This is a genomic window from Acinetobacter sp. YH12236 (genome assembly GCF_013417645.1).
Classification (GTDB): Bacteria; Pseudomonadota; Gammaproteobacteria; order Pseudomonadales; family Moraxellaceae; genus Acinetobacter.
The window spans coordinates 1-115,343 of sequence record NZ_VPDM01000005.1; the positions used below are offsets into that span (position 1 = coordinate 1).

The following is a 115,343-nucleotide window of genomic DNA, read 5'->3' on the forward strand; positions in this document are numbered from 1 at the left end:
TGTTCAAATGGCGATTCAGCGTTTAATTGGTTTTGGGAAAAAAGAAGAGTTTAAGGAAATTTTGGCAATTTTAAGAAAGCAGAATCCTGATAGGATAAGGGTTCTGTGAAATTTGTCGTGTACAGAGAAACAAAAGTTATAATAGTTTTTTTACCATTTGATCTTTTTTAAATGTCCTTGCTTTTTACCATCTGTTTTCTGCATTTTGTTGCTCAATTAAGCCCGGGTCCTGACATTTTACTTATCGCAAAAAGTGCTGCTTCTACGACACGTATGAATGCCTTAAAGGTGATTGCCGGAATTTCAGCGGGGATCGTGGTTTGGGTGATATTGACGCTAGCTGGCTTTACCGTACTGATCGATCAGTTTCCCTGGATTCAGCAAGTATTGATGGTCATCGGTGGGCTATTTTTGGCCAAAATGGGCTGGGCCATGCTAAAAAGTGGCTGGCAAAGTTTTCAGAACAGACATCAAACTCAAGATGATTTAAATACGGTAGAAGCACCAAAAAGTTATTTTATGCAGGGTTTATTGACTAATCTGTCGAATCCTAAAACCCTGATCTATTTCAGTAGCGTATTTTCACTTGCACTGAGTTCATCAGCTTCTGATTATTTAAAAGCGCAACTGGCAGTGATTATTCCGCTGCAAACATTTATTACTTTTACTTTACTGATGCTATTAATTTCCCATCCCAAAATTAAAGAGGCTTACCAGCGATCAGGAAGTTATATCGATATGATTTCAGGCGGATTATTCCTGATTTTTGCAGTCTGGTTATGGTATGACGCACTAGTTCTAATGAACTAAAAATCTTAATTTGATGGAGTGACAGAGGAGTTTTCGTTAGAAAGCTGCTGTGCAGCGGAAGCGTCAGAAACTGGATGATCCTGTTTCTGCACTGGAGACTGATAACGATTCGGTTTAAGAGTGGCCTCAGTATTTTCCGAACCCTGATAACTGCGACTGCGATTGGCACGCTCACGTAAGCCGCCTTTTTTAATTAACTGAACCATTTTCATCTCTCACTGCAAGATGACTTATTGTAATTCAAATTTTCTATTCTGGCAGCGTTTCATATTCAAGTTAAAAACGCATAAAAAAGACCTGATCCAAGTCAGGTCTTGCTGGAGGATAAAAAATTAGCGCGGACGTTTATTATCTTGTTGCAGCACATCAAATAAAGACGACTGAGCTGGCACTTCCTGCTGCTGTGACTGGATATAAACATGCATTACCTTGAACGCGATTGCAGTAACCAGACAGGCCACCAGACATAAAATCCAAAAACCATAAGGGCTGCGAATATTATGTGAGCCACAGGCATGACATTCTTTTTGGCCAGCTTCCACAACTTTATCGCAGCACGCACAGTGATATTGATAGTACATTGCTAAGCTCCATTACATTTCTGATATTTTTTTTGTTATCTTTCACGGACTTTTATTTCAGGTCTGCATGTCATGTTAATGATGCAATTAGACGCTGACAAGTCATATAACAAAAAGTTACCCAAGTCTCAGTGAGGAAAACAAATAATAATTGGCTAAGTACATAACATCATTAAGTTATTCCGAGAAATTTCTCTGGAATAATTAACTATGCTATCTATCAATTCATAAGCAATTTTTGAACCAGTTCGAGTGGAGCTTAAGAACAACAAGTATAAAATGGGAAATAGACAGGGCAAAAACTTAGATGAATTGATCTGCCCTAAAAAATAGAATGATATGGAATATATTTTGCTTATTTTTTAACTATTCGTTGCACTGTATTAAGTCTATAAAAATTTTTAATTTCAATAATTTTTATGAAAGTGCATTATAAACTTAAGGAACAATACTGATCTCATGAAGAAAATATCACTGTTTTTATCATCCTTGCTCTATATGAGCAGTCTTTATGCACAATCGGATATTGAAAAGGAAGTTATTGCCCAGTTTTAGCAGGATTTTAATGCGCAAAATTATGCAGCAATTTTTGAAAAGTTTTCACCTGAAGCGAAAAAGGCGATTCCTTTAAATATGTTTGAAAAAGTCTCTAAAGACTTACAGCAGCAACTCGGCAAAATACAAAGTCTTGAGTATATAGAGTCTAAAGGTAAAGAGACTGCAGTCTATAAGGCCAACTTTGAAAAAGACCGTCTGAAACTCAGCATGAGTTTGAATAATGATCAACAGATTTCCGGCCTTTTATTTACGCCCTATATCGAATCTACTGCAGCAAATAATAAGACAGTCAATGCTATTCAAGGCTATCCAAAAGCGATTGCAGAGAAAATTTATCAGGCTACTCGTACTTTTCCAGAACAAACTCAAGTAGCGATAGCGGTATTAGATCAGGACAAACCCCATTACTATGGGGTACAGAAACATAAGGACAAAATCCTGGCCAAGGCCAATCAGGATAAAGTCTTAGCAATTGGTTCTCTGACCAAAGTAATGACATCAACTATATTGGCTGAATTGGTGACACAAAATAAAATTAAACTGGATGACAAGATTAATCCTTATTATGCCTTTCCATTCAAGGGCAATATCCAGATTCGCTTTCAGGATTTAGCCAATCATACGTCTGGACTGCCACGACTACCGAGTAATTTGGAAGTAGATGATGATACTGATCAATATAAGGAATATCATGCAGCTAAACTGGAAGAATATTTAAAAAATTCCTTAGAGCTTGAACATGCAAATAACAGTGGAAAAGTGCCACATTATTCTAATTTGGCTGTGGCTTTATTGGGACAGAGTTTGAGTCAATCGCAAAATAAGGATTTTGCTGAGTTACTCAATGAATATGTCTTTAAAAAGTATGGGATGAAACATAGCTATACCTCGCCTGATCAAGCAGCTAAGCAACTTGTGTCTGCATTTGATGCCCAAGGAAAAGAAATCACCACCTGGGCATTTGATACCTTTTTACCTGCGGGCGGTGTACTCTCTACAGCTTCAGATTTAACCAGATTTGCACAAGCTCAACTCGATGCAAAAAATGCGGCAGTACAATTAACTCAGCAAGCAACCACAGAACAAGTAGGTAGCTACCAATTGGGATTGGGCTGGTTTGTGCGAGAACAGGAAAATGGCACCAAAATCATCTGGCATGGGGGAAATACCGCAGGGCATTCTGCTATTTTGATGATTGATTTAAACAAGAAAAAGGCAGTGACGATTTTAGCCAATGTCGCTGCTGTACATCCTGAAATGGGAAATATTGAAAAAACTGGCTGCTCAACTTTTACAGGAATAAGTCAGCTTTAAGATATCTTTAAGATATAAAAAAAGCCCGCATTGCGCGGGCTTTTTTAATTCATGAATTTTAAATCTTACTGACCAGAGCGAATGATGTAATCAAAGGCAGATAATGATGCTTTGGCACCTTCACCAGTCGCGATGATGATCTGTTTGTAAGGAACAGTAGTACAGTCACCTGCAGCAAACACACCTTTGACATTGGTTTCATTGCGCTCGTTAATCACAATCTCACCACGGTTAGTTAGCTCAACATCGGTTCCTTTCAGGAAGTCAGTGTTCGGCAACAAACCGATCTGAACGAAGATACCTGCCAATTCAACAGTGTGCTCTTCATCAGTTGCACGGTCTTTGTATTTCAACGCTGTGACTTGTGAACCATCACCGATCACTTCGGTAGAAAGTGCATTTTTGATCACAGTCGTATTTGGCAAGCTGTTCAGTTTGTCCTGCAATACCTGATCCGCACGAAGTTTAGTATCGAACTCAACCAGCGTTACATGCTCAACAATACCTGCAAGGTCAATCGCAGCTTCTACACCGGAGTTACCACCACCAATTACCGCTACACGTTTACCTTTGAACAATGGACCGTCACAGTGTGGGCAGTACGCTACACCACGAGTTTTGTATTCTGCTTCACCCGGAACGTTCATCTCTCTCCAGCGTGCACCGGTAGATAAAATCACAGTTTTAGATTCAAGTTTCGCACCATTTTCTAAAGTCACTTCTACCAGACCATTGGCTGTGCGATCTGCACCTTTGATGTCAGAAACACGTTGCAGGTTCATGATATCAACACCGTATTCACGAACGTGTGCTTCCATCTCCGCAGCAAATTTCGGACCTTGAGTTTTTTGCACTGAGGTATAGTTTTCGATGTCCATGGTATCCATCACCTGACCGCCCATACGTTCAGCCACGATCCCAGTTTTGATGCCTTTACGTGCTGCATAGATCGCTGCAGTATTCCCTGCAGGTCCACCACCGATCACTAGGACATCAAATGCGTCTTTGGCATTGAGTTTTTCCACGTCTTTGGCTGCGGCATTGGTATCCAATTTGGCAATGATTTCTTCCAGTGTCATACGACCCTGACCGATATGTTCATTGTCCTGGAAGACCATTGGTACGGCCATGATTTTGCGTTCTTCCACTTCGTCCTGAAAGAAAGCACCATCGATCATGGTTGCTGTTGTACCCGGGTTATAGATGGCAATCAGGTTCAATGCCTGAACGACATCCGGACAGTTATGACAGCTGAGTGATACGAATACATCAAAGTCAGATTTGATCCCCAAACCTTTAATTGATTCCAGAACTTCGGCAGAGACTTTTGGTGCATAGCCTGAAGTTTGTAACAATGCCAGAATCAGGGAAGTAAACTCATGACCCATCGGCAAGCCTGCAAAGAACACACGAGGCTGTTCACCGGCTTTTGCCACACCAAAGCTTGGTGCACGTTTGTTGGTACCGTCAAAACGGGCAGTCACTAGATCAGAAAGCTGGGCGATTTCCTCAACCAGTTCTTTGATTTTGGCTGATTTGTCAGAGCCATCCAGAGTTGCCACTAATTCAATCGGGCCTTCCAAACGTTCAAGTAGTGTTTTTAATTGAGCTAAAGTATTTTGATCTAACATTGCTAACGTCTCCAAAGGAGTAAGAATTCATTCGATAAGTAAATACTAAGCTAAATCGATAAATAGATAAAACAGTTTGTTTTTATAAATTTAATCGGTTTTGCAAATGTATTGAAAAATTCATGATTAATTTCAAGCTTATATCTGGGTGCTTAGCATGAATTTTCAAGTAGTTTAAAGTGTGATTGGTCTTTTTCAGTTAAGATTGGAATTCTGCATTTGAGAGTTGAACGATGGAATTACAACGCGGTATTTATCAACATTATAAGGGCAAGCTTTATCAGGTTCTGCATGTGGCAACGCATAGTGAAACGGAGGAAAAGCTGGTGGTTTATCAATGCCTTTATGGTGACTATTCGATTTGGGTTCGACCGCTATCCATGTTTACGGAAAGTATTAGTACCAGTGATGATCGTGAAGTAGAACGCTTTAAATTGGTTCAGGCACTTTAATCAATCCATAAAAAAATTATTTAGATCACCTCAGAGAAGAGCAATGAATCAATTACAACATTTTGAAAGTTTTATGCAGGAACTGTATAAGACCTTTCATGCGCATGATCTTCAGCAAACTGAACGTCTGCAACGCTATCGAAATATTGAGCCTGAATCAGGCCGATTTTTATCATTACTCATTCGTGCCCAGCAGTCCAAACGTATTCTGGAAATTGGGACTTCTACAGGCTATTCCACTTTATGGCTGGCCGAAGCTGCCCGGCAGAGTCAAGCGATGATTACAACATTAGAAATAGATGCAGAAAGAGTTGCGCAGGCCGAGCAGTATGCAAATCAGCTAGGCTTAAAGGATTTGATTGATTTTAAAGTGACAGATGCCTTGTATTATCTGCAAGCTGAGCAGGACGTATTTGATTTTATATTGTTAGATGCGGAACGTGATGCTTATGTGGATTATTGGACCCATTTGGCCCGATTACTCAAGCCAAAAGGTGGAGTATTACTGGTGGATAATGTGATTTCACATGCTACAGAAGTAGAAGAATTTATTCAGCTCATCCAGCAGGATTCAGGTTTTATCATGAGTACGTTGCCGATTGGAGCTGGCTTACTCATAGTGACTTATCGTTAAGCAGAAATTAGTTAAATTAAAACAGGCAAACCCGGTCAAAATGTAAGTTGTATTCAAGATATTTCTGTACAAAGGCCATTTTATCTTGTCGTCTTAACAGGTTGTCATAAACAAATTCGGGAACAGGATGGTAGAGCTCTATATCGCCATTGCTATAAATGATTTTCAGGTGGCGGCTAGAAGGACTATAAGCCCATGAGATCACGGTTAGCAGTTTTTGCATACGTTTTCCTCCACTGAATATTATTATCTTATGTCTTGAACTTATGCCAACTGACATTGAAGATGTATAACTGAATTGTAAGCATAAGTAGGGGATTGTTATGAAGAGGATGCAATATGCATGCCTGATTTTTATATGATCTTTAAAGTGAAAAATAAAGATTTGGTAGGATGGCTTTAGATAGAAGAAAAGGGAAAATAAAACGTTTGGCCAATAGAGCAATCAAATAAATGTTCAAATAAAAAACCACGCTAAAAGCGTGGTTTTTTTAAATCAGTTCAATCTAATACAGATTAGATTTTACCAACTAGGTCGATTGAAGGAGCAAGAGTTGCGTCGCCTTCTTTCCATTTAGCTGGGCAAACTTCGCCTGGGTGAGCGTGTACATATTGAGCTGCTTTAACTTTACGAAGAAGTTCTTGAGCATCACGACCGATACCGCCAGCGTTGATTTCAACGATTTGGATTTTACCTTCTGGATCGATCACGAAAGTACCACGGTCAGCAAGGCCGTCAGCTTCGATTAATACGTCGAAGTTTTTAGCAAGAGTCCAAGTAGGATCGCCAACCATTACATATTGGATTTTTTTGATTTCTTCAGAAGAATCGTGCCAAGCTTTGTGAGTGAAGTGAGTGTCAGTAGAAACTGAGTAGATTTCAACGCCTAATTTTTTGAATTCTTCGTAGTTGTCAGCAAGGTCGCCAAGTTCAGTTGGGCAAACGAAAGTGAAGTCAGCTGGGTAGAAGAATACTACAGACCATTTACCTTTAAGGTCAGCTTCTGTTACTTCGATGAATTTACCATTTTGGAACGCAGTTGTTTTGAACGGTTTAACTTCAGTATTAATTAAGCTCATCATTGTCTCCATGATTGAGGTTTGTATTTAATTTCCAATAGGGTACAGAAATTATTTTTCTTGCTGAAACAGTATTTTTACATAACATACATCGGAAAAACCGAATTAAGCTAAAAATAAAACACCATCAGCACAAACAGCATTGCTCTTGATATAAATGATTCAACCGTAGAATGGTGAATACATCATGACAAGACTCACCCCGATTTAATGCCTCTTCAGACATGATGCCGCAAGCAGTAAAATTCAAGGGCAAAAATTAAAAAATTATAAAAATATTCAAAATGGCCGTTCTTTCGCTTAGGGGCAATACAGCGTAAAATAGCTGCCTATTGTCTTTTTTTATATCAGGTGTTTTCTCAGTGCAGAGTCCTTTAAATGTAGATCAGCTCGTTATGGCGCGTGACCGTCATCGTTTAAATCGACTCCAAAAAGGTAAAGATGCCAACCAAAAGCAATATCAAGAATTATTTGAAAAATCGCATGCCAAAGTCATGCAGCGTATCGAACGCATTCCCAATATCAAGCTGAATCAGGATCTGCCTGTTACCCAGTATGCAGACAAGCTGATTGAAGCGATCCAGCAACATCAGGTCATTATTGTGGCTGGTGAAACCGGTTCCGGTAAAACTACGCAATTACCACAAATCGCCATGCTGGCAGGTCGAGGCCTGACTGGTCTGATTGGCCATACCCAGCCACGTCGTCTAGCTGCGCGTAGCGTCTCACAGCGTATTGCAGAAGAAGTTGGCGAGAAACTGGGTGAATCAATTTCCTTTAAAGTCCGTTTTAATGAACAGGGCTCACAGGATTCGATCGTCCGTTTGATGACGGATGGTATTTTATTGGCAGAGTTGGCCAATGACCGGTTCCTGACCAAATACGACACCATCATTATTGATGAAGCCCATGAACGCTCGCTGAATATCGATTTCATCATGGGTTATCTCAAGCAGCTGTTGCCGCGTCGTAAAGATTTAAAAGTGATCATTACCTCGGCAACGCTGGACATAAACCGTTTTAGTAACTACTTCAATGGTGCGCCGATCTATGAAGTGGAAGGACGTAGCTATCCGGTAGAAGTGCGTTATCGTCCAATTTCTGAAATGAGCATTGTCGGCAGTGATGACGACGAATTTGATGATTTTGAAGAAAATCTGCCACGCGCAGTGGTTGCAGCAGTAGAAGAATGTTTTCAGGATGCACAGGAAAAAGGTCATCCGGAACATGCTGATATCCTGATTTTTGCCAGTACCGAACAGGAAATTCGTGAACTGCAGGAAACCTTGATCAAGCATGGTCCACGCCATACTGAAGTACTTCCTTTGTATGCGCGTCTGGCACTGGCTGAACAGCAAAAAATCTTTAATCCATCGGGCGGCGGTCGACGGATTATTATCGCCACCAACGTAGCAGAAACAGCATTAACTGTTCCGAATATTCGTTATGTGATTGATAGCGGTTTTGCCCGTATTTCCCGTTATAACTATCGTTCACGGGTGCAGCGTTTACCGATCGAAGCGGTTTCTCAAGCTGCTGCCAATCAGCGTAAAGGCCGTTGTGGCCGTATTGCGCCAGGCGTCTGTGTTCGTCTGTACAGTGAAGAGGACTTTTTAAGTCGTCCTGAATTTACCGAACCTGAGATTAAACGGACCAATCTGGCATCCGTTATTTTACAGATGCAAAGTCTGGGCCTAGGTTCACTGGAAGATTTTGATTTCATTGAGCCACCAGATCACCGCCTGGTCAATGATGGTCGCAAGCTCTTGATTGAGCTTGGGGCAATGACAGAGAAAAATCTCCCTAAAGTTGCCGACGAAAAGCAGTCGGGAACTTCTTCCCCCTTTAATAAAGGGGGAACACAAGGGGGATTAACCAAGATCGGTCAGCAAATGGCAAAAATGCCAATTGATCCACGTCTGGCGCGAATGATTCTTGGCGGTGCCCATTTTGGTGCACTGAATGAAGCTTTGGTGATTGTCGCGGCGCTGGCAGTACAAGACCCACGTGAACGTCCTGCGGATAAGCAGATGCAGGCTGATCAGAAACATGCCTTGTTCCGTGAAGCAGATTCAGATTTCCTGTTTTATATCAAGCTCTGGGATACCCTGCATAACAACCGTGAAAGTATGAGCGAAAACAAACGTCGTACTTTTGCACGGAATCATTTCCTGAGCTGGTTACGTCTGCGTGAATGGAAGAAAACTCATGAGCAGCTGGTGGATCTGGCTAAAGGCTTAAAACTGTCCTTTAATGAAAAGAAAGCCAGTTATGAAAATCTGCATCGCGCTTTATTGACTGGCTTACTGTCTTTTATTGCTAACAAGACTGATGAACGAAATGTATTTATGGCAGTCCGTCAGCAGAAAGCACGAATTTTCCCGGCATCAACGCTACACAAGACCAATACACCGTGGGTGATGGCTTTTGAAATGGTCGAAACCTCACAAGTGTATTTACGGACCTTGGCGAAGATTGAGCCGGAATGGATTTTGCTGGCTGCACGTGACTTGCTGAAACATCATTATTTCGAACCGCACTGGTCGAAAAAAGCGGGTGTAGTCAATGCCTATGATCAGATTTCGTTATTCGGTCTGATCATCGAGCCGAAACGTCCGGTCAATTATGAGAAAGTGGATCAGCCTGCTGCGCATGAAATCTTCCTGCGTGATGCACTGACTACTGGCAATCTCGGTATTAATCCACCATTCCTGAAGCATAATCTGCTGAAACTGGAAGAAGTGGAACGGGTCGAAGACAAACTGCGCCGTCGTGATCTGGTGGTGGATGAAGAAACCATTTACCAGTTCTATGCCTCCAAAGTACCACCTGAAGTAGCCAGTCGCCGCAGTTTTGAAGACTGGCGTGCGACAGTAGAGCCACATGATCCACGTTATCTGTTTATTGATGATGATGCGCTGTGGCTGAATGATCGTCCGACCACACAACAGTTTCCGGATTATTTACGTAATGGTGAATTGCGCCTGGCGACCAGTTACCGTTTTGACCCAAGTCATGATGAAGATGGTGCAACGGTTAAAATTCCGCTGCAGGCTTTGCCGCAGGTCGATGAAAATATCTGGTCATGGGGGATTCCGGGCTGGCGTCTGGAGCTGATCGAAGCTTTATTAAAGACTTTGCCTAAAGATAAACGCCGTAGTCTGGTGCCGATTCCAGATACTGCGAAAAAGCTGGCAGCCCGTATTGATGCAGTCAATTTACGTGAGCATATTTTCAGTTTTCTGGCTTTCCAGTTGCGTGGCGAGCAGATTACAGAAAAAGATTTTAGTCTGGATCGGGTTGAGCAATATCTCTTGCCTTTGATCAAGGTGATAGATGAAAAAGGTCACGTGATTGAACAAGGCCGTGATCTGGCCGAGCTAAAAGCCCGTTGCCGTACTGAAACTCATAGCCCGGTGAAACAGTTAAAAGGTGAATTTAAAACCTTCCCGGAAAACTTTGTCTTTGAAGCATCGCAGAAAGTGACGGGTGTAGTCGTTAAGCAATATCAGGCACTGGTTCCTACCAAAGACTTTGCTGCACTGGAACAGAAAGATGAATCTGGTGTCGTGATTCAGACCTTTAATGATCAGGCTGAAGCCGTCAAACAGCATCGTGAAGGGATCATTCGGCTGGTGCATATGCAGCTCGGAGATCTGGTGCGTCAGCTGAAAAAACAGATTTCCAAACCGCTGGCACTGGCATATTCACCGCTTGGCGATAAGGCCCAACTGGAGCAAATGTTAGTTTATGCCACACTCCACCTGTCAATTAATGAGCTGCCTGTCAATATGCAAGAGTTCCAAAAGTTGGTAGAGGATGTAAAAAAATCTTTCCTGACTCATGGCCAGACTGCACTGAAAGAAATCACGGATATTTATATCCAGTGGCAGGAAATTCGTCGTAAATTACTGGTTTTAGACCCATCTATATTTGGAAAAAATATTGATGATATTGAGGATCAGCTTGATTTGATGAGTCTTTCTGACTTCGTTTATCGGAAACCTTCCGACGTATGGTCAGAATTTCCACGTTATTTGAAAGCCCTGATCTTGCGTTTAGAGCGCTTGCCAAATAACCTACAGAGGGATGATTCCGCCATTGACCAAATTGATCCGTGGATGGAAAAATTATTTAAGTTTAAAAATGACGCTCGCCTTAAAGAATTGTATTTTATGGTTGAGGAGTTAAGGATCTCATTGTTTTCTCAACCGATGAAAACGAAAACACCCATTTCTCCAACTCGCCTGCAAAAAGTATGGGAACGTCTTGGAATCAGTTAAGATATAGGTCATTTTGAGAAGGAGTTTTACATGGGCATCCGTATTACGGGTACTGGCTTGTTCCATCCGGAAGATGTCATTACCAATGAAGAGTTAGTTGAAAGTTTAAATGCTTATGTGGAACTGTATAATCACGAAAATGCAGATAAAATCGCTGCAGGCGAATTAGATGCGCGTCGTGGTTCTAGCGCAGAATTTATTGAAAAAGCGTCAGGCGTACAACGCCGTTATGTGTCAGAAAAAACTGGCATCCTCGATCCAAAACGTTTACGTCCAAATCTACGTGAACGTTCAGATGATGAAATTTCCCTTCAGGCAGAATGGGGCGTGATCGCAGCAAAACAGGCGATGGAAAATGCTGGTGTCACTGCTGAAGATATCGATGTTGTGATCCTGTCATGTTCAAATCTGCAACGTGCTTATCCTGCGGTTGCGATTGAAATTCAGACTGCTCTGGGTATTCAAGGTTATGCGTATGACATGAACGTCGCATGTTCAGCAGCAACTTTTGGTTTAAAACAGGCTGCCGATGCCATCAAAGCAGGTGCACGTCGTGTATTGCTGGTAAATGTCGAAATTACCTCTGCACATACCGATTTCCGTTCACGTGACTGTCACTTTATTTTTGGTGATGTCGCAACTGCATCGATCATTGAAGATACTGAAACTAAAACCGGTTTCGAGATTCTGGATACATCATTATTTACCCAGTTCTCAAACAATATCCGCAATAACTTCGGTTTCCTGAATACGTCTGAAAATGCAGATATTGACGACAAACGTTTCCGTCAGGACGGTCGTAAGGTATTTAAAGAAGTGTGTCCACTGGTTGCCAAGATGATTACTGCTCAACTTGAGAAAAATCATATTGCACCTACAGATGTAAAACGCTTCTGGTTGCACCAAGCCAATGCCAGCATGAATGAATTGATTCTAAAACTGGTAGTGGGTAAAGAAAATGCCAAACCAGGTCTGGTACCTATCATTCTGAATGAGTTTGCCAATACTTCTTCCGCAGGTGTCATTATTGCCTTACATCGTACTGCAAATGAAGTTGAAGACGGCGAATATGGCGTACTGTGTTCATTTGGTGCAGGCTATTCAGTGGGTTCAATCCTGGTACAAAAACGCGTGGCGTAAGCCGGGAGTATATTTTGCAGGTCAAGCATGACGCAGCATGGATCAGGCGCTTAAGTGCCTTATCCAAACTGTATTTCACGCCTACTTTTTTAGGGGCTGAAAATATTGATGCCAGTCGACCTGCAATGTATGTCGGTAATCATTCCATGTATGGCATCTTTGATGCGCCAATGCTGATTGATTACCTGTACAATGAACATCAAGTGGCTGTGGTCAGTATTGCTGATCATAGCCATTTTTATGTGCCGCTATGGCGTGAAGCAGTGAAGAAATTTGGTGCTATTGATGGCATACAGGACTATGTCCGCTCGGCCATGCAGCAAGGCTACTCGATTCTGGTCTTTCCGGGGGGTGGCCGTGAAGTGCTGAAACGGGAAGGTGAGCAGTATCAGCTGATTTGGAAAGAGCGTTATGGCTTCCTTAAGCTGGCTCAAGAGTTTCAATACGATATAGTCCCTTTTGCTGCACTGGGCGGTGATGAAATCTATGAGATTGGATTTGATGCCAATAAGATCATTCAACATAAGTATTTTCAAAAATTATTAAAAATTCCCCAACTCAATAAATTATTACGTCATGGTGACGTGATTCCTTCCTTACCTAAAAATCTGTTTCCCAAACGCTTGCCTTTTTATTTTCAGTTTATGCCGCGGCAGCCAATTCATCATGTGCAGCACGAGAATGATCTGATTGATTTTCGTGAGTATTTACAACACAAGATCTATCAGGGGCTAGAACTGTTGGCTGACAGACGTCGGCAAGATGAAGTCTAGGTCTTTTCATCATTCCTGCTTTGCTTTACATTGAGATCGAATCGTCTAAAAAATCACCATGCTTCAATTTCTGTAATAGAAAGGAAAAAGCGATTTTAAAGGATTGAAATTCAGTAGGTCTGTAACTCAATAGGGTTAAAACGAAGGGGGAAATATGGAACAGGAGGGTTTGTTACTGCCATTCAGACAGCTCGCTGAACAATGCCTCAGTATTTTTCCTGAGTTAAATCAGCTGTATCTGGATCAAATGGCGCTTATTGGTCATGTGAATGCCCAGAATTTGTTCAGGATTCATCAGGATGAGCATCGAATTGATCTGCTTAATGGCTTATTAAATATACAGCTATATACACCTCAAGATTTAAATCTGGAAAGTCCCCATGCCTTAGCAGAAATGCAGATTGATTCCAGGATGGCTAAAGCAGAGGCTTTGGAAGAATTTTTTTTTCAGGATATTTACTTTCTGACTGGCGATTTAAAGCCCCAGCATTCCCTGTTTTTACGTGATAAAGCCAAACAGCTCCGTCAACTTATTATTGATCAAGTCTATATATGGGTTAATGCGCCTGACCGAGTTGCTAATTGCTTAAAACAGATGTCGCTTGTGCAGGCTGAAATCATCGACTCCTTTATGATTAAAGCCGAAATTTATACTCAGCCTTGTATCAGTAATTGTCTTCAAAGTGGACATGAGATTCCGGCGCATGTTTTAAAACAGCTACAGCAAATTTTTTCCTTGCAATATTTGCAGCCAGATGAGTTTCTATCGATTCAGTCAGTGATGGACAGTCTGGATGCATTCTGTTTCAGTGCGCCTGAGTTTCTGCACCCAGCGACCCACCGGATTATCTCTTTATCCTTTGAAAACCGGTTCAATCTGCATGAACTGAATGACCATATTGACGATATCCGTTTGCTGTATCGGCATGCCGAAGAGCAAAGTCATCTACTGGGCTTTGTCCGGCTGATGAATCGTGATAGCTGGCATCGGAGTGATCTGCTATCCAAACGCAATTTTCTGGAAAATAATCCTTATTTATGGCAGAAAAAAGTCGCCAAACTTCCTTTATTTGACTGTCATCGGGTAGTGAACTGGTTATTTAAACAGCCTGCGGAAATTTTGGATTGGCTGAGCAGCAATATTCAACATAGCAGTGTGCGGGTGGCGGCAACAGCTTTAAGCTTTATCGATACGCATCATGTTCATCCGCAGATTGTTTTAGCTACCTTGCAATATTTTCAATATATCGCAGCACGTCTGTTTATTGATGATGTTCATCAATATGCTCTTCAGCATTGCTGGTTTGAGCATGAGCTGAATCGAACAGTTGTTCTCAAAGGGACGCGTCAGGCTATTGAGGATCATCGTATTGCCATTAGTCCATCGATTTTATATCTGGATGAATGGATCGGATTATTGCGGGATGTAGTGGCAATGGATGATCAGATAACTAAAAGGGTCTATGCCAACTTAAGCCGAGTGATGCAAGCTTATATGCAGCATCTGTATAAGATTACCTGTGATTTGCCTGAGGATGTGTTGGCTTATATTCGGCCTCAAACTCAGCAAGACCGTAATTTTTATAACGTGCTACAACGTAACCAGATTCCATTTGTAGAGTTCAGGAAGCGTTTTTATTTACACGCCCGGCATGTGCGGGAATCCTGTTTTGACGGTTATATCCGCGATTATCTGCCGGAGTATTTTTCTACTCAAACAGAAGTGCCTAAGAATTTAAGCTGGACCAGTTTATTTATGCAGGCAGTTGCCTGGCATGAGCAGATTCAGAAGCAGGAAATTATTGCCAAGCTCAAAAAAGACTTTGCTTTAGCCAGCTGGAGGCCGCTGACACAGGCACATTTTCTACTGTATTTTAATTGGCGTTTTGAGGAGTTGAAAACACTAGAGCGGATTATTGAAGAGGCCAGAATATTCCGGAACTGTCTGGCTGCAAGTTATGCACAGCGTATAGTCGAAGGTGAATATGTGGCTTTTCGCATGTCACATCCTGCAATCAAATTACCTCTGATTTTAGGCTGTCAGTTGCAGAATGACCAAGTCATCTTTGACCAGCTTGAGTATCCAAATAATCAAAAAGCGGAAGTTGAATATATCAATATTGCCCAGCATTTTATTAACTGGTTAAACCTGCAGGCTTGACCTGATTCAATGCTTTTCTGTCCGTGAAGCTTAACTTTTCCGGCAAAAATCGTTAGGCTATAGCCGTTCTTTTACGGTATCTCTTTTATGAAACAGGAAACTGCACTTAAGCTCTTAAAAGCAGGGGAAAATGTCTTTTTAACCGGTTCTGCGGGTGCAGGGAAAACTTATACGCTCAATCAATATATCAATTATCTGAAAGCCCGTAAGGTGTCGGTCGCCATTACTGCATCGACTGGTATTGCGGCAACGCATATGAATGGCATGACCATTCATACTTGGGCAGGGATCGGGATCAAAGACTTTTTGTCTGAAGAAGACCTGAAGCGGATGAAAGAGCGTAAATACCTGAAAGAACACTTGGAAAATGCGCAAGTTCTGATTATTGATGAAATTTCTATGCTGCATGCCAAGCAGCTCAATCTGGTCAATCAGGTGCTAAAATATTTCAAGGAAAGCGATGAAGCTTTTGGCGGGATTCAAGTCATTGTTGCAGGAGACTTTTTCCAGTTACCGCCTGTTGGAAAAAATGATGAGCGTAACCGCGATAAATTCTGCTTTATGTCGGATGCTTGGGTTGAAGCCAAGTTTCGGATTTGTTATCTGACCGAGCAGCATCGTCAGGGTAATGATTATCTGAATGATATTCTGAATGCCATTCGTGCGCAGGCCATTTCACCTGAACATCGTTCAGCACTACAGGCCACACGTCAGCAGGATATTGGCGATACCTATACACGTCTCTATACCCATAATATGGATGTCGACAGCATTAACTTTAAGCATCTGAATGAAATTGATCAGGATCCCCGCCAGTTTGATGCGCAATGTGATGGTAATGAAAAACTGATTGAAACCTTAAAGTCTTCAGTCCGTGCACCCGAAGCCTTAACCCTGAAAAAACATGCCAAGGTCATGTTCGTGAAAAATAACTTTGATATGGGCTATATCAATGGCAGCTTGGGCGAAGTAATTGGCTTTGAAGATGATGATGAGCATGGGGTTCTGCCAAAGGTCAAACTGACAGATGGAACTACCCTGATTGTAGAGCCTGAAATCTGGTCAGTGGATAATGAAGCAGGCAAAACCATTGCCAGTTTCCAGCAGATTCCACTACGTCTGGCTTGGGCGATTACCATTCATAAGTCTCAAGGCATGACGCTAGAAGCTGCTGAGATTGACTTGAGCCATACCTTTGAAAAAGGTCAAGGTTATGTAGCATTATCCCGTTTGAAAAGCTTAAATGGTCTACGTTTGAAAGGCTTTAATGAACAGGCTCTGGAACTGGATAGTCTTGCCATTAAAGCTGATCGCCGCTTTCGGGAACTGTCGGATGAAGCTGAAGCGAATTTTGAAAACGTGGATTTGACTGTACAGCATAAGGCCTTTATCCGTCATTGTGGTGGTACTTTGAATGAAGTCGAGATCAAGCGTAATGAGAAGAAAATTGCCAAAAATGGTGGCAAGCAAAACTACGCGACTGCAACCTTGGATGAAACCCGTGAATTGTTTGAAGAAGGTTATGAGATTTCCGATATTGCCACTGAACGTGGCTTGACACCTGCCACTATTATTAATCATTTAGGACGTTTGCATAAAGAGCAAGGGCTGGATATCTCAGTAGCTCATCCGGGTGAGGAAGTTGTTGAACAAGTCCGCAAGATTTATAAGCGTCTGACTAAACGTCAAAACTCAGATCATTTCAATGATGACGGCAGTATTAAATTACGTCCGATCGTGGAACTGACCAGTCCGCGTATGGGTTATGATCAGGTACGTTTGGCTTTGCTGTTTGTGGAATAAAATTTGAGTTTTTAAATTTTAGTATTTAACGTGAGCTTTTACTTTTGAAAGATCAAAAGTAACAAAAATCTTTTGTTGGATTGAAGGTACATCCTGTACCTCAATCCAACGAGCGACATCCATGTCGCTGATCATGTGATTTAATACTTTGCAGTTCATAATTTTAGAATATTAATTTTTAAGAATATTGCACAATCATGGTTAAAGGCTTATTGCGTTCCAATCAATAACGATAAAATCCCGGCTGCAATTAATGGCCCGACAGGGACACCACGAAGTACCGCGACACCTGCGACTGTACCAATTAATAGACCTGCAACGACATCAGGCTGACTCGACATCAGTTTCACCCCACGTCCACCAAGCCAGGCAACAAATAGACCGATTGCAATTGCTAGTAAAGATTTCCAGCTTAGGAAAGATTTAAGAATACTTTCACCGGGAATTTTCCCGCTAGCAATCGGAGCCAATACGCCAATGGTTAAAATAATGATCCCGATATTTAGGCCATGTTGCTGTACATAAGGTAAGAGTTCATTGAGAGGCGTGATTTTTAATACGATCAACACGGCCGCAGCAATAGTCACAGCAGTATTATGACTAAAAATACCGCAAGCCAGTAGAACTAGAAGAACAAGCAGATTCAAATCAAGTTGGGACATGAGGAGATAAAAAAATGAAAAGTCACAGGATTATAGGCTTTTTAGCCATTTAAAGGGAGAATGCTCTACAAGAAATGAATCTGGCTAGTTTTCAGTATAGAATGCGCCTATCGTTCGTATAAACAGGTTCAGACAGATGCTATTGGAAAAAATGTTGCAATCACAAGGTTTCGGCTCACGAAAACATTGTCAGCAACTGATTAAAAATGGTGCTGTTTCGATTCAGGGCGAACTCATCGATAACCCCAAGCATAAGCTGAATCTGCAAGATCTGACCTTTAGCGTCTATGGTCATGAATATCGCTATCGGGAAAAAGTATATATTGCGCTCAATAAGCCTCAAGATTATGAGTGTTCACATCAGGCTACCCATCATTTCAGTGTATTTGATCTGTTTGATGACACCTTGTTAAACCGTGGAATTCAATGTGTAGGTCGTCTCGATCAAGATACAACTGGACTGTTATTGCTGACTGATGATGGTCAGTTTCTACAAGCATTGACGCATCCCAAAAAACATGTGGCGAAAGTTTATCAGATGACTACTGCCGATCCCGTGACAGATGAACAGATTCAACAGCTTGAACAGGGTGTGGAATTGAGAAATGAAAAAGGCACCTTTGCTGCTACAGATATTGTTCGTCTGGATGACAATCGTCTGCAAATGACGATTCATCAAGGGGTTTATCATCAGGTGAAACGTATGCTGGCAGCTGTTGGCAATAAAGTGGAACAGCTGCATCGTGCCCAGATTGGTGCGTTGGCCTTGAATGAGCTGGCAATAGGGGAATGGACCTATCTGGACGCAGAACAAGTGGCACAGGCAAAATTCCGTACCGGATAAAGTCTAGTATTTATTTGAGGAAACAATGGAATGTTACGAATTCATTGTCCTGAATAAATCCAAGTGACTCATAAAGTTTATGTGACTGATAATTGGTTTTTTGCGTTTCCAGGCTGATTCGAAGCGCATTTTCATGTCGGGCAAATAAAATAGCAGTATCAATCAGTTGCTTGGCTGCACCATGCCGGCGATAAGGCGGGCTAATATAGACATCGTCCAGCACATAATAGGTAGAACATGCGACTGAGGAAAATCTTAAATACAGCAGAATAAATCCGGTAAAAATATCATCCTTGGTGTTGATAAAAATGACAGTTTGACCATCTTCAAAACGCTGTTTCAAAAATTCGTAAGATAAATCCAGATTGGAAGAAGTACCATAAAATTGACGGTACTCATCAAATAAAACGGCCAGGTTAGGTAGATCTTCTGACTGGGCACGTCGCACGATCATCGGCTTACTCCATGTTAATTTTATTATTTATCATTAACATCAAGCATAGCGAAGTTTGAAAGGAGAGAAACTTAAGAATTGTTCGTAAATGCAACAATGTTAAATTTTGTCGCTTTCACCTAAAATGGCATTCAGTTCTTCAAATAAATCAAAATGATCATCATCCAGATTCATTTCCTGATGATCTGCTGGAATCGCTGTAGTACTTAGACTTGAGCTTTGCTCTGACTTTAGTTCATTCTGTTTCTGCTTGCGTAACTTGATCAGCTGTTCCAGATTAATATTCTGATTTTCAATCGAGAAGGGGATTGATTTGGTCAGAACCACCTGTTTAAAAAAAAGACGAACTGCCTGAGCCGGCGTAATCCCCAATTGTTTAAATACTGCAAATGCCTGTTTCTTTTCTTGGGAATCCAGGCGAATTTGATAAACTTCAGTTTTTCTCATAATATTTTCAAAGCTTTAAATTACTTAACTTTTCGCCTTATTCTAATCGATAACTTCGGGATTTCAATCCTCAAGTTGCCGTTTTTAGAAAATAATCTGTAATGACAAGAGATTTACAGTGTCAATTCAAGTTCAGAGCTAAATTGCATCTGCTTTTGGGTAACTGGATCCGTAAACTGAATGTGTTTGGCCAGTAGCTGTAAAGGTGCAGAAAAATCATCATCCGCCTTATGGCAAACCTGCGGATAAAAAGGATCATTCTGGATCGGAATCCCCAAATGACTTAAGTGTACCCTTAACTGATGTTGCTTTCCTGTATGTGGTTTTAGCTCATATTTGCCCCATTGCTGATCATGTTGCAGCAATTGAATTTCGGTTTCGCTATTAGGCTCTCCTTCTACCACCTGCATGGTATAAAAGGGCTGGCCTTTCTCCATTTTCAGCTTTGTGATGAGTGGAAAACTTAAATCATCACGATAAGCCGCAATCGCATGATAAGTTTTCTGTACCTGCCGAGTCGCAAACATTTGCTGATAAACGCCACGCGATTGCACACATTTTGAAATCAGCACCACACCTGCCGTTTCGCGATCTAAGCGATGAATCGGAGTAAGATGTTCATTTCCAGTTTGTTGTTTTAGGCGTACCAGCAAGGTTTCCTGTACATATTGTCCAGTAGGACTTATGGTCAGAAAATGCGGTTTATCTACGACCAGCAGATGCTCATTCTCAAACAGAATCTGATGCTGAAAAGGAACATGCACTTCGTGTGCCAAAAAACGATAGTAAAAACAATGAGTATTCGCTTGAAAAGAACTTTCGATACTTAAGGTATTACCCTGAGCATCATAAACCAGACCATTATCGAAACGGGATTGCCATTCGCTTGACTCAATATGTGGAAATTGTGCACAGAGATAGGCATAGACTGTCTTGGGTAAATCTGAGGTCGCTTGCAGGAATACTTTACTTGCCGTAACCCCATTCAGCATGGGTGGGCTAAATTCAACAGTCGAAGTCATCACAACGTGGATCTATCTCTGGTCTGGAACGGATGCTGTGAAAAAATACAGTTTCTCACAGAGGTGAATAGGCTTTTAAAGCGTTGCGATGCTATCATAATTATTCTTTTTCATCATGTCGTGAGTAATATGCCTTATTCATTTAATGTCACTTTAAAACATGAAGATGACACCCAAAATCTGGCCAAAGTTCTGGCAAATAATTTTTTTTCGGGCGTTATATATCTGATTGGTGACTTGGGTGCGGGGAAAACCACGCTGACGCGTTATTACTTACAACAACTCGGTCATAAAGGCTCAGTAAAAAGTCCGACTTATACGCTGGTGGAGCCGTATCAGGTGAATGGTCAGGATATCTTTCATTTTGATTTATATCGTCTCAATGACCCTTATGAACTTGAATTGATGGGAATCCGGGATTATTTAGAAACTCCCAATGCGCTATTTCTATTTGAATGGCCTTCTAAGGGGGGTGATGAAATCCCGCAAGCCGATTTAATTATTGAAATTTTAAAATCAGAAGATGAGCTGACCCGTACTGCAAGTCTGATTTCTTCTAATCTGGCATTACAGCAAGCTTTGGAGCGTGAATTCCCAAATGGTTGATGATTTAAGCATACGCCGTATCCGTGCACTTGATCCTGCGCTGGCGAACCAGATTGCCGCAGGTGAGGTGATTGAACGTCCTGCATCTGTGGTCAAGGAGTTGCTGGAAAACTCGATTGATGCAGGTGCGACCGAGCTGATCATCCGGGTGGAACAGGGCGGCAGTACGCTGATTGAAATCATTGATAATGGCCGAGGCATTCATTATGAGGATTTGCCACTAGCCGTGATGCGTCACGCGACCAGTAAGATTCAGACAGCTGAAGAGCTGCATGCGATTACCAGTTTGGGCTTTCGTGGTGAAGCGCTGGCCTCGATTGCCGCAGTGTCTCGTCTGACTTTAACCAGTAGCCAGAATGAAGATGGCATTGGCTATCAGGTCGAAGTGAACGGTACGGCTTTTGATCATCAGGATATTCAACCGGTCGCAGCATCCAAAGGAACTCAGATCCGGGTGCAGGATTTATTCTTCAATGTTCCGGCGCGGCGCAAATTCCTGAAAAAGCCCGGCACTGAATTTGGACATATCGAAGAAATTGTTCGCCGTATGGCTTTAACGCATTTTGATATTCGCTTTGTATTGGAACATAACCAAACCATCAAGCTGAATTTGCCGGTCGCAGATAGTGGTGCTTTGCGTTTTCAGCGTGTACAACAGCTACTCGGTCGTCAGTTCACTGAAAATGCTTACTGGATTGATGCAGACAGTATCAACATGCGTTTATCAGGCTGGCTCGGACATCCTTCGGATGCACGAGCTCAAGCCGATCTGCAATATGTCTATGTGAATGGCCGGATCGTTAAAGATAAGACTATTTCGCACGCTTTGCGTATGGCTTATGATGGTATCCTGCATGGCCATCAGCATGCCGCTTATTTACTGTTTCTGGAAATCGATCCAGAAAGCATCGATGTCAATGTGCATCCAACCAAACATGAAATTCGTTTTCTGAACCAGCGTGAAGTACATGAATTTGTACGACATTATGCCAAGGAAACCCTAGCACAATTCCAGACTGCGAGCGCTGATCTGGCTGAGGCGATGAAACCTGAGTCTGAAGCTGTTGCGATAACACCTCAGCCGCGCTATCAAGAGCAGTTTAGCCTGCATCAGTCCGTAGCCACTCAACCGGTTATTCCAGTCACATCTCCGTATCGTCAGCATGAAGAAGAAGCTTCTGATGTGTTAACGGATTTCGAGTCATCAGGTCCACAAACTGTGCATTATGTGCAGGATTATAATAAGTCATATTCGGGTTCACAGCAGCTGAATAATGCCTTGAAAAGTTATCTCGCGCCTTTAAGAGAAACTGAACCGGAAACCAATACTTCAGCATCGGATACATTTCAGTCACATTTACAAAGTAAAGTAGATGAGCATCCTTTGGGGATTGCGATCGCTCAACTGCATGGTATTTATATTCTGGCGCAAAATACCGAAGGCCTAATCATCGTAGATATGCATGCGGCGCATGAGCGTATTCTGCTGCAACAGATGAAAATGGCTTGGGATAAACCGGAATTCTGGATATCCCAGCAATTGCTGATTCCTAAAGTGGTGAGCATTAGTCGTATGCAAGCCATGCGTGTTGACGAGCTCAAAGATCAACTCGCTCGTTTAGGCCTGGAAATTGACCAGTATGGTGATGAACAGGTCATTGTACGGGGCGTACCGGCCATTTTGCATAAAGCTGATTTTGATGCCTTGATCCCTGAATTATTGAATGATCTGGATCCTAATGATCAGGGACAGGGTTTAATGCAGAAACGTGACCAGATTCTTGCAGGTATGGCCTGTCATGGTGCAGTACGTGCACATCGAATGTTGAGTCTGTCAGAAATGAACGCTTTGCTGCGCCAGATGGAACAAACTGAATTTGCGAGCCAATGTAATCATGGTCGTCCAACCTGGCGAGCATTTCCATTGTCTCAACTTGATAAACTTTTCGCTCGAGGAGAGTAGCCTTACATGTCCAATCAACTGCCGGTCATCAATTTAATGGGACCAACTGCAAGCGGTAAAACTGCTTTGGCATGTGAACTATACGAGCAAGGTCATTTTGAGCTGATTTCTGTCGATTCTGCGCTAGTTTATCGGGAAATGGACATTGGTACAGCGAAACCTTCTAAAGAGGAATTAGAGCGCTATCCACATCATCTGATCGATATTATTAGCCCGCTTGAAGTCTATTCTGCAGCAAATTTTGTCGAAGATGCTTGCCGTCTGATTGATGATATTCATGCGCGTGGTAAAACACCAATTTTGGTGGGTGGCACCATGCTGTATTTTAAGGCCTTACTTGAAGGCTTGTCTGACAATTTACCAAGTGCAGATTATGCGGTGCGTGCCCAGATTGAAGAGAAAGCCGCTCGTGAAGGGTGGGAAGCGGTGTATGCTGAATTATGTCAGGTAGATCCTTTAGCAGGCCAGAAATTTAAAGTCAGTGATAAACAGAGAATTATCCGTGCATTAGAGGTTTTTAAGCTAACAGGTAAGCCGATTACAAAACTACAAGCAGAACAACCAAAAAATTTACCATATCGTTACAGTTTTCATAATTATGCCTTAATGCCCGATCGGTTAGAATTGCACAAACGTATTGAAAAACGTCTTGAAATTATGTGGAAAAACGGATTTTTAAATGAAGTTAAAGGATTAATGGGAAAATACGATTTTGACGAAAATTTACCCTCAATGCGTTCAGTAGGTTACCGCCAAGCCATAGAATTCTTAAAAAAAGGTGACCTAAGTCATGAAAAACAACGGGAAATGGAGGATAAGGCTTTATTTGCGACACGACAACTTGCCAAACGTCAATATACCTGGTTGAGATCTTTGCAAGAAAAGCATAAATTTACAACATATTTTACGCTCGAGCAGGCCCAAGAAGACTTGCGAAACTGTCACGGATAAAGCAAAATTTGAGTACTATCTTTTTTATAATTTTTAATTGAAAAATAGAGATAGTTTTTTGCGCTGATTTTTAAATTTTTGGAGTTATAACATGTCTAAAGGTCAAACTTTACAAGATCCATTCTTGAATTCTCTCCGTAAGGAACGTATTCCAGTTTCTATCTTCCTGGTAAACGGTATCAAATTACAAGGTCACATCGAGTCTTTTGACCAATACGTTGTATTATTAAAAAATACAGTAAGCCAAATGGTTTACAAACACGCGATTTCTACAGTTGTACCTGCACGTAACCCTCGTCCAGCTGGTGCTCCTGCTGGTCCACAAGGTGCCGGCTTCGGTGGTCAAGGCGGCGCAGGTGGCTTCGGCGGTCAAGGCGCTGCTGGTGGCTTCGGCGGTCAAGGTGGCTTCGGCGGTCAAGGCGCTGGCTTCGGCGGTCAAGGCGCTGGCTTCGGCGGTCAAGGCGGCTTCGGTAGTCAAGGTGGCTTCGGTAGTCAAGGTGGCTTCGGTGGTCAAGGTGCTGGCTTTGGTGGTCAAGGTGCTGGTTTTGGTGGTCAAGGCGCTGGTTTTGACAACGATTCAAAATTTGAAGATTCTTCTGACGACGAAAACAATCGTTAATCGGATCCGAAATAAAAAAGCCTCTTAATAAGAGGCTTTTTTATTGCTTAAAAAATTGAGCCATTAAAAAAAGCCAGCATTATACTGGCTTTCTTTTCTTAAATTAACGAGCGCGTTTAGGATCTAGCTGAGGATCTTTGATTTCTACATAGGCATTGCTACGGGTTTCACGTAACCAGCTATCTAGCTCAGCATCAAACTGGCGTTCACCCAGGATCTGGCGTGCCATACGTTCCTGATATTCCTGAGTCATATCTTGCTGACGTGTATCGGTCACTTGCAGGATATGCCAGCCAAATTGTGACTGGAACGGTTCACTAATCTGACCCACTGGCGTACTTTTCATACGCTGTTCAAATTCAGGTACCATGACACCTGGGCTGACCCAGCCTAAACTTCCGCCATCACGTGCTGAACCTGTGTCATTAGAGAAAGTAGACGCCAATACTGCAAAATCTTCACCTTGCTTAAGACGCGTATATAAGCTATCAATCATCTGTTTAGCATTTTCTGGGCTAACCACTTCTGATGTTTGAATCAGAATATGACGGGTCTGGTACTGAGGAACCAATGCTTTCTGCTCACCACCTTTACGCTCTAAAAGTTTCAGGACATGCACGCCATCTGCCGCAGGAATCAGTTCAGATGTTTGACCCGCTTGCAAAGTAGAAACACGTGCAGCGAGTTCGCCTGGGATTTCTGATAAATTTCGCACGCCCATATCAGACGCATCTACTTTAATATCGCCAGTTGAATATTTTTTGCTGATCGCCTGAATATCATTGCTGCTGCTTAAATCATTTCTTACTTGCGCAGCAATCTGTTGAGCATTTTCTCCGGTTATACGTAAATGCAGAACATGTACCTGGCTGCCTAACAGAGCTTGACCTTGCGGTGTATTCAGGAAGTTTTTCACATCCTGATCACTGATCTGGATACGTGAATTTACTGCTTGCTGGCGTAAACGGCTAAGTGCCAGATCTTCAGCAATACGGTTACGTAAAGAGGCATACGTATTCGGCGCGATAGCATCTAGTTTTTGCTGGAAAGCTTCCAAGCTAGGAGAGCCTGACTCACGTGCTACTTTAAGCACTGCTTCATTTAAAGATTTTTCATCTGGACGGATATTGTAGCGTTTGACCTGTTCCAGTTGAGCCTGACGTACAATTAGCTGTTCAAGTGCTTGTTGTTCAAGATAAGGTTGCGGTGGAACAGGCTTGTTTTGCTTTTGTAACTGGTGAGAAATTTCAGCAACGCTTTGTGCCAGATCACTACGCAGAATAGCGCTATTGTCGACAACAGCTACAACTTCATCTTTAGGTTGGGCAACAGCAAAAGTCGTCATCGCTGAAGAAAGACATAGCGCAAGTGCGGTCGCTTTAAAAATTTGTTTTAACTGTTTTGTCTTCATTAACGTTCTGTCCAAGTTTGATTGATATTGTTAAAACCTAGAATACGATTTTCTAGTAATGAGGTTAGCTTGTTGCTTAACCCGCCAAGACCTTTAAGCGTTACTTCAGCCATTACTGCACGTTTCGCTTTCACATCTGGGTCATTGATATCGTCTAAGTCATTGTAGTATGAGCGGCCATAGACAGATACTCCCCAACAGCATGACTCATAGTTTACGCCAAGTAAATATTCACGTGCGACACTATTATCCAGGTCAAATTGCGCATGGCCGACCAGACGCCAGTTATTGGCAATTGGCTGGATAAATGAGCCAACCACCTGATCATAACTTTCCTGGCGGTTTGGAATATCTTTACGATAGAAATAGCCTACGTTATATAGATTGCCCTGATCGCCCGTATAATAAACCTGTACATCACGCTGGGCATTGGAGCCATTCGACATCCAGCTAGAATTTAGGTTGACATGCACGTTTTTGTTTAACTGACTTCTAAGCTGAATAACTGGACCAGTATGGCTTTCACGGTCAAATTTATCTGCTTCACGATCTAATGTGACACGGCGATCTTCAAAGAAGAAACTTTGTCCCACACTGGCGCGTAATCGCTCTAAACCTTCTTCATTAAATAAACTGTAACTAAGACCTAAAGAAGCGAAGTTATTGTCTTCTAAGCGGTCATTACCATAGAAGCGGCGTGCACTAAATAATTGGTCATAATTAATTGAGGCTACGACAGAGTCAAAGTTTGGCTGATTGCGCTGATTTTCATACGGTGAATAAGCGTAAAACAGGCGAGGCGTCAAGGTCTGTAAATAGCGACCATCTTTTTCAAAAATTAAACCGGTGTCCAGCGTAAATTGTGGCACTACGATAGAATGATTTTCACTTGATGAGCTGGTTTGATTATTATTAATACGATCAATAGTATCTTGATCATAGAAAGTATTGATATTGCGTAATGTTGCCTGAGGAATGAAGAATGACCAAGGGGTAAAGTGATTATAGCGTACCGAGAAATCATTATAGATGCGTGTACCACTTGGTTGATAGATGGCTTCATCACCGGTATCAATATTTTCGGTATTTCTGATGTCTTTCTGGAAATAAGCTGTATCGTTATTAAATTCGTATTGTAAACCCAGTGGGTTACCGGTCTTATAATTCACCAAAAGCTGCGGCAAACGCGCATAAGGGCGGTCTTCATCCAGAACGGCAGGATCAAGCGTCTGGAAATCTTCAACTTTAAATTGAGCTTTTAAGCCGGGGATACCATTTTTATAATTAACTTCCCAAGCACGGCGCAAGTTCAGGTCTGTTTTTGAATCTGGGTTATTATCCAGATCGGCAAAAAAGTCCTTGTCTGATGCGTAATTATATTCAAGATTTGTTAAGAACTGATCGTTGATTTGCCAGTTATGCAGGAAGTGCAGGTCTTTACGGTCTTTATTGCTATAACTTTCATCAGATGGCAGGTAGCCACCCCAAATCCGGCCTTCACCATAGTTTTCTGTTAGATAACGAAACTCGCCATCCAGCATCGCACCACGGTCACTAATATAACGTGGCGTAATGGTCGCATCATATTGTGGTGCCAAATTGAGATAAACCGGCACACCTAATTCCAGGCCGCCATCATTGGTAAATCCGAAAGTTGGCGTCAGAATCCCAGTGGTACGGCGATCATCGATTGGGAAGTTAAAATAAGGAACAGCGAGTACCGGAACATCTTTCACATAGAGCTTGGTATTACGGGTTTCACCGCGACCGGTTTCCTGATTCAGCTTGATTTGATCTGCCTGAATTTTCCAGGTCGGTTTCTGTTCAGGCGGACAGGTAGAATAGGTGGCATTTTCCAGTTCAAGCGTATCGTCTGAGGTTTTGGCAATCTTTTCAGCACGGCCATGCGCATGTTGTTCTTCCGCAATGAAGAAACTGTTGTTTAAGTCACCTTGCTGGGTTTTCAGGTTGTAATTGATATCATCGCTTTGCGAAATCAAGCCACCTTGAGCCAATTGGACTTGACCTTCTGCCTTAGCATAAGTTTGAGTCTGATCAATCGTCACGCGTTCCGCACGGATCTGGCGACCTTCCTGATCAATGACCACATTGCCTTCTAAGTAGGAATCACCGGCCGGATTATAATGACCATAGTCTGCAGTAATGGTTGAAGTTGCCTGTTCAGGGTCAATCGTCGGTGCATCAGGTGCAATAGGAGTGACCCAGGCACCTTCACAATAGGCTGAACTGAGATATTTACCTTGACGCTGCTGTGCTTCTGGTGAAGATTTATCCACATAATATTGTGAGAAGAATGCTTCACCGGGATAGGTCTCATTAATGCGCTGTTTGAGTTGTTCCGCATTTACATTGGATGAGTCATTTGATGCAGCATAGCTTGAGACCGAGCTACTACATAAAAGGGTTAAGATCGCAGTCGCTAGAGGGTTTATTTTAAAGTGATGCTTCATTTGTCTCATTAACCAATCATGCTTTTATCGCAATTAATTATTGTCGCATCATAGAGAAAAAGTTGATAAGTAGCTACACTTAGCACTTTAAAAACTCAGCCTGTACTAGAATTTATTGCAAATGAATACTCAACGCGAACAATTGATACAATCTTGGATTGCTTCTGTACTCGGTTCAGATCAATTTGAAACACATTTTTTAGCAGGCGATGCAAGTTTTCGTCGTTATGCACGAATCAAACTGAATAATAAAACATTTATGCTCATGGATGCACCACCAGAAAAAGAAGATTGTGTGCCTTTTGTGACGATTGATGAATTTTTTGATGCCCATGGCGTACGTGTTCCACACATTGTGGCCAAAGACCTGGAAAATGGCTTTTTGCTGCTCGAAGATTTTGGTGATGTGCTGTTATCAAATCTGCTAAATGATCAGACGGTTGATGCCTATTATGAGCAAAGTTTTAAACAGCTGATTCAGCTGCAGTCCATTCCTGGAGAAGGTCAGTTTCCTGCTTATTCTTATGAGAAGCTTATTTCTGAAATGGAGCTGCTGACTGACTGGATGCTGCCTGCTCTAAAAATTCAGCCAACAGAATCAGAGTCCGCTCTGATCAAGCGCACATTTGCGATACTGGCGAATGCTGCTTTGGCACAACCACAAGTCATTGTGCATCGTGATTTCCATAGCCGTAACCTGATGAAAATCGAAAATGAAACCGAACTGGGTGTGATTGATTTTCAGGATGCAGTAATCGGTGCTGATACCTATGACCTGATTTCGATTACCCGTGATGCCTATGTGCAGTGGAATGCAGATCGGGTGTATCGCTGGTTTAAAGTGTTCTATGACCTGTTACCAGCTGCGGCAAAACAGGACCGTGATTTCGAACAGTTCAAAAAAGATGCGGATATGATGGCCATTCAGCGCCATATCAAGATTTTAGGTATTTTTGTCCGCTTGTTTGAGCGAGATGGTAAATCTGGCTATCTAAAAGACCTGCCACGTGTGATGTGGTATCTGCTGGAAGAAACCAAAGACTATCCTGAATTACAGCCATTTATGCAGTTCATTCATGAAAAAGTGATGCCAGCTTTTGAAGCAAAATATGGTTCATACGAGGTAGCGGCCTAAATGAAAGCGATGATTCTCGCGGCTGGCTTGGGCAACCGCATGCGTCCTTTAACTTTGCATACGCCAAAACCTTTACTAGAAGTGGGTGGTAAGCCGCTAATTGTCTGGCATATTGAAAAACTGGCTGCGATGGGCGTGAATGAAGTTGTCATTAATACGGCTTGGTTAGGTGAAAAACTGGCTCAGGCGTTGGGTGATGGTTCACAGTTTGGTGTCAAGATTTTATGGTCACATGAAGGTGAAGGTCTGGAAACAGCCGGTGGCATTATTAATGCTTTACCACTGCTTGGTGATGAGCCTTTCATTTTGGTCAATGGCGATGTCTGGACGACTATGGACTTTGCACCTTTATTGAATGTTGAGCTGGGTGAAAATCTGGCACATCTGGTATTGGTACAAAACCCGGAACAGCATCCAAACGGTGATTTCACACTTGCTGACGGCAAGGCTTATACCTTTGATCAGCAGATCAGTGGTGAAAATCTGACTTTTAGCGGTGTATCAGTGATTCATCCGAAAATGTTTGCAGGCTTAGAGGCTGGAAAGCGTCCTTTGGCACCATTATTAAAAGCAGCAATGCTGGAAAATAAGATTGCTGCCTCTAAATTGACAGGCATTTGGGTAGATGTAGGAACGCCTGAGCGTTTGAATGCACTGGATTTAATGATCCGTGAAGGGAAGTCTGCTTAAGTGAATATTCACTAAGCACTCCCTACTGTGCCAATATAGAGAAAACGGTATACTTCCACTTAACTTTTTCGAGCGTTGATTGTTTATGCACACGTTTTTTCAAGAACTAAAGCAGGGTAGCCAGGCTTTAGGTTTAGAGCTGTCGGATGAAGCTTTAAATTTATTACTCAAGTACCAAGACGCTTTGGTACTGTGGAATAAAGCATACAATTTGACTGCAATCCGTGATCCTAAAGAAATGCTGGTCAAGCATCTGCTTGACAGTCTGAGTATTTTGAAGGATTTGCCTGCAGGTCGTTTGCTCGATATCGGAACTGGTGGGGGTATGCCGGGCATGATCATTGCTTTATGTCAGCCTGAGCGTGATTGCGTACTACTGGATTCAAACGGTAAAAAAATTCGTTTCCTCAAGCAGTTTATTGCAGACCTAAAATTAAAAAATGTCATTGCAGTACAAACCCGTGTGGAAAATGAAGACAGTATCAATGAGCTGGGTCAGTTTGATGTGATTACCAGTCGTGCATTTGCTTCATTGACAGATTTTGTGAATGCGTCTAAACCGTATATGCATGAGCAGAGTATTATTGCTTCCATGAAAGGTTTGATTCCTGAAGAGGAAGTGGCAGCATTAAAAGATGAATTTAGCTGTCAGATTATTGAACTGAAGGTTCCGCGCTTGGACGAACAACGTCATTTACTTCTATTAAAACGTATTTAAAATTTTTGAAGGATCGGGGTCAACATGGCACAAATTATTGCGATTGCCAACCAGAAAGGTGGTGTCGGTAAAACCACAACCGCAGTAAATTTGGCGGCATCTCTCGCTGTGCTAAAAAAACGCGTTTTGCTTGTGGATATGGATTCTCAAGGTAACGCGACCATGGGGTCGGGGATTCAGAAAAATGACCTGCTGTATTCAGTGACTGATGTATTGCTGGGTGAAGTGCCGATTGAAACTGCGATCACCAAGGCTGAAGTTGGATACAAGGTTTTAGGAGCAAACCGTGACCTGGCTGGTGTGGAGCTGACGATTGCTGAGCAAAAAGGCCGTGAATTTATTTTGCGTGAAGCTTTGCAGGAAATTGAATCCTCATTCGACTATATCATTGTTGATTGTGCACCAAGCTTAAGCTTGATTACCGTGAATGCACTGGCAGCGGTGGATGGCGTGATTATTCCGATGCAATGCGAATATTATGCTCTCGAAGGCCTGGCTGATCTGACACAAACCATTGACCGCATTCAGCAAGCACTTAATCCAGACCTGCAGATCGTGGGTGTATTGCGTACCATGTATGATGCTCGAAATGCCTTGACCCGTGATGTTTCGGAAGAGTTAGAACAATATTTTGGTAAAAAACTTTATGAAACCGTGATTCCACGTAATATCCGTCTGGCTGAAGCGCCGGCACATGGTTTACCAGTGATTTATTTTGAAAAAAGTTCAAAGGGTGCAGTTGCTTACTTAAATCTGGCAGCTGAAGTATTAAAGAAAAGCAAAGTGAAAAAAGGAAGTAAAGCATGACCGTCAAGAAACGTGGACTCGCCAAAGGTCGTGGTTTAGATGCCTTGCTGGGATCAATTCAAAAAGAAAAATTACAACTCGAAGCACAAGGTCTTGATCATGGTCAGTTGAAACAGATTGATGTCAATCTGCTGAAACGTGGTGAATATCAGCCACGTCGCTATATCAATGAGCAGGATCTGCAGGAACTGGCAGCATCGATTGAGAAGCATGGCATCATGCAGCCAATCGTGATCCGTCCTGTCGATGATGAACGCTATCCATACGAGATTATTGCGGGTGAGCGTCGTTGGCGTGCGGCACAGTTAGCAGGTCTGACTGAAGTTCCTGCGATTGTGCGTGAGCTGAATGATCAGGTCGCAATTGCATTAGCTTTAATCGAAAACATTCAGCGTCAGGACCTGAACCCGATTGATCAGGCGATGGCTTTGCAGCGTTTCCATGACGAGTTTGGTTTAAGCCATCAGGAAATTGCCGATACCGTCGGTAAGGCACGTACTACAGTGAGCAATTTGCTGCGTCTGCTAACTCTGGCTGAAGAAGTAAAAGACTTTATGCAGCAAGGCTTGCTGGATATGGGACATGCACGTGCCATCCTGACTTTGAAGGCTAAAGATCAGCTTAAAGTTGCTGAGATGGTCATTGAAAAGAGTCTATCAGTACGCCAAACCGAACAGTTGGTACGCGACTACAATGCACCGAAAACAGAAAAACCAAAAGCAGCGATTGCGCCAGACATTCAGCAGTTGACTCAGCGTCTGTCTGAGCGCTTTAGTGCGGATGTTAAAATTGACTACAACAAGCAAGGGAAAGGCAAGCTGGTCATTAGCTATCATTCTTTAGAAGAGCTGGACGGGATTCTTTCGATCCTGGGCGATGAATAATTAATTTAAAATTTGTTTTTATTGGGGAATAAATCAGATGTGGGAATTGGTTAAAGCAGGCGGCTGGTTGATGCTGCCGCTGGTATTGTGTTCGATATTTATGCTAGCGATCTCGGTCGAGCGCTTCATTCGTTTAAAAAAGAGTCTGGTACTGCCCAACTCACTTCTGATGGGTCCTGCACAAAATGCAGACCAAGCTATGCAAAAGCTGCAACAAAGTTCAGCTTTGAAAAACAGTACTTTGGGTCGTGTATTTACTGCTGGTTTTGAAGCGTGTCACCAGTCTGAGCAATATGCTCGTGCCCAGATGGAAGTGGTAGCTTCACAGGAAATTGGCTATCTGGAAAAGAATATTAATTTTCTGGGTACTTTGAGTGCAGTAGCACCTCTACTCGGTTTGCTCGGTACAGTGATTGGAATTATTGAATCATTTTTAATGATTGATGTCGGTACTAATAGTGACCCAGTTTTAATGATGCCCGGTATTTCCAAAGCACTGATCACGACAGCAGCGGGTATGCTGATTGCTATTCCTGCTTTATTTGCACATCGTTATTTCCAGCGTCTGGTTCAGGAATATGTGGCGGAACTGGAACAGCAAGCAACGTTATTTCATGCCAACCTGTTCTATTTAAATGCTTCAGATGATGTAGAAGAACGCATCAAGAAAGCAAGCTAGGAGCAGGGGCATGAAATTTAAACGTAACCAGGTGGAAGATGTACATATCAATCTGACGCCCATGATTGATTGCCTGTTATTTATTTTGGTTTTTCTGCTGCTTTCAACCACGTTTAACCAGATGAGCCGAATGAACCTGACGCTTCCAGATGCGCAAGGTGTACCGCCCAAGAATTTTGACCAGAAAATTGAAGTGATTGTGGATGCCAATGGCCACTATGCCGTGAATGGTCAGTCTATTGCCAGTAAAGATGCAGCAGATTTAAATACGGCAATTAAACAGATTTCGAATGAACGTCGTGATTTAATGTTTGTCATTGCCGCTGATGCAAAAGCGACACATCAGGATGTTATTCGTGTCATGGACGTTGCAGGGCAACTTGGCTTTGTTAATGTCAACATCAGTACGAAAGTACCAACTCGAGGTTATTAGTGAAGCACGATTTTAAGGTCTATCTTCGCCTTTTAAACTATTTAAAACCATTTTGGGGCACAGCCTTAATTGTCCTGCTTGGTTTCTCTATGAATGCGGCGACAGAAGTTTCTGTAGCCAAATTACTGGAATATATCATTGAGGCGATACAAAACAGAGACCAGGGTTTCACCTTACTTTTCCCATTCTTAGTGGTAGTACTGATGTTCTTCAGGGGCTTAGGCCTATTCCTCGGTGGGTATTATACGGCGGTCATCTCCCGTAATCTGGTATTTAATATTCGTCAGGAAGTCTTTGCCAAAATATTGCGTTTGCCTGCGCAATATTTTCTGGACAATACCAGCGGTCATATTACGGCCAAAATTATGTATAACGTTGAGCAGCTCACCGCCGCCTCAACTGAAGCACTTAGAACGATCATTCAGCAAGGTCTGATCACGATTGCCTTATTGGGATATCTTTTATATACCAACTGGCGTTTAACCATGTGTATTCTGATCTTTGGACCTGTGATTGGTTTTGTGATCAGTAAAGCCTCAAAAAGGATGCGCAAGCTATCACAACAGGTTCAGGACACCATGGGTGATGTGAACCATGTGGTTCAGGAAACTGTAAATGCCAATCTGATTGTCAAAGGTTTTGGTGGTCAGATTTATGAGCAGGAACGCTTTAAACAAAATTCTTTGGAAAATCTACGCCGTGGCTTGAAAATGGTGGCAGTACAGCAGCTGAACAGTCCAGTAGTACAGTTGATCATGTCAGTTTCACTCAGTATCGTGATGTATATTGCGTTGCGCCCACAAATTCTGGGAGATACGACTGCGGGTGAATTTGTTGCTTATATTACAGCTGCTGGCATGTTGGCGCGACCAATCAAGACATTAACTGATGTGAATGAAAAAATTCAGCGTGGTATGGCGGCCGCACATTCTGTGTTTGAATTGCTAGATATGCCTGAAGAGCATAATACCGGCAAACTCAATGATGCCTTAAAAGGCAACATTCAATTTAAAGATGTCAATCTGGTTTATGGCGATGGTCACCATGCGATTCATGACTTTAACCTAGAAGTGAAAGCGGGCGAGACTGTAGCATTGGTTGGGCGTTCAGGAGCAGGTAAAACCTCGCTGGTGAATCTGTTGGTACGTTATCAGGAAACTTCATCCGGGCAAATTTTACTGGATCAAAAACCGATTACTGATTATGAGTTGACTGCTTTACGTACCCAGATCGCGATGGTAAACCAGCAGGTAGTGCTGTTTAACCGTACTGTTCGTGAAAATATTGCTTATGGCCAGCTAGAAAATGCGAGTGATGAAGAAATCATTGCAGCGGCAAAAGCTGCCTATGCACATGATTTCATTATGGCCTTGCCACAAGGTTATGATACGCCACTAGGTGCTCAAGGTCTGAATCTGTCAGGTGGTCAGCGTCAGCGTATTGCGATCGCCCGTGCTATTCTGAAAAATGCACCGATTCTGATTCTGGATGAAGCGACCAGTGCGCTGGATAATGAATCTGAATACTTTATTCAGCGTGCCTTTGATCAGGCGATGCGAGATCGGACTACGATTGTGATTGCCCACCGTCTATCAACAATTGAAAATGCCGACCGCATTGTAGTGATGGATCAAGGTCGTATTATAGAGCAGGGTAATCATGCTGAGCTGATTGCACGTCAAGGTGCTTATTATCAGCTGCACCAACGTAATTTCGAGGAACATTAAGTCATGGCTTTGGCACAGATCATTCAGGATGCTTGGAATACACAGGCAAAGTGGCTGGTTGTGCTGCGTCCTTTGTCCTGGCTTTACCGCTTGGGTTTTGTCAGTAACCACTGGCTTTACCGTAAAGGGATTAAAAAAAGCTATACCGCACCTATTCCAGTAATGGTGATTGGAAATATTACCGTAGGTGGGAGTGGTAAAACACCTTTACTGATTCATCTGGTGGATTACCTCACTGAAAAAGGCCTACGGATTGGTGTAATCAGTCGAGGTTATGGTGGTAAAGGTCCTTTTCCTGCTTATGTAGATTTAAATACCTTGCCTGAAGTGGTAGGTGATGAACCAGCCTTAATTGTCCAAGCGACTGGTGTGCCGATGGCTGTAGGGCCAAATCGTCAAAAGAGCATTGAGCTTCTGCTAGAAAAGCATGCACTGGATTTAATAATTTGTGATGATGGCTTACAGCACTGGGCTTTAAATCGTCAGATTGAATGGATTGTGCTGGACAATAACCGAGGCTTGGGCAACCAGAAACTTTTACCAGAAGGTTATCTGCGTGAACCCGTTACCCGGTTGGAAAAAGGTACCGTGATTGAACATGCAGCAAATCCAGTTTCGCCTTTGCATATGCATCTTGCAGCCTCTCAGCCGTATTTATTAAATCAGGATGTTATCAAAAGCTTTGATCCAACTGCGGCTTTCTATGCAGTAGTCGGCATCGGTTTTCCACAGCGTTTTTATCAAACACTAGAACATCTGGGGCTGCAGCAATTTCAGTGTCATGAATTTCCAGATCATCATGATTATGAAATTGAAGATCTGCAATTCGATGACAATAGTCCGATCATTACTACTGAAAAAGATGCAGTTAAAATTATGGCATTACTCAAACAGTATCCAGATTATCAGCGGGATATCTGGGTGGTGCCGGTCGATGCAGTCTTGTCACCTGCCTGTTATACAATATTGCAGCAGCAATTAGAGCAACAGGGTATTTCTATTTCCTAAGGTTTATTTACGATGAAACATATAGTTATTCCTGCACGCTTCTCCAGTTCACGTTTGCCGGGTAAACCTTTGCTGGAAATCCATGGTCGTCCGATGATTCTGCGTGTCGTGGATCAGGCCAAAAAAGTACAGGGCTTTGATGACCTGTGTGTGGCAACAGATGATGAACGTATTGCCGAAGTTTGCCGTGCTGAAGGTGTTGATGTGGTCCTGACTTCAGCAGATCATCCATCAGGTACCGATCGTCTAAGCGAGGTAGCTCGAATCAAGGGCTGGGCGAGTGATGACATTATCGTGAATGTACAGGGTGATGAACCTTTATTGCCAGCCCAGTTAGTTAAACAGGTCGCGCAACTCTTAGAAGATCAACCAGCTTGCTCAATGTCGACTCTGTGTGAGTCAATCCATCATTTAGAGGAATTCAAGCGTGACAGCATTGTTAAGGTTGTGATGTCTAAGCACAATCAGGCATTGTATTTTAGTCGTGCTACGATTCCTTATGACCGTGATGGTGCCAAGCTGGCTGAACAGAAACTGCATGATCAGGCTTATCGCCATTTGGGCTTATATGCTTACCGCGTGAAACTATTACAGGAATATGTGACCTGGGAAATGGGTGTGCTGGAAAAACTGGAATCTTTAGAACAGTTACGTGTCCTGGAAAATGGTCACCGTATTGCCATTGCTGTGGCAGAAGCCAATTTACCGCCAGGTGTCGATACGCAGGAAGATCTGGATCGCTTGAACCAGATGGATCCATCTTCTTTTGCTTAATTTGAGAATTCTCCATGCCGCTTGATGTCAATGCACAGATTTATCCATGGCAGCAACAGGTTTGGGATACGCTAACCGGGCGTTTTCCTAAGCTTGGGCATGGTTTATTGTTCTATGGAAAAAAAGGCTGTGGTAAAGAAGCCTTTGCCCAGCAGTTTCTGGCCTGGGTTTTATGCTTGAACCGTCAGCCTGATGGGCCATGCGGTGAGTGTGGTAGCTGTCAGTGGCTGAAAGCGGATACCCATCCGAATTACGTCTATATCAGCACGGATGAAGATAATAAAAAACAGAATGCCAAAATTAAAATTGAAAAAATCCGTGATCTTCTGCCTTTTGTACAGCAGACCGTCGATGGCTGGCGTGTCATTGTCATTGAACCCGCTGAAGCATTAAATATTGCCTCTTCCAATGCCTTGCTGAAAACTCTGGAAGAACCGGGTGAAAATATTGTCATTATTCTGCTTGCGGATCATTATCTGAAATTGCCTGCAACTATTCGCAGCCGTTTACAGCATTTTGCCTTGGACCGGATTTCATCAGTGCAATTCAGTGAATTTGTAGAAGCGCAGTTACCTGAAGCAGGTTCGAGCCAGCAGCAGTTATTGATGAATTTATCCAATCAGATGCCTTTGCAAGCGATTGAGGTTGCACAAAGTTCATGGCTGCCACTACGTCAGGAATTCATGGAAGACTGGAAAAAACTGGTTATTCAAAAAAATATGCCAATAGCAATTGCGACCCAATGGAATAAAAGCCTGAGTTTTGGTGAATTTGGTCAAATGTTTGAATACTTGTTGTCCGATTTAATTTGTGTCAAGCTAAATCAGGCCGTAAAAAACATTGATCTGGACTTTAATGTATTGGCCGAACAATATTCATTGGAAACACTTTTTAAAATTTATGAGGATTTTCAGCGAGCCAAACAATATCTTGAGCAGAACGTACAAAGTAATCTGGTGCTCGATGAATTGTGTATCAAGCTGATGAATCTTTAGCTTAAGGGGAAAACAAGATGCAACCACGTATGGGCGGTATTATTCAGGCTAATATTCCGGATATTGAAACGTTATTTGCCAGTTATATGCCATATGTTGTAGGTGGTGGACTTTTTATTCCTTCCAAGCAGCCAGTAAAATTAGGTGAAGAAGTTTTTGTTTTGACGACTTTACCTGAACAGACGCAGAAAATTCCATTAACCGGAAAAGTGATCTGGGTGTCTCAAAAGCAGAATGGCATCAAGCCACAAGGTTTTGGGATTCAGCTCACCGGTGAAAAGGGTGTTTTCTTCAAAAATGAAGCCGATCGTCTGGTTGCAGGTCTTAAATCTGATGGACGTAAAAGTTACACTATGTAGTTAATTTACCTTCGGTAGGAACTCATTGTGTTTGTAGATACTCATTGCCATTTAACGCTGCTTGATTTAACACCTTATAACGGTGATCTGGATCAGGCGCTCGCTCAGGCCCGTGAAGCAGGCGTATCCAAGTTTATGAGTATCTCGGTGGATCTGGATGATCATATCGAGTTGGCTAAAATCGCGGCCCGTCATCCTGATGTCGGTTATACCGTTGGTGTACATCCTTGCGAAGATGCGGCGACAATGGCGCGTGCGACCACTGAATATCTGGTTGAACTGGCACAGCCAGAAAAAGTCTGGGCGCTGGGTGAAACGGGGCTCGATTATTATCACAGCACCGATTTTATTGCCGAGCAAAAAGACTGTTTTGCCCGTCATATCCATGCCTCACAAATCGTGAAAAAACCTGTAGTCGTGCATACCCGTTCCGCCAAGCATGACACGGTTGATATTATCCGTGCAGAAAAATCTACCCATGGCATTTTGCACTGTTTTACCGAAGATTGGGAAACCGCTAAAGCTGTTTTAGACTGCGGTTACTATGTGTCTTTCTCCGGTATTGTTTCTTTTAAAAATGCCCAGGATTTGCGTGACGTGGCCAAACAGGTTCCACTTGATCGGGTTTTAATCGAAACGGATAGTCCTTACCTTGCTCCAATGCCATATCGTGGTAAATCTAATGAACCAAAATACGTTCCTTATGTAGCCAAAGCCCTTTGCGATGTATATGATAAGTCGCTAGAAGAAATGGCTTATATCACAAAGCAGAACTTTGAGAATCTTCTGAATTCAAAGTAAGTAAAGTTAGATAAGAGTACAAGAGAGTTATAGGGTGAAGATGGATCGTCAGGCTCAGTTTCGAGCAAGAGAAACCTTGATTTTTCAAGTTGCAGAACAGTTACTGCTAGAAAATGGTGAAGCAGGGATGACCCTGGATGCACTGGCAGCAGAACTGGATCTGGCCAAAGGCACTCTTTATAAGCATTTCCAGAGTAAAGATGAATTGTACATATTGCTGATTATCCGTAATGAGCGCATGTTGCTGGAAATGATCCAGGATAGTGATAAGGCTTTTCCTGAACATCTGGCATTCTTTATGTTGCATCATCTGCATCACCCTGAACGTACTGTCCTTTTTCATCAGATTGAAGAACGTCTTTCTACAACAGGTGTTGGAATTCAGCACCTGTTTAGCGAACTTTATCAGGTGCGCAAACAGCGCTTACGTCTGATTATCCGTATGACTGAAAGCTATCTGGCTTCAATCAATAGCAGCATGTCGGTGCGTGATTATCTGGCCTCAATTTGGTCGATGACCCATGGTGCAGCTGCGATTCTGAACTCCAGTTTTTATCAGCGCTATCTCGGTTCACGCGATACCTTGCGCGTTGCCCTTATTGATCAAGCTTTAGCTTTACCGAAACAGGTCCATCCTGCCGAGCAGTTCGCCTAAGAGTTGCCTATGATCAGATCACATCACGCCTCCATTCGTGGATTCACTCTAATCGAAGTGATGGTGGTGATTGTGATTATGAGTATTATGGCGTCACTGGTCGTGCTCAATATTAGTGGGGTAGATCAGCGCAAGGCAATGCAGGCGCGGGAAGTCCTGTTACTGGATTTGCAAAGAATCTTGCGGGAATCCAATGATCAGTCTCGTATTCTTGCGCTTGATGTTCAGGCTGCCACTGATGTTTCACCATTTCGCTACGGGATCGTGGAATATCGTTCACCTAATCAGGCAGAATCAACTTTAAATCAGCAGAAATGGCAAAGTTATGCGGAGTTTAATCTGCGTAGTTTACCAGAGCAGGTCTCTTTCCGGATTCAGCCTTTAGAGCAACATTATAATAATGCCCAAAATCGGGATCTTACTGAAGTTAATGCACCTAAGCTAATCTGGTTAGGCAATGGTGAAGTTAAACCGGTCAGAATCCAGTTCTATTTGGAAGATCGTGAAGTGGGCAATCCGATTGAAATTGATCACTTGGGTAAAGTCCATGAAAGCTAGGGTTTTCAAGCAGAGTGCCGGAGCTGATGTAATCAAGTTATTTAAGTCAAATGCTGATCGTGCGCACTCCGGGCATAGCTCTTCGTCTTGCGCAGCGGTAAAACAGCATTTCACTCATCGCGGCTCCTCAAGCACAGCTTTCGGACTTTCTTGCGCGACAATGCCGCTCAGGTCGAGGATTACTCGACTTAATCGTGCCTCAGGATTTACCTTGCTGGAAGTGATGGTCGCGCTGGCGATCTTTGCCACAGCAGCCATGACCCTGACTAAAGTTGCTATGCAATATACCCAATCGACTTCGAATGCCATTTTGAGAACCCAAGCCCAGTTTGTTGCCTTGAATGAAGCAGCACTAATGGAAATCAATCAGCAGTGGCTTACTGGTACAGAATCTAAACAACTCACTCAACAGGGCGAAACCTGGCAAATCGATAAGCGCAGTGAGCCTACCGTAAGTCCTAATGTACAGCGCATTGAATTACAGGTGAGTCTGGTCAACACTGAAACCGGTCAGGCAGAAAATGGAATTAGCAGCTTGATGTTCTTTAATCACCGGATGAATGAAGCGCCATGAAGTCTAAGGGATTTACGCTGGTCGAACTGTTAGTTGCTATTGCTATTTTCGCCGTACTCTCTGCTCTAGGCTGGAAAGTATTTGATTATATTGTGCAAACTAAAGACCGTAATGCAGTGCATGAACAGCGCTTAAGTCAGTTGCAAGATACTTATCAGCAGATCTTGCGTGATACGGTACAGGCGGTGCCTTTAACGGCCAATATTAATGGTGATATTCAGCCGGCACTGGTTTTGCAAAACGGGCGTTTTAACTTTAGTAAGACTGGGGTTACCGATCCTCTGGAAGAGGGGATTTCTCCAGATGAACGGGTTGAATATCAGTACCGGGCAGATGAACAAAAACTCTATCGCCTGAAATACCGGAATTTAAACCAGACCGGGCGTGATCAACCTGAATCCAGTGTGTTATTGTCCGAGGTTGAGCAGTTTCAGATCGTAGTGCTTAATCCGAATGAAATGACCCAATGGCCAGACTCATCTTTTGATTTAAATCAGATTGAGCAAAAACAGCGTCTGCCCAAAGGCATTAAAATCAACTTAATGGTTAATGGGGTCAGTTATGAGTGGATTTTCAGTTTATTGAATACAGATTTCCTGCTTGAAACCCAAAAGTTAACCTGACAAAGAATAATAAAATGCAGATGAACAAAGCAATGATGATCAAACAGCAGAAGGGGATTGCTCTGATTACCATTCTAGTGATGGTGGCACTTGCAACTATTTTGGCTGCGACTATTGCTAAACGTCAGGCCGCAACTGCTGAAAGCACCGCCTATTTAATGCGACAAAACCAGTCTTTGATGTATGCCAAAAGTGCTGAAGCGTTTTTTTCTGAATTGCTGGTCGATGACGCAGAGAATGCAGCGGAAGTTGATCATTTAAATGAAACCTGGGCGCAGCCGATGCCGGCTTTTCCGGTTGAAGATGGTTATGTCTCGGGAATACTGCAAGATGAGTCGGGTAAGTTTAATTTAAATAGTCTGATTACAGCAGAAGGCACGGTGAATGAAAATGCTAAAGCCTGGTTTGAGCTGATATTAAAACGTGCTGGATTGCCAGAGCAGTTGAGTGAAGCCGTGATCGACTGGCAGGATGAAGATGAAATGCCAAGTGGACCAATGGGCGCAGAATCCAATTATTATCAGGGCTTGCCGAATGGTTCTCTACCTCCGAATGCCAAATTTCATAGCGTTGAAGAGCTGAAACTGGTACGAGGCTTTGAAGAAAACAAGTACAAACTAATTGCACCTTATCTAAGTACTGCGCCTGTAGTAGATACTACGGTCAATATTAATACCGCATCTGCATTTCTTTTGGCGAGCATGGATGAAAAGCTGGATGTGAATGCCGTGCAGCAATTGCTGGATCGCCGTCAGGCAAATCTGGAATATTTTTCCAATGTGGCTGATCTCTGGACACTAGAACCATTTGCTCAGGTGGATGCAGCCAAACACAACCTGTTTAATAACCTGCTTGGAGTGCAATCCAATCACTTTAAAGCACGTATCGAAGTGATGCTGAGTGAACGTAAACGTCAGTTTAGTAGTGATCTAGTGCGGCAGGACAAAAAGGTGTATGTTGCTTATCGAAGCATGGCGCCTTTTTAAAATATCACCATTTTAGAATGCTCTCATTTCTTGAATTTGATTCGCGTCGCCTTGATCCCTTTTCCCTATCATGATGAACTGCAAAATTAATCCTCATAAGTTTACTTTTGCTTTATAATTGAAATTAATTCACCTATTTTTTGACGACATTACGGCATATGTTAATTCGTAAGTTATTTAAGTTTGAAAATGCTCATATTGTGCGTAACTGCACCTCGGATCGCTGTAAACGTTCGATCCATGGTCACAGTTATAAAGTCGAGTTATTGCTGAAAGCGTCGAAGTTGGATCATGGCCAGATGGTATATGATTTTGGTCTGCTCAAAGGGGTGATTAAGGATTTCTTTGATTCTTTTGACCATGCGATCTGCTTCTGGCAAAAAGATGATCCTGAATATATTCAGGCATGTAAAAACTTTAGTGCACGCTGGGTATCTTTGCCGGTTTCACCGTCTGCAGAACAGTTTTCACGTATTTTCTTCTTCCTGGCTCAACAGGTATTGGCATCCACCATTACTCAGAATGGTGAAGGGGATGTTGAAGTTTATTCTGTGATTGTTCATGAAACTGATACCGGCTATGCGCAAAGCTTCTTGGAAGATATCCAGAATGAACAGATGGGTCCACTTAGCCTGGAACAGATTGAATTCTCGGAGCAGGTGCGGGCAGAGTGGACAGATCCAGAGATGTTTGCGAAACTGAAACAGGGTCTTCCATTTCATAATCCGGCTGTGGATCTGCAAGTCCAGCCTTAAAAATTCGAATATAAACGCAGACTGACATAGATTTAGGATTGAAGCATGTCTTTAAATGAACAGCAAATTGCGAAACTGAATAAAGTTCAGTTAGATGACAGCTGGAAATATGGACTCAGTGAGTTTTTATTGAGTCCAAAAATGGATGCGTTAAAAACGTTTTTAATTGAAGAAAAAAAAGCAGACAAGGTGATTTATCCACCGAATCACCTGATTTTTAATGCTTTGAATACGACGCCATTAGACCGGGTTAAAGTGGTGATTATTGGTCAGGATCCTTATCATGGTCCGAATCAGGCGCATGGTTTAAGCTTCTCGGTGCAAAAAGGGGTTGCATTACCTCCATCTTTACGTAATATTTTTCATGAGTTACATAATGATTTAGGCGTAAAAATCCCTAAACATGGTGATTTAACTCATTGGGCGGAACAAGGTGTACTTCTGCTCAACGCTGTACTGACCGTAGAGGCAGCACAGCCAACTTCACATCAGAAACGTGGTTGGGAAGAATTCACAGATCACGTCATTGATGTATTGAATGAACAACGTGAGCATATCGTTTTTATTCTTTGGGGCGCATACGCACAGCGTAAAGGACAGCGCATTGATCAAAATAAACACCTGGTCTTAAAGGCAGCACATCCTTCGCCTTTGTCAGCAAACCGGGGTGGTTTTTTTGGTTGTAAAGTTTTTTCGAAAACGAATAATTATCTCAAACAACATGGCATTGAGCCTATAGATTGGCAGCTGGACGCATGACTTATTCTCCTGTAACTAAACCTTACCATCCGGACCTGATTGTTGAACAAGCCAACAATGGCTGGCGCATTGTACGCCTGAATCGTCCAAAATCATTACACGCTTTAGATGAATCTCTGGTTTCTGCACTACTGGAAGTTTTTCAGGACTTTCATACAGATGATAGCGTAAAAGCGATCTGGCTGGATTCAACTACCCCGAAAGCATTTTGTGCCGGTGGCGATGTACGTAAGCTGCGTCAGTTAGTAATTAATGATGAAGTGGCAACCGCTAATAAGTTTTTTGAACAGGAATATGCGCTAGATCTATTGCTGCATAACTATGCCAAGCCGGTATTGGTGTGGGGTGAAGGTTATGTTATGGGTGGTGGTTTAGGCCTGTTTATGGCGGCTCCATTCCGTTTGGTGACGCCGTATTCACGTCTGGCCATGCCTGAGATTAATATTGGTTTATATCCAGATGTGGGTGCGACCCGCTTCCTAGCAGACCGTGGAGCGATTGGCCTGTTTACAGGTTTAACGGGTTCCATTATGACTGCTGCGGGTGCTTACGGTATTGGCTGGGCGACTCATATCTGTGATGCACAGCGTGATTCAGTATTAGATAAGGTCGTAAATATAGACTGGGAACATTATCCAGCTGGGGATTTCCGTGCGATTGATGACACCTTGAACAGCATGCACCGTCCGGTAGGCCCGGGTCCTTTGCAAAACTCACTGGATGTAATCCACAGTGTATGTCGTGGCGTAAACTTCGAGCACGATTATGAATCGATTATTGGTTTAAGTGATGCGCGCAGTGACTGGTTGCGTCAGGCCAGCGAAAACCTGCAAAAAGGTTCACCTGCAACCGCTGCTCTAAGCTGGTTATTATGGCAATGGGGTAAACAGGTTCATTCATGGAATGAAATTTTTGAACTGGAAACCCAGATTTCAGATTGGAAAATCCGTCATCCTGATTTTGTTGAAGGTGTACGTGCACGACTGGTTGATAAAGATCTGTCTCCAGAATGGCAAAAGGGTAGTGATTTAAGCCTGAAAGGCATTCTGTCTCAGAATCCACCGGTAACCACCATTGAAAGCTGGAATGAGCTACTCAAGCACTATGATGTGATTTAAGTCTGAATGTCCGAAACACAATTTACCGATGAATACTGGATGCGGCTTGCTTATGAGCAGGCTGCACTTGCTGCTGAGCAGGGTGAAATTCCTGTAGGTGCGGTGATTGTCAGTCAAAATCAGGTCATTGGCCGTGGCTACAATGCGCCTATTTCTTTAAATGATCCGACTGCCCATGCTGAAATCGTAGCATTACGTGAAGCTTGTCAGAACCTGAAAAACTACCGCCTGCCTGAAGATGCTGTCCTCTATGTAACTCTGGAACCGTGCACCATGTGTGTAGGAGCATTGGTGCATTCGCGTATTTCACGGGTCGTTTTTGGTACAAATGAGCCCAAAGCAGGTTCTTTGGTGAGTGCACGCAAGCTTTTTGAGACTGGCTACTATAATCATGTATTTCTATTTGACTCGGGCTGTATGCAGCAGCAGTGTGCTGAGCAGTTGAGTGCATTTTTCAAGTTGCGTCGTGAACAAAAACGCCAGCTGAAATTGCAAGAAAAATTACTGAATGCTCATAAATAAATCGAATCTAATTCGTTAAACTTTGCTCACTTTAAAATCATTTATTTTCAGGAAAAAGAAAAATGAAAAATGCGATTCAGGTAAAAAAAGAATTCCCAGCAGCGATTGATAAGGTTTTTGAATTGCTGTCTAAACACGATGCTTATAACGTGGCTTTTGCACCAATGCAGGTGGAACGGATTAAGGATTCGGCAGACCCTGAGCGCCCAGATGGTGTGGGTTCTGTGCGTAGCATGGGTTTTGGTCCAGTCAAGCCGCTAAAAGAGCAAATTACCTTGCTAGAGCCGAACTCCCGTATTGAATACAAGATCGTAAAGAATCCTTTGATTAAACATCATTTGGGTATTATTGAGTTTGAAGCATTGGACGATAACAAAAGTCTGGTGACTTATACGATAGAATTGCAGGCACGTCTTCCATTTGTCAGTAAATTAATTCTTGCACAGCTCAAGACAGGGATTAAACTAGGCCTCGCAAAACTTGCAAAATCTGTATAAATAACGGGAAAGTAATGACAGTTCAAATTATTACCATTGATGGTCCAAGTGGATCTGGCAAAGGCACACTGGCTGCAAAACTTGCAGCACATTACCATTTTCATTTACTGGATTCAGGGGCTTTGTATCGTTTATTAGGACTGTCATTGCATCACCATAATTTACTCGATGAACTGGATACTAAACTGGCTGAATGCGTACAAATTGCAACAAATTTGGATATCCAATTTGTCAGCACTGAATCAGGTGTTCAGGTATGGCTGAATGGTGAAGATGTTTCCCAAACTATCCGTACCGAACGGGTGGGTGAGTATGCTTCAAAAGTTGCTGCAATTCCTGAACTTAGAACTGCTCTGGTGGCCCGTCAACATGCTTTTGCTCAAGCTCCTGGTCTAGTGGCAGATGGCCGCGATATGGCGACCAGTATCTTCCCAGATGCACAAGCCAAGATTTATTTGACAGCTTCGGCTGAATCCCGTGCGCAAAGACGTGTAAAGCAGTTGCAGGGTATGGGGCTGGATGTTAAAATAAACGACATTTTAGCTAATATCGAAGCGCGGGATAAACGAGATATGGAACGCACTGTTGCTCCGCTCAAACCTGCTGCTGATGCGTACATCATCGACAGTTCAGATCTGAATATCGATGAAGTATTCAAGCTGATGACCACATATGTGGATCAGCAATTAGCTCAATAACCCTATTATTTCAGCAGACGCATAGCTTGATCAGTTTTATATGGACTATGTAGATGCTTAATTAAACCGGCCTTGTCTGATCCAAGACCGCTGACTTTATCGGATATATCATGACCGAATCTTTTGCAGCCCTCTTTGAAGAAAGCGAATTAAACCTCAACGTTGAAAAGGGTGCAGTCATCCAAGGCGTTGTAGTAAGCATCGACTCTGATTGGGTAACTGTTGACACTGGCCTTAAATCTGAAGGCGTTGTTGACCGTGCTGAGTTCTTAAATGAACAGCGCGAACTTGAAGTTCAAGTTGGCGACACTGTAGACGTAGTTGTTGAAGCACTTGACAACGGTATGGGTCAAACAGTTCTTTCTCGCGAAAAAGCTAAACGCGCTGAGACTTGGACTAAACTTGAAAAAATCTTTGAAGACGGCGAAATCGTTACTGGTGTTATCTCTGGTAAAGTTAAAGGCGGTTTCACTGTTGACATCGGTCCAGTTCGTGCGTTCCTTCCAGGTTCTTTAGTTGATACTCGTCCTATCCGTGATACTACTCACTTGGAAGGTAAAGAGTTAGAATTCAAAGTAATCAAACTTGACGCTAAACGTAACAACGTTGTTGTTTCACGTCGTGCTGTTATGGAAGCTGAATCTTCAGCTGATCGTGAAGCTCTTCTTGCTCAGCTTGAAGAAGGTCAAACAGTTACTGGTACTATCAAAAACCTTACTGACTACGGTGCATTCGTTGACCTTGGCGGTATCGACGGTCTTCTTCACATCACTGATATGGCTTGGAAACGTATCAAGCACCCATCAGAAGTTGTTGAAGTGGGTCAAGAAGTTACTGTTAAAGTACTTAAATTCGACCGCGAACGTAACCGCGTATCTTTAGGCCTTAAACAATTAGGCGAAGATCCATGGTTAGCGATCATGAGCCGTTACCCTAAAGGTTCTATCGTTAAAGCTCGCGTAACTAACCTGACTGACTACGGCTGTTTCGCAGAAATCGCTGAAGGTGTTGAAGGCTTAGTACACGTTTCAGAAATGGACCACACTAACAAAAACATCCACCCATCTAAAGTAGTTCAGATCGGTGACGAAGTTGATGTTATGGTTCTTGAAGTAGACGAAGAGCGTCGTCGTATTTCTCTTGGTATTAAACAAACTCGTGCTAACCCATGGGAAGAGTTTGCTAAGAACCACGACAAAGGTGAAAAAGTTTCAGGTACTATCAAGTCAATCACTGACTTCGGTATCTTCATCGGTTTACCAGGCGGTATCGATGGTCTAGTTCACTTGTCTGACATCTCTTGGAACGAACAAGGCGAAGAAGCGATCCGTCGTTACAAGAAAGGTGACACTGTTGAAGCAGTTATCCTGTCTGTAGATGCTGAAGGCAACCGTATCAGCCTTGGTATCAAACAATTGAACAGCGATCCGTTCAACGATTTCTTAGCTGCTAACGAACGCGGTGCGCTTGTTAAAGGTACTGTAACTGCAGTTGACGCTAAAGGCGCTACTGTTAAGTTAGCTGATGAAGTTGAAGCAACTCTTAAAGCATCTGAAATCAACCGCGACCGCGTTGAAGATGCGACTAAATTCCTAGAAGTTGGTCAAGAAGTTGAAGCTAAGATCATCAATGTAGATCGTAAATCTCGCTCTATCAACTTGTCTATCAAAGCGAAAGACGAAGCTGAAGAGAAAGAAGCTGTTGCTAACCTGAAAACAGCTGCTGCTGGTCAAGACAATGGTCCTAAAACTATTGGTGACTTGATCAAAGCGCAAATGAATCACTAAGAGTAGATGGTGAATTGTATTGTTAATGTAAGTTAAGTAATACTTTTTACACAAATACTGTAAACGGTAGCGTAGTATTTAATTATTGCGCTACCGTTTTGTATTTAAACAGGTTATTATCGGAAAATAGATCCCGAGTAGCTTGATAATTAAAGAGGTCGCAGATGACTACTGAAGCACTTAATAAGTCTGACTTAATAGAGCGCATCGCGCTAAAGAATCCGCATTTGGCTGAACCTTTAGTGGAAGAAGCAGTTAAAATTATGATTGATCAAATGATTGAAGCTTTATCATCTGATAACCGTATTGAGATTCGCGGGTTTGGCAGCTTTGCATTGCATCATCGTGAGCCTCGTGTGGGTCGTAATCCTAAAACTGGTAAATCTGTTGAAGTTGCAGCAAAAGCTGTTCCACACTTTAAGCCAGGTAAAGCACTTCGTGATGCAGTAAACGAATCTGCAAACAAATAAACAAGATATTTACGGGGTGTTCATGCGTTACGTTCTGGTCATTCTTTTATTGCTCGTCTTTGGCTATTCATTAGCTTTGGTGTTGCAAAACGGGACTGAGGTCTCAGTGGACTTGTTATTTACTCAAGTTCCTGCAATGCGCTTAGGGTTATTGCTCCTTTTGACTCTTTCCTTAGGAATAGTGGTTGGCTTGTTACTCGGTGTGCAGGTTTTCCGCGTTTTTCAGAGTAATTGGGAAATTAAACGACTACGTAAAGATATTGAACATCTACGTAAGGAACAGTTGAATACTGCCAAGATGATGGCAGCAGAAGCGGCAGCTCATACACGACATGAGAAAACAGTATTAGATATTAATTCTAATGACAGGCCATCGGCACCGCTTTAGACAAAAATGAGAAGTCGAAGTAATCTACTGATTTTTTTACTTCGCCTGTTTTGATTAAACGCCTTTTAGCTTAGCTTCTAAGGCGTTTTTTATTGCTAAATTATATTTAGAAGAAATATATAAAAATTATATAAATAAATGACTTAATTTGAATAAAAAAATCATTTTTGCGAAAATATTCTTGGTTGTTATAGGGCTAGTCCGTATAATGGTTTAATTTTGTCAATTTGAAGGGTCTTCTCATGAGTATCATCGTTGCACTGGATGCTAAAAGTCAATTTGATGCCTTAACGATTGCAGAGCAGCTCGATCCCGCCTTATGTCGAGTAAAGGTGGGCAAAGAGTTATTTACTCATGAAGGTCCTATCATTGTAAAAGCACTTCAAGACAAAGGTTTTGACGTGTTTTTAGATCTGAAGTTCCATGATATTCCGAATACTACTGCACAAGCGGTATGTGCTGCGGCAGACTTGGGCGTGTGGATGGTCAATGTCCACGCTTCAGGTGGTCGTAAAATGATGGAGACCTGTATTGAGCGTTTAAAAGCAGGTAACTATAAGACTCAACTCATTGCGGTAACTGTGCTGACTTCAATGGGACGTGAAGACTTGAAAGATATTGGCTTGGATATCGAGCCTAATGAACATGTAAAACGTCTGGCTCAACTGACTAAAGACAGTGGCCTGGATGGGGTGGTCTGTTCCGCACAAGAAGCGAAAATGCTGCGTGAAACCATTGGACAAGACTTTGCACTGGTCACTCCTGGGATTCGTCCTGAAGGTTCAAATGCAGACGATCAAAAACGTATTGTGACACCAAAGCAAGCAATGCTGGACGGATCAACACATCTGGTGATTGGACGACCAATTACCAAGTCGGAAAATTCTCGTCAGACTCTAAAAGATATTTTGGCAACATTGTAATTCCGGTTACCTGATGAAAAGCCTTTCATATGAAAGGCTTTTTTTATACATTGAGAAAAGCTGTATAAAAATAAAAAGGAACTTCAAATGAGAATAATAAAGACACCAGAACAAAAGATGCTAGAACAAAGGCTGGAGATGGAAAAAATAGCAGATCAGTTCGAACAGCAGGAAAAATATAAACAACAGGCTCAGTCGGGTTCATGGGACTGGATGTCAGGCCTTGATAGCATAGATATTGTAGAACTCGCTTCAGAGATGATGGAGACAGTAGGAGATTCATTGAGTAGGGTTGATTTGAATTTTTAATATTCCGTAGTTTATTTTATTTCTAATTGAATCCCCCTAAATCCCCCTTTATGAAAGGGGGACTTCTCCTCCCTTTAAAAAAGGGAGGTCGGGAGGGATTTTTAAATTACCGCCAACACACTTACCGCTACTGGCGCCAATACAGATAAAATAAAACCGCTCACCATGGCATGTGGAATAAAATCATTGCCACAGGCCTGTTTGACCATGGGTAAAGTCACATCCATCGCAGTCGCACCTGCAGCAGAAATTGCTGATCTTGGGTAACGCCAGCCGGCACAATACATCAGTAAAATCGCAAAAATTTCCCGAAACAGGTCATTCATCAGGGCAATACTACCCAGTTCTGCATTTCTCAGTTCTGTGACGACAACACCCGACATGGAATAAAAACCATAACCTTGCGACAGCATAATCAGGTCTTTTAAATGAATATCTGGATTCCAGAAAGAATAGACAATTGCTGCCACGCATGAACCAGCAATACAACCTGCCGGAACCAGCAGGATTTTCCAGTTCAACCATGAGCGATCAAGTGGTGAGTAGGCGAGATCCAGTCCAATTAGAAACATAAAGACCAGTAATAAATGCCAAGTGCTGATCTGAACAGAAAGCCCTATTTGAGTGAAACTATAATGCAGCAAGTATCCAGCGGCTAAGGCAAAGAACGCATAACTAATATTGACCAGTGATTTAATCACTAGCTCAGTGGAGACTCGTCCAGAAGAAGGCTGGAAATCTGCCCATTTAAAGAGCAGATAACAACAGCCAAATGCCCCAATAGAGGTGAGAAAAGCAATTGTAATAGAGGTATTTAGAATCTGAGCAGGATGAGGTAATTCCGCTAAAAGTTCAGAAAACTCAAAAGCGATGGCAATCAGCAAAATATAACTAAAATACGGAAGAACCTTAAAGCAGATTTTTGTGAGGGGAGCAGGAAGCCGTTTCGCAAAAACAAAACCAAGCACTAAACAGACCAGAAGCTGGGATACTAACCAAAGCGATTGCATAATAAAAAAGTATGATAAATCAGTCTTTATTATGCCATCGCTAGCACTATGAATGTGAAGGGCTTTTAACTGGCTTTATTTAAAAAATAATAATCTGCTGCATTAAGGGTTTTGGTTTTGAGCCAGTATTTCCAGGTATAGGTAGGCCATAAGGCAAAATTTTTCCCACCTTCCTGCTGATACCAGCTAACGCAGCCAGATTGCCAGACCGTATTGTCCAGCATATGTTGGACATCCTGGTTGAATTTTTCCTGTACCTGATCTTTGACCACAATTGCATCACTATGTGATTGATCCACTAGGGCGATCATTTGCAGGATATAACTTACTTGCGCTTCAATCATGAAAAGGACTGAATTATGTGCCAGCACAGTATTTGGCCCTAATAACTGGAACAGGTTCGGAAAACCTTTCACACAGATTCCATAATAGCTTTCGGCACCATCTTTCCAGACATCATTTAAGTGAATGCCATTCAGGCCAGTGCAGTCAAAATTTTTCAGATAAATTCTTGGATCAGTAATAAATCCGGTACCGTAGATCAGGCAGTCAATCGGACGTTCTTTACCATCTACTGTAATAATACTGTTTTCAGTCACTTCACAAATGCCTTCAGTAACCAGTTCCACATTTTTACGGTTAAAGGTAGGGAAATATTGATTAGACACCAGAATCCGTTTACAACCCATGATGTAGCCTGGAGTTAACTTCTTGGCAGTTTCCTTGTCCTTGACCTGATAGCGAATATAAGCTTCAGCCAGTTTCTGAGCATATTTCATGACAGTTGGTTTAACGATAGGCACCACGCGTGATTCATTGGACCAGTACAGGCGAATCCGGTGTAACTTGCGGAACCATTCATATTTGGAAAATAGCTTTTTTTCCAGGTCATGATATAGGCGCTCATCCCGTGGAATAACCCAAGCCGCAGTACGTTGCAAGACATAGAGCTGTTTGCATTCGGGTGCAATTTCAGGGATATATTGAATTGCACTGCCACCAGTCCCAATCGATGCAACATTTTTTCCCTTGAGATCATAATGATGATCCCAGTGAGAAGAATGAAAGATTTTACCCTTAAATTTTTCAATGCCCGTAATATGGGGAATTTGAGGAACATGTAAAGGACCAGAGGCAAATACTACAAACTGGGCTTCCAGAATGCTTTGATCCTGCAGATGGATCTGCCATAAGCATCGGTCTTGCTGGTAATGAACCCCGAGTACTTCGGTATTCAGCCGAGCAAAAGCCCGAAGATTATAATCACTGACTAAATCTTGAATATAGCTAAAAATTTCCGGTGCTTCGGCATAGCGTTTTGACCAGTCAGTTTTGGGGCAAAAGAAAGGGAATACATGTGTGATTGCACATCACAGGCCGCTCCCGGATACTGATTATCGCGCCAGGTTCCACCAAAATCGCTATCTTTTTCTATAATAATAAAATCATGGATGCCTTGCTGCTGTAAACGTATTGCCATCGCTATCCCGCCAAAACCGGCACCGATAATGGCCACTTTGGTATAGGGATGATTGTGGGTAGGGCTTGTATTGTCCAGCATCTTCGCATTCCTTGCTTATTTTAATAATGATAATTATCTTGATTTATTAACTGGCTATTAGATATAAAATTGATCTAAACGGCAATAGCCGACTGCTTATTTTTATAGTACAACTAGAGCTATCACATTGTATTTGTATGGTTATGAAACGTTCTGTTCTCAGTCTGATGTATCTGATCCAGGGCATGCGCAAGGCTGGCATAGAGGTCGATCAAAAACTGCAAAATATCGGCTTGCGTGTTGATGCGCTTGATCCGACTTCAATTATTCACCCAAGCGTGGAATATGATGTGCTCAAGGTGGTGGGTCAGGATATCCAGCCAGAACAAGGTTTATTGATCGGCCAGCATTATGCTTTGGCAGGTTATGGGCCTTTGCTGATGTTGCTGGTGACCAGTCCAACCGTACGTGATGCGATGCATCAGGTGATTCGTTTTCAGCAATTGACGCATCTTACCGGTCAGTTGGGAGTGGAGCAAAGTGAGTACCGCAGTGCGCTTTGCTATTATCCCAAGAAAACGGAAGATCATCTGGGAATGCTGGTCGCGCAAGCTGAGATTTCAGGTACTTTCAAGTTCATTCGCGATATTTACAAGATGATGGGTTTGTCCAAGCCTGACTTGCAGATTGAACTGCCTTTCGCCGCACCGGAACAACCTGCTACCCAGAAAATCTATCATGATTATTATGGAACACAGGTACAGTTGGGTGCTGCAAGAGCTGCATTCTGGTTTGATGAGGCCATTTTGGATATCCGGATTCCTTCAGCAGATGCGGAGACCTTTGCAGTCTATGAAGCAAAGTGTCTGGCTGAACTGGAACGTCTGGCGGAAGATGCTGATGTCCCGACTGTGGTACAGCGAGTACAGGATTATCTGGAGCTGCAAACCGGTTTGATGCCGAGTATGGCTGAAACGGCTCAGGCTCTGAATATTCCAGAACGTACTTTACGCCATCAATTACAGCAGTTCGATACCAGTTATAAACAGATTCGCGAAGAGATTATTAAAGATAAAGCTTTGCGACTCATTGAATATAAACAGTATTCGATTGAAATGATTGCAGAGTTATTGGGTTATTCCGAACCGGCTGCTTTTAACCATGCCTTTAAGCGTTGGTTTGGGCAAAGTCCTCGGCAATATATAAAATAGCCTAAGTTAGTTAATGCCAAAGTGTTATAGTGTGCGTTCTAAACTCCGCTATAATTAAACAGATCCTGAATAGTACGAAACCTATGTCCGATTTTAATTCACAGCACAGCACCGCTTTTAGTCCAATCTCTCCTGCAGAACGTTATGCACACGCTTTGTCTTCAGGACAGTTTATGCCTGATGATGCACAGGCCATGGCAGTACATGAGCTGAATCGTACCTGGCTGGAATTAATTCAGCGCTTTAAAGCGTCTAAGAAAGCCTTTCGCCGTTTCCGCCGTCAGACTTCGCCGAAGGGTGTATACATGTGGGGCGGAGTAGGTCGTGGCAAGACCTGGCTAATGGATCAGTTTTATGAGTCGATTCCATTTCGCCGCAAAACCCGTTTGCACTTTCACCATTTTATGCAACATGTGCATCGTGAATTAAACAAGCTTTCGGGTCAGCGCAATCCTCTGGATCTGGTAGCGGATCAGATTTATAAAGATGCTGTGGTGATCTGCTTTGATGAATTTTTTGTATCTAACGTGACAGATGCCATGATCCTGAGCGATCTGTTCCAGAAGCTATTTGAGCGTGGTATTACACTGGTGGCGACTTCGAACATTGCACCAGATGGTTTATATAAAAACGGGATTCACCGTGACCGTTTTCTGCCAACCATTGAAATGGTCAAGAAAAACTGTGTCATTCTGAATGTAGATGCCGGTGTGGATTACCGTTTACGTGTCTTAAAGCAGGCGCAATTATTCAAATATCCACTAACGCATGACAATAAAAACTGGTTGGCACATCGCTATACCGCACTGACTCAAACCCAAACCTCTTCTCAAGAGCCAATCATCATCAATAACCGTATTGTGGAAACTGTGGCCCATACTGAAGATGTCTTGTGGTGTGAGTTCTCTGAACTATGTCTAAAACCGCGTAGCCCAGCTGACTTCATTGAAATTGCGAATATTTACAATACGGTATTGGTCAGCAATGTGCCGCATTTAACCGATTTCCTGAATGATGCCACACGTCGTTTCATTTATCTGGTCGATGAATTTTATGACCGTGGAGTCAAATTATTATTGACCTCAGAAGATAATATTGTTGACCTTTATAAAGGTGAGCGACTGGCTTTCGAAATTGAACGGACTCGTTCACGCTTATTGGAAATGCAGTCAGATGAATACCTGCATTCTGAACATCGCCAGATCGAGAAAATAGCTTCAAGTGAGCCTGAATAAATACAACAAGCGCTGGTCATGACCGGCGCTTTTTTATGCATTCCATTGCGTCAAAGATCGACAAGCTCAGCCAAACATGGCTTAATCTTGATCTAAATATGACCTTGTATAAAAAGAACGGACAACTTTTATTCAAAAATCTGAACTTAAGTCTAATTTCTACATTTCAAAAACTTTATACACTGTCATGAGGGTATTTAGCAGGATGATATTGCATCGTGTGTGACATCATTTAATAAGAATATGAGGGTATTCTTATTAGAAAAATGCTCATTATTTTGCGGTGTGATAGTACTATTCAGCTAGATTTTAATCGGTATACTAGAATCTCTTGTATAAAAAGTAGCAATATCAGGAAAGACAATGACTGCACGTATTCAAAAAGGCAAGTTAGCGATTGCTAAAGAACTTTACGATTTTATCGAAAATGAAGCACTACCAGGTTCTGGTTTGGACAGCGAAACATACTGGAAGAACTTTGAACAAGTCGTTGTTGATCTTAGCCCTAAAAACAAAGCACTTTTGGCTAAGCGTGATGATATTCAAGCTAAAATTGATGAATGGCATCGCAATAACACATTTGAATTACAAGCTTACAAAGCTTTCTTGACTGAAATTGGCTACTTATTACCAGAAGTAGAAGATTTCCAGATCAGCACTGAAAATGTAGACGAAGAGATTGCACTATTGGCTGGCCCACAGCTGGTAGTTCCAGTACGTAATGCACGTTACTGCCTGAACGCAGCGAATGCACGCTGGGGTTCTTTATACGACGCTTTATACGGCTTCGACGTGATCTCTGAAGAAGATGGTGCTGAAAAAGGTAAAGGCTATAACCCGAAACGTGGTGAGAAAGTTATCGCATTCGCGAAAAACTTCTTAAATGAAACATTCCCGCTGGCACAAGGTTCACATGCTGATGCAACCAAATATGCAGTTGAAGGTAATGCACTGGTTGTAACGCTGAAAGACGGCTCTACCACAACTGTTGCGGATAGCTCTAAATTCGTTGGTTACAATGGCGAAGCTTCTGCACCGACTGAAATCGTACTGAAAAATAACGGCCTGCATGCAATCATCCAGATTGATGCAAACAGCCCAATTGGCCAAACAGATGCAGCAGGCGTAAAAGACGTTGTGCTTGAAGCAGCTGTAACGACGATTCAGGACTTGGAAGACTCTGTTGCAGCAGTTGATGCTGAAGAAAAAGTAGAAGGCTACCGTAACTGGTTAGGCCTGATGAAAGGTACGCTTGAAGAGTCTATCGAGAAAAATGGCAAGACCATTACCCGTAAACTCAATGCTGACCGTACTTTCAAAAATGTTGAAGGCGGTGAGACCAAGGTTCATGGTCGTTCATTGATGCTGCTTCGTAACGTTGGTCACTTGATGACAAACCCGGCGATCCTTGTAGATGGCGAAGAAATTTATGAAGGCATCATGGATGCATTGGTCACTCCATTGCTTTCTGTGGCTGATATCCGTGGTGAGAACACGATCAAGAACTCACGTACCGGTTCTATGTATATCGTTAAGCCAAAAATGCACGGTCCAGAAGAAGTTGCATTTGCGGTTGAACTGTTTGAACGTGCTGAACAGGCGCTTGGCTTACCTGCGAAAACCCTGAAAATCGGTATCATGGATGAAGAACGCCGTACTTCGGTTAACCTGAAAAACTGTATTGCTCAGGCGAAAGACCGTACCATCTTTATTAACACCGGTTTCATGGATCGTACAGGTGATGAAATCCATACCTTCATGGAAGCAGGTCCGTTCGTTCGTAAAGGCGAAATCAAAGGCCAAAAATGGTTCCCAGCTTACGAAAACCGTAACGTCATGGTAGGTCTACAAACAGGTCTACGTGGTAAAGCACAGATTGGTAAAGGCATGTGGCCAAAACCAGACATGCTGTTAGACATGTACAAAACCAAGACTGAACATCCTGAAGCAGGTGCAAGCTGTGCATGGGTTCCATCTCCAACAGGTGCAGTGATTCACGCGATTCACTACCACCAAATTAACGTGGCAAACCGTCAGCAAGAATTGCTTGCAACTGAAGCGTTGCCTTTAGATGATTTGTTAACTCCACCTCTTGCAACTGATACCAATTGGTCTGAAGAAGAGAAACTGAAAGAACTGGAAAATAACTGTCAAGGTATCTTGGGTTATGTCGTTCGTTGGGTTGATCTGGGTGTAGGTTGTTCTAAAGTTCCAGACATCAATGATGTGGGCTTGATGGAAGACCGTGCGACTTTACGTATTTCTTCTCAGCACGTTGCCAACTGGTTACGTCACGGGATCGTAACGCGTGAACAGGTTGAAGAAGTAATGCAACGCATGGCGAAAATTGTGGATGAGCAAAATGCGAATGATCCACTGTACAAGCCAATGGCTGCTGATTTTGACAATAGTATTGCATTCCAGGCTGCTTCTGACCTGATCTTCAAAGGTGGTGAACAGCCATCAGGTTATACAGAGCCGCTTCTACACGCAGCACGTTTAAAACTTAAAGGTTATACAGGTGACTAATCCTGTAACTTGAAAAAAGCCTCTTCGGAGGCTTTTTTTATTGCTCTTAAAAAAGATCTAAGGATAAAAATGTTCTTTTGGAAGGTAAACTAACTGACTGAACACCTAAAACAGAACAATGTCACAGAAGAAAACTTTAATAATAATTATCTGTTAAACAGTAGCTTTATATCTGCCAGTCGGTATTCCTATGAGCGTTTACAGCTCCTCATGCTGGGTAGTTGTAGAACTTTGGATCATGACATTTAAGACTCAATTTAATTCTCAATTTTTAATTTCTAAGAATCGTATTTTGGCTGATGTACTGGAAGATTTAAACTGCGATAAAAGAGAATCATGCATCAGTAAGTTCCACTTACTTATAAAGCTAAAGATAAAAGCGTAACAATTCGTCGCTGTCACTTCCATCCTGAAATGGCTCTGCTAAAGTAAAAGCAAATCAATAAATTGCAGGGAAGAACAGCATGGCATATCAACATTTGGATCAGCAGTTTATTGCGGGTCAGTGGCAACCCGGCCGTTCCCAGAAAATGATTCAGAATCTGAATCCCTACACCCAAGATACGATCTTTACTTTGCAGTCTGCCAGTACAGCAGATGTGGATGCGGCTTATGCTGCAGCTGATAAAGCCTTTCAGCAGGGTGCTATTAAATCAGTTGAGTTAAGACAGCAAATCCTGCAAAAACTACAACAGGTGATTCAGGCATGCCAGGATGAAATTATTGACTGGTTAATTCTTGAGTCTGGAAGTACCCGTTTTAAAGCTGGTCTGGAAGTTGGCGCTGCTTTATCTATTATTCAGGAAAGTCAAAAATTTCCAGAACAGATCAAGACTGAACAGTTGGAGAGCAAAGATCCACAACGTAAAAGTCTGGTACTGCGTAAACCCTTGGGTGTGATTGGCGTCATTAGCCCATGGAATTTTCCATTTCATTTATCCATGCGTTCGGTAGCAACAGCGATTGCCTGTGGAAATAGTGTGGTACTCAAGCCAGCAAGTGATACACCAGTGACAGGTGGAACCTTATTAGGCAAATTGTTTGAAGAAGCTGGTTTACCCGCAGGTGTGCTCAATGTGGTTTCAGGTGCAGGCAGTGAAATTGGTGACTATTTTGTCGAACATCCGATTCCAAAAATGATCTCATTCACGGGCTCTACTGAAGTCGGACAGAATGTAGGAAGTAAAGCCTTAGCCAGCCCTCGAATTAAACGTCTGGCGCTGGAACTGGGCGGAAATGCGCCACTGGTGATTCTGGATGATGCAGACCTTGATCTGGCAGTAGAACTGACAATCATGGGGCGCTTTATGCATCAGGGACAAATCTGTATGAGCACCAATCGGGTCATTGTCGATGCGTCTATTCATGATGCCTATGTGGAAAAACTTTTAGAGCGAGTGAAAACTGTTGCTGTGGGTGATCCAAATCTAGAAGAGACCATCATTGGGCCGATCATCAATCAGAGTCAGATCAAAAAACATCAGCAGATTATTCAAAGTGCAAAAGAGCAGGGTGCAGAGCTGGTATACGAAGGGGGGATAGAAGGTAATCTGGTCTATCCACATATCTTTACTGGGGTAGCACCTGAATCTCCACTGGCTCAGGAAGAAAGTTTTGGACCGATTCTGCCAGTACTGAAAGCTCGTGATGAAGCACATGCCTTAAAGCTGGCCAATGATACCCGTTTTGGCTTATCTAGTGCGGTTTGTACCTCGAATATTGAACGTGGTATTAGTTTTACAGAACAGCTGGATATCGGTATGACTCATATCAATGGTATTAGTGTGGCAGATCAGGCTAATGCTCCGTTTGGGGGAGAGAAAAACTCTGGGCTTGGGCGTTTTAATGGACGCTGGATTTTTGAGGAATTCACCCGTACTCACTGGCTGACTGTACCCAGTGAATAATATTAAATGATAGAAACTTATCCATAATCCATACAGGTTTAAGCTTGGCATCAAGCTATAATCAGAGCATCAAGTGATCTGTCTGATTAAGCATGTGTGCCAACTTTAAGCCTTTAACTTCGCAGCAAATACATGATCTGGGCTTACCGGAAATTCCCTTTGAATATCCGGAAGAAGTCTATCCGAATTATGCTACACCCTTGTTATTTCAATCTGATCAAGGTCTGGAATGGCGCTCGGTTAACTTTGGCTTTATTCCCAAATGGGCAGAGGATAAAACGATTGGGACAAAAACCTACAATGCCAGAAATGAAACTTTGCTGCAAAAACCAACCTTTGCAGAAGCGACAGTCAAATGCAAGTTTGGGGTGATTCCCGTCTCGGAATTTTATGAGTCAAAGTATTTTGATAATAAACCACAGCGCTGGGGCGTCAGACGCAAGGATGGAAAAGCGACCTTTATTGCGGCACTGTATGAAATTGCTCGGGTGCAGGATGAAATCGTACGTTCGGCTAGTATGATTACGATGGATGCAATAGACCATCCCATGATGAAAGAGTTTCATGAGCCGGGGAATATTAAACGTTCAGTCATTGTGATTCCGCATGAGCGTATACATGAATGGTTGAATCTCACGCAACCGGATATTCGTAGCTTTGTACAGGGATTTACAGTGGAGGAGTTCGAATGTTCACATGTACCAAAAGAAAGAATCAAAAAAGCCAGTCCACAGCTGAACTTTTTTGATTCCTAAAACCTAGAAAGCAATGGCGGATCGTTAATTATTATAAAAGGTGTTATTGATCTCGCCAGCTAAATTCAAAATTGAAAAAATACTTAACGAGCCAAATTTTTAAAGATATGGCGTAAGCTTTCCATAGTTTTTTCAATTTGTAATGGGGTTAGCCCTTCAAATGACTGTTCCAGTACAACATTGGTCAGGTCATTAATTTTATGTGTCATTTCCATTCCTTTTTCAGTCAGCACGACACGGGTAATACGAGCATCGTCTTCACAGGAATAGGTTTCAACCAGACCTTCATCTTTTAAGCGATAAACGATCTTGGTGGTTGTCGACATTTTAGATACGACCATTTCTGACAGGTCAGAAACGCTGGCATGTGGTTTGGCTTTAAGAGCAAGCAAGATACGGCGACGTGAATTATCGACACCATACTTTTTTAGTGCATGATCTACATTTAGGACATATTGGGCATGAACTTGAGTCACCCAGTAGTATGGAAAGTTTTCTAAATTAAAGTCTTCTGCACAAGGTAAAAATTTTGCATATTTTTTAGTCATGAAATGTTCCTTTTATTTATTTTTCTAGGGCACTGACATTTTATGTAAAAGTTTATACATGTTTCAACCTTTATTTTTAAAATGTTAACGAGATTGCATTTGTTAGATCTTCTTAACATCAAAAAATCAGGCGATTTACATGTTGTAGCTCAATCGGGGCAAATTGTAACTGTCTTTATCCAGATGAATGGTATTGATATGACATGCAAATCTTAAGGCTCCAGATTAGGTTTAGAGTCTAAATAAGAGCTGGGTTAGCAAACCATATGGATAAATGGCCGACCTGCGCATATATTACTTTTGGTGAGTATGCGGAAATACAATTCAAAATCGATGCTGTTTAAATGAATGCTCTGATACATTTTTTAATCTGTAGCACGACGCAGATGCGGATTTCTCAAATCTGACCGAAAGCTAGAGCGAGTACATTTAAATTGGTCACTCATCGAATAAAACCGTTTTGGATGAGAAACTTATGCATATTTTTGATCCTACGACTAACTATTCATAACGTGTATGAACCATTTTAATAAAAAAATCCATATTTAAAATATGTCTTTAGATAAGTGGATTTAATGGACCTAGCAGGATAGTGGATCATTCAATATTTTATGATGTATGAATAGATACGAATATTAAGAGAAACAGTAATTTATATCTCAGGCTTCTATCTCATAGATTTAAAGTGCTTAAAGTCAAAAAGAAGCTTAAATTTTCTTTAATTTGTAATGAGTTATGTAGAACATGACAGATTTCGGCCAATGATTTGAAAATTAAAAGATTTTAGAATAAGGAGAGGCAAAGCGGTGCAACAGTTTTTCATAAATTTTATTGTTCAAAAATCATAAGTTTATGCATAATGGATACATCTTAAGTCGAAAAGGTTAAATTAAATGGATCCCTCGCCGTGCGTTGATCTTCCATATTCGTTGCTTACATACTCAAATGGGATGGTGTTCTAATGGAATTTTTATTAGATCCCGGAATTTGGGTTGGTTTAATTACTCTTATTATTCTCGAAATCGTTTTAGGTATTGATAACCTAGTCTTTATTGCCATTCTGGCTGAGAAACTTCCCCCTGAACAGCGTGATAAGGCCCGTGTGATCGGTCTATCCTTAGCCTTGCTGATGCGTTTAGGTCTGCTGTTTGCGATCTCTTGGTTAGTCACCTTGACTCAACCGCTTATTCAATTATTTAACTGGACTTTCTCAGGACGGGATTTGATTCTGCTCTTTGGTGGTTTATTCCTGCTCTATAAAGCCGTTACCGAACTTCATGAAAAAATTGAAGGTAAGCCTGAAATACAGGTCACGACCAAGGTGGCATATGCGGGCTTCACCGCAGTTGTGGCCCAGATTGTCATTTTGGATGCCGTATTTTCACTGGACTCGGTGATTACCGCCGTAGGTATGGTTGATAATATCTATGTCATGATGGCGGCCATGATTATCGCGATGGCCGTGATGTTACTGGCATCTAAACCATTGACTAACTTTGTGAATCGTCATCCTACGGTCGTGATTCTGTGTTTGAGCTTCCTGTTACTGATCGGGATCAGCCTGATGGCAGAAGGTTTTGGTTTCCATATTCCGAAAGGCTACATCTATTCTGGTATTGGTGTTGCAATTGCAGTTGAAGCCTTTAACCAGTTTAGTCAGCGCAATGCTGCGAAACATGAAGCCAAGATTCCGTTGCGTCATCGCACTGCTAACAGTATTCTCCAACTGATGGGCGCTAAGCTTGAAACCACCAGTACTACTCAGCATGAAGCACAGGAAACCTTTGCGGATGAAGAACGCTATATGATTGGCGGGGTATTGACCTTGGCAGAGCGTTCTGTAGCATCGATCATGACCCCACGAAGTCAGATTTCCTGGGTCGATCTGGAGGATAGTCCGGAACAAATCCGTGAAAAAATCCTGTCTGTACCCCACAGCCTGTTTCCGGTTTGTCGGGGCAGTCTGGATAAGGTGATTACCATCGTTCGTGCCAAAGAGCTGTTAGATGTACTGGATGAACCGGAAGAGTTAAAAGCTTTGATCAAGCGTCATCGCCCTATCTATATCTTTGAAAGAATGAAGGTGATTGACGCGATTAATACCTTACGTACCTCAAAAGGCTCTCTGGTACTGGTCAGTGATGAATTTGGTCATGTACAAGGTCTGATTTCACCGCTAGATGTGTTTGAGGCAATTGCCGGTGAATTCCCGGATGCCGATGAGCAGCTGGATCTGGTCAAAGTTGATGATACACACTGGGTTGCATCCGGTATGCTGGATCTGTATCAGTTAGAACTTGAGCTCGGTATGCTGGATCTGATTGATGAAGATGCAGGCTATATCAGTGTTGCCGGTCTGATTCTGGATAAAACCAATAGTGTGGTCGAGGTAGGTACTGAACTGAACTACCAAGGTATTCAATTCAAGGTAATGGAAATCGAAAATAACCGGATTAAGTCGGTGAGTATCCATTATCAGGGTTAATCGCCTGTCTTGATTATTTTTTGAGTCAGTTGCTTAAGGGCAACTGACTCTTTTATTGAATATTATTTATGACTTAGATATTAATGCTCACCTAAGCTTATTCTTCAGGCTAAATGGAGTATTGAATATTTCGGAAGCCAAGAATGCGTAATAGGTTTTACAGGATTAGAAGTAATAAATCTTACTGAAGTATCAAAATCCAGACATGCTTTATTTAGAATTATTAAACAAATTTAAATAAAGTTTAAAAATAAGTGTGAATTTGACTAAGTGGTAAAATATATATTTCACGTAATTTTGAAAGATATTAGTCAAATTCGAGATACAAAAGCTCATCCAAAGCTTACACAATACTCAGCTTGAGCGCTTGAAAAATTATTTTTGCCAGATTAGGGCTGAATTTAATTATCTAAAAATAAGTTGAATAGTGTAATAGGGTGTTCTATGTGTTCATTATAAAACACCCGACTGATGCTTAATCCGCCAAAATCCGAAAGTCTGCATATTGACGGATCGTTTCTATATTCAATTGATGGATCTCATCGGTAAATGCAGCATTAAACTGGCCTAAGGTCGGTGCTTTGGCAAAAGCCAATTGACCGGCGATTGCAAAATGAACATGAGCAGAGAGCGCTGCGATCGCAGGAGAACTTACTGCACTATACGCTGCAATCAGTGCGCCTAGGGCACATCCAGTTGCTGTGACGCGCGGCTGTAAATATGAGCCGCCTAAAACCTGAATCACCGGATAATCTCTGGAAATGATGTAATCAGACTCACCTGAAATAGCAATACATTCACATTGTTCCAGTAAGGACTGCGCCTGTAGATAAACTTCCGAGCTATCGACAGTGCTATTGACGCCTTTGGACTCAATATTTTTCCCTGCCAAGGCACCAATTTCTGAAGCATTTCCCCGTAAAATTGTGGGTTGATAGGTCATGAGCTGATCCACAACACCTGAACGCCAATGCAGTACATTTCCATAACCAACAGGATCTAGTACCCATGACTTTTGAATGCTGTGTGCTGTTTTCGCAGCAATCTGCATTGCCTCGACCTGTTCAGTAGTCGGTGTTCCCAAATTTAAACTGAGTGCCCCGGCAATTTTGACAAAACCCTCTGCTTCAAAAGGATTATCAATCATGGCGGGCGAAGCATTCGCAGCCAGCAAGATATTGGCCACATAGTTGCTGGCCACCGCATTAGTCATCACATGCACCAAGGGTTGCTGCTCTTGAAGCAATGACCAGGCTTCACAGATCTGATCGAGAAAAGTATTTTGTAATTGTTGCACGGAAGTATTCATCATCATGATCTTTCAAATATGAATAGGGCTGCTAAATGCTTAGCGGGTAAAATAATGGTCTTGATGTTTGCAGTTACGGCATAACAGGCTGACATAATCGCTAGCATCATATTCAACAGTAAGCTCTTGTGAGCCGCAATGCATACAGCGTTTTTGTGAATAAAATTTCAGGCGTGGTTCAATCTTCTGCCATGAACGCCAGATCGGCTGGAAGAAAATATTTTCATCATAACCCAGGAAACGAAAAAACAGGATGCTGCTCATTTTGCTCAAAGGCAATTGTGGTGGACGAGGCAGAATAGAGGTTTCCCATTTTTCATTCACTGAACGTTCCCGATATTGCTGTAGGGTCTTTTTCAGTAAATTGGTATTAATGAAATTTTCATTTCGTGGTTTTAAAGCTTTCTGCTGATACAGATATTCGAGGGCCGATTGCACCAGATAATAAATCTGTCCCACAGCCAAAACATCGAGCAGGCGATAGCAGAAAGCCTGAAAACTTTGATTGCCCGCAATCTGGATACCCCAGCTACGGCAATAGAACTGAGCGAATTGAATGACTTCCTGATACAGCAGACAATACAGTGCATCTTTGACTTCATCCGCACTTTTAAAAGGTACGCCTTTGCTCAGATTTTCATAGAACCAGTAACGCAATTGCTGGGTAATACTAAACAGGCTTGGCTCAGAATAGCCATCCAGACGTACATTAATATAGTACTGCTGATTCTCTTGTTGAATATCTCTAGGAACTAGAATCTGGTCTTTCAGCAGATTTTTGACCAGACCATGCTGATACAGGTAATTCGGGCTGATGGAATAATATTTAATGGCATGCCAGTCAATATATTCCTGATGCTGGCTATGTTCCTGAACCTGTTCATCCAGAATCGAGAGCAGAAACAGTTTATTAATAAAGCTGAGCTGATTGAGCTCATATTCATGCCGATCCTGTTTTTTATGAAATTTCCGGTTTTCCTGTAAACGGACTTCTTTCAGCATACGTTTACGCTGAGCCAGACACTGATCGCAATAACAGTTATGTTTCTGGTCGGTATAGAGCTGATGCTGGCAGTGGCTGCATTCATGATAAGTAATGTCCTGATCATACTGTTCTGCCTCGATCCAGTACATGGAGGCCTTACATAACGGGCACTGCGTACTTTCATCAAGCTGTTTTTGCAGAACGTTGAATACCATGATTGCGCACAACTCCAGAATAAAGAGAAACTGCGATTATACACAGCTCATCAAAGTCACGCGTCATTTGAGAATATTTTTAATGCTACAGATTTCAGGACAGGATAGCCTTTAAACGAACAGAGCTACCGAAGTAGCCCTGTATTCAAGAAAACTGGATCATCGTTTTTAAACAGGGCATGGTAATGTTTCGTCTTCCTCTCCCTGATGTTTCGCTTGAATCAACGCCTGCACTTTTTTGGATGGAACCTTTTTGGCACCGAGTGCATCATAAGTATTCAGAATCGCACTGACCTCATGCGCCTGTAGCTGAACGCCTTCAGAACTCATAAACAGGGCAATGACTTTATGATCAATATTGGCCTGATCCAGAACCTGAAGTGTTTTAAGATTTTCAATCCGTACCACATGCTGTTTTAAATACATAGCTCACCTCAATTTCTTTGTTGTCGTTATTCTTGGAGTCTTTGCGCTTGGAGAAAACACACTTAAACTGTAGCAAAAACTATGCTCATTTTTTAATCAATATTTCGGAATTGCTATTAATCATAAATTATATATTTTTTAAATCAAGCACATAAGAAAATGTAAAAAAATATGATATTGGCCGAAAACTTGGCATATATCTTTCTTTGAATCCTGCCATTGCTGTTGGGTGATGCAAAATGCATTCAAACTGGTGCATGTCATTTGTGCATTTAAAATGAAATTTGGAACGCAGATTAACCAGAACTTAATCTTTTAGAAGTCAGGTTTTGCAGCGCCCAGCATCTAAATTAGATATAAGGTTGTCCTGAACCCAGGCAGTAATTTTTCATATTGGAATAATACTTTGCATGTGCAGGAATCATGCATAGAGGAATCATACAGTGCAGATGAAAGCTTTTTTTATTTTATCTTTAAGTTGTTTTAGAGATGGGGATTTTAGATATCGGGCAAATATAAGGCGATTATCGTATATTTTGATGTAGCTCAATTGAAAAGATCAGTAATTATTCCCATATACAATACAAATGAAACGCACAGACAGGTTCAAGATCAAGGCGTATGATCAATGCATTGACAATCTTTTGCCTTAGAAGCTGTGCAAAAAGGATCAGGACATTATATGAATATCGCGGCGAATCCGGTGATCGAAGCAGATCAAACCATTTATTTAAAAGACTATCAAAAACCTTCTTTTGTTGTAGATTCAATCGACCTGAATATTCAAGTCTATGACGATCATACGCTGGTCAGCAGCAAACTGGAGATGCAGCGTCAAACAGCAGGTGATCTGGTATTGCTTGGTCGTGACCTGGAACTGCAATCAATCCAGTTAAATGGTCAGCCACTAAATGCATCAGATTATATTCTAGATGCTGAGCAACTGGTGATTAGCAATGCTCCAGATCAGGCGACTATTGAAACAGTGGTCAAGATTCATCCAGAAAGCAATACCATGCTGGAAGGTCTGTATCAGGCCAGTTCAGATCTGTTCGTGACTCAAAATGAGCCGGAAGGTTTCCGTAAAATCACGTTCTATCCAGACCGCCCAGATGTATTGTCTGTATTTACTACTCGTGTTGAAGCCGACAAAAAGTATCCGGTTCTACTGGCTAACGGTAACCTGATCGAAACTGGTGAAGTGGATGAAAACCGTCACTATGCACTTTGGCAAGATCCAACCAAAAAACCAAGCTATTTATTTGCCTGCGTGATTGGTGATCTGGCAGTGATGAAAGATCGCTATACCACATCAGAGGGTCGTGATGTCGCACTGGAAATCTATGCCGAAGAAAAAGACATTCCAAAATGCAAAATCGCGATGGAAGCGTTGAAACATTCCATGCGTTGGGATGAAGAGCATTATGGTCTGCCATACGACCTTGATAATTATATGATCGTAGCAACCAGCGCATTTAACATGGGTGCGATGGAAAACAAAGGTCTGAATATCTTCAATACCTCATGTGTATTGGCTGATGAAGAATATACAACTGATGTTGCCATCATGCGTGTGCAGTCCGTGATTGCCCATGAATATTTCCATAACTGGACAGGTAACCGGATTACCTGCCGTGACTGGTTCCAGCTGTGTCTGAAAGAAGGTTTGACCGTATTCCGTGATCAGTCTTTTTCTGAAGATCTACAATCTGCTGCGGTACAACGTATTGATGATGTGGCAGTCCTGAAAGCGCATCAGTTTCCGGAAGATTCTGGCCCTTTATCGCATCCACCGCGTCCGGATCATTTTGTAGAAATTAATAACTTCTATACGGCGACCGTGTATGAAAAAGGTGCAGAAATTAACCGTATGATGGCGACTTTGCTCGGTAAAGAAAAATTCCGTCAAGGTACAGATGAGTATTTCCGCCGTCATGATGGTCAGGCCGTAACGGTTGAAGACTGGGTGGCTGCCTTGACTGCCGGTTCAGGGGTAGATTTATCGAACTTCCTGACTTGGTATAACCAGCCAGGTACACCGAAACTGGTCGCAAAAGGTGAGTATGATGCAGATGCACAAACTTATCGTCTTAGCTTTAAGCAAAGCCTGAAAGCTCATCCGAAATATCCGAATCTGAAAGCTGTTCCGATTCCAGTGGCTTTGGCCTTGTTTGATGCGAATACCGGTGAGCAGCTGAGCCTGAACTCTGATGCCTTATTTGAAAATGGCGTCAAAGATGGGGTATATCTGTTTGATCAAGATGAAGCGACCATCGAGTTTAGCGGTATAACCAGCAAGCCGATTGTTTCTTTACTGCGTAACTTCTCTGCACCCGTTGATCTTCATTTTGATTACTCTGAACAAGAACTGGCGTTCCTGTTGCAATATGAAACCAATGGTTTTAACCAGTGGCAAGCGACCCAGACTTTATTAGAACGCATTCTGCTGGATGATCAACCTTCTGAAATCTATATCGAGGCAATGCTGAATACCTTACCTGATCTGATTCAAAAAGATCCGCTATTGGCTTCACGCTTATTTGATGTACCGGCAGAAGGTTACCTGGGTAGCCGGATTGATACAGACTACAATCCGGCCATGATCCAAGAAAAACGTGATGCCTTGCTGCATAAATTGGCACGTGCTTTTGGAGCAACAGCTAAAGAAATCTATCTGAGTCTGGATCCTGAACTGCAGTCAGATTTTTCTCAGGCGATGGGTGTGCGTGCACTGAAAAATATCATGCTAATGCTGATTGCACGTCAAGGTGATGAAAGTGCATTTGAACTGGCAGGGCAGCAATACCAAAACACAGGCAATATGTCTGAACGTTTGGGTGCCTTGCGTGTATTGGTATGGAATGATGCGCCTCAAGCCAAAGCATTCCTGGATGATTTCTATAACCGCTTTAAAGATGAAGCACTGGCACTGGATCAATGGTTCATGCTGCAAGCAGCTCATCCAAAAGCGACTGCAGAAACAATTAAAGCACTCACTGGGCATGCGGATTATGACTTGAAAGTGCCAAACCGTATCCGTGCGGTGAGTGGCGGTTTGAATGCCAATCCGGTCAATACCTGGAGCTTTGGTGTGCAGCATTATATCGAGCTGGCGAAATATCTGGATCAGAAAAACCCGATTGTCGGTTCACGTCTACTTCAGGTGCTTTCACGCTGGTATACCCTGATTGAACCACAACGCAGTGAAGTCAAAGCACAACTTGAAGCTTTAAAACCACAGGTGAAATCGAAAAATGTCTCAGAGACATTGAACAGCATGTTAAGCGTATAAGATCGTTATGTAAAAAGCCGGATCAACTGATCCGGCTTTTTATTATTGACTTATTTTAAATGGTGAATTTAAGCGCATTTAAAATACTATAATGTGAAATCAGTCACATAAAAGGTTTACAGTAAGAGGCTAGACAGGAAAGTAAAACTATACTTTTCTATTAAACATGAAGAAATCTTCAAATTGATATACTAGAGGTCTTATTCAAGATGTTAGTGAAAATCGAAGATGGTTTTTATTTAAATACTCGGCATATTATTGCGGTTCATGTCAGCAGAAATGCTGCGACTGGTCTGTTTGAAATCTCCCTTCAATATACACCGCATTCTATTCAGCAAGCTGGAGAATACAAAAAAGTATTTAATAGCCAGCTGGATGCTGAACTCTTCCTGAACGAACTGAATCAAAAAGTTCGCTAAAAAAAAGCCTGCATCGCAGGCTTTTTTGTTGTCTGGGTTACGTTAAGGTCTCACAATCAATACCGGAATCTCGGACTGGGAAAGGACATTCTGTGCCACGCTGCCCAGCATCAGTTTTTGCAGACCTTTACGGCCATGTGACCCCATGATAATCAGATCGGTCGGAACTTCCTGCGCTGCCTGAAGAATTCCTTCAGAAGGTGCCATTCCATGAATGATCTTGGTCGTGACCTGTGTACCATCATGCACAAAATTTGCCTTGATCTCATTTAAAAGATCCAGCGCATGTTGTTCTGCCTGCATGAAATAGTCAGTGACTGCGGGAGCAACCTTATAAAAGTCCACGCCTTTAAATGGATCTACAGCAATAATACTGACTAACGTCACTTTACTATTAAAAGCTTTGGCCAGCTCACGGGCATGTTCAGCTGCAGCATAGGACATCGAGGATTCATCGAGTGCGACAAGAATATGTTCATAGTTTTGCATGGTACCTCCTCATTTTTAGAATATGCAGTGAAATGGTCATTTAGAAAATGGAGGTTCACTGTAGAAGGATTTAGGCAGAAACACTGCCTGAAAAAGTTGCGCACCTTGAAGATGCGCAAATCAGATCATTTTTTAACGATTAACACCGGAATTTGACTGGCGCCGAGAACATCTTGTGCAAAACTGCCCAGAATCATTTTCTGGAAGCCTTTACGGCCGTGTGAACCCATGACGATCAGATCAGCCTGGGTTTCCTCTGCAGTCTCAGCAATATGTTCGGCATTCACCAGGCCAGTCACAATGCGGGAATCTGCTTCTATACCTTCACTGCCTGCAATTGCAGTGGCTTCTTTTAGGGCATTTTTTGCATTGGCATGAGCCTGTGCAAAATACTCTTTCATGATGGTTGAACTGTAGTAGAAGTCAGCTTCAGTAAAAGGGTCTTCTGCAATCAGGCTAATCAAGGAAAGTTTACTGCCAAATGCCTTGGCAATTTTGGCTGCATGTCGAACTGCAGAAAAGGAAATATCTGAACCGTCTACTGGGACTAAAATATGTTGGTAAGCCATGATTTTTCTCCGCATGTTGTGTGTTTTTTACGCTCTGATTTATTGATAGCACAGTACACCCATGGGTGCAATTGCAAAAAGCTGAAAAATGGCAAAAAATCTTTAAATTACAGATATTTTTCACATAAAAGCAGAGATTTGATGAAAGAAAAAGCAGAGTAAAAAACTAGGAATTCAGGTTTTATTGATCAAAAATAACAGGATAAATGACGCTGTTTTTCTGGGGATAGTTTAAACTGCCTAGGCTTATCTTTGGGCTGACCGATGGGGAAGGTTTTGAGGTTTTTTGTCATTCATTTATTGCTACTTTGCTCAATTATTCTGGCAGGCTGTCAAAATACTGTACAAAACAGCCGGGTTATTGCCGGTGCTTTTAATTTGACCACAGGAATGCAGCAAAAGGTGATGGATCGTTATGCACCAGGTTCGGTCATTGTGCATCAGAATATGGTCTATGCACCGCAGCAAAAACTGTCTCTGGATCTGTATCAACCACAAAATATCGAAAGTATCGGCCCTCAACCAACTATTGTGTGGATTCATGGTGGTGGCTGGATTTCTGGTTCCAAAGAACATGCCCGGGGTTATTTTAAACTTCTGGCTGCGCAAGGTTATAATGTGGTATCGGTCCAATATCAGTTTGCACCTCAAGCCATTTATCCAAGCCAGTTACATCAGATTGATCAGGCCTTGGAGTTTATTACTCAACATGCAGCCGAATACCAGATTGATGCCGAAAATTTATATCTGGCCGGAGATTCTGCCGGGGCGAATATGGCCAGCCACTATGCTGCACTTTTAACAAATCCCGCCTTTGCCAAACAATCGGATTTTCAACCTTATCTGCAACCTTCCCAGCTTAAAGGTCTGATTCTGCACTGTGGTATTTATGACTTGGAGTCATTCGCCAGTACCGCACCTGATGAAATGAAGATCGTAGAGTGGGGAGTATATAGCCTGATTCAGGCTTATACAGGTGAGCGTAAAAATGATGCCGAATTTCTCAAACGTATTTCTCCAATCCAGTATATTACGCCGTCTTATCCGCCAGTATTCATTAGCGGGGGCAACAAGGACTTTCTGACTGATACCCAATCCTTGCCTTTTATCAAAGCTTTAAAAGCACAGCAGGTTCCAGTGACAGAAGTTTTTTATCCCGAATCTAAAGCTTGGCTGATTCATGAATATCAGTTCTTTATGGGCAAGAAAGAAAGTCAGCAGACTTTTATCAAGACGCTGGATTTTTTGCATCAGCTTTCGCCCCTCAACATAAACTTATAAAAAATTTATTTCTTAAGACCATAACTAAGTTTTGGTCTAGGAAAGATAAATTTGGAGAGTGAAAAAATGAATCCTGCAACTTGGGCATATTTTTTGTTGGGTTTGGCCATTATTGCCGAAGTCACTGGCTCTACATTTCTGGTGAAATCTGAAGGCTTTACCCGTTTGTGGCCTTCTTTAGCGGTGGTCGTTTTATTCTGTATCGCGTTTTATTTGCTGTCTCAGGTGATTAAGGTAATTCCTTTAGGCATTGCTTATGCGATTTGGGCCGGTGTAGGGATCATTCTCACAGCCATTGTCGGTTATATTGTATTTAAGCAGGCGCTGGATCTTCCTGCTTTTATTGGTATTGCCCTGATTATTTCCGGTGTAGTGGTCATTAATCTGTTTTCTCAAACGGCAGGACATTAAAAGAGATAGATATAAGTCTAAGCCAGCTGAGGTTTAAGCCTAAATAGTAAATAAACCATCAAACCAAGCAGTAGGCCCCAGAAAGCTGAACCTATTCCAAAAAACTGGATATTGGATGCACTGAACAGAAAGGTCATCAGTGCGGCTTCCCGGTCATGACTGTCCTGAAAAGCCAGTGCGATGTTATGGCCAATGGTGCCAAACAGGGCAATGCCAGCCAGAACCGTAATCAGAATACCTGGAAAAGCCATCAATAAGCTGGTCAGGGTCGCAGCGAAGAAACCCATCAGGATATAAAACAGACCACAGCTCATACCCGCGATATAACGTTTAGCCGGATCAGGATGTGCCTGTGCATCCAGACTGACTGCTGCGCTAATCGCGGCAAGATTAACACTGAAACAGCCAAAGGGAGCGAGTAGTGCTTGAGTGAGGCCCGTCCAACCTAAAATCGAATTTACCTTGGGTGGATAGCCATAACTTTTAATTACAGCCAGGCCTGGTAAATATTGCGATGCCAGATTAATCACCATCAGCGGAAGAGCTAGTCCTAAAATAGCTTGCAGGCTAAATTCTGGCGTGGTCCATACAGGCTGAGCGATACTCCAGTTCAAATGGGGAAGTGTAAAATCGATAAAGAACGGACAGAGTACAATTGCAAGCAGTACGGTAATGACAATGCTATAACGGGTACTGAGCTTTTTAGAAATGAGATAAATGGCCAGTACGGTAAGTACAAAGCCCCAGGATTGTTGCAGGCTGCCAAATACTGAAATACCAAATTTCAGTAAGACACCAGCCAGCATGGCACTGGTCAGACTTTGTGGAATAAACTGAAAAATCCGGTCAAATATTCCGAAAAATCCCAGACAGGCAATCAGGATACCGCAAATCAGAAAAGCGCCAATCGCTTCGGCCAGACTGTAATGGCCTGCGGAGGCAATAATTAACGCTAGACCGGCTGTCGACCAGGCGGTGGAAATCGGATAACGATATTTCCAGGAAAGCAGAAAGCCGGAAACCCCAATACCTATGCCGAGTGCCCATAACCAGGAACTGATTTGCGCTGCATTTGCACCCAGGCTTTGGGCTGCTTCAATGACCAGTACGGCGGATACGCTGATCCCAATCATGCAGGTAATAAAACCCGCCATGATGGCAGGAAAGGAGAGATCTTGTAAAAGTTTAGGCATCATCCATGACACTATTTTTAAATGCGTTTAAATCATACGCTTTTCATATATCAACACAATGTTTTTAACAATTTTTGAAAGCGCTGCTCTTGCCAGAAAGCTGCTGATTCTTAGAAAGTAGATGTCGCCAGTTTGATGCCGAATCCGCAGAATAGAATTCCTACTGAAGCAACCCCGCCAGCGGTCAATTTATAATTCTGGTTGAAATAGCTCGCGAGTTTGACCCCGGAAAAGATCAGGATTGAAAGGTAGGTCATGCTGATCAGTTGCAGGATTAAAGCCAAGAGTGCAAAAGTCAGTGCCGGATAAGGGTAAACAGGATCAACAAACTGCACGAAAAAAGACAGGTAGAACAGAATCGCTTTAGGATTTAAAACACTGATTGTTAATGCTGTACGGAAGGGCTGAATCGACCCGACAGTTTCAGGAGTAGTCTTTTTAATCTGAACACGTTGTGACGACTGTTTCGGAAAGAAAGTCTGATAGGCGGCAATGATCAGTTTGATACCAAGATAACTGAGATAAACAGCACCAATAATTTTCAGGGCAATAAACAGCACGGGAAACGCATGTAGTAGAGAGGCTGCGCCTAACGCCGTACATAGGATCAGAATCAAGTCACCGGTATAAACCCCTAAGGCACCCATATAACCGGTCTTGATGCCAAAACGAGAGGCAATTGACATGACATAGAGGGAATTCGGCCCCGGCAGTAACACAATTAACGTTGTCCCAATAATAAAGGTCGTTAGATCTGTGATACCAAACACGAAGAACTCGCAAAAATGAAAAAAGCCGATGCGGCATTATAGCAACATCGGCCTGGAGAAATTCTATAAATTCGCTGTGAATTTAGGTGGTGCTCAAAAAACTTTCCTTTAATAAAGCCGCCAGTTGTTCACGGGCTTTGATAAAGCCATCGATACCACCTTGCAGTAATTCACTGGCCATCTGGTCCTGTTTCAGTTGCGCATCAAAATCGGCATGACTGATTGGATTCAGTTCACCTTGAGATTGAATATCTTTGGCTGAAAGCTGAGCCTGAACTTCACGCTGATCATTTTCAAGTTGTTCCAGCAAGTTTGGTGCAACAGTCAGTAGATCACAACCGCTGAGGCCCAAAACCTGCTCAATACTACGGAAGCTTGCCCCCATGATTTCAGTTTTAATCCCATGCGCTTTATAGAATTCATAAATGCGCTTCACTGAGAGTACGCCCGGATCTTTTTCGATCGGATACGACTCAACACCTTCCGCTTTCTTGTACCAGTCTAGAATGCGGCCGACAAAAGGCGAGATTAAAGTCACTTTGGCATCAGCGCAGGCATGGGCCTGATGCTGGCCAAACAATAAGGTCAGGTTGGTATGGATACCTTCTTCTTCCAATGCTTTCGCTGCCTGAATACCTTCCCAAGTCGATGCGATCTTAATCAGGATGCGGTCAGAATTAATTCCATATTGATCATACAGCGCGAGTAATTCTTTAGCCTTGGCGATGGTCGCTTCAGTATCAAAAGACAGGGAAGCATCCACTTCAGTCGAAACACGACCTTCAATCAGTTTTAAAATTTCAACACCGAATTTGACGGTCAAAATATCAATCGTGCGTTCAATCAGGGCATTATTCACATAGCCTTCTTGCTGGGCTTGTTGAAAAGCTGCTTCAATCAAGGCCTGATTTTCAGGCTGTTTCGCAGCTGCAGTAATCAGAGATGGATTTGTAGTTGCATCCAGAGGGCGAAATTTCTCAATTGCGCTTAAATCACTGCTATCTGCCACAATAGTCGTCAAGTTTTTTAATTGGTTTAGTGCAGTTAATGTCATTACGATCTAGTTCTATGGTTATTGCTTATGCATTCTTATATATCATAAATCATCCTCTTACCAAGTAGACTGTCGTTGAATTTCTGTGATTAATGGTCGGTTTTTCGCTGCTGACGCAAGTGATTAATCAAAAAATGAGCAGCTGTACCCAGTCGAGTTTCCCGACTCCAGACCAGATCGACAAAATATTCAAATTTTGGGGTGAAATCGAGCAGCTGCAAGATCTGTAGCTGCTCCTGCAAATGTGGCTGTTCATTGATCATTTCCAGAGGGAGTACACCCCAGCCCAAACCTTGCTGGATCATGTTACAGGCTGAATGATGATTGTCAGTGCGCCAGTAATTCCGGGAAAAGAGCAGTTCTGGCTTAATGCTACGATCACGACTGGCAACAACAATCTGTCGGTTTTGTAAAATCTGTTCATAGCTAACCTGGTGAAATTGACTTAATGGATGCTGTTTGGCCGCCACAGCAACCAGTACCTCACGCTTTAATTCTATAAACTGTTCACGGGTTTCTAATTGCTCCCGTTCAAACATCAGTGCTAACTGCGCTGAACCTTCAAACAGCATACGATGAGCATCCTCCTGAGGTGCGCTAAAGACATTGACTTGCAGCGCTGGAAATTCCTGTTCCAGTAAAACAATATAATCAGTCCAGCGGGTATGGAGTAATTCAGACACCACCACAATATTTAATTCAGATTCCAAACCTGAACTGAGCGCAAGCGCATGCTGCTTCCATTGGTTAATTTCAACCAAAAGCTGTTCAGTTTTTTCATATAGCACTTGCGCCTGTGCGGTGGGTTTCGGCTCACGGCCAATGCGTTCAAATAGCACCAGATTAAGATCAATTTCCAGATTGGCAATGGCCATACTCACTGCAGAAGGAACCTTGCCAAGTTTACGTGCAGCAGCAGAGAAGGAGCCGGTTTCCATGACCAGTTTAAACATCAGCAGCTGTTCTTGATTGATATTCATGCATTCTATCTTTCATTTTTATTGATAGATTCTAACTCGAATAATCAAATTAAAAGAAATAAAATTCTTTTATCTCCTGACTTGTTGAACGGAAATGTTAATTTCGAAAAGAAGACTGATTCATGCCACCTTATATGAAGGCATTTTATTGGTGGTGATTGCCATATTACTGAGTACGCTCATGCATATGCCGCTTGAGGTCACAGGCGCTCTCGGAATTGCGATGGCTGTGACTTCAATGTTCTGGAATATGCTGTTTAATCATTATTTTGAAAAGTTTGAAGCTAAACGTCGTCTAAAAAGAACGATTAAAGTACGGATTGCTCATGCGATTGGATTTGAGGGTGGTTTGATGCTGGCGACGATTCCGATGGTGGCTTATGCATTACAGATCGGTCTGGCACAGGCTTTTCTTCTGGATTTGGCGATGACATTATGTATTCTGGTATATACCTTTATCTTCCAGTGGTGCTATGACCAGCTTGAGGCCAAAATGGGTCTGGAACCAGACTACCGAAAAGCTTAACTTGAGTCTTTATTAGAGTAATCCTCAAATGCTTCGCTAATAATATTGCAATAAAAAAACCGCTCATAGAGAGCGGTTTTTTTATATGAGGCTTGGATTATTTTTCAATAATTGCTGTTACGCCTTGACCACCAGCTGCACAGATCGAAACAAGCACACGACCTGAACCTTTCTGGTTAATCAGTTTTGCCGCAGTTGCGATAATACGACCGCCAGTTGCTGCAAATGGGTGACCTGCAGCAAGAGAAGAACCTTTTACGTTCAGTTTGGCACGGTCAATTGAACCTAGTGGAGCATCCAGACCTAAACGCTCTTTACAGAATTTTGGATCTTCCCAAGCTTTCAGCGTTGAAAGTACTTGCGATGCAAATGCTTCGTGAATTTCATAGTAGTCAAAATCTTGAAGTTTCAGACCAGCACGTTCCAGCATACGAGGAACTGCATAAGCAGGTGCCATCAAAAGGCCTTCTTTCTTGTCTACGAAATCAACGGCAGCAGTTTCCTGGAAAGTCAGGTAAGCCAATACTTCATGACCATTTGCTTTAGCCCATTCTTCAGAAGCCAATAGCACACAAGACGCACCATCAGTCAGTGGAGTAGAGTTACCCGCAGTCATGGTACGTGCATCGCCTTTACCAAAAGCAGGTTTAAGTTTCGCCAGTTTTTCAACTGAAGAATCAGGACGCAAGTTGTTGTCACGTTCAAGACCCAGGAATGGAGTTACTAAGTCATCAAAGAAACCTTCTTCATAGGCTGCTGCCATTTTCTGGTGTGAAGAAGCAGCTAACTCATCTTGCGCTTCACGAGAAATACCCCATTCCAGTGTAGTAATCGCCTGATGGTCGCCCATAGACAGGCCAGTACGTGGCTCACCATTTTTTGGTGCGTCCATCAGGTCTTTTACATTGATTTTAGTCAGGGCTTTTAAACGGTCTTTCGCAGTTTTCGCAATGTTCAGCTCAAGTAATGCTTTACGTAAGCCATCACCAAAAGCGATTGGTGCATCAGAAGTTGTATCTACACCGCCTGCGATCCCCACTTCGATTTGACCTAGAGCAATCTTGTTCGCGACCAGGAATGCCGCTTGAAGGCCAGTACCACATGCTTGCTGGATGTCATAAGCAGGGGTTTCCGGTGCAAGAGCAGTATTTAGTACACATTCACGCGTCATGTTGAAGTCGCGGCTGTGTTTCAGTACAGCACCTGCAACCACTTCACCTAAGCGTTGACCTTGAAGATTAAAACGTTCAACCAGACCATTCAGGGCTGCTGTGAACATATCAGTATTGGATGCCGTAAAGTAAGCACCGTTAGAACGTGCAAATGGAATGCGGTTACCACCGATAATAGCAACGCGGCGAACTGTATTTTGGCTCATGTTTGGTTCCTGTTGAACAGAAGTCTGTGTTATAGATGTTGAATCTTGTTGGCTTGAAGTCGTTTTTTTGGTACGTGCAGATGTACTGCGTGTACGTGTGGTTTTAGCCGGACTTTTTTCTGCGGCATTGGCTGTATCAGGATTTTTAGTGCTACGCTTGCTACGCGTTGATGGTTTTGACACAGTTTCTGTCGCAGAGTTCTCGACTGCTGGATTATCTTGAGTTGTTTTGCTCATAAGGCTTTACCAGGCAAATAGATCGTCTTCTTGGCGGTTACATTAGCATAGAAGAAGATAGGCTGTATTGACTACAATGACATTACAGACTGCACTTAGGTCAAGTCATCTGCCTATTATCTCAAGTATGATTGGGCGGAATCTGGTAGATCTATTGAAATATAAGTGTCTGGCATCATACTGAAGTTTAAGGATAACTTTAGATCAACCAAAAATTAATTTGTATGAGAGATAATAAACATGACTGATCAGTACCAAACTTTTGCAAAATCTCCTATTGGTAAATTTGTCATTAAAAATTTGGGTCTACCATCCCCAACTTCTTTAGAGCGTTTTGAGTCTGCTACACCTGTAGTCAAAGGCGCGGTATTGTTTGGAGCGGCACCAGCAAGTACCTTGACTGGTGCTATTGCTCAGGTTCTGGCAAATATTCATGCCAATAGCTATGCGGGTAACAATGCTGAACTGCAGCAGGTTGCTGCATCAGCTGGACTGAATCTGGGTGCGTTTAATCCGGGCGATAAAGAATCAAAATTCAAAGTTGTCATTTTTGATGCTTCAGGAATCGAAAATTCAGAACAATTAAAATCACTTTATGATTTCTTTAACCCGATTGCGCGTCAAATTCAAAGTTCTGGCCGTGTCGTGATTGTGGGGACTACACCTGAAACTGCTAAATCAGTCAGTCAGTCAATTGCTCAACGCGCACTGGAAGGTTTTGTAAAATCTGTGGGTAAAGAGTTTAAAAAGGGTATTGCAGCGAACCTGATCTATGTAGATGCCGGTGCTGAAGCAAACCTTGAGTCTGCTTTGCGTTTTGCAGTTTCTCCACGTTCTGCCTATGTTTCTGGCCAGGTGATCCGTGTTTCACCTGCTGAAAAAGTGGATGTGGACTGGACTAAACCATTAGCAGGCAAAACTGCTGTAGTGACCGGTGCAAGCCGTGGTATTGGTGAAGCGATTGCTCATGTATTGGCACGTGATGGTGCACATGTCATCTGTCTGGATGTTCCGCAGCAGCAAGCGGACCTTGACCGTGTAGCCGGTGAAATTGGCGGTTCAACTTTAGCCATTGATATTACCGCTGCAGATGCAGGTGAGAAAATCAAAGCGGCAGCAGCTGAGCAGGGTGGTCTGGACATTATTGTACATAATGCCGGTATTACCCGTGACAAGACTTTGGCTAATATGAAGCCTGAGCTATGGGATCTAGTGATTAACATCAACCTGTCTGCCATTGAACGTGTAAATGACTATTTAATCTCCAACGATGGTCTAAATGCCAATGGCCGTATTATCTGTGTATCTTCAATTTCAGGCATTGCAGGTAACCTGGGTCAAACCAACTATGCAGCGTCTAAAGCGGGTGTGATTGGTGTGGTGAAATTCACAGCACCAACCTTAAAAAATGGTGTAACGATTAATGCCGTTGCACCGGGCTTTATCGAAACACAAATGACGGCTGCGATTCCATTTGCAATCCGTGAAGCTGGCCGCCGTATGAACTCAATGAGCCAAGGTGGTCTACCTGTAGATGTTGCAGAAACAATTGCCATGTTTGCTTCTACGGCTTCAACAGGTTTAAATGGCAACGTGGTTCGTGTCTGTGGTCAAAGCCTGTTAGGGGCTTAATAGATCCCTCCCGATCTCTCTTTATAAAAGAGAGGAGAAGTCCCCCTTTTATAAAGGGGGATTCCGGGGGATTAAAATTTTAAAGAGAAAATTCCAAGAATTCTCAAAACCTCTCCAGTGCTTCACTTTCATACAATGATTGAAGTATGCTCAGGAGAGGTCACTTTATAAAGATAATATTTCCAAAGGTTCAGTATGAATACGCGCCATTTTAGTCAACTTCCAAAACCTTATTTAGCCTATCCAAAAGTGATTCAAGGCTTGATTTTTAAAAAGCCGAAAGCTGAAAAAGTTCTACCGCAAGTTGAATATGTGGTGGATTCATTCAAGGTCGATCAGAAACATTTAAAAGCCTATAATGAAGTATGTGGCTTTAAAAATAATGGTTATATTCCAGCTATTTATTTGACCGTATTGTCTCAAAGTCTACAAATGCACATGATGACCTCGGAAGCATTTCCGTTCCCGATTTTAGGACTGGTACATATCCGTAATCAGGTCAAGCAATACCGTAAAGTCGGTGTAAATGAGACTTTAACCCTGTCATGCAAATTTGGTGAATTACAGCCCCATGACAAAGGCGTTCAGTTTGATTTTATTACCACAGTCAAAGTAGGCAATGAAGTCGTCGTTGAGGCATTAACGACTTATCTTTCACGTCAAAAGACTGATGCTAAAGCGGCTGAAAAACCGGCAGAAAGTAAAGCGCCGGACTATAAGCTGAATACTGAATGGAAAATTTCAGAAAATACCGGCCGCCGTTATGCCATGACCTCAGGTGATTTTAACCTGATTCATATTCATGCTGTTACAGCGAAGGCTTTTGGTTTTAAACAGGCAATTGCACATGGTATGTGGAGCAAAGCCAAAGCGCTGGCTAATCTGTCATTGCCAGATGCATATGAAGCCGATGTCTGGTTCAAGTTGCCGATGTACTTACCCTCTAAAGTTGAGTTCCTGACCGCTCAAGCAGCGAATGATACAGATTTCCTGATCCGGAACAGCAAAAACCAGAAGCCGCATGTCACTGGTCATGTAAAAGCAATTTAAATCTAAATCAAAAGCCTAAACTCGATTTAGGCTTTTTTATTTTAAGGGATCAAAATTCTATGGATAGAATGATGCAGCCAATCAAAGATTATCTGTTTGCGGATCAGCATAATTATCAGGGCAATGTGGATGCGCGTTTTCGCGACCTTGCTCGTCAGTTTAGCCGCCTACAGGATGCACGTACTGAACAGGGTGGTGCGGCACTTGTTGTATATTTTCAGGGACAAAAAGTTGTCGATATTTATACCGGAAAGAAGTCTGCCACAGAAAACTGGCAGCCCGATACCATGTCACTATGCTATTCCACTGGCAAAGGTGTACTGGCGACATTGGCACACATTCTGGTCAGTAAAGGTTATCTGGACTATGACAGATCAGTTGCAGAATACTGGCCTGAATTTGCCCAGAAAGGTAAACGGTCGATTACTTTGGCACATATGCTGAGCCATCAAAGTGGTTTGTTTGATATCCGTAATATCATTGATGATGCCACTGAAATGGCTGACTGGTCACACATGCTGGAGCGGATCGCGGCAGCTGAACCACGTTTTCAGACCACGACTGATGCCGCTTATCAACCTTTGACTTTTGGCTGGCAGGTGGGGGGAGTACTGGAAAAGGCAACCGGTAAATCATTAGGCCAATTAATGCAGGAATATTTAGTTCAGCCTCTGCAATTAAATGGTGCCTATTTTAGTGTGCCGCTGGATGAACTGCCTCGAGTTGCGCGACCGATCTTTAAAGCAAAATCTGCATCTCAATCTTCTAAAGGCAAAAGAGTAGTTACACGCAAACCCGGTTTAATGGAGCGTGCTCTGGTCTGGAGTGGTCAGAGTCCACAAGATTTTCAGGATGGCATGATTCCTAAAGGCATGAAGAATTTTAGCTTCTTTAGTGATGAGGGATTACAGGCGATTATTCCTTCAGCTAATGGCGTCTTTACTGCAGACAGTCTGGCAAAAATCTATGCGATGTTGGCTAATCACGGTGCTTGGCAAGGCCAGCAGTTGATTTCACCTCCAGTATTCCAGCGACTAAGCCAGGTGCAATATACCCGTCGTGATCGGGTGATGCCTGTGCCAATGCACTGGCGTCTGGGTTATCACCGTATTTTGACATTGGGTAAAGCCTCTACAGGTTTTGGTCATATGGGCTTTAACGGTTCTGGTGCCTGGTGTGATCCGGAACGCGGTTTAAGTTTTGCCTATACCCATAACTTCCCAACAGGTTCATTAACTGGAGATTACCGTCTTTGGGGGCTGACGCAGGAAACTTTGCGCTGTGCTGATGCGGTATTGACGGGAAGAAAAGGCTGGCGCTAACTGAATATCCTTGATTTGGGAGTTTAGTCAGTCATTTAAAATATGCTATTTTGTGGCAAATTCCAGTGCTGCGAAATGAAACCATGAAAAAAGTAATACTGATTCCCTTAGTGGCAACCGGTGCTTTATTCGGTTGTCAGGATCAAACCCAATCAGCTAAAAATACTATTGTTGAAGCCAAGGCACAGATTCCAGCATGGGCGGGAGAGTATCAGGGTACAACTCCTTGCATGGGCTGCTTGTCCCGTTGTGATGATTGTCCAGGTATGGCTGTCATGCTAACTCTGCACGAAGATCAAACTTATACTTTAGAACGTGAAAGCCTGAGTGGTCATAATGAGGTGGAAACCTTTAGTGGCCCGATTCGTTTCCAAGATGATTCTCATCAGAAGATTGAGTTGGTGAATGTAGCGACTCGTAATTTACTGTATGTTGATCTGGAAGAGCATGTGCTGGAAATCCGTGAAGACAAAAGCGGTAAACGCTACCAGATGCAGAGTGATTTTATTTTAGGGCGATTCGCTTAAACAGATTCAACCCAATCCTTTATCTTTGATCAGAAATTTTTATTTCTAAGATTGTATTAATCCGCTCAAATAGATGGTAGATCAATAGATATTTTATTTTCCAAATATACTAAAACTATCCTGATATTTCAGTCAGGCATAAAAATGGAGCAAACAGCTTCGAGATAGTTGATTTAAATCAGATTGATAGGTCTATCTCTCCAGATCATAACTGATTAATTCATTCACTATTTTATAAAAAAACAGTATGCTTAGACCTGTAAAAAGGAGCATACATGTATCAAGTACTTGCGCGAAAATACCGTCCCCGCAATTTCAACGAATTGGTCGGTCAAAACCATGTTTCACGTGCCTTAACCAGCGCACTGGAGCGTGGCCGTTTGCACCATGCCTATTTGTTTACGGGAACGCGTGGTGTTGGTAAAACCACGATTGCACGTATTTTGGCGAAGTGCTTGAACTGTGAAACCGGTATTACTTCGACTCCTTGTGAGGTATGTCCGACCTGTACCGCCGTCAATGAAGGCCGTTTTATTGACTTGATTGAGATCGATGCGGCATCACGTACCAAAGTCGAAGATACCCGTGAGCTGCTGGACAATGTCCCTTATGCGCCAACTCAGGGTCGTTTCAAGGTTTATCTGATCGATGAAGTACATATGCTGTCCACGCATTCCTTCAATGCTCTATTAAAGACACTGGAAGAACCACCGGAGCATGTCAAATTCCTGTTCGCAACCACAGATCCACAAAAGTTGCCGATTACAGTTATTTCTCGCTGTCTGCAATTCACTTTGCGTCCATTGGCTGTCGATGAAATTACCGAACATCTGGGCAATATCCTGACGAAAGAAAGCATTCAGGCTGATCAGGATGCGATCTGGCAGATTGCCGAATCAGCCCAGGGCTCGCTTCGTGATGCCTTATCCTTAACCGATCAGGCGATTGCCTATGGACAGGGTGCCATTCAGCATCAGGATGTCAAAGACATGCTGGGCTTGATCGACCGAACCATCATCTATGATCTGATTCTGGCTATTCATCAGAACCAGAAAGCACGTGTTAGCGAATTATTATTGCAATTCCGTCAGCAGGCGCTGGATGTATCACTGGTATTAGATCAGTTGATTTCTACCTTGCATGAACTGGCTTTATTACAATACCTGCCAGATTTAAGCCTGAAATACAGTGCCGAGATCAATCAAAAGATCATGCAGTTATCGGCTTTGATTTCAGCACAAGATTTGCAACTGTATTATCAGATTGCCTGTAAAGGCCGGGCTGACCTACAGCTTGCGGTTACGCAGGAGCAAGGCTTTGAGATGACGGTGCTGCGTTTGCTAGCCTTCCGTCCGCTACAGCCCAATGAAATTCCAACTAATACAGCTCAGATACAACAAGCTGTACCTGCTGCTTCAGCTCCACAGCAAAATCAGATAACGCAGCAGGAAAGTGCGCCGGTTGCTCAAGCTACTGGAGAAGATTTTTCATTAGATGCTGGCTATGAAGACGAGCAGGATAATCATCCAGTCACTGCACAGTCTGAACCATCTTCGGATGATTTTCTGGATGAAGACGAGCCAGAAACCAATTCTGAGCCTCAAGTCATACAAGCTGAATCAACTAGAGTAGAACAATCTGAGTCTGATCAGATTGTATTTGATCCAAACCTGGAAGATGGCCTGTTTGGTTTTGACGATGTTCCTGCAGAACCTGTTCCATCCAGCCCTGAAGCCAGCAGTGATGATTTTCTCTTAGAAGAATTCATTCCTGAAAATGATACTGCTGCACCAGTAGAACAAGAATCCGAGTTTAGTCTGGATGCTTTAGCTCCTGAATCAGAACAAGTGATTCATAAAGCAGATGAAAGCCAGCCAGAAATTTCTACTCAGACTGAGGTTGCATCTACTCAGATCGAAAATACAAATATTTCTACAGACCGTAATCTGATGCCTCAGGATATTCTGCAAATTCCGGTACAGGATATGCAGGGTGAATGGACGGTAGAAAAATGGGAATTCTGGTTCCGTAACAGCCAGTTATCTCCGGCAGTTCAGGAATTGGCTCAGTATGGCATCATGACTGGTCAGATTAATGCAGCATCGGTCTTTCATATTCCAGAGCGTTATCAGCCGCTTTTGTCGCAGCTACAACATCATCTGGAAGCAGCTTTGCGGGAACAATGGCCACAGACCATTTTCCAGGTGAAGTTTGAAGATGTAGAGCAGTTAACGCCATATACCATGCAGCAAGAACGTAAAGTACGCGCTTTTAAACGCGCAGAAGAGCTGCTGCATGCTGAACCGGCTGTACGTGACTTGCTGGAACAGTTTGATGGTGAATTGCACAATATTCAGCTGAAATAAAATATTTTAGACTGAGACAAAACGTGCTAAAGCATCCCGCATTTCAGTTGGAATCGGGGTGCTTTTTCGTGTGTAGCGATCGACAAACACATGCACAAAACTGCCTTGAGCTGCTGCCGTATCAGAATTCATTTTAAAGATTGCCAGATCATAGCTGAGAGAACTATTCCCCATTTTTTCTATGGCGACACCTACCTCAATAATTTCCGGATAAGACAGCTCCTGATTGAACTGGCATTGCGAGCTGACCACCAGTCCAATCATTGGAGAATATTTGGGATCAAATGCGGCTTCCTGAATCAAAAGGGCATTCGCGGCCGTATCAAAATAGCTGTAATAAGTGACATTATTGACATGGCCATACAGGTCATTGTCCGCCCAACGAGTCTGTATCGGCAGAAAAAATGAATAATGTTCGCGTTGTTTAAGAGCTGCTTTCATATTTTTAAATAACTTGTAGTGGCTAGATCTGCTGAGTCGAAAATAATCCTAAATCTAATAGATCGCCTGATAAATGTTGTAAGCATCTTCCAGAGTAAGTTCACGTGGATTGTTCTGTAACAGGCGGCTCTGTTTCATGGCATCTTCGGCCATGATCATCAGCATATGTTCAGGAATTCCTAACTGTTTGAGTTTTAGGGTTAAGCCACTTTTCACCAGATGATTATTAAAATGATCGATAAACAGGTCAGTCAGGCCATCATGGCAGCCTTTGCTTTGTGGATCTAACCAGCACATCAGTTCGGCATAGAGGGCTTTGGCATCCGGCGTATTAAATTTCATCACCTCAGTTAATACCAGTGCATTACTATGTCCATGTGAAATATGGAAATGCCCACCTAATGGATAAGCCAGTGCATGCACAGCCCCAACCGGTGCATTGGCAAAGGCCTGACCTGCCAGCATAGAACCAACCAGCATGTTTTGACGTGCGTCCAGATCCTGCCCATCGTCCAGCACACGTTGCAGATTGGCATTTAACAGTTTCAAAGCATGCTTGGCCAGCATATCGGAATAAGGATTTTTTTTGATTTTAGAGGTATAAGCCTCAATAGCATGAACCATGGCATCAATGCCAGTCGCAGCAGTAATTAAGGGCGGCAGATTCTGGGTAAATGTTGCATCCAGAATAGCAGTATCTGCAAACAGGATCGGTGCCACAATTCCGGTTTTGGTAGTTTCACCTGTAGTGACAATTGAAATCGGAGTAACTTCAGATCCCGTACCTGCAGTGGTAGGAACCAAAATCAAGGGCAAACGGGGGCCAGTAGCCTGATTTACGCCATACAGATCAGACAAAGATTGGTGCTGTGCCGGATGACTCAAGATTGCAATCAGCTTGGCGACATCCATAGAGCTGCCACCACCAAAGCCAATCACGATATCGACATTTTCCTGTTTGGCAAAATCTGCTGCTTCAAGCACTACATGCTCAGGTGGATCGGCCTGTACATCGGAATAAATTGCATAATCCAGTCCCGCATCTTCAATAATTTCCAGAATAGGCAGGTGTAATTGATGCTGTAGCATGCCTGGATCAGTGACCAGTAAAACACGCTGATAACGGCCCTGTTTGAGAATAGAGGATAATTCCTGAATCGTGCCGAGGCCGGCGATGATGTTGGGAACGGTTTGAAACTGAAATCGATTCATGTCTTTATCCTTTAATTTTTATCGCAAATACAAAATTATTATGGGGCGGTGATATAGGATTCATCAGGTAAATAACTTAACATAAGTATCTTGAAAATGATTAACTCTGAGGTTGTTTATGTCATCCAGAACGCCATATAAGGTGTTATGTGTTTGTTTGGGAAATATTTGTCGTTCTCCCACGGCAGAAGTGGTACTCAGACATTATTGTGATGAACAGAAACTCGATATTGTGGTCAACTCAGCAGGAACCAGTAATTACCATCCGGGGAAAGCACCTGATTTGCGTAGCCAGCGACATGCCTTAAAACGGGGTTATGATCTTTCTGCTTTGCGTGCACGTCAACTCAAAACCCATGATTTTATTGACTATGATCTGATTCTGGCGATGGATCTGGAAAATCTGGCAGATATTCAGGCGCTTCAGCATCAGGCAGAGGCTGAATTTGGACACCTGCGTGCCCAGGTTGCTTTAATGAGTGAACATGATCAGGACTATCCAAAACAGGCTTTGCCAGATCCATATTATGGCGGGGCAGATGGTTTTGAACGTGTCCTGAATCAATGTGAGTCCAGCAGTCGGGCTTGGGTAGAAATTTTTAAACAACATCAAACAGAAAAGGTTTAAGTCATGCAGATTCAGACTCAGGTTCAACTTAAACCTTTTAATACGCTAAATCTCGAAGCGATTGCCGCTTACTACAGCCGGATCCAATCAACTGATGATCTGATTGCTGCACTGGAGTTTGCTGAGCAGCAACAACTGAATGTGCTGATTCTTTCTGGCGGTAGCAATATGTTATTGCCGGAACAGATTGATGCACTCGTCCTGCATATGGATATCCAGGGCATTGAAATGCTGGAAGGAAATGAGCAGCATCAATTTCTGCGGGTAGGTGGGGGCCAAGTTTGGCATGACTTCGTACTCTGGACGACAGAACAGAAACTCTATGGTCTACAGAATCTGGCCCTGATTCCCGGACTGGTCGGCGCATCTCCAGTGCAGAATATTGGGGCATATGGTGTCGAAGTCGGCGAATTTATTCATGCGGTAGAGGTCTATGACCGTAAGCTGAAAAAATTTGATTCCATTCCTGCTTCAGACTGTCATTTTTCCTATCGTCATAGTATTTTTAAAGATGATCCAACACGTTATGTGATTACACACGTTACTTTTAAATTACTAAAACAGGCAAATCTGAAACTGAATTATGGTGATCTTAAAGCAGCGGTGGGTGATAATCTCACAGCAGAAAACTTGCAGCAGCAGGTGATCCGGATTCGTCAGAGCAAACTGCCTGATCCTAAAGAATTTCCAAACGTGGGAAGTTTCTTTAAAAATCCTATCGTAAATCAACAGGTTTTTGACCAAATTGCTGTGCATTTTCCTAATTTGCCCCATTATCCGCAGGCCAATGATCAGGTTAAAATGGCGGCAGGCTGGCTGATTGATCAGGCAGGCTGGAAGGGGAAACAGCTTGGGCCAGTTGGCATGTTCCATAAACAAGCACTGGTTCTGGTGAACTATGGTCATGCTTCTCTGACGGATGTCCGTCAAACCTATGGCGCAGTACAGCAGGCTGTCTGGGACAAATTCAAGATTATGCTCGAACCTGAACCGGTATTATTTGATTGTAAAGGCTTAATTCGATCTCATCAGGATAAATAACGTATATGAAAAACACCCATTGGATGGTCCGTTTAGTACAAATCGTCGCAGGACTGTTTGTATTTTTCGGCTGTCTAGTGATGTTGATCTATTCGCCATTTTATTCGCAGCTTGTAGTTAAGGGACTCAACAGATTTGTGTCTTTTGAAATTAACGAAGTCGCAGCACAAAGCCAGAAAATGGCTTCCTTGAGTGAAGATGATACGCTCGAACCAGGTTCTGATCAGTGGATTGCCCGTCAGGCTTATTTGCGTGTGATGGAGCAGGATATCCAGAAAAATCATTCTGCCAATCTGATGCTGATTCAGGCACGCTACAAGATACTGCAACAGATGATTGAAGAACATCAGCGTGAACAGCAGGAAGAAAAAGCAGAACAGAACCAACCTGCACAAGTGCCTTTATTGTCTCAGCAAGAACCTGTGGAAGCCGTTGACCCGACTCAGAAGGTCCGCGAACTGCTGGAATGGGACAGTAATGAAAACAAGGAACGGATTGAACAATATGTTGAATTCTTAACGACTCATCCCCTGGAAGATGAAGAAGCGAGCGCCGTTCAGGTCACAGCGAAAGAAGAAATCAAGGAAGATCTGGCTTTACTGCAAGAACAGCAGCAACAGAAACCGGTCAATCAGTCTAAACCTTATGCCATTGTGGTTCTAGGTGGTGGTCTGACCTTACATGAAAATGGTAAGGATATTGTGGTCAATGACTATACCCGTTTGCGTCTGGAAACTACACTCGCAGTTGAAAAACAGTATCAGTTACCGATCGTATTGAGTGGTGTGGAAGCGCCGTATATGCAGCGCTGGTTACAAAATTACAATGTCGATGCCAAATTGCTTGAAGACCGCAGCATGAATACCTGTGAAAATACCCGTTTCAGCTCGTTATTATTGCAAAAAAAAGGTGGGGCACCGACTGTGATTCTGATTACCGACCGTTATCATATGCCGCGTACCCGTCGTCTGTTTGCACTGAATGGTATTCAAACGATTCCAGTGGAAGCACCGATGCCGAAGTCCTTGACCCGTTGGCGTCCAAGTCGACAAAATTATGATCATAGTCGCCGTGCCAATTATGAAATGCTGGCCACTATCCGCGATATGTGGTTTGGCTCCAGTGACTGTCGGGAGGTGCCTTAATGTCTGATATTCCGTTTTTAAACCCGACCATCCTGAAACAGCTGGATTTACCTGTGCCAAGCAGGGAAACAACGCCACAGCTTTTACAGCCCTTAAACCTGAATAGGGATGACCAGCCCACTATTGATCTGTTGTCTTATCGCAGACTGTATGGTTTTGATTTACTGGATTGCAAGCATTGGCAGGGCTATGTACAGATGCCGCTGTTTAAACTGCATGTGCAAGTATTTACACCTAATCTAGAAAATACCCGTTTTGACAAAATTCAGGGAACAGCGTTTCTATTACATGGATATCTGGAACATAGCGGAATTTATCAGCCGATCGTACGTGAGTTGCTGGAACAGGGTTTTAGCGTTCTAACCTATGATCTGCCGGGGCATGGTCTGAGTGATGGTTCATCTGCCAGTATCCAGAATTTTGACCATTACCAGCAGGTTTTGCATGCGGTATATCGCTATGTCAAACATGCCGAGCAGTTACCTAAACCATGGGTCGGTATTGGACAGAGTACCGGTGGTGCGATCTGGATGCATCATTTGCTCGAATTTGCAGAACGACGTGAAAATCCGTTTGTAGATCGCGTGCTGTTATTGTCACCGTTGATTCGTCCGGCTAAAACTGCCTGGTGGCATAATCCGCTCGGACTCGGCATTATCAGCCGGATCAAGCGTGAAGTACCACGTCATTTCCGTCGTAATAACCATAATCCTGAATTTCTGCGTTTTATCCGCCTCAAAGATCCTTTGCAACCCCGCATGATGGGCATGGACTGGATTCTGGCGATGTCACGCTGGATGCAGGAAATGGAAGCACGTCCAGCCTGTCGTATCCCTGTCTGGTTAGCTCAAGGTGCTCAGGATCAGACAGTGGACTGGCGTTACAATATTGAATTTATCCGGCGCAAGTTCCGCCTGCAAACTTTGCTAATGCTGGAAGAAGGTTCACATCAATTGATTAATGAACGCGCGGATATCCGTGCAGCATTAACAGGTTTAATTCCAGCCTTTTTACATGCGCATGGCAGTAAGACCTATTATTAGACTGTGACACTCTCAATTAAAAAAAGGCGTTTTAGTAAACGCCTTTTTCTTGTCTAACTCGATTAAATTTCACTTATTCTAAGTCTAAAAACTTTCCAATTTGGCCATATTCCACATACGGAAATAAAAGTTTTCCTCATCTTTATTTTCGCAATGTAATAATTCACCTTCTTTAAGCCAGAAATGAATCTGGGCAAAGTTCTTGATTTCATGATTGCTGATTCGCTGTGCCAGATGATGCGGTTTAATAGCAGAAGGATGTTTTAAACCTGCTGAAGCGATTAGCTCAGACAGGGCATGCATTGTATTTTTATGGAAATAAAACACTCGCTCGGCCTTAGTCGGGACATGCAGGGCTTTTTGACGCTCTTTATCTTGAGTAGTGACTCCCACAGGGCATTGATTGGTATGACAACTTTGAGCCTGGATACATCCGACTGCAAACATGAATCCGCGCGCTGAATTAACCCAGTCAGCTCCAAGTGCCATGGTACTAGCAATATCAAAGGCACTGATAATTTTCCCGCTTGCACCAATTTTAATCTTGTCTCTCAATCCTGCACCGACCAAGGTATTGTGCACAAACAAAAGACCTTCTCTTAAAGGAGTACCCATATAGTCAATCAATTCAATTGGTGCAGCACCGGTACCGCCCTCAGATCCATCTACCACAATAAAATCAGGATAAATTTTGGTATGTAGCATGGCTTTCACCATACTCATAAATTGCCAAGGTTGACCTAGACAAAGCTTGAATCCGACTGGCTTACCTTCAGAAAGCTCACGTAGTTGTTGAATGAAATTCATCATTTCAATCGGGGTTTTAAACGCCGGATGTCCAGAAGGTGAGACACAGTCATGTTCACGGCTAATCCCGCGAATCTGAGCAATTTCTTCTGAAATCTTGGCTTTAGGTAAAATCCCCCCATGTCCAGGCTTGGCACCTTGTGAAAGCTTGATTTCAATCATCTTTACCTGAGGTAGCTTAGCTTTTTCTGCAAATTTTACCGGATCAAACTGACCTTCTAAGGTCCGGCAGCCAAAATAGCCGCTACCAATTTCCCAGACAATGTCACCGCCATGTTCCAGATGATAAGGGCTGATACTACCTTCACCGGTATCATGAAAGAATTTGCCTTTTTGCGCACCAAGATTTAAAGCCCGAACCGCATTGGCACTTAAACTCCCGAAACTCATAGCCGAGATATTCAAAATGGAAGCAGAATAAGGCTGGGTACATTGTTCATTGCCGATCAGAATGCGAAAGGTTTCTGGATCAGCAGGTCGGCAAGGGGTGAGGGAATGGCTAATAAACTTATAGTTTTCTTCATAGACATTCATGATTGAGCCGAAGGGCTTATCTGAATTTTCATTTTTGGCCCGTTGATACACCAGACTACGCTGCATACGTGAAAATGGCAAAGCATCCCGATCTGCTTCGATAAAATACTGACGAATTTCGGGGCGGAATTCTTCAAAGATAAAACGGAAGTGGCCCATAATCGGATAATTTTTTAAGATTGAATGTCTGTTCTGCAAGACGTCATATAGGCCTAGCAGGCTCAGCAGAATACTAACGATCCATAGTGTATTCACTAAGGTTGCCGGCATAAAATAATAAATATAGCGCGGCTCATAACCGATATGAAAAATCGTAAAAATAACGGCGATGGTGATGCAGGCAAACCAGACCGAATGCCGTGAAAAGAAAGTATTAAGTAATTTGTGTCGTACTAATTGCGCAGGGTTAGCCATTATGAAATTAAATCCCTATTTCCACTACGATAGCGTTTAATAATGTGCAGAGCTGCCTGGCTTATACAAGCATAGAATTGTTTTTTAATTTTATAAGCTTGCTGAAAATGGAATGATGGTGGTTATACCTGACTTTAAGATAGATAATAAATTTTCCAAATAATCTTCTATGGAAAAATTGTGCAAAAGGCATGCATTCTTTTTATTTCAAAAACAGGCTTAAGCGTTTTATAGTGATTTTACCCCCACAGTAGGAGTGTAAATTATGACAAAAAAATCGATCCGTTTTAATAATGCAGAGCTGGCTTGCTCATGCTGCCGTACTCTTTAATTTCTAATGTGACACATCCGGTCTGTTTTCTGGGGCAAGAGGAAAGCAAACTGGCTCAGTAGCAGACCACCAGAGCAATAATAAAAATAAAATGATAAATTGATCAGGTCCCCAAAATGGGGACTTTTTTACTCTTTGGAAGAAGCTGAATCAGTTTCCTCTACTTGATAAACAGCATCTGCCACTATTTTTGGTTCGATATGCTTGATTTTATTGCCAAAACTGCGTAACCACCAGACCAGTTGTGAGGTAAAAGGCACAGTCGCACTAATCAGCGCCATGCCATTTTCGATTTTTTCAATTTTTTGATCTTTGCTGAGCTGACTTTCCTCAAAATAATGTGCATCAGATTCAGGCATGCTCAATTGAAGCAATACATTTTCCGTTGGCTGGTTAAAATCGACCCGGAATCCTAAAGCGCCAGATTCAATATATTCATCAATATCAAAATTTACCGGGTGTAGGGCACGAGAATTCAGCACCTCTGCTGATTTAAAACGGTGCAGGGCAAAGGTCTGAATATCCGATTTATCATGACGGGTACAGACCAGATAGATAATTGAACCTTTTTGCACTAATGCCAGCGGATTTAAAATATAGGTTTTCTCTTCGCCATTATGACCACGACCCTGATAAACACATTCCAGCTGTTTGTCCTGTAACAGGCCTTCGTAAATCGCCTGTTGGGCCGTTTTATCAACGACAGGCGGAATAAGCGGTTGGGTAGCTGGCACGATTCTGACCCGGTTAATCCATTGTCGTACATTATTTTGTGAAGACAGGCTGCGTCGAGCCAGATCAAACCAAGGATTCATTTCTTCAATCAGACTAGGTGGCAGCAAATGTTTCAGATGCTCTTCCACCATCATAAAGGTCACTGCCTGTGAACTGGTCATGTGCGGCAAGCTTTGAATCGGGGCATCTGAACGCCAGCGCCAGCCTTGGGGCGTGGTTTTACTGCTCTCAATCGGGAAACGCTGGGCAATCTGGTTCAGATCACGCTGAATGGTACGCAAACTGATTTCGATTCCTTCACGATTCAGGATTTCTTGGAGTTCACGGGTTCCCATCCATTTGCCGGTAGAAAGACGCGACAAGATTTGCCATTGGCGGTAAAGGCTATTGGAGGTTTCTTTTTCTTGTGCTGACATAATGTATTTTTACTGGCAATCAGTGGAAACAAATTAAATATGAGCTTACCACAATAAGAAATCTGGATTTTTTTCGCAAGTTATTCTGCGCAACAATTGTCCTACAATCCGTAAACATCTTGGTGAAAAATGATATTGAGTGAATAGGCACTTTGCTGGGTTAATACAGACTTCGAAACGGATGTCATGGCATGGATATTGCTCTGATTTTATTATAATAGATTACAATGACGAGGTTTGTATGCTAAAAGAAAGCCAGGATACAAATACTATTACAACAGTAGAAAATCATACTGCAGCAGATTTAAGCAAAAATTTTACAGATACTACAGCACTCAATATTTCAATTAAGCACAGTCCGCATTTTTTATACCAAGAGATTTCTTCGAAATTTTTCAATGAAATGCGTAATCATCAGGTGATGAACAGCCAGGCAGGTCAACGAATTGAAGAATGGCTGTCACAGCATACATTAGATGAACTGAATCAGCTAAATGAAGTGGCAAAAGAACATTTTCTCTATGACGGTATTACATTTACCGTATACGGCGATGAGCAGGGCACTGAGCGGACTATTCCTTTCGATGTAATTCCCCGGGTGATTGCCCGTAAACAGTGGAATATGGTGGCACTCGGTTCAGCACAGCGTGTTCAAGCCCTAAACCTGTTTCTGCATGATATTTATCATCAGCAGGATATTCTTAAAGCCAATATTGTCCCTGAGCTTCAGGTGCTCACCCATGAAGCGTATCAGCCACATATGTACCAGCATCATTTGAAAGGCAGTATCTATAGCCAGATTAGCGGGATTGATATTATCCGGGATTCCAAAGGTGAATTTTATGTACTGGAAGATAACCTGAGAACGCCATCTGGGGTGTCTTATATGCTGGAATGCCGCAAGATCAGCCAGAAGTTAATGCCAAAAGTGTTTGAGCAATCCAATATTGCCGGTATTGAACAATATCCAAAACTCTTAAAAGAAATTCTGGCGGAAAATGCTTATACCGATAATCCATTCATTGTGGTTTTGACCCCGGGTCGTTTCAATAGTGCATACTATGAACACGCTTGCCTTGCAAGGGAGATGAATGTGCCTTTAGTGACATCACGTGATCTTTTTGTTGAGAACTTGAAGGTTTATGTAAAAACAATACGTGGGCGTCAACAGGTTGATGTTATTTATAGAAGGGTCGACGACGCCTATCTTGATCCACTGTGCTTTAAACCAGACAGTACTTTGGGTGTTCCGGGCTTAATGTCCGCATATTTGCAGCACAATGTTGTAATCGCAAATGCACCGGGTACAGGTGTGGCAGATGATAAATCGATTTATCCTTATGTCGATAAAATGATTCATTTTTATTTAGGTGAAAAACCGATTTTAAATAATGTTCCAACCTACCAATGCCGTAATCCGGAAGATCTGGACTATGTATTGGCAAATTTGGATCAGCTGGTCGTCAAGGAAGCACAAGGTTCTGGCGGTTACGGCATGCTGATTGGGCCACAAGCCTCTCAACAGCATATTGATATTTTCAGAGATAAGATTTTAGCTGCGCCGCATTTATATATTGCGCAGCCAACTTTGGATTTGTCGGTCAGTCCGACTTTAAGCAATTTTGGTATTGCTGAACGACATATTGATCTGCGTCCTTTTGTCTTGAGCTCACCTTACCGCACTGAAATTGTGCCAGGTGGTCTGACCCGGGTAGCCATGCAGGCAGGCTCACTGGTGGTCAACTCATCGCAAGGTGGCGGGATCAAAGATACTTGGGTAGTCGACAACTTACATTCATAACATTCCAAAGAAGGATAACGTCATGGTTTTGTTAAATACCAATGCGCAACATATTTTTTGGTTAGGCCGTTATTTATCTCGTACCCAGTTTTTATGTTCGCATTTTCCATTTTTAGATGATGAAGCCGCTGTGGCTTATGCACATGCTTTCTGTTTGCCTGCGTTTGATGCCAGTTCATTAAATGAGCTGGTTCTGGATAGTACCCAGCCGACTTCATTTACCCAGCAGTTTCAGGTGGCAAAAGACAATATTCAGGAATTACGCGGTGTATTGTCTGGCAAAGCCTATTCCGAACTACTGAAACTGATTAAAACTGCGGATCAGAATGCCGGTTATATCTGCGATGTCGTGACAGATTGTGCCGAAATTCTAGAAGCAGAATCATCAGATGTATTTCTATTTTTCAGTCTGGGCCAATGTTTGGAACAGCTAGATCAGCAGTTACGTCTCGGTGAGGATACTACCCGTACCTTATGTAAAATCGATTATATTGTGGATACACTCTGTGAGATTGGTTGGGGCAGTGTAAAACAATACTGGACACAGTTACGTGCCGCACCTGATCTGAAGCAGTTTTACCAGTTTAGTGATCATATTCATCGCTTGTTCGAGGCTGATGTATGAAATTGATGGTGAATCACCAAACGCAATACACGTACACAGCCGAGGTGAGGAACAGTATTCAGTACATCAAAATGATGCCTTCCACCAATGAACATCAGAAGGTGCATTATTGGGATGTCAGTGTACCGGGTCAGAAAGTGATTCGGCATGATGCCTTTAAAAATCTCTGGATGACCAGTACACAGCGTGAATCCTATCATAGCCTGATGATCATGGCACAAGGCATCGTTGAGCTAAATCTCGCGCATGAGCAGGGCTTAAATGATTCCTTAAATCCATATCTATTTTTACAGCCGACTGAAGCAACAAAATGCAATGCAGAGATGAAGGATTTTGCAGATCGTCATGTTCCAGCATTAACTCGTAAACATTTAATCGGCTTGGCTCAAGCCGTACTCGAACACGTTCCTTATATATCAAATAGTACTACGGTACAGGGGTCTGCTATTGATGCTTTTGAAGCACGTCAGGGCGTCTGTCAGGATCACAGTCATATTTTTATCGCCATGTGTAAACATTTAGGTTTACCATCACGTTATATATCAGGTTATCTTTATGCACAGAATGCCTCACATCTGGCGAGTCATGCTTGGGCTGAGGTATTTATTGAACAGGCATGGTACTGTTTTGATGTGAGTAACCTGTTATTTACGCCTAGTGCGCATGTCTATGTTGCGGTGGGGCGCGACTATTGGGATGTTGCACCAGTACGTGGTGTAAGAGAAGAAGGCGGTGTGGAATCCATGTATTCCATCGTCCAGGTACTAGGATGTTAATTCATTAATAAGGACAAAAAATGACGTATTGTTGTGCCCTTCGTTTAGAGCAAGGTATGCTATTTATCAGTGATACACGTACCAATGCTGGTGTGGATCACATTTCGGTATTTCGAAAATTATATACCTTTGGGGTAGATGGGGAGCGCGTTATCGTACTCCAGGCTTCCGGAAACCTGGCAACAACACAGGCGGTAATCGGACATATCAGAAATCAGCTGGAACTCAGGCAGGAACCGAATATCCTGAGTTTACCGACCATGTTTGATGTTGCGGAACTGGTGGGTAATACACTCAAAAAAGTGATTGCCAATGTCACGGATGATAGTTTAGAACAAAGTACTTACTATTGTAATTTCCTGGTCGGCGGCCAGATTAAAAATCAGGAAATGCAGCTCTATCATATCTACCCGCAAGGCAATTTTATTTGCGCGACACGAGATACGCCATATTTCCAGATTGGTGAAAGCAAATACGGTAAGCCGATTCTGGATCGTGCCTTGACCTATGATATGCCACTCGATGAAGCATTACGTTGTTCTTTGATTTCTTTTGCTTCTACCTTACGTTCAAATGTATCTGTCGGTATGCCACTGGATGTACTTGTCTATAAAAAAGACAGCTTAATGATGCCGAAAGGTAAACGTATTGCTGAAGACGATGAATATTTTACGGATATCAGTCGGCAATGGTCTGAAACTTTAAAGAAAGGCCTTGCTGAATTGCCAACACCATCGAATGATTATTTCTTATAATATTTATAGAAATAAAAATAAGTTTTTCTTATAAGAATTAGTAAAAATTGACTGCTTAGTGTACAGTGCTAACTTCTATAAGATATTGCATAGATAAGAATAGAGGTTAGCCGCATGTACCAATTTTGTTACGCCAGTGAAAGTACCTCGTCCAAAGCCGACTTACTTCAAGATTTAACGGATATCCTTAAAGAAGCACGTGATTTTAATCATCCTAATCAAATAACAGGTGTGCTTTATTTTGCTGATGGACATTTTTTCCAGTGCCTGGAGGGTGAATGTCTGGTTTTAAAAGCTTTACTGACAGAGAGACTGTCTAAAGATCCACGCCATAAAAATATTAAACTATTTGAAACTAAAGAGATTGAGCAGCGTACTTTTGGCGACTGGTCGATGAAATACATTTCTAAACGCAGTTCCATTCAACAATTCTGCCAAGAGATGGGATTTGAAGTTTTTACGCCTAATGATTTTAACCAGGAACAAGTAGATGCCTTACTATTTGAACTGTCATTAATCGAAAATGAAGAGCAAAAATCGGCTTAAATGCTGACTTTGTAAAAAAGCCCAATTTATATTGGGCTTTTTTATTTTTGGCTAGTTTTTCTTTAAACCAGTTTGCGTACCGGGCGGGCAGACATACGGCAAAGCAATTCATAACCAATGGTGCCATTGGCTTCAGCCACATCATCGACCAGACGGGATTTGCCCCATAGTTCGACTTCAGTACCCAATTCCAGATTGAGACCAGTTGCATCAATGGCAATCATGTCCATTGCCACACGGCCAATCACACGGGTTTGCTGACCATTAATCGCTACATGGTTCTGTTTTGGGAAAGCACGTGGATAACCGTCACCATAACCGATAGAAACAATGGCCAAGGTCATGTCTTTGTCAGCAGTAAAAGTTGAACCATAACCGACATGTACACCAGGTTTGATATTATTCAATGCAATCACTTCAGCGGTAAAAGTCATGACTGGTTTTAGATCTAGATCATGTACAGTCTTGTCTGCAAATGGAGTCGCGCCGTAGAGCATGATGCCCGGACGAACAAAGTCAAAATGCAATTCTGGATATTTATAGATCGCAGCTGAGTTACAGCAAGAACCCATTAAAGGTGCGCAGTCATTCTTCACTTCCAAGAACTGCTGGATTTGCTGTTCATTGAGAGGATGTTCCGCATCAGCATTGGCAAAGTGCATCGCCAGCACGCAGGTAAAACCTTCTGCTTTTAATTGATTGATCACATTTTTAATCACATCAATTTTAAAACCAAGACGGTTCATACCGCTGTTGAGTTTTACCCAAACTTTTAGGCCTTTCGCAATATAGGCTTCTTTATTTGCCAGTAACCAGTCCAGTTGTGGCTGATGATGCACAATGACTTCAATATTCTGATCGATCACAACCTGCATTTCATCTGCAGAGAAAATGCCTTCGATTAGGGTAATGGGTTGCTGGTAGCCGAGTTCACGAATTTCCAGGGCTTCTTCCAGACAGGCGACACCAAAGGCATCACTATCTTTTAAGGCTGCTAAGCAGTCTTTAATTCCATGTCCGTAAGCATTGGCTTTGACCATGCTGACGATTTTAGCGGTTGGGGCAAGTTGTTTGACACGGTTTAAATTATATTGCAGTGCTTCACTGTCAATATAAACTGTAGCTTGGCGCACCCTAGATACTCCTGCGGGATGACAAAAATAATATCGTGTGGAACACACAAAACAGGGAGAGAAATAACAGGATTGTGAAAACAAAAGCGGTCATTTCAAAATTGTGAATATTGTAGACCTATCTACTATAAATGGACATGCTCATTTATATAATTTCATGCACAGCAAGCATTCTAAATAAAAAAGAGACCATTTCGGCCTCTTTTCTACACTCAGATCAAACTTGAATACTTACTCTTCATCATCATACTGGGCATAGAACTCAGGAGAGAGGTTACTGAAACGGGTATATTGACCTTCAAATGCCAGACGTACGGTACCAATTGGACCATTACGCTGTTTACCGATAATAATCTCGGCAGTGCCGGCTTCTTTCGATTCCTTGTTATAAACCTCGTCACGGTAAATAAACATGATCAAGTCGGCATCCTGTTCGATCGCACCAGATTCACGAAGGTCAGACATCACCGGGCGTTTGTTGGGACGGTTTTCTAGAGAACGGTTCAACTGTGATAAGGCAATGACTGGACATTGCATCTCTTTGGCCAAGGCTTTTAAGCTTCGAGAAATTTCCGAGATCTCGCCTACACGGTTATCACCCATACCCGGTACTTTCATCAATTGAAGATAATCGACCATGATACAACCGAGCTTACCGCCATGCATTTTGGCAATACGACGCGCACGCGCACGAACCTCAGTCGGTGGTAGTGCAGAGGAATCATCGATATAAAGATGCTTTTCCTGTAAATGCACAATGGTACTAGTCACTTTTGACCATTCATCGCTGTCCATTTTACCAGCACGTAAGTGACCTTGATGCACCCGGCCGAAAGAGGAAATCAAACGCATCGCAATCGAATCCGCTGGCATTTCCATCGAATAGACCAGTGCAGGGAGGTTGTTGTTAAACAGCACGCTTTCGACCAGGTTCATGGCAAAGGTGGTTTTACCCATAGAAGGACGGGCTGCGACAATAATCAGGTCGCCAGCCTGCATACCGGAAGTTTTATTGTCCAGTTCCACGAAACCGGTGGTCAGACCGGTAATTGAACCTTCAAGCTGAGAAAGTTCATTTAGCTTATCGAATACGTCTGCGACAACGGTATTAATGGCTTTTGGGCCTTGAGCCTTGGCATTGTTATTATGTTGTTCGGCAATCGAGAAAATATTAGTTTCAGCCAGATCTAGAATTTCACTCACCGGACGGCCTTTAGTGTCATAGGCATTCTGTAAAATTTCAGAGCTGACCTTGATCATGCTACGTAAAGTAGAGAACTCTTTAATTTTGCCGGCATAGGTTTCCAGGTTATAGAAACTCGAAGGCGAATCAGCCATCAGCTGCATTAAATATTCTTCACCACCGACCGCATCGAGTAAGTTCTGCTTGATCAGCCAGTCATGAACCAGTACTGCATCATAAGGCGAGTTTTCTTTAGAAAGCTGTTCAATGGCACGGAAGATATATTTATGCCGGGTCGCATAAAAATCATTTTCGGTAAGTACATCGCCGACTTGTTCAAAAGATTCAGCCACAGTCATAAGGGCAGCAAGTACAGCCTGTTCAATCGCTAAATTGTGCGGGGGAGTACGGAACTCCTTAAGTTGGGTATCAGCAACAATTTCTGGTTTAGCGGTAGGTGCCTTTTTGCTGGCATTCGCCTGTGACATATAAATCCCTGATTTTAAATACAATGGTTAAATATTGTCGGAGATGAATAAGGTTTATTCACTACGAGATGAAATGATACGCGGTCTGATCCAAAATGCGAAGTGCAATTTTTTGTGAACGCGAAGAATAAATTGAATTTTCTACTGTTGAGCAGATTATATTTTTTAGAGATAAAAAAAGAGCATGCCAAAGCATGCCCTTTTTTCGGTGAGAAATTACTCAGCTACGATAGTAACCAGAACTTCTGCAGCAACATCATGGTGCAATTGGATTGCGATGTTGAATTCACCAGTGTTGCGAAGTGCGCCATTTGGAAGACGAACTTCAGCACGGTCAACTGTAAGACCAGCATTTGTCAACGCGTCAGCGATGTCACGAGTACCGATTGAACCGAACAGTTTACCTTCATCACCAGCTTTCGCAGTGATTACGATGTTAACTTCGTTCAATTGGTCAGCACGTGCTTGAGCAGCAGCTAATACTTCAGCTTCTTGTTTCTCAAGTTCAGCACGACGAGCTTCAAAAGCAGCAGTGTTAGCTTCAGTAGCTGCAACTGCTTTACCTTGAGGGATCAAGTAGTTACGGCCGTAACCAGCTTTAACTGAAACTTTATCACCAAGTTTACCAAGGTTTTTAATGCGTTGTAATAAGATAATATCCACAGCTCAACCTCACTTATGATTGTCAGTGTAAGGGATCAAAGACAAGTAGCGAGCTTGTTTGATAGCAAGTGCTAGCTGACGTTGGTAACGAGCTTTAGTACCTGTAATACGGCTAGGAACAATCTTGCCGTTTTCAGTGATGTACTGTTTTAAAGTGTCGATATCTTTGTAGTCGATGTACGTAACGTTCTCAGCTGTAAAGCGGCAGAACTTGCGACGACGGTAAAAACGTGCCATGTTAGGTTCTCCTTATGCTTCAGCAGAGTCTTGAGCTTGTTGTGCTTCTTCACGTTGAGCTTTACGCGCACGTTTTTCTTCAGCACTCTTAGCCAATAGTGACTCTTCAGTGATAGCGTTTTCACGACGGATGATAAGGCTACGAATGATTGCATCGTTATAACGAAACAATTCTTCTAGCTCATCAAGAGTAGTTTGACCACACTCAACATTCATCAGAATGTAGTGAGCTTTGTGGATCTTGTTGATTGGGTAAGCCAATTGACGACGGCCCCAGTCTTCAAGACGGTGGATTTGACCTTCAGCTTCTTTGATGTGAGTCAGGTAACGTTCTACCATACCCACAACTTGATCGCTTTGGTCTGGATGTACCAATAGTACGATTTCGTAGTGACGCATTGTCAGCTCCTTACGGTTTAAACAGCCCCAATTTAAGTGAAATTGAAGCAAGGAGTCACAACCTTGGTTGTGTCGCATAATATGCGAAGCGTGAAGTTTAGTGGTTTTGGGGCTGAAATACAAGCAAATCTTGCCAGATGATGAATGTTTAAGTAGGTATGGAAGCAAATAAAAATTTACAAGAGGGAAATTTCTAGAAGAAACACAGTTACTTTAAGTAAGCTTGAAAGGAATTAGGTATTTAGCAGGAGAAATAAAAAAGATAGAGTAAAACTCTATCTTCTTAAAAGAATATGATTGGATTCTGCGGGGCAGTAGAAGTAAAACTGAAAATAATACTGATCACGGTAATTAGTTTGACCGAGAACATGAAATACTGTTTTGCCCATGCCTGATTATCTTCAGCTTTAAAGCCCTGAATACTGAGATAGATCCAGTAAAGCGTCATCAGATTTAATACCACCAGATAGATCCAGTTTGCATAACCATAAACAAATAAAGCATTCATGGTAATTCCGAACAATATCACGTAGATCAAAGATTCGATCTTGGTACGTCGAATTGAACGGGCGACAGGCAGAATTGGAATGCCTGCATTTTTATAATCTTCAAAACGATAGACTGCAATTCCCCATGAATGGGGCATTTGCCAGAGTGCATACCCTAGAAAAATTAAAAGGGCACCCAGGTCAAACTGGCTTGCAACTGCGGTATAACCGATCACAGGCGGTGCTGCACCAGAAATACTGCCTACCAGTGTTTGGTGAATAGTTGTTCGTTTTGTCCATAAGCTGTAAAAACCAACGTATACGACAAAACCAATAACTGCGAATAGGAAAGCGTATGCATTTACCCAGAACCATAAAATGCCAAAACCGATCACACCCAGTACAAAAGCAAAGGTGAGAGCAACAGGTACAGAAATAGTTTTTTTGACAAGTGCGCGATTTTGCGTGCGCTGCATTTTTTGGTCGATGTCCTGATCAATAACGTTATTGACCACGCATCCTGATGCCACTACGAGAGTAGTACCAATAAGAGTAAGAAGCAGGAGAAGGAAATCTACAGAACCTTGAGTGGCTACGAAGTAGCCACCCAAAGTGGTAACAAAGTTACCGAAGAGAATTCCTGGCTTAGTCAGGAATAAATACTTTTTCAGCATGACAACCAGTTTAGATCATCATGTTGTAGTGTAGGTAGTTCATGATCCATACAGAACCCACTAAAAGAATAGCGATGGTTAAGATGGTATACACAAATGCAATTACGTTCCAGCGTTGCTCTGAAGAAGAGTTCATGTGCAAGAAGTAAATTAATTGCACAAGAATCTGAGCGACTGCAGTAATTGCAATAGCAGTAATCAAGATACCGCGGCTAAAACCACCTGCCATGACCATACCGAATGGAATTACAGTAAGGACAACAGACAGGATGAAGCCAACAGTATATTGCTTCATGTTACCGTGTGATTCGCCAGCAGCGTTATGATCATGACTCATTATAGAACTCCCATCAAGTAAACTACGCTGAATACACAGATCCATACGATGTCAAGGAAGTGCCAGAACAAGCTTAGGCACGCAAGACGACGAGTGTTAGGTAGAGTCAAACCATATTTCTTGATTTGAATCATTAACACGATCATCCATACCAAACCTGAAGTCACGTGGATACCGTGCGTACCTACCAACGTAAAGAACGAAGACAGGAACGCAGAAGTGCTAGGGCCATGACCAGCATGAACTAAATGATTGAACTCATAAAGTTCCATACCGATGAAGGCAGCACCAAATAACCAAGTGATCGCTAACCAGGTAAGAACCTGACCAACGTTTTTCTTGTAGGCAGCTAGAACGGCAAAACCAAAAGTTACGGAAGAGATCAAGAGGGCAAACGTTTCAGTTAAAACGAAGCCTAATGAATCACCAAACAGATCACGCGCGCTTGGAGTGCCTAATGGAACGTGGCTACTTAAAACAGCGAATGCAATGAAGAGTGTACCGAAAAGGATAAGGTCACTCATCAAGTAAGTCCAGAAACCAAAGACAGTGATGTCAGTATCATCGTGATGATGATGCTCATCGTGCCCGTGGTTATCGTGATGAAGTACTTCAGCCATGGTCTTAGTCCTTCTTCAAGTGTTTTTCAAGGATCGCATAACGTTCACCTTCAATACGCTCAACTTCAGCAGCAGGAACATAGTAATCCACTTTCTTGGTGAAAGAAGATACGATGAAGCTGATGATAGCTGCTACGAAAGTAACCGCTACTAACCACCAGATGTGCCAGATTAACGCGAAGCCCATAACAGTAATGAACATTGCGATAATGAAACCAGCAGCACGGTTAGTCGGCATATGGATATCTTCGTACTTCGTAGGTTTTGCATAAGCAACACCGTTTTCTTTCTCGATCCAGAAAGTATCAATACCATTGATCTTTGGAAGATGAGCAAAGTTATAGAACGGAGCAGGAGAAGATGTAGCCCATTCAAGCGTACGACCATCCCATGGATCGCCAGTCAAATCTAGACGTTGATCGCGTTGTAGGAAACCAACAACGATTTGCATGATGAAACATACAATACCAAGTGCAACAAGAACTGCACCGAACATTGCGATGTTTACATACGGATCCCAGTCTGGGTTATCAAATGTATTCAGACGACGCGTCATACCCATGAAACCAAGGATATAAAGTGGCATGAATGCAAAGTAGAAACCGAAGAACCAGAACCAGAATGCAGCTTTACCCCAAGTTTCATTCAGTCTCCAACCAAACATTTTTGGCCAGTAGTAGATGATACCTGCGAACATACCGAATACTACACCACCAATAATTACGTTATGGAAGTGAGCAATCAAGAACAATGAGTTGTGTACCAGGAAGTCCGCTGGTGGAACTGCCATTAATACACCTGTCATACCACCGATACCGAAGGTCACAAGGAAGCCAAGTGTCCAAAGCATTGGTGTTGTATAGGTAATGCGGCCCTTATACATGGTGAATAACCAAGAGAAGATTTTCACACCAGTAGGGATCGCAATAATCATGGTCATGATACCGAAGAACGCGTTAACGTTGGCACCTGCACCCATGGTAAAGAAGTGGTGAACCCATACAACGAATGACAATACTGTAATTGCAACTGTTGCATACACCATTGATTTATAACCGAACAACGTTTTACGGGAGAACGTCGCAGTAATCTCAGAGAAAATACCGAATGCAGGTAAAATCAAGATATATACTTCAGGGTGACCCCAAGTCCAAATCAAGTTCACATAAAGCATTGGGCTACCGCCTAGCTCGTTTGTGAAGAAATGGAAGCCGAAGTAACGGTCAAGAGACAGCATTGCAATAGTAGCAGTCAACACTGGGAATGACGCAATAATCAATACTGCTGTACATAAAGATGTCCAGGTAAAGATTGGCATATCCATCAGTTTCATGCCAGGCGCACGCATTTTGATGATGGTAACGAAGAAGTTAACACCCGTTAATAGCGTACCCAGACCTGAAATCTGCAGTGCCCAGATGTAGTAATCCACACCTACGCCAGGAGAGTATTCAATGCCTGATAGTGGAGGATAAGCCATCCAACCAGTCGCAGCGAATTCACCTAGAGCAAGTGAAACCATCATCAAACCTGCAGCACCAGCAAACAGCCAGAAGCTTAAAGAGTTTAATAATGGGAATGCAACGTCACGTGCACCGATTTGAAGCGGTACAGAGATGTTCATTAAACCAACAACAAGACCCATTGCCACGAAGAAGATCATGATCACACCGTGTGCGGTGAAGATCTGGTCATAGTGTTCTGGGTGCAAGTAACCTTCGCCGCCACCTTTTGCAAGGAACTGCTGAAGACGCATCATGATCGCATCGGCGAAACCACGTACCAGCATGATCACTGATACAAAGATATACATGATACCAATTTTTTTATGGTCTACAGATGTGAACCATTCGTTCCACAGGTAGCCCCATTTTTTGAAGTAGGTAATACCTGCAACAACTGCGATACCACCTAAGATCATCATTGCAACAGTTACCAGTACGATTGGATCGTACGGAATTGCATCTGGACCTAACTTACCTAAGAAGCTCATGAATTATTCTCCTTGAGAAGCAGTCGCATGTTCAACATCTACATGTGCTTCAGAAGCAGCTGCTTCCTGGTGAGCAACAGAAGACGCTGAGTGATCAGCACCGTGATAGTTACTCATGTAGTTATTGATCACAGATTCAAACAAACCTTGCTCAACAGAAGAGTAGTAAGTCACTGGATGTGGCTTAGTTGGGTAAGGCTTCATTGCTTCAGCAGCAGCCTTCTCTTCAGGAGTCGTAGCTTTTGCAATAATCGCTTCGATTTGGTGTTTACCACGGTTACCGTCACGCAAGCTTGCAAATTCAGCTTGGTCTAAAACAGTTTTTTGAACTGCTTCTGGATTTACTGAAGTACCGTTACCTGCTTTAACTGCAGCTACCCATTCAGCAAACTGAGCATCAGTCACAGCATGTGCACGGAAGCGCATTTGTGAGAAGCCATAGCCTGAATAGTTAGAAGAGAAACCGCGGTAGCCTTCAGCTGGGCTAGTTTCGTCTGCCATTAAGTTCAGGTGAGTTTGCATACCCGCCATTGCATAGATCTGACCACTTAACGCAGGGATGAAGAATGAGTTCATCGTGAAGTTAGAAGTCAAACGAAGACTTACCGGAGTTTTCTCTGGGAAGCGAATTTCGTTTACAGTCGCAATGTTTTGTTCTGGGTAGATGAAGATCCATTTGAACTGTTCAGCAATAACCTGAACTGTTAATGGTGCTTTATCTGCCTCAAGTGGGCGGTATGGGTCGTACTTGTGGGAACCCCACCAAGTTAACCAAGCTAAAATACCAATAATAATGACAGGGATACCCCAAACTACAATTTCAATCGCAGTAGAGTGTGCCCATGTAGGTTTATAGTCTGCGTCTTTATTCGATGCGCGATATTTCCAACCGAACCATAATGCCATGATAATTGATGGAATTACCACCAATAGCATTAAGTAAATCGCAGTCATCATCAGGCTGCTTTGGCCTTCAGCAACTGGACCTTTAGAGTTCAGAAGTACTAGATCACCACCACACCCTGTTAAAAGTGCAGCCATCGTTGATAAAGACAATACAGCTAAAATCGTTTGTCTCATTTTACAACCTCGGTGAAGAGTCCCATTCCCTAATTTAATATGGGATAGCGATTAAAGTGTCGCATGATAAAAGAGGCCGTTTTTTTACAAAACACCCTTCTAATCATAATACACCGCTACGTTGTAGGGCATTATGCCTGATATTGCCAAACTAAGCTATATATAAAGGTGCTTTAAATGACTGTAATAAAAACCGATTTTGTTGGTCAGGTTTCAAGAATATTTATAGGAATTTTATTGTAATTTCAAAGTTATGTAGGAAAATGGGATGCCAAAACATCCCATTTTATGGCAGAACTAATTATTGTTTAACGACTTGGGTTTTTGCCAGTTTATCGTGCACGGTTTGACGTTTTTGCCCTAAACCGAACGCCCAGTCAATGATTGTGCTGAGTGGCATGAAGATAATATTCAGGAAAATAAAGAATACACTGCGAATAGTGAAGGCGCGCATCAAGCTGGTTTTTTCACCAGTCTCGGCATCTACGATCTTAATTTTAGTCAGTTTTTTACCGATACTTTGACCCGATTTGGCAATCAGAAAGGCCTGAATAGCGAGCATGATCACCAGGTAAATTGCAGTCGCAATCCATGCCTGTTGTGAAAACATGTCAAACATCTGAGTTTGTAGTTGCTGTGCCAGAGCAGGGTCAGCGTCACTACTTAACATCACATTCATAAACTCCTGGTTCAGTTGTGCAAACTGGGTTTCCTGTTCAGGAGTAAAAAATGCGGTCAAAATAAACGTCGCAGGCAGCCATAAAAGCAGATCCACAATCTTGGCTAAAATACGGCTTGGAATACTCGCCAGTTCTTTTTTTGCTGCAACATTTTGAGAACTGCGGGCACGAAGATGGTCTGTACTTGACTCATTTGTGTTCTGTGGAGCCTGATAGACTGGTGTCGCTGGCGTTTCTGGTGCTACATAGCCTTCAGGCTGATAGATCAGTTTCCCTTGGGTGAGTTCACCTAAAGCTTTCCATTCGGTCATACCTTGATGCCAAGCCAAATCAGTCAGAAGTACCTGTTGGTTGGCAAGCATCTGATTTAATTGCTCGAGCGTATATGGGCCAGCTTGTTGATTATTTCGTGCCAAGTAAATCTGCATATAAACTGAATCTCAAAAATATAAATTTAGACAAAAATTGAACTAGGAGTTTAAGTATTTTCAGGCTGAAAACAAATAAAAGAATATAAGTGTAATATATGGATAAGTTTAGGATTTTCAAGAATGTTCATCACCAAATTCCTCCATAATTGAGACAGTGTAGCAAGGATTGATGATTTTGCTATCAAGATGTGAAAATTCACTTAAATTTAATTATGCAATTTTTTATCATGCTGTTTGTTGGTATTTGTTTGTCATTACACTAAGAAGCTTATGCTTATATAAATAATTTGATTTCAGCTAAATCAAAAAACATATGATTAACCGCTTAACTATAAATGTGATTAAGACAGTATCTAGGTAATATTGAGAACATAAAAAAAGACCCTATGAAAGGGTCTTTTCTTATAGAGTGAATTAAGCCTTTTGAGCTTTCTCTTCAGACAGGAAGAACCAGGTATCCAATACTGAGTCTGGGTTAAGAGATACAGATTCAATACCTTGTTCCATCAGCCATTGTGCAAGATCTGGGTGGTCAGAAGGACCTTGGCCACAGATACCTACATATTTGCCTGCTTTACGGCAAGCATGGATGGCCATAGAAAGAAGCGCTTTTACTGCTGGATCACGTTCATCAAACAAGTGAGAAACAATACCAGAGTCACGGTCCAGACCAAGTGTTAATTGAGTCAAGTCGTTTGAACCGATAGAGAAACCATCGAAGTGTTCAAGGAACTGTTCAGCTAACAAAGCGTTAGTTGGTAATTCACACATCATGATCACTTTAAGACCATTTTCACCACGTTTCAGACCGTTTTGACCTAATAGCTCAATAACACGTTTAGCTTCAGCAACAGTACGTACGAACGGGATCATGATTTGAACATTAGTCAGGCCCATTTCGTCACGAACTTTTTTCAGTGCACGGCATTCAAGTTCGAAGCAGTCACGGAAGTTGTCAGATACATAACGGCTTGCACCACGGAAGCCCAACATTGGGTTTTCTTCTTCAGGTTCGTACAGTTTACCGCCGATCAGGTTAGCGTATTCGTTTGACTTGAAGTCAGACATACGTACGATCACTGGTTTGTCAGCGAACGCAGCAGCAAGCGTAGAGATACCTTCAACCAGTTTTTCTACATAGAATTCGATTGGAGATGCATAACCTGCAGTACGGGCAAGTACAGCAGCACGAGTTTCACGTGGCAGACTATCGATGTTCAATAATGCTTTAGGATGCACGCCGATCATACGGTTGATGATGAACTCTAGACGAGCAAGACCAATACCTTCGTTCGGAATTTGTGCGAAGTCAAATGCACGATCCGGGTTACCTACGTTCATCATGATTTTGAACGGAAGTTTTGGCATAGATTCGATAGAGTTGGTTTGGATTTCGAAATCCAATGCACCTTCGTAGATGAAACCAGTATCACCTTCAGCACAAGATACAGTTACTTCCTGACCGTCAACCAGGACTTCGGTTGCATTACCACAACCTACGATAGCTGGAACACCAAGCTCACGTGCAATGATTGCAGCGTGACAAGTACGACCACCACGGTTAGTTACAATCGCAGCAGCACGTTTCATTACTGGTTCCCAATCCGGGTCAGTCATATCAGATACAAGTACATCACCGTCTTGTACTTTGTCCATTTCTTTAATTGAAGTTACGATGCGGACTTTACCAGAACCGATACGTTGACCGATTGAACGGCCTTCACAGATTACAGTACCACGTTGTTTTAACAGGTAGCGTTCCATCGTGCCGACATTTTCACGGCTCTTCACAGTTTCAGGACGCGCCTGAACGATGTAGATTTTGCCGTCATCACCGTCTTTCGCCCACTCGATGTCCATTGGAGAACCGTAGTGGTTTTCAATGATCAGTGCTTGCTTAGCCAATTCTTGCAGTTCATGATCGTTCAATGCAAATTGTTGACGATCCGCTTTTTCTACATCAACTACAACAACTGATTTACCCGCAGCGGCTTCTTCACCATAAATCATTTTCTGGTGTTTAGAACCTAAGTTACGGCGCAGTACAGCGTGTTTGCCTGCATTTAGAAGCGGTTTTGAAATATAGAATTCATCCGGGTTTACTGCACCCTGAACTACCATTTCACCCAAGCCATAAGAAGCTGTAATGAATACTGCATCACGGAAGCCTGATTCAGTATCTAGAGTGAACATTACACCAGCAGCACCAGTTTCTGAGCGAACCATACGTTGTACGCCTGCAGAAAGAGCAACCACGTCATGCGCAAAGTTTTGGTGTACACGGTAAGAGATCGCGCGGTCATTGTACAAAGATGCAAACACTTCTTTGATCGCGATCAGAACGTTATCGATACCACGAATGTTCAGGAAGGTTTCTTGCTGACCTGCGAAAGAAGCATCAGGTAAGTCTTCTGCAGTCGCAGATGAACGAACGGCAACCGCGATGTCAGGGTTGCCGTTTGAAAGTTCTGCAAAAGCTGCACGAATTTCCTTTTCCAGTTCAGCAGTAAGTGGAGTTTCCACAATCCATTGACGAATCTTTGCACCAGTTTCAGCAAGTGCATTGACGTCATCAACGTTAAGTGCAGCAAGCTCTGCATTGATTTTAGCGTTTAGGCCACTTTGCTCGAGAAATTCACGATAAGCAGCAGCTGTTGTTGCGAAGCCACCTGGTACTGATACACCAGCATTAGATAAGTGGCTGATCATTTCGCCCAGAGATGAGTTTTTCCCACCTACAAGCTCAACATCGTGCTTCCCTAATTTTTCTAGACCAATTACGCGCGCTTCCAAAGTTGTTACTCCACTTTTGCAGTATTAATCACTATCTTGGCATGAGAGTATAGCAAATCTTCTAGGTTTTTGATTTTACTAAGCGACAGTCATGTAAGATCGGTTTACTATAAAGATTATATAGTACTAAGACAAATGTTTGAGGAGAATTTTAATGTCAGAAGGTAAACAAATTCAGCGGAGTGTGTTTTTTATTTCCGATGGTACTGCCATTACTGCTGAAACCCTTGGCCACTCACTGTTAGCGCAGTTTCCGCATGTGGATTTTGACATTCATATTATCCCTTATATTAGCTCTGAAGAAGCGGCCATGAATGTAGTCACAGAGATCAATGAACGTGCCCAAAAAGACGGTCAAAAACCTTTGGTTTTCGATACGTTAGTGGATCCCTATGTGCGTGAAATCATTAATACTGCAAATGCAGTAAATCTTGATGTTTTTGAAGGGCTTATCAGTAAATTATCAGAAGAGCTTGGTACTGAACCTACGACTTTAGTCGGTCAGACCCATGCGGTGACCGATTCTGAGTCTTATAAGGCACGTATTGATGCCGTACATTTTGCGCTCGACAATGATGATGGTGCGCGTACGCGTCACTATGATAAGGCTGATCTGATCCTGATTGGCGTATCGCGTTCCGGTAAGACTCCAACCTCAATTTATTTGTCTCTGCAATTTGGAATTCGTGTAGCGAACTATCCGCTAACTGAAGAAGATCTGGACGATAACCGCCTGCCAGCAGTGCTAAGACCGCATAAAAACAAGCTTTTTGGCTTGATGATTGATGCAGAACGTCTGGTTGCAATTCGTACAGAACGTAAGGCCAACAGCCGTTATGCCAGCTTTAGCCAGTGTCAGATGGAACTGCGTGCAATTGAAGGCATCTATATTTCGGAAGGGATAAAGTACCTGAATGTTTCGGAAATGTCGATTGAAGAAATCTCAACGCGTGTCTTACAGATGACAGGACTAAAACGTCGAATTGGCTAAAAAGAATTCAGAGCCAGACTTCAGTTTGGCTCTGATTTATAGATAAAAATTAATAAAAATACTGCTTTCATAGAAATAAAATATGAATATTATAAGTTGTTGAAATATTCAATATTTTAATAAAAAATGTAGTGATTGTTTTTTAAACTTTTTTGCTATTCAATGAAATCAAAAATTCAATTTTGCAGAGCTAAATTTTTCCAAATACACTCCGAATTTTTAATCTTATGTGCTAAAAACAGATTAACTTGCTGATTGAAAAGTATGCACAATTAGCTCAACCTGATGTTCATCTCCATTAATACAATGAATACTATTTTCGGAAATTTTTGCAATAGGCCAGGTAATCAGCTGGCAATTTTCACGTTGCAGAGCAGCATAATAGTGATCTGATTTAAGATAAACTTTGGATGCGGCTGCAAGATTTGGCATGAGCTGGCGTCTGAGCCATAAATTTTGTACCTGATTTTCTAGATAACGTAATGATAAAATGCTTTTAATGCGGTTATTAAATAGGCGTCGATTTTTAATGATTAAGGGGTGATTTAATAACCGCTGCAAACCACGTTCAGTACCTGGCAATACAAATTGCGGATTAATCTGAAAAACTTTTACTGAGCGAGCTTGCTGGCCAATCTTGTCGAGCTGGCTTACTGTAAATTGATCCGTACCGATAATCGCAATATCTTTTCCGGCACAGTCAAGTTCAGCGAGCTGGGAAGAGGGCATTTTAATGCCAGTAAAATGCTGGAAATTTTCGGGACGATTCTCAAATATACCCGTGTGTGCATCCTGCTTGGTAGACATTGTTTTTCCTTGAAATTATTTAATAATTGGTCTTATTTGCTTTGTTATAGATATTAACAAAAGCCCTAGAGCGGTAAAGTTCAAAATTTAACTTAGACAGTCATTCTTTTTTCTATTGTATTTTTAATGAGACATAGATGTATTAAAGCGCAGGAGATCCATCTTAGACATGGATTTATCTA

The 115,343-nt window shown here is 42.5% G+C and carries 109 protein-coding genes and 2 pseudogenes; 70 read left to right on the forward strand and 41 right to left on the reverse strand.

From position 1 onward, the window contains the following. Positions 1–171 precede the first annotated feature (171 nt). Positions 172–810 (forward strand): LysE family transporter, encoded by a 639-nt coding sequence (locus FTV14_RS03840; protein WP_159124496.1) that lies wholly within the window; start codon positions 172–174, stop codon positions 808–810. Between the two features lie 5 nt (positions 811–815). Here FTV14_RS03840 and FTV14_RS03845 read toward each other — a convergent pair whose 3' ends face one another. Together FTV14_RS03845 and FTV14_RS03850 are read right to left on the reverse strand one after the other, a co-directional pair. Further along, positions 816–1,016, reverse strand: coding sequence for a hypothetical protein (locus tag FTV14_RS03845; protein ID WP_005236199.1), 201 nt, complete (start codon positions 1,014–1,016; stop codon positions 816–818). A gap of 126 nt (positions 1,017–1,142) precedes the next feature. After that, the gene (locus FTV14_RS03850; RefSeq protein WP_004784054.1) at positions 1,143–1,391 is read right to left on the reverse strand and encodes a hypothetical protein; all 249 of its coding nucleotides are present in this window, start codon (positions 1,389–1,391) and stop codon (positions 1,143–1,145) included. A 567-nt stretch (positions 1,392–1,958) separates the two neighbouring features. Between FTV14_RS03850 and FTV14_RS15995 the strand changes: the two are divergent. Beyond that, positions 1,959–2,180: pseudogene (locus FTV14_RS15995) on the forward strand (DUF3887 domain-containing protein); the annotation flags it as partial. After that, the gene (locus FTV14_RS03855) at positions 2,157–3,263 is read left to right on the forward strand and encodes a serine hydrolase (RefSeq protein WP_257219753.1); all 1,107 of its coding nucleotides are present in this window, start codon (positions 2,157–2,159) and stop codon (positions 3,261–3,263) included. The pseudogene FTV14_RS15995 and the gene FTV14_RS03855, both read left to right, overlap by 24 nt. Positions 3,264–3,328: 65 nt before the next feature. Here the strand turns inward: FTV14_RS03855 and ahpF are convergent, their stop codons facing one another. Further along, positions 3,329–4,894: an alkyl hydroperoxide reductase subunit F gene (ahpF, locus tag FTV14_RS03860; RefSeq protein ID WP_180053381.1), complete on the reverse strand. Its 1,566-nt coding sequence runs from the start codon at positions 4,892–4,894 to the stop codon at positions 3,329–3,331. A 233-nt stretch (positions 4,895–5,127) separates the two neighbouring features. Between ahpF and FTV14_RS03865 the strand changes: the two genes are divergently transcribed. Next, positions 5,128–5,346 (forward strand): DUF1653 domain-containing protein, encoded by a 219-nt coding sequence (locus tag FTV14_RS03865; protein WP_125279047.1) that lies wholly within the window; start codon positions 5,128–5,130, stop codon positions 5,344–5,346. A 43-nt stretch (positions 5,347–5,389) separates the two neighbouring features. Then, a complete protein-coding gene (locus FTV14_RS03870) occupies positions 5,390–5,980 on the forward strand; it encodes an O-methyltransferase (RefSeq protein WP_180053382.1) in 591 nt (196 codons plus the stop codon). 16 nt (positions 5,981–5,996) lie between these two features. Here the strand turns inward: FTV14_RS03870 and FTV14_RS03875 are convergent, their stop codons facing one another. Together FTV14_RS03875 and ahpC are read right to left on the reverse strand one after the other, a co-directional pair. After that, on the reverse strand, positions 5,997–6,203 hold the full coding sequence (locus FTV14_RS03875) for a KTSC domain-containing protein (protein WP_004784043.1): 207 nt from the start codon (positions 6,201–6,203) through the stop codon (positions 5,997–5,999). A gap of 293 nt (positions 6,204–6,496) precedes the next feature. Continuing rightward, entirely contained in the window at positions 6,497–7,060 is a 564-nt protein-coding gene (gene ahpC, locus FTV14_RS03880) for an alkyl hydroperoxide reductase subunit C (protein ID WP_004784041.1), read from the reverse strand. A 362-nt stretch (positions 7,061–7,422) separates the two neighbouring features. Here ahpC and hrpA point away from each other — a divergent pair, with 362 nt between their 5' ends. From hrpA to FTV14_RS03905, 5 genes are all read left to right on the forward strand, one after another. Continuing rightward, on the forward strand, positions 7,423–11,343 hold the full coding sequence (gene hrpA, locus FTV14_RS03885; RefSeq protein ID WP_180053383.1) for an ATP-dependent RNA helicase HrpA: 3,921 nt from the start codon (positions 7,423–7,425) through the stop codon (positions 11,341–11,343). Positions 11,344–11,373: 30 nt separating this feature from the next. Beyond that, positions 11,374–12,483 (forward strand): beta-ketoacyl-ACP synthase III, encoded by a 1,110-nt coding sequence (locus FTV14_RS03890; protein ID WP_004784039.1) that lies wholly within the window; start codon positions 11,374–11,376, stop codon positions 12,481–12,483. 14 nt (positions 12,484–12,497) lie between these two features. Next, positions 12,498–13,256, forward strand: coding sequence for a 1-acyl-sn-glycerol-3-phosphate acyltransferase (locus tag FTV14_RS03895; protein ID WP_159124014.1), 759 nt, complete (start codon positions 12,498–12,500; stop codon positions 13,254–13,256). 154 nt (positions 13,257–13,410) lie between these two features. Beyond that, entirely contained in the window at positions 13,411–15,417 is a 2,007-nt protein-coding gene (locus FTV14_RS03900) for a hypothetical protein (RefSeq protein ID WP_180053384.1), read from the forward strand. A gap of 87 nt (positions 15,418–15,504) precedes the next feature. After that, on the forward strand, positions 15,505–17,220 hold the full coding sequence (locus FTV14_RS03905; RefSeq protein WP_180053385.1) for an AAA family ATPase: 1,716 nt from the start codon (positions 15,505–15,507) through the stop codon (positions 17,218–17,220). Positions 17,221–17,429: 209 nt separating this feature from the next. Here the strand turns inward: FTV14_RS03905 and FTV14_RS03910 are convergent, their stop codons facing one another. Continuing rightward, positions 17,430–17,882 carry a DUF441 domain-containing protein gene (locus tag FTV14_RS03910; RefSeq protein ID WP_179992424.1) on the reverse strand — a complete coding sequence of 151 codons (453 nt, stop codon included), beginning with the start codon at positions 17,880–17,882 and terminating at the stop codon, positions 17,430–17,432. A gap of 136 nt (positions 17,883–18,018) precedes the next feature. Between FTV14_RS03910 and FTV14_RS03915 the strand changes: the two genes are divergently transcribed. Continuing rightward, complete coding sequence (locus tag FTV14_RS03915; RefSeq protein ID WP_166139411.1) at positions 18,019–18,726, forward strand: pseudouridine synthase; 708 nt, start codon at positions 18,019–18,021, stop codon at positions 18,724–18,726. A 10-nt stretch (positions 18,727–18,736) separates the two neighbouring features. Here FTV14_RS03915 and FTV14_RS03920 read toward each other — a convergent pair whose 3' ends face one another. From FTV14_RS03920 to FTV14_RS03930, 3 genes are all read right to left on the reverse strand, one after another. Beyond that, complete coding sequence (locus tag FTV14_RS03920; RefSeq protein ID WP_004784033.1) at positions 18,737–19,180, reverse strand: GNAT family N-acetyltransferase; 444 nt, start codon at positions 19,178–19,180, stop codon at positions 18,737–18,739. Positions 19,181–19,279: 99 nt separating this feature from the next. Continuing rightward, positions 19,280–19,627 carry a type II toxin-antitoxin system RelB/DinJ family antitoxin gene (locus tag FTV14_RS03925; protein ID WP_180053386.1) on the reverse strand — a complete coding sequence of 116 codons (348 nt, stop codon included), beginning with the start codon at positions 19,625–19,627 and terminating at the stop codon, positions 19,280–19,282. 113 nt (positions 19,628–19,740) lie between these two features. Then, positions 19,741–20,649 carry an RluA family pseudouridine synthase gene (locus FTV14_RS03930; RefSeq protein WP_180053430.1) on the reverse strand — a complete coding sequence of 303 codons (909 nt, stop codon included), beginning with the start codon at positions 20,647–20,649 and terminating at the stop codon, positions 19,741–19,743. A 129-nt stretch (positions 20,650–20,778) separates the two neighbouring features. Between FTV14_RS03930 and tsaE the strand changes: the two genes are divergently transcribed. The 4 genes from tsaE to hfq all read left to right on the forward strand — a co-directional run bounded on the left by tsaE (position 20,779) and on the right by hfq (position 24,788). Next, positions 20,779–21,255 (forward strand): tRNA (adenosine(37)-N6)-threonylcarbamoyltransferase complex ATPase subunit type 1 TsaE, encoded by a 477-nt coding sequence (gene tsaE / locus FTV14_RS03935; protein ID WP_180053387.1) that lies wholly within the window; start codon positions 20,779–20,781, stop codon positions 21,253–21,255. Continuing rightward, positions 21,248–23,218 carry a DNA mismatch repair endonuclease MutL gene (gene mutL / locus FTV14_RS03940; protein ID WP_180053388.1) on the forward strand — a complete coding sequence of 657 codons (1,971 nt, stop codon included), beginning with the start codon at positions 21,248–21,250 and terminating at the stop codon, positions 23,216–23,218. The genes tsaE and mutL overlap by 8 nt, the downstream gene beginning before the upstream one ends. Before the next feature lie 6 nt (positions 23,219–23,224). Beyond that, positions 23,225–24,169 carry a tRNA (adenosine(37)-N6)-dimethylallyltransferase MiaA gene (miaA, locus tag FTV14_RS03945; RefSeq protein WP_180053389.1) on the forward strand — a complete coding sequence of 315 codons (945 nt, stop codon included), beginning with the start codon at positions 23,225–23,227 and terminating at the stop codon, positions 24,167–24,169. A 91-nt stretch (positions 24,170–24,260) separates the two neighbouring features. Next, the gene (gene hfq / locus FTV14_RS03950) at positions 24,261–24,788 is read left to right on the forward strand and encodes an RNA chaperone Hfq (RefSeq protein ID WP_166139420.1); all 528 of its coding nucleotides are present in this window, start codon (positions 24,261–24,263) and stop codon (positions 24,786–24,788) included. 103 nt (positions 24,789–24,891) lie between these two features. Here the strand turns inward: hfq and FTV14_RS03955 are convergent, their stop codons facing one another. Continuing rightward, positions 24,892–26,199, reverse strand: a complete 1,308-nt coding sequence (locus FTV14_RS03955) for a peptidylprolyl isomerase (protein ID WP_166139422.1) — start codon at positions 26,197–26,199, stop codon at positions 24,892–24,894. Beyond that, positions 26,199–28,670 (reverse strand): LPS export ABC transporter periplasmic protein LptC, encoded by a 2,472-nt coding sequence (gene lptC / locus FTV14_RS03960; protein WP_180053390.1) that lies wholly within the window; start codon positions 28,668–28,670, stop codon positions 26,199–26,201. The genes FTV14_RS03955 and lptC overlap by 1 nt, the downstream gene beginning before the upstream one ends. Before the next feature lie 121 nt (positions 28,671–28,791). Here lptC and FTV14_RS03965 point away from each other — a divergent pair, with 121 nt between their 5' ends. The 29 genes from FTV14_RS03965 (at position 28,792) to FTV14_RS04105 (ending at position 51,302) form a co-directional block, all read left to right on the forward strand. Next, positions 28,792–29,805 (forward strand): aminoglycoside phosphotransferase family protein, encoded by a 1,014-nt coding sequence (locus tag FTV14_RS03965; protein WP_159124004.1) that lies wholly within the window; start codon positions 28,792–28,794, stop codon positions 29,803–29,805. Then, positions 29,806–30,495: an N-acetylmuramate alpha-1-phosphate uridylyltransferase MurU gene (murU, locus tag FTV14_RS03970; RefSeq protein WP_159124003.1), complete on the forward strand. Its 690-nt coding sequence runs from the start codon at positions 29,806–29,808 to the stop codon at positions 30,493–30,495. A gap of 85 nt (positions 30,496–30,580) precedes the next feature. Beyond that, entirely contained in the window at positions 30,581–31,213 is a 633-nt protein-coding gene (gene rsmG / locus FTV14_RS03975) for a 16S rRNA (guanine(527)-N(7))-methyltransferase RsmG (protein WP_166139427.1), read from the forward strand. A gap of 24 nt (positions 31,214–31,237) precedes the next feature. Continuing rightward, positions 31,238–32,020, forward strand: a complete 783-nt coding sequence (locus FTV14_RS03980; RefSeq protein ID WP_180053391.1) for a ParA family protein — start codon at positions 31,238–31,240, stop codon at positions 32,018–32,020. Continuing rightward, entirely contained in the window at positions 32,017–32,904 is an 888-nt protein-coding gene (locus tag FTV14_RS03985; RefSeq protein WP_004784018.1) for a ParB/RepB/Spo0J family partition protein, read from the forward strand. The genes FTV14_RS03980 and FTV14_RS03985 overlap by 4 nt, the downstream gene beginning before the upstream one ends. Positions 32,905–32,941: 37 nt before the next feature. Beyond that, positions 32,942–33,583: a MotA/TolQ/ExbB proton channel family protein gene (locus FTV14_RS03990; RefSeq protein ID WP_125279032.1), complete on the forward strand. Its 642-nt coding sequence runs from the start codon at positions 32,942–32,944 to the stop codon at positions 33,581–33,583. A gap of 10 nt (positions 33,584–33,593) precedes the next feature. Next, positions 33,594–34,016 (forward strand): biopolymer transporter ExbD, encoded by a 423-nt coding sequence (locus FTV14_RS03995; RefSeq protein ID WP_004784014.1) that lies wholly within the window; start codon positions 33,594–33,596, stop codon positions 34,014–34,016. After that, complete coding sequence (gene msbA, locus FTV14_RS04000; RefSeq protein WP_180053392.1) at positions 34,016–35,743, forward strand: lipid A export permease/ATP-binding protein MsbA; 1,728 nt, start codon at positions 34,016–34,018, stop codon at positions 35,741–35,743. Before FTV14_RS03995 ends, msbA begins: the two co-directional genes overlap by 1 nt. Positions 35,744–35,746: 3 nt before the next feature. Further along, positions 35,747–36,751 carry a tetraacyldisaccharide 4'-kinase gene (gene lpxK / locus FTV14_RS04005; RefSeq protein WP_125279030.1) on the forward strand — a complete coding sequence of 335 codons (1,005 nt, stop codon included), beginning with the start codon at positions 35,747–35,749 and terminating at the stop codon, positions 36,749–36,751. 12 nt (positions 36,752–36,763) lie between these two features. After that, entirely contained in the window at positions 36,764–37,525 is a 762-nt protein-coding gene (gene kdsB / locus FTV14_RS04010) for a 3-deoxy-manno-octulosonate cytidylyltransferase (protein WP_159123998.1), read from the forward strand. Positions 37,526–37,539: 14 nt separating this feature from the next. Next, positions 37,540–38,520 (forward strand): DNA polymerase III subunit delta' C-terminal domain-containing protein, encoded by a 981-nt coding sequence (locus FTV14_RS04015; protein WP_180053393.1) that lies wholly within the window; start codon positions 37,540–37,542, stop codon positions 38,518–38,520. A gap of 17 nt (positions 38,521–38,537) precedes the next feature. Further along, complete coding sequence (locus FTV14_RS04020; RefSeq protein WP_004784000.1) at positions 38,538–38,879, forward strand: PilZ domain-containing protein; 342 nt, start codon at positions 38,538–38,540, stop codon at positions 38,877–38,879. A 27-nt stretch (positions 38,880–38,906) separates the two neighbouring features. Then, positions 38,907–39,680 carry a TatD family hydrolase gene (locus tag FTV14_RS04025; protein ID WP_004783999.1) on the forward strand — a complete coding sequence of 258 codons (774 nt, stop codon included), beginning with the start codon at positions 38,907–38,909 and terminating at the stop codon, positions 39,678–39,680. A 40-nt stretch (positions 39,681–39,720) separates the two neighbouring features. Continuing rightward, on the forward strand, positions 39,721–40,335 hold the full coding sequence (locus tag FTV14_RS04030; RefSeq protein WP_125279027.1) for a TetR/AcrR family transcriptional regulator: 615 nt from the start codon (positions 39,721–39,723) through the stop codon (positions 40,333–40,335). 9 nt (positions 40,336–40,344) lie between these two features. Continuing rightward, on the forward strand, positions 40,345–40,893 hold the full coding sequence (locus FTV14_RS04035; protein WP_180053394.1) for a type II secretion system protein: 549 nt from the start codon (positions 40,345–40,347) through the stop codon (positions 40,891–40,893). After that, positions 40,883–41,467 carry a type II secretion system minor pseudopilin GspI gene (gene gspI, locus FTV14_RS04040; RefSeq protein WP_180053395.1) on the forward strand — a complete coding sequence of 195 codons (585 nt, stop codon included), beginning with the start codon at positions 40,883–40,885 and terminating at the stop codon, positions 41,465–41,467. The genes FTV14_RS04035 and gspI overlap by 11 nt, the downstream gene beginning before the upstream one ends. Then, positions 41,464–42,090 (forward strand): type II secretion system minor pseudopilin GspJ, encoded by a 627-nt coding sequence (gspJ, locus tag FTV14_RS04045; RefSeq protein WP_166139440.1) that lies wholly within the window; start codon positions 41,464–41,466, stop codon positions 42,088–42,090. The genes gspI and gspJ overlap by 4 nt, the downstream gene beginning before the upstream one ends. Before the next feature lie 14 nt (positions 42,091–42,104). Further along, positions 42,105–43,076 carry a type II secretion system minor pseudopilin GspK gene (gene gspK / locus FTV14_RS04050; protein ID WP_180053396.1) on the forward strand — a complete coding sequence of 324 codons (972 nt, stop codon included), beginning with the start codon at positions 42,105–42,107 and terminating at the stop codon, positions 43,074–43,076. A 158-nt stretch (positions 43,077–43,234) separates the two neighbouring features. Next, entirely contained in the window at positions 43,235–43,831 is a 597-nt protein-coding gene (locus FTV14_RS04055; RefSeq protein ID WP_159123992.1) for a 6-carboxytetrahydropterin synthase, read from the forward strand. A 45-nt stretch (positions 43,832–43,876) separates the two neighbouring features. Then, on the forward strand, positions 43,877–44,590 hold the full coding sequence (gene ung, locus FTV14_RS04060) for a uracil-DNA glycosylase (RefSeq protein ID WP_004783992.1): 714 nt from the start codon (positions 43,877–43,879) through the stop codon (positions 44,588–44,590). Continuing rightward, positions 44,587–45,708 carry an enoyl-CoA hydratase/isomerase family protein gene (locus FTV14_RS04065; protein WP_180011508.1) on the forward strand — a complete coding sequence of 374 codons (1,122 nt, stop codon included), beginning with the start codon at positions 44,587–44,589 and terminating at the stop codon, positions 45,706–45,708. Before ung ends, FTV14_RS04065 begins: the two co-directional genes overlap by 4 nt. Positions 45,709–45,714: 6 nt before the next feature. Then, on the forward strand, positions 45,715–46,230 hold the full coding sequence (tadA, locus tag FTV14_RS04070; RefSeq protein WP_104425959.1) for a tRNA adenosine(34) deaminase TadA: 516 nt from the start codon (positions 45,715–45,717) through the stop codon (positions 46,228–46,230). 62 nt (positions 46,231–46,292) lie between these two features. Next, positions 46,293–46,727, forward strand: coding sequence for an SRPBCC family protein (locus FTV14_RS04075; protein WP_180014273.1), 435 nt, complete (start codon positions 46,293–46,295; stop codon positions 46,725–46,727). Between the two features lie 14 nt (positions 46,728–46,741). Further along, on the forward strand, positions 46,742–47,425 hold the full coding sequence (gene cmk, locus FTV14_RS04080; RefSeq protein ID WP_179992441.1) for a (d)CMP kinase: 684 nt from the start codon (positions 46,742–46,744) through the stop codon (positions 47,423–47,425). Between the two features lie 110 nt (positions 47,426–47,535). Next, on the forward strand, positions 47,536–49,212 hold the full coding sequence (gene rpsA / locus FTV14_RS04085) for a 30S ribosomal protein S1 (protein ID WP_004783987.1): 1,677 nt from the start codon (positions 47,536–47,538) through the stop codon (positions 49,210–49,212). Positions 49,213–49,376: 164 nt separating this feature from the next. After that, a complete protein-coding gene (locus FTV14_RS04090; protein ID WP_005097312.1) occupies positions 49,377–49,682 on the forward strand; it encodes an integration host factor subunit beta in 306 nt (101 codons plus the stop codon). A 22-nt stretch (positions 49,683–49,704) separates the two neighbouring features. Further along, positions 49,705–50,070, forward strand: coding sequence for a lipopolysaccharide assembly protein LapA domain-containing protein (locus FTV14_RS04095; protein WP_005236124.1), 366 nt, complete (start codon positions 49,705–49,707; stop codon positions 50,068–50,070). Between the two features lie 242 nt (positions 50,071–50,312). Further along, a complete protein-coding gene (gene pyrF, locus FTV14_RS04100) occupies positions 50,313–50,993 on the forward strand; it encodes an orotidine-5'-phosphate decarboxylase (protein ID WP_373688475.1) in 681 nt (226 codons plus the stop codon). Between the two features lie 87 nt (positions 50,994–51,080). Next, positions 51,081–51,302 (forward strand): hypothetical protein, encoded by a 222-nt coding sequence (locus tag FTV14_RS04105; RefSeq protein WP_005236122.1) that lies wholly within the window; start codon positions 51,081–51,083, stop codon positions 51,300–51,302. A 101-nt stretch (positions 51,303–51,403) separates the two neighbouring features. Here the strand turns inward: FTV14_RS04105 and FTV14_RS04110 are convergent, their stop codons facing one another. Together FTV14_RS04110 and FTV14_RS04115 are read right to left on the reverse strand one after the other, a co-directional pair. Continuing rightward, positions 51,404–52,312 carry a lysine exporter LysO family protein gene (locus tag FTV14_RS04110; RefSeq protein ID WP_180053398.1) on the reverse strand — a complete coding sequence of 303 codons (909 nt, stop codon included), beginning with the start codon at positions 52,310–52,312 and terminating at the stop codon, positions 51,404–51,406. Positions 52,313–52,377: 65 nt separating this feature from the next. After that, positions 52,378–53,873, reverse strand: a pseudogene (locus FTV14_RS04115) (flavin-containing monooxygenase). A gap of 143 nt (positions 53,874–54,016) precedes the next feature. Here FTV14_RS04115 and FTV14_RS04120 point away from each other — a divergent pair. The 5 genes from FTV14_RS04120 to FTV14_RS04140 all read left to right on the forward strand — a co-directional run bounded on the left by FTV14_RS04120 (position 54,017) and on the right by FTV14_RS04140 (position 61,450). Continuing rightward, entirely contained in the window at positions 54,017–55,024 is a 1,008-nt protein-coding gene (locus FTV14_RS04120; protein WP_104426984.1) for an AraC family transcriptional regulator, read from the forward strand. 83 nt (positions 55,025–55,107) lie between these two features. After that, on the forward strand, positions 55,108–56,259 hold the full coding sequence (gene zapE, locus FTV14_RS04125; protein WP_180053399.1) for a cell division protein ZapE: 1,152 nt from the start codon (positions 55,108–55,110) through the stop codon (positions 56,257–56,259). Positions 56,260–56,622: 363 nt separating this feature from the next. Further along, the gene (locus FTV14_RS04130; RefSeq protein ID WP_034702314.1) at positions 56,623–58,788 is read left to right on the forward strand and encodes a malate synthase G; all 2,166 of its coding nucleotides are present in this window, start codon (positions 56,623–56,625) and stop codon (positions 58,786–58,788) included. Between the two features lie 464 nt (positions 58,789–59,252). Then, entirely contained in the window at positions 59,253–60,695 is a 1,443-nt protein-coding gene (locus tag FTV14_RS04135) for an aldehyde dehydrogenase family protein (RefSeq protein ID WP_180053400.1), read from the forward strand. A 92-nt stretch (positions 60,696–60,787) separates the two neighbouring features. Then, positions 60,788–61,450, forward strand: coding sequence for an SOS response-associated peptidase family protein (locus FTV14_RS04140; protein ID WP_180053401.1), 663 nt, complete (start codon positions 60,788–60,790; stop codon positions 61,448–61,450). Positions 61,451–61,533: 83 nt separating this feature from the next. Here FTV14_RS04140 and FTV14_RS04145 read toward each other — a convergent pair whose 3' ends face one another. After that, positions 61,534–61,998 (reverse strand): MarR family winged helix-turn-helix transcriptional regulator, encoded by a 465-nt coding sequence (locus tag FTV14_RS04145; RefSeq protein WP_179992445.1) that lies wholly within the window; start codon positions 61,996–61,998, stop codon positions 61,534–61,536. Between the two features lie 961 nt (positions 61,999–62,959). On the opposite strand from FTV14_RS04145, the gene FTV14_RS04150 reads away from it, so the two are divergent. Continuing rightward, positions 62,960–64,483: a TerC family protein gene (locus FTV14_RS04150; protein ID WP_180053402.1), complete on the forward strand. Its 1,524-nt coding sequence runs from the start codon at positions 62,960–62,962 to the stop codon at positions 64,481–64,483. 475 nt (positions 64,484–64,958) lie between these two features. On the opposite strand, the gene thiM is transcribed toward FTV14_RS04150, so the two are convergent. The 3 genes from thiM to FTV14_RS04165 all read right to left on the reverse strand — a co-directional run bounded on the left by thiM (position 64,959) and on the right by FTV14_RS04165 (position 67,418). After that, on the reverse strand, positions 64,959–65,792 hold the full coding sequence (gene thiM / locus FTV14_RS04155) for a hydroxyethylthiazole kinase (RefSeq protein ID WP_125279013.1): 834 nt from the start codon (positions 65,790–65,792) through the stop codon (positions 64,959–64,961). A 39-nt stretch (positions 65,793–65,831) separates the two neighbouring features. After that, a complete protein-coding gene (locus FTV14_RS04160; RefSeq protein ID WP_180053403.1) occupies positions 65,832–66,992 on the reverse strand; it encodes a hypothetical protein in 1,161 nt (386 codons plus the stop codon). Between the two features lie 168 nt (positions 66,993–67,160). Then, positions 67,161–67,418 carry a hypothetical protein gene (locus FTV14_RS04165; RefSeq protein ID WP_004783954.1) on the reverse strand — a complete coding sequence of 86 codons (258 nt, stop codon included), beginning with the start codon at positions 67,416–67,418 and terminating at the stop codon, positions 67,161–67,163. A 682-nt stretch (positions 67,419–68,100) separates the two neighbouring features. Between FTV14_RS04165 and pepN the strand changes: the two genes are divergently transcribed. Further along, positions 68,101–70,710 (forward strand): aminopeptidase N, encoded by a 2,610-nt coding sequence (gene pepN / locus FTV14_RS04170; RefSeq protein WP_180053404.1) that lies wholly within the window; start codon positions 68,101–68,103, stop codon positions 70,708–70,710. 209 nt (positions 70,711–70,919) lie between these two features. Continuing rightward, positions 70,920–71,129, forward strand: a complete 210-nt coding sequence (locus FTV14_RS04175) for a hypothetical protein (protein ID WP_004783945.1) — start codon at positions 70,920–70,922, stop codon at positions 71,127–71,129. A 42-nt stretch (positions 71,130–71,171) separates the two neighbouring features. Here the strand turns inward: FTV14_RS04175 and FTV14_RS04180 are convergent, their stop codons facing one another. Together FTV14_RS04180 and FTV14_RS04185 are read right to left on the reverse strand one after the other, a co-directional pair. Then, complete coding sequence (locus FTV14_RS04180; protein WP_104425970.1) at positions 71,172–71,618, reverse strand: universal stress protein; 447 nt, start codon at positions 71,616–71,618, stop codon at positions 71,172–71,174. Positions 71,619–71,743: 125 nt separating this feature from the next. Then, positions 71,744–72,187, reverse strand: coding sequence for a universal stress protein (locus tag FTV14_RS04185; protein ID WP_125279008.1), 444 nt, complete (start codon positions 72,185–72,187; stop codon positions 71,744–71,746). A 276-nt stretch (positions 72,188–72,463) separates the two neighbouring features. On the opposite strand from FTV14_RS04185, the gene FTV14_RS04190 reads away from it, so the two are divergent. After that, positions 72,464–73,468 (forward strand): alpha/beta hydrolase, encoded by a 1,005-nt coding sequence (locus FTV14_RS04190; protein WP_180053405.1) that lies wholly within the window; start codon positions 72,464–72,466, stop codon positions 73,466–73,468. Positions 73,469–73,534: 66 nt separating this feature from the next. Further along, positions 73,535–73,879 carry an SMR family transporter gene (locus tag FTV14_RS04195; RefSeq protein WP_180017584.1) on the forward strand — a complete coding sequence of 115 codons (345 nt, stop codon included), beginning with the start codon at positions 73,535–73,537 and terminating at the stop codon, positions 73,877–73,879. A 17-nt stretch (positions 73,880–73,896) separates the two neighbouring features. Here FTV14_RS04195 and FTV14_RS04200 read toward each other — a convergent pair whose 3' ends face one another. The 4 genes from FTV14_RS04200 to FTV14_RS04215 form a co-directional block, all read right to left on the reverse strand. Continuing rightward, on the reverse strand, positions 73,897–75,072 hold the full coding sequence (locus tag FTV14_RS04200; protein ID WP_180033514.1) for a benzoate/H(+) symporter BenE family transporter: 1,176 nt from the start codon (positions 75,070–75,072) through the stop codon (positions 73,897–73,899). A gap of 110 nt (positions 75,073–75,182) precedes the next feature. Next, positions 75,183–75,842 (reverse strand): leucine efflux protein LeuE, encoded by a 660-nt coding sequence (gene leuE, locus FTV14_RS04205; RefSeq protein ID WP_179992453.1) that lies wholly within the window; start codon positions 75,840–75,842, stop codon positions 75,183–75,185. An 82-nt stretch (positions 75,843–75,924) separates the two neighbouring features. Further along, positions 75,925–76,896: a transaldolase gene (tal, locus tag FTV14_RS04210; RefSeq protein ID WP_159124304.1), complete on the reverse strand. Its 972-nt coding sequence runs from the start codon at positions 76,894–76,896 to the stop codon at positions 75,925–75,927. Positions 76,897–76,985: 89 nt separating this feature from the next. Next, positions 76,986–77,876, reverse strand: a complete 891-nt coding sequence (locus FTV14_RS04215) for a LysR family transcriptional regulator (RefSeq protein ID WP_180053406.1) — start codon at positions 77,874–77,876, stop codon at positions 76,986–76,988. Between the two features lie 94 nt (positions 77,877–77,970). On the opposite strand from FTV14_RS04215, the gene aceI reads away from it, so the two are divergent. After that, the gene (aceI, locus tag FTV14_RS04220; RefSeq protein ID WP_180053407.1) at positions 77,971–78,402 is read left to right on the forward strand and encodes a chlorhexidine efflux PACE transporter AceI; all 432 of its coding nucleotides are present in this window, start codon (positions 77,971–77,973) and stop codon (positions 78,400–78,402) included. 97 nt (positions 78,403–78,499) lie between these two features. Here aceI and FTV14_RS04225 read toward each other — a convergent pair whose 3' ends face one another. After that, complete coding sequence (locus tag FTV14_RS04225; protein ID WP_180053408.1) at positions 78,500–80,017, reverse strand: acetyl-CoA C-acetyltransferase; 1,518 nt, start codon at positions 80,015–80,017, stop codon at positions 78,500–78,502. Positions 80,018–80,257: 240 nt separating this feature from the next. On the opposite strand from FTV14_RS04225, the gene FTV14_RS04230 reads away from it, so the two are divergent. The 5 genes from FTV14_RS04230 (at position 80,258) to dnaX (ending at position 86,914) form a co-directional block, all read left to right on the forward strand. Further along, positions 80,258–81,649, forward strand: coding sequence for a 3-oxoacyl-ACP reductase (locus FTV14_RS04230; protein WP_180053409.1), 1,392 nt, complete (start codon positions 80,258–80,260; stop codon positions 81,647–81,649). A gap of 195 nt (positions 81,650–81,844) precedes the next feature. Continuing rightward, complete coding sequence (locus FTV14_RS04235; RefSeq protein ID WP_180002218.1) at positions 81,845–82,699, forward strand: MaoC/PaaZ C-terminal domain-containing protein; 855 nt, start codon at positions 81,845–81,847, stop codon at positions 82,697–82,699. A gap of 71 nt (positions 82,700–82,770) precedes the next feature. Next, on the forward strand, positions 82,771–84,021 hold the full coding sequence (locus FTV14_RS04240; RefSeq protein ID WP_257219752.1) for a serine hydrolase: 1,251 nt from the start codon (positions 82,771–82,773) through the stop codon (positions 84,019–84,021). Between the two features lie 83 nt (positions 84,022–84,104). Continuing rightward, a complete protein-coding gene (locus FTV14_RS04245) occupies positions 84,105–84,548 on the forward strand; it encodes a copper resistance protein NlpE N-terminal domain-containing protein (RefSeq protein ID WP_004783916.1) in 444 nt (147 codons plus the stop codon). A gap of 275 nt (positions 84,549–84,823) precedes the next feature. Next, on the forward strand, positions 84,824–86,914 hold the full coding sequence (dnaX, locus tag FTV14_RS04250) for a DNA polymerase III subunit gamma/tau (protein WP_180053410.1): 2,091 nt from the start codon (positions 84,824–84,826) through the stop codon (positions 86,912–86,914). 6 nt (positions 86,915–86,920) lie between these two features. Here dnaX and FTV14_RS04255 read toward each other — a convergent pair whose 3' ends face one another. Continuing rightward, a complete protein-coding gene (locus tag FTV14_RS04255; RefSeq protein WP_159123193.1) occupies positions 86,921–87,355 on the reverse strand; it encodes a thioesterase family protein in 435 nt (144 codons plus the stop codon). Between the two features lie 54 nt (positions 87,356–87,409). Further along, positions 87,410–88,567, reverse strand: coding sequence for an iron-containing alcohol dehydrogenase (locus FTV14_RS04260; RefSeq protein WP_125278997.1), 1,158 nt, complete (start codon positions 88,565–88,567; stop codon positions 87,410–87,412). 118 nt (positions 88,568–88,685) lie between these two features. Here FTV14_RS04260 and FTV14_RS04265 point away from each other — a divergent pair, with 118 nt between their 5' ends. Genes FTV14_RS04265 through FTV14_RS04280 form a run of 4 tightly spaced genes read left to right on the forward strand, consistent with a single transcriptional unit; the run spans position 88,686 to position 92,424 of the window. Further along, entirely contained in the window at positions 88,686–89,195 is a 510-nt protein-coding gene (locus FTV14_RS04265) for a low molecular weight protein-tyrosine-phosphatase (RefSeq protein ID WP_180053411.1), read from the forward strand. Between the two features lie 3 nt (positions 89,196–89,198). Next, a complete protein-coding gene (murB, locus tag FTV14_RS04270) occupies positions 89,199–90,236 on the forward strand; it encodes a UDP-N-acetylmuramate dehydrogenase (protein ID WP_180053412.1) in 1,038 nt (345 codons plus the stop codon). 5 nt (positions 90,237–90,241) lie between these two features. Then, positions 90,242–91,381, forward strand: a complete 1,140-nt coding sequence (locus tag FTV14_RS04275; protein WP_180053413.1) for a YdcF family protein — start codon at positions 90,242–90,244, stop codon at positions 91,379–91,381. After that, entirely contained in the window at positions 91,381–92,424 is a 1,044-nt protein-coding gene (locus tag FTV14_RS04280) for an alpha/beta hydrolase (RefSeq protein WP_004783902.1), read from the forward strand. Before FTV14_RS04275 ends, FTV14_RS04280 begins: the two co-directional genes overlap by 1 nt. Before the next feature lie 84 nt (positions 92,425–92,508). On the opposite strand, the gene FTV14_RS04285 is transcribed toward FTV14_RS04280, so the two are convergent. Both FTV14_RS04285 and FTV14_RS04290 read right to left on the reverse strand, forming a co-directional pair. Next, on the reverse strand, positions 92,509–94,179 hold the full coding sequence (locus FTV14_RS04285) for an FMN-binding glutamate synthase family protein (RefSeq protein ID WP_004783900.1): 1,671 nt from the start codon (positions 94,177–94,179) through the stop codon (positions 92,509–92,511). 459 nt (positions 94,180–94,638) lie between these two features. After that, positions 94,639–95,661 (reverse strand): YafY family protein, encoded by a 1,023-nt coding sequence (locus tag FTV14_RS04290; RefSeq protein ID WP_180053414.1) that lies wholly within the window; start codon positions 95,659–95,661, stop codon positions 94,639–94,641. A 241-nt stretch (positions 95,662–95,902) separates the two neighbouring features. Here FTV14_RS04290 and FTV14_RS04295 point away from each other — a divergent pair, with 241 nt between their 5' ends. The 5 genes from FTV14_RS04295 (at position 95,903) to FTV14_RS04315 (ending at position 100,164) form a co-directional block, all read left to right on the forward strand. Beyond that, the gene (locus tag FTV14_RS04295) at positions 95,903–97,462 is read left to right on the forward strand and encodes a circularly permuted type 2 ATP-grasp protein (protein WP_180053415.1); all 1,560 of its coding nucleotides are present in this window, start codon (positions 95,903–95,905) and stop codon (positions 97,460–97,462) included. 22 nt (positions 97,463–97,484) lie between these two features. After that, positions 97,485–98,087: an alpha-E domain-containing protein gene (locus FTV14_RS04300; RefSeq protein WP_004783892.1), complete on the forward strand. Its 603-nt coding sequence runs from the start codon at positions 97,485–97,487 to the stop codon at positions 98,085–98,087. Continuing rightward, entirely contained in the window at positions 98,084–98,863 is a 780-nt protein-coding gene (locus FTV14_RS04305; protein ID WP_179992462.1) for a transglutaminase family protein, read from the forward strand. Before FTV14_RS04300 ends, FTV14_RS04305 begins: the two co-directional genes overlap by 4 nt. Positions 98,864–98,883: 20 nt before the next feature. After that, positions 98,884–99,618 carry a proteasome-type protease gene (locus FTV14_RS04310; RefSeq protein ID WP_004783888.1) on the forward strand — a complete coding sequence of 245 codons (735 nt, stop codon included), beginning with the start codon at positions 98,884–98,886 and terminating at the stop codon, positions 99,616–99,618. 114 nt (positions 99,619–99,732) lie between these two features. Then, the gene (locus FTV14_RS04315) at positions 99,733–100,164 is read left to right on the forward strand and encodes a BLUF domain-containing protein (RefSeq protein ID WP_180053416.1); all 432 of its coding nucleotides are present in this window, start codon (positions 99,733–99,735) and stop codon (positions 100,162–100,164) included. Positions 100,165–100,226: 62 nt separating this feature from the next. On the opposite strand, the gene alr is transcribed toward FTV14_RS04315, so the two are convergent. The 12 genes from alr to ppsA form a co-directional block, all read right to left on the reverse strand. Further along, complete coding sequence (gene alr / locus FTV14_RS04320) at positions 100,227–101,297, reverse strand: alanine racemase (protein ID WP_180053417.1); 1,071 nt, start codon at positions 101,295–101,297, stop codon at positions 100,227–100,229. Positions 101,298–101,528: 231 nt separating this feature from the next. Further along, on the reverse strand, positions 101,529–102,968 hold the full coding sequence (gene dnaB, locus FTV14_RS04325) for a replicative DNA helicase (protein ID WP_004783882.1): 1,440 nt from the start codon (positions 102,966–102,968) through the stop codon (positions 101,529–101,531). 216 nt (positions 102,969–103,184) lie between these two features. Next, a complete protein-coding gene (gene rplI, locus FTV14_RS04330; RefSeq protein WP_004783880.1) occupies positions 103,185–103,631 on the reverse strand; it encodes a 50S ribosomal protein L9 in 447 nt (148 codons plus the stop codon). Between the two features lie 9 nt (positions 103,632–103,640). Next, positions 103,641–103,868, reverse strand: coding sequence for a 30S ribosomal protein S18 (rpsR, locus tag FTV14_RS04335; protein ID WP_004278792.1), 228 nt, complete (start codon positions 103,866–103,868; stop codon positions 103,641–103,643). A 12-nt stretch (positions 103,869–103,880) separates the two neighbouring features. Further along, on the reverse strand, positions 103,881–104,267 hold the full coding sequence (rpsF, locus tag FTV14_RS04340; protein WP_004696436.1) for a 30S ribosomal protein S6: 387 nt from the start codon (positions 104,265–104,267) through the stop codon (positions 103,881–103,883). A gap of 283 nt (positions 104,268–104,550) precedes the next feature. Further along, positions 104,551–105,429, reverse strand: a complete 879-nt coding sequence (cyoE, locus tag FTV14_RS04345) for a heme o synthase (RefSeq protein ID WP_179992465.1) — start codon at positions 105,427–105,429, stop codon at positions 104,551–104,553. Between the two features lie 10 nt (positions 105,430–105,439). After that, a complete protein-coding gene (locus FTV14_RS04350) occupies positions 105,440–105,769 on the reverse strand; it encodes a cytochrome o ubiquinol oxidase subunit IV (RefSeq protein ID WP_171064814.1) in 330 nt (109 codons plus the stop codon). After that, positions 105,766–106,386 (reverse strand): cytochrome o ubiquinol oxidase subunit III, encoded by a 621-nt coding sequence (cyoC, locus tag FTV14_RS04355; RefSeq protein ID WP_004783873.1) that lies wholly within the window; start codon positions 106,384–106,386, stop codon positions 105,766–105,768. Before cyoC ends, FTV14_RS04350 begins: the two co-directional genes overlap by 4 nt. Positions 106,387–106,390: 4 nt before the next feature. Further along, positions 106,391–108,379 carry a cytochrome o ubiquinol oxidase subunit I gene (cyoB, locus tag FTV14_RS04360; RefSeq protein ID WP_180053418.1) on the reverse strand — a complete coding sequence of 663 codons (1,989 nt, stop codon included), beginning with the start codon at positions 108,377–108,379 and terminating at the stop codon, positions 106,391–106,393. Between the two features lie 3 nt (positions 108,380–108,382). Beyond that, entirely contained in the window at positions 108,383–109,459 is a 1,077-nt protein-coding gene (gene cyoA, locus FTV14_RS04365; protein ID WP_005236020.1) for a ubiquinol oxidase subunit II, read from the reverse strand. Positions 109,460–109,760: 301 nt separating this feature from the next. Then, positions 109,761–110,567 (reverse strand): RDD family protein, encoded by an 807-nt coding sequence (locus FTV14_RS04370; RefSeq protein WP_004783867.1) that lies wholly within the window; start codon positions 110,565–110,567, stop codon positions 109,761–109,763. A 417-nt stretch (positions 110,568–110,984) separates the two neighbouring features. Then, positions 110,985–113,363 carry a phosphoenolpyruvate synthase gene (ppsA, locus tag FTV14_RS04375; protein WP_004783865.1) on the reverse strand — a complete coding sequence of 793 codons (2,379 nt, stop codon included), beginning with the start codon at positions 113,361–113,363 and terminating at the stop codon, positions 110,985–110,987. A 154-nt stretch (positions 113,364–113,517) separates the two neighbouring features. On the opposite strand from ppsA, the gene FTV14_RS04380 reads away from it, so the two are divergent. Beyond that, positions 113,518–114,354 (forward strand): pyruvate, water dikinase regulatory protein, encoded by an 837-nt coding sequence (locus tag FTV14_RS04380; protein ID WP_166134959.1) that lies wholly within the window; start codon positions 113,518–113,520, stop codon positions 114,352–114,354. A gap of 243 nt (positions 114,355–114,597) precedes the next feature. On the opposite strand, the gene FTV14_RS04385 is transcribed toward FTV14_RS04380, so the two are convergent. Further along, positions 114,598–115,161 carry a flavoprotein gene (locus tag FTV14_RS04385; protein ID WP_180053419.1) on the reverse strand — a complete coding sequence of 188 codons (564 nt, stop codon included), beginning with the start codon at positions 115,159–115,161 and terminating at the stop codon, positions 114,598–114,600. Positions 115,162–115,343: the final 182 nt, after the last annotated feature.

What these genes read in the sequence shown, in the direction of transcription:
- FTV14_RS03840 (WP_159124496.1), top strand. Translation starts at nt 172, where the DNA reads ATGTCCTTGCTTTTTACCATCTGTTTTCTGCATTTTGTTGCTCAATTA.
- FTV14_RS03845 (WP_005236199.1), bottom strand. Translation starts at nt 1,016, where the DNA reads ATGGTTCAGTTAATTAAAAAAGGCGGCTTACGTGAGCGTGCCAATCGC.
- FTV14_RS03850 (WP_004784054.1), bottom strand. Translation starts at nt 1,391, where the DNA reads ATGTACTATCAATATCACTGTGCGTGCTGCGATAAAGTTGTGGAAGCT.
- FTV14_RS03855 (WP_257219753.1), top strand. Translation starts at nt 2,157, where the DNA reads ATGAGTTTGAATAATGATCAACAGATTTCCGGCCTTTTATTTACGCCC.
- ahpF (WP_180053381.1), bottom strand. Translation starts at nt 4,894, where the DNA reads ATGTTAGATCAAAATACTTTAGCTCAATTAAAAACACTACTTGAACGT.
- FTV14_RS03865 (WP_125279047.1), top strand. Translation starts at nt 5,128, where the DNA reads ATGGAATTACAACGCGGTATTTATCAACATTATAAGGGCAAGCTTTAT.
- FTV14_RS03870 (WP_180053382.1), top strand. Translation starts at nt 5,390, where the DNA reads ATGAATCAATTACAACATTTTGAAAGTTTTATGCAGGAACTGTATAAG.
- FTV14_RS03875 (WP_004784043.1), bottom strand. Translation starts at nt 6,203, where the DNA reads ATGCAAAAACTGCTAACCGTGATCTCATGGGCTTATAGTCCTTCTAGC.
- ahpC (WP_004784041.1), bottom strand. Translation starts at nt 7,060, where the DNA reads ATGAGCTTAATTAATACTGAAGTTAAACCGTTCAAAACAACTGCGTTC.
- FTV14_RS03890 (WP_004784039.1), top strand. Translation starts at nt 11,374, where the DNA reads ATGGGCATCCGTATTACGGGTACTGGCTTGTTCCATCCGGAAGATGTC.
- FTV14_RS03900 (WP_180053384.1), top strand. Translation starts at nt 13,411, where the DNA reads ATGGAACAGGAGGGTTTGTTACTGCCATTCAGACAGCTCGCTGAACAA.
- FTV14_RS03905 (WP_180053385.1), top strand. Translation starts at nt 15,505, where the DNA reads ATGAAACAGGAAACTGCACTTAAGCTCTTAAAAGCAGGGGAAAATGTC.
- FTV14_RS03910 (WP_179992424.1), bottom strand. Translation starts at nt 17,882, where the DNA reads ATGTCCCAACTTGATTTGAATCTGCTTGTTCTTCTAGTTCTACTGGCT.
- FTV14_RS03915 (WP_166139411.1), top strand. Translation starts at nt 18,019, where the DNA reads ATGCTATTGGAAAAAATGTTGCAATCACAAGGTTTCGGCTCACGAAAA.
- FTV14_RS03920 (WP_004784033.1), bottom strand. Translation starts at nt 19,180, where the DNA reads ATGATCGTGCGACGTGCCCAGTCAGAAGATCTACCTAACCTGGCCGTT.
- FTV14_RS03925 (WP_180053386.1), bottom strand. Translation starts at nt 19,627, where the DNA reads ATGAGAAAAACTGAAGTTTATCAAATTCGCCTGGATTCCCAAGAAAAG.
- FTV14_RS03930 (WP_180053430.1), bottom strand. Translation starts at nt 20,649, where the DNA reads ATGACTTCGACTGTTGAATTTAGCCCACCCATGCTGAATGGGGTTACG.
- tsaE (WP_180053387.1), top strand. Translation starts at nt 20,779, where the DNA reads ATGCCTTATTCATTTAATGTCACTTTAAAACATGAAGATGACACCCAA.
- mutL (WP_180053388.1), top strand. Translation starts at nt 21,248, where the DNA reads ATGGTTGATGATTTAAGCATACGCCGTATCCGTGCACTTGATCCTGCG.
- miaA (WP_180053389.1), top strand. Translation starts at nt 23,225, where the DNA reads ATGTCCAATCAACTGCCGGTCATCAATTTAATGGGACCAACTGCAAGC.
- hfq (WP_166139420.1), top strand. Translation starts at nt 24,261, where the DNA reads ATGTCTAAAGGTCAAACTTTACAAGATCCATTCTTGAATTCTCTCCGT.
- FTV14_RS03955 (WP_166139422.1), bottom strand. Translation starts at nt 26,199, where the DNA reads ATGAAGACAAAACAGTTAAAACAAATTTTTAAAGCGACCGCACTTGCG.
- lptC (WP_180053390.1), bottom strand. Translation starts at nt 28,670, where the DNA reads ATGAAGCATCACTTTAAAATAAACCCTCTAGCGACTGCGATCTTAACC.
- FTV14_RS03965 (WP_159124004.1), top strand. Translation starts at nt 28,792, where the DNA reads ATGAATACTCAACGCGAACAATTGATACAATCTTGGATTGCTTCTGTA.
- murU (WP_159124003.1), top strand. Translation starts at nt 29,806, where the DNA reads ATGAAAGCGATGATTCTCGCGGCTGGCTTGGGCAACCGCATGCGTCCT.
- rsmG (WP_166139427.1), top strand. Translation starts at nt 30,581, where the DNA reads ATGCACACGTTTTTTCAAGAACTAAAGCAGGGTAGCCAGGCTTTAGGT.
- FTV14_RS03980 (WP_180053391.1), top strand. Translation starts at nt 31,238, where the DNA reads ATGGCACAAATTATTGCGATTGCCAACCAGAAAGGTGGTGTCGGTAAA.
- FTV14_RS03985 (WP_004784018.1), top strand. Translation starts at nt 32,017, where the DNA reads ATGACCGTCAAGAAACGTGGACTCGCCAAAGGTCGTGGTTTAGATGCC.
- FTV14_RS03990 (WP_125279032.1), top strand. Translation starts at nt 32,942, where the DNA reads ATGTGGGAATTGGTTAAAGCAGGCGGCTGGTTGATGCTGCCGCTGGTA.
- FTV14_RS03995 (WP_004784014.1), top strand. Translation starts at nt 33,594, where the DNA reads ATGAAATTTAAACGTAACCAGGTGGAAGATGTACATATCAATCTGACG.
- lpxK (WP_125279030.1), top strand. Translation starts at nt 35,747, where the DNA reads ATGGCTTTGGCACAGATCATTCAGGATGCTTGGAATACACAGGCAAAG.
- kdsB (WP_159123998.1), top strand. Translation starts at nt 36,764, where the DNA reads ATGAAACATATAGTTATTCCTGCACGCTTCTCCAGTTCACGTTTGCCG.
- FTV14_RS04015 (WP_180053393.1), top strand. Translation starts at nt 37,540, where the DNA reads ATGCCGCTTGATGTCAATGCACAGATTTATCCATGGCAGCAACAGGTT.
- FTV14_RS04020 (WP_004784000.1), top strand. Translation starts at nt 38,538, where the DNA reads ATGCAACCACGTATGGGCGGTATTATTCAGGCTAATATTCCGGATATT.
- FTV14_RS04030 (WP_125279027.1), top strand. Translation starts at nt 39,721, where the DNA reads ATGGATCGTCAGGCTCAGTTTCGAGCAAGAGAAACCTTGATTTTTCAA.
- FTV14_RS04035 (WP_180053394.1), top strand. Translation starts at nt 40,345, where the DNA reads ATGATCAGATCACATCACGCCTCCATTCGTGGATTCACTCTAATCGAA.
- gspI (WP_180053395.1), top strand. Translation starts at nt 40,883, where the DNA reads ATGAAAGCTAGGGTTTTCAAGCAGAGTGCCGGAGCTGATGTAATCAAG.
- gspJ (WP_166139440.1), top strand. Translation starts at nt 41,464, where the DNA reads ATGAAGTCTAAGGGATTTACGCTGGTCGAACTGTTAGTTGCTATTGCT.
- gspK (WP_180053396.1), top strand. Translation starts at nt 42,105, where the DNA reads ATGCAGATGAACAAAGCAATGATGATCAAACAGCAGAAGGGGATTGCT.
- FTV14_RS04055 (WP_159123992.1), top strand. Translation starts at nt 43,235, where the DNA reads ATGTTAATTCGTAAGTTATTTAAGTTTGAAAATGCTCATATTGTGCGT.
- ung (WP_004783992.1), top strand. Translation starts at nt 43,877, where the DNA reads ATGTCTTTAAATGAACAGCAAATTGCGAAACTGAATAAAGTTCAGTTA.
- FTV14_RS04065 (WP_180011508.1), top strand. Translation starts at nt 44,587, where the DNA reads ATGACTTATTCTCCTGTAACTAAACCTTACCATCCGGACCTGATTGTT.
- tadA (WP_104425959.1), top strand. Translation starts at nt 45,715, where the DNA reads ATGTCCGAAACACAATTTACCGATGAATACTGGATGCGGCTTGCTTAT.
- FTV14_RS04075 (WP_180014273.1), top strand. Translation starts at nt 46,293, where the DNA reads ATGAAAAATGCGATTCAGGTAAAAAAAGAATTCCCAGCAGCGATTGAT.
- cmk (WP_179992441.1), top strand. Translation starts at nt 46,742, where the DNA reads ATGACAGTTCAAATTATTACCATTGATGGTCCAAGTGGATCTGGCAAA.
- rpsA (WP_004783987.1), top strand. Translation starts at nt 47,536, where the DNA reads ATGACCGAATCTTTTGCAGCCCTCTTTGAAGAAAGCGAATTAAACCTC.
- FTV14_RS04090 (WP_005097312.1), top strand. Translation starts at nt 49,377, where the DNA reads ATGACTACTGAAGCACTTAATAAGTCTGACTTAATAGAGCGCATCGCG.
- FTV14_RS04095 (WP_005236124.1), top strand. Translation starts at nt 49,705, where the DNA reads ATGCGTTACGTTCTGGTCATTCTTTTATTGCTCGTCTTTGGCTATTCA.
- pyrF (WP_373688475.1), top strand. Translation starts at nt 50,313, where the DNA reads ATGAGTATCATCGTTGCACTGGATGCTAAAAGTCAATTTGATGCCTTA.
- FTV14_RS04105 (WP_005236122.1), top strand. Translation starts at nt 51,081, where the DNA reads ATGAGAATAATAAAGACACCAGAACAAAAGATGCTAGAACAAAGGCTG.
- FTV14_RS04110 (WP_180053398.1), bottom strand. Translation starts at nt 52,312, where the DNA reads ATGCAATCGCTTTGGTTAGTATCCCAGCTTCTGGTCTGTTTAGTGCTT.
- FTV14_RS04120 (WP_104426984.1), top strand. Translation starts at nt 54,017, where the DNA reads ATGAAACGTTCTGTTCTCAGTCTGATGTATCTGATCCAGGGCATGCGC.
- zapE (WP_180053399.1), top strand. Translation starts at nt 55,108, where the DNA reads ATGTCCGATTTTAATTCACAGCACAGCACCGCTTTTAGTCCAATCTCT.
- FTV14_RS04130 (WP_034702314.1), top strand. Translation starts at nt 56,623, where the DNA reads ATGACTGCACGTATTCAAAAAGGCAAGTTAGCGATTGCTAAAGAACTT.
- FTV14_RS04135 (WP_180053400.1), top strand. Translation starts at nt 59,253, where the DNA reads ATGGCATATCAACATTTGGATCAGCAGTTTATTGCGGGTCAGTGGCAA.
- FTV14_RS04140 (WP_180053401.1), top strand. Translation starts at nt 60,788, where the DNA reads ATGTGTGCCAACTTTAAGCCTTTAACTTCGCAGCAAATACATGATCTG.
- FTV14_RS04145 (WP_179992445.1), bottom strand. Translation starts at nt 61,998, where the DNA reads ATGACTAAAAAATATGCAAAATTTTTACCTTGTGCAGAAGACTTTAAT.
- FTV14_RS04150 (WP_180053402.1), top strand. Translation starts at nt 62,960, where the DNA reads ATGGAATTTTTATTAGATCCCGGAATTTGGGTTGGTTTAATTACTCTT.
- thiM (WP_125279013.1), bottom strand. Translation starts at nt 65,792, where the DNA reads ATGAATACTTCCGTGCAACAATTACAAAATACTTTTCTCGATCAGATC.
- FTV14_RS04160 (WP_180053403.1), bottom strand. Translation starts at nt 66,992, where the DNA reads ATGGTATTCAACGTTCTGCAAAAACAGCTTGATGAAAGTACGCAGTGC.
- FTV14_RS04165 (WP_004783954.1), bottom strand. Translation starts at nt 67,418, where the DNA reads ATGTATTTAAAACAGCATGTGGTACGGATTGAAAATCTTAAAACACTT.
- pepN (WP_180053404.1), top strand. Translation starts at nt 68,101, where the DNA reads ATGAATATCGCGGCGAATCCGGTGATCGAAGCAGATCAAACCATTTAT.
- FTV14_RS04175 (WP_004783945.1), top strand. Translation starts at nt 70,920, where the DNA reads ATGTTAGTGAAAATCGAAGATGGTTTTTATTTAAATACTCGGCATATT.
- FTV14_RS04180 (WP_104425970.1), bottom strand. Translation starts at nt 71,618, where the DNA reads ATGCAAAACTATGAACATATTCTTGTCGCACTCGATGAATCCTCGATG.
- FTV14_RS04185 (WP_125279008.1), bottom strand. Translation starts at nt 72,187, where the DNA reads ATGGCTTACCAACATATTTTAGTCCCAGTAGACGGTTCAGATATTTCC.
- FTV14_RS04195 (WP_180017584.1), top strand. Translation starts at nt 73,535, where the DNA reads ATGAATCCTGCAACTTGGGCATATTTTTTGTTGGGTTTGGCCATTATT.
- FTV14_RS04200 (WP_180033514.1), bottom strand. Translation starts at nt 75,072, where the DNA reads ATGCCTAAACTTTTACAAGATCTCTCCTTTCCTGCCATCATGGCGGGT.
- tal (WP_159124304.1), bottom strand. Translation starts at nt 76,896, where the DNA reads ATGACATTAACTGCACTAAACCAATTAAAAAACTTGACGACTATTGTG.
- FTV14_RS04215 (WP_180053406.1), bottom strand. Translation starts at nt 77,876, where the DNA reads ATGAATATCAATCAAGAACAGCTGCTGATGTTTAAACTGGTCATGGAA.
- aceI (WP_180053407.1), top strand. Translation starts at nt 77,971, where the DNA reads ATGTTAATTTCGAAAAGAAGACTGATTCATGCCACCTTATATGAAGGC.
- FTV14_RS04225 (WP_180053408.1), bottom strand. Translation starts at nt 80,017, where the DNA reads ATGAGCAAAACAACTCAAGATAATCCAGCAGTCGAGAACTCTGCGACA.
- FTV14_RS04230 (WP_180053409.1), top strand. Translation starts at nt 80,258, where the DNA reads ATGACTGATCAGTACCAAACTTTTGCAAAATCTCCTATTGGTAAATTT.
- FTV14_RS04235 (WP_180002218.1), top strand. Translation starts at nt 81,845, where the DNA reads ATGAATACGCGCCATTTTAGTCAACTTCCAAAACCTTATTTAGCCTAT.
- FTV14_RS04240 (WP_257219752.1), top strand. Translation starts at nt 82,771, where the DNA reads ATGCAGCCAATCAAAGATTATCTGTTTGCGGATCAGCATAATTATCAG.
- FTV14_RS04245 (WP_004783916.1), top strand. Translation starts at nt 84,105, where the DNA reads ATGAAAAAAGTAATACTGATTCCCTTAGTGGCAACCGGTGCTTTATTC.
- dnaX (WP_180053410.1), top strand. Translation starts at nt 84,824, where the DNA reads ATGTATCAAGTACTTGCGCGAAAATACCGTCCCCGCAATTTCAACGAA.
- FTV14_RS04255 (WP_159123193.1), bottom strand. Translation starts at nt 87,355, where the DNA reads ATGAAAGCAGCTCTTAAACAACGCGAACATTATTCATTTTTTCTGCCG.
- FTV14_RS04260 (WP_125278997.1), bottom strand. Translation starts at nt 88,567, where the DNA reads ATGAATCGATTTCAGTTTCAAACCGTTCCCAACATCATCGCCGGCCTC.
- FTV14_RS04265 (WP_180053411.1), top strand. Translation starts at nt 88,686, where the DNA reads ATGTCATCCAGAACGCCATATAAGGTGTTATGTGTTTGTTTGGGAAAT.
- murB (WP_180053412.1), top strand. Translation starts at nt 89,199, where the DNA reads ATGCAGATTCAGACTCAGGTTCAACTTAAACCTTTTAATACGCTAAAT.
- FTV14_RS04275 (WP_180053413.1), top strand. Translation starts at nt 90,242, where the DNA reads ATGAAAAACACCCATTGGATGGTCCGTTTAGTACAAATCGTCGCAGGA.
- FTV14_RS04280 (WP_004783902.1), top strand. Translation starts at nt 91,381, where the DNA reads ATGTCTGATATTCCGTTTTTAAACCCGACCATCCTGAAACAGCTGGAT.
- FTV14_RS04285 (WP_004783900.1), bottom strand. Translation starts at nt 94,179, where the DNA reads ATGGCTAACCCTGCGCAATTAGTACGACACAAATTACTTAATACTTTC.
- FTV14_RS04290 (WP_180053414.1), bottom strand. Translation starts at nt 95,661, where the DNA reads ATGTCAGCACAAGAAAAAGAAACCTCCAATAGCCTTTACCGCCAATGG.
- FTV14_RS04295 (WP_180053415.1), top strand. Translation starts at nt 95,903, where the DNA reads ATGCTAAAAGAAAGCCAGGATACAAATACTATTACAACAGTAGAAAAT.
- FTV14_RS04300 (WP_004783892.1), top strand. Translation starts at nt 97,485, where the DNA reads ATGGTTTTGTTAAATACCAATGCGCAACATATTTTTTGGTTAGGCCGT.
- FTV14_RS04305 (WP_179992462.1), top strand. Translation starts at nt 98,084, where the DNA reads ATGAAATTGATGGTGAATCACCAAACGCAATACACGTACACAGCCGAG.
- FTV14_RS04310 (WP_004783888.1), top strand. Translation starts at nt 98,884, where the DNA reads ATGACGTATTGTTGTGCCCTTCGTTTAGAGCAAGGTATGCTATTTATC.
- FTV14_RS04315 (WP_180053416.1), top strand. Translation starts at nt 99,733, where the DNA reads ATGTACCAATTTTGTTACGCCAGTGAAAGTACCTCGTCCAAAGCCGAC.
- dnaB (WP_004783882.1), bottom strand. Translation starts at nt 102,968, where the DNA reads ATGTCACAGGCGAATGCCAGCAAAAAGGCACCTACCGCTAAACCAGAA.
- rpsR (WP_004278792.1), bottom strand. Translation starts at nt 103,868, where the DNA reads ATGGCACGTTTTTACCGTCGTCGCAAGTTCTGCCGCTTTACAGCTGAG.
- rpsF (WP_004696436.1), bottom strand. Translation starts at nt 104,267, where the DNA reads ATGCGTCACTACGAAATCGTACTATTGGTACATCCAGACCAAAGCGAT.
- cyoE (WP_179992465.1), bottom strand. Translation starts at nt 105,429, where the DNA reads ATGCTGAAAAAGTATTTATTCCTGACTAAGCCAGGAATTCTCTTCGGT.
- cyoC (WP_004783873.1), bottom strand. Translation starts at nt 106,386, where the DNA reads ATGGCTGAAGTACTTCATCACGATAACCACGGGCACGATGAGCATCAT.
- cyoB (WP_180053418.1), bottom strand. Translation starts at nt 108,379, where the DNA reads ATGAGCTTCTTAGGTAAGTTAGGTCCAGATGCAATTCCGTACGATCCA.
- cyoA (WP_005236020.1), bottom strand. Translation starts at nt 109,459, where the DNA reads ATGAGACAAACGATTTTAGCTGTATTGTCTTTATCAACGATGGCTGCA.
- FTV14_RS04370 (WP_004783867.1), bottom strand. Translation starts at nt 110,567, where the DNA reads ATGCAGATTTACTTGGCACGAAATAATCAACAAGCTGGCCCATATACG.
- FTV14_RS04380 (WP_166134959.1), top strand. Translation starts at nt 113,518, where the DNA reads ATGTCAGAAGGTAAACAAATTCAGCGGAGTGTGTTTTTTATTTCCGAT.
- FTV14_RS04385 (WP_180053419.1), bottom strand. Translation starts at nt 115,161, where the DNA reads ATGTCTACCAAGCAGGATGCACACACGGGTATATTTGAGAATCGTCCC.